Origin of the sequence: Microbacterium sp. Leaf179 (assembly GCF_001423785.1) — a bacterium.
Taxonomy (GTDB): domain Bacteria; phylum Actinomycetota; class Actinomycetes; order Actinomycetales; family Microbacteriaceae; genus Microbacterium.
In genome coordinates this window covers 1,480,933-1,596,275 of record NZ_LMPH01000001.1, presented here as the reverse complement: position 1 = coordinate 1,596,275, position 115,343 = coordinate 1,480,933, and the positions used below count along the sequence as shown (strand labels likewise).

General features: G+C 70.3%; 105 protein-coding genes (2 of these 105 only partly in view). 35 read left to right on the top strand and 70 right to left on the bottom strand.

Going from position 1 to position 115,343, the window contains the following annotated elements; translation table 11 throughout:
* The 4 genes from qcrC to ASF96_RS07285 form a co-directional block, all read left to right on the top strand.
* On the top strand, positions 1–416 hold the 3' portion of the coding sequence (gene qcrC, locus ASF96_RS07300) for a cytochrome bc1 complex diheme cytochrome c subunit (RefSeq protein ID WP_055835609.1). The gene continues 397 nt to the left of window position 1, outside the view; 416 of the gene's 813 nt are visible here — the last part of the coding sequence; its start codon lies off the left edge, out of view; its stop codon occupies positions 414–416.
* Between the two features lie 39 nt (positions 417–455).
* Positions 456–1,514, top strand: coding sequence for a cytochrome bc1 complex Rieske iron-sulfur subunit (gene qcrA / locus ASF96_RS07295; protein ID WP_055835606.1), 1,059 nt, complete (start codon positions 456–458; stop codon positions 1,512–1,514).
* On the top strand, positions 1,511–3,352 hold the full coding sequence (gene qcrB, locus ASF96_RS07290) for a cytochrome bc1 complex cytochrome b subunit (protein WP_055937425.1): 1,842 nt from the start codon (positions 1,511–1,513) through the stop codon (positions 3,350–3,352). Before qcrA ends, qcrB begins: the two co-directional genes overlap by 4 nt.
* Before the next feature lie 168 nt (positions 3,353–3,520).
* Positions 3,521–3,928, top strand: coding sequence for a rhodanese-like domain-containing protein (locus ASF96_RS07285; RefSeq protein WP_055937422.1), 408 nt, complete (start codon positions 3,521–3,523; stop codon positions 3,926–3,928).
* Positions 3,929–4,333: 405 nt separating this feature from the next.
* On the opposite strand, the gene ASF96_RS16470 is transcribed toward ASF96_RS07285, so the two are convergent.
* From ASF96_RS16470 to ASF96_RS07245, 7 genes are all read right to left on the bottom strand, one after another.
* Positions 4,334–7,150, bottom strand: a complete 2,817-nt coding sequence (locus ASF96_RS16470; RefSeq protein WP_162239411.1) for a hypothetical protein — start codon at positions 7,148–7,150, stop codon at positions 4,334–4,336.
* 402 nt (positions 7,151–7,552) lie between these two features.
* Positions 7,553–8,344: a PP2C family protein-serine/threonine phosphatase gene (locus tag ASF96_RS07270; RefSeq protein WP_055937413.1), complete on the bottom strand. Its 792-nt coding sequence runs from the start codon at positions 8,342–8,344 to the stop codon at positions 7,553–7,555.
* Between the two features lie 4 nt (positions 8,345–8,348).
* The gene (locus ASF96_RS07265) at positions 8,349–8,765 is read right to left on the bottom strand and encodes a cytochrome c oxidase subunit 4 (RefSeq protein ID WP_055835591.1); all 417 of its coding nucleotides are present in this window, start codon (positions 8,763–8,765) and stop codon (positions 8,349–8,351) included.
* A gap of 2 nt (positions 8,766–8,767) precedes the next feature.
* Positions 8,768–10,531 carry an aa3-type cytochrome oxidase subunit I gene (gene ctaD, locus ASF96_RS07260; RefSeq protein ID WP_055835588.1) on the bottom strand — a complete coding sequence of 588 codons (1,764 nt, stop codon included), beginning with the start codon at positions 10,529–10,531 and terminating at the stop codon, positions 8,768–8,770.
* 2 nt (positions 10,532–10,533) lie between these two features.
* Positions 10,534–11,415 carry an aa3-type cytochrome oxidase subunit II gene (ctaC, locus tag ASF96_RS07255; RefSeq protein WP_082509361.1) on the bottom strand — a complete coding sequence of 294 codons (882 nt, stop codon included), beginning with the start codon at positions 11,413–11,415 and terminating at the stop codon, positions 10,534–10,536.
* Positions 11,416–11,579: 164 nt separating this feature from the next.
* Positions 11,580–11,945, bottom strand: a complete 366-nt coding sequence (locus ASF96_RS07250) for a HesB/IscA family protein (RefSeq protein WP_055835582.1) — start codon at positions 11,943–11,945, stop codon at positions 11,580–11,582.
* Positions 11,946–12,015: 70 nt separating this feature from the next.
* The gene (locus ASF96_RS07245) at positions 12,016–13,410 is read right to left on the bottom strand and encodes a dipeptidase (protein ID WP_055937410.1); all 1,395 of its coding nucleotides are present in this window, start codon (positions 13,408–13,410) and stop codon (positions 12,016–12,018) included.
* Positions 13,411–13,456: 46 nt separating this feature from the next.
* Between ASF96_RS07245 and ASF96_RS07240 the strand changes: the two genes are divergently transcribed.
* The gene (locus tag ASF96_RS07240) at positions 13,457–14,029 is read left to right on the top strand and encodes a DUF3043 domain-containing protein (RefSeq protein ID WP_055835576.1); all 573 of its coding nucleotides are present in this window, start codon (positions 13,457–13,459) and stop codon (positions 14,027–14,029) included.
* A 137-nt stretch (positions 14,030–14,166) separates the two neighbouring features.
* On the opposite strand, the gene ASF96_RS07235 is transcribed toward ASF96_RS07240, so the two are convergent.
* From ASF96_RS07235 to ASF96_RS07120, 24 genes are all read right to left on the bottom strand, one after another.
* Positions 14,167–15,192, bottom strand: coding sequence for a quinone-dependent dihydroorotate dehydrogenase (locus ASF96_RS07235; RefSeq protein ID WP_055937408.1), 1,026 nt, complete (start codon positions 15,190–15,192; stop codon positions 14,167–14,169).
* Between the two features lie 10 nt (positions 15,193–15,202).
* Positions 15,203–15,694 (bottom strand): transcriptional regulator NrdR, encoded by a 492-nt coding sequence (gene nrdR, locus ASF96_RS07230; RefSeq protein WP_055835570.1) that lies wholly within the window; start codon positions 15,692–15,694, stop codon positions 15,203–15,205.
* 12 nt (positions 15,695–15,706) lie between these two features.
* Positions 15,707–17,008: a histidinol dehydrogenase gene (hisD, locus tag ASF96_RS07225; protein WP_055937405.1), complete on the bottom strand. Its 1,302-nt coding sequence runs from the start codon at positions 17,006–17,008 to the stop codon at positions 15,707–15,709.
* A 76-nt stretch (positions 17,009–17,084) separates the two neighbouring features.
* The gene (locus ASF96_RS17380) at positions 17,085–18,467 is read right to left on the bottom strand and encodes a DUF1109 domain-containing protein (protein ID WP_055937401.1); all 1,383 of its coding nucleotides are present in this window, start codon (positions 18,465–18,467) and stop codon (positions 17,085–17,087) included.
* A 105-nt stretch (positions 18,468–18,572) separates the two neighbouring features.
* Positions 18,573–22,037, bottom strand: a complete 3,465-nt coding sequence (dnaE, locus tag ASF96_RS07215; protein WP_055835562.1) for a DNA polymerase III subunit alpha — start codon at positions 22,035–22,037, stop codon at positions 18,573–18,575.
* 170 nt (positions 22,038–22,207) lie between these two features.
* Positions 22,208–23,131 carry an RluA family pseudouridine synthase gene (locus ASF96_RS07210; RefSeq protein WP_055937398.1) on the bottom strand — a complete coding sequence of 308 codons (924 nt, stop codon included), beginning with the start codon at positions 23,129–23,131 and terminating at the stop codon, positions 22,208–22,210.
* 1 nt (position 23,132) lies between these two features.
* Positions 23,133–23,720 (bottom strand): signal peptidase II, encoded by a 588-nt coding sequence (gene lspA, locus ASF96_RS07205; RefSeq protein WP_055937395.1) that lies wholly within the window; start codon positions 23,718–23,720, stop codon positions 23,133–23,135.
* A gap of 9 nt (positions 23,721–23,729) precedes the next feature.
* Positions 23,730–24,362, bottom strand: a complete 633-nt coding sequence (locus tag ASF96_RS07200; RefSeq protein ID WP_055937393.1) for a DivIVA domain-containing protein — start codon at positions 24,360–24,362, stop codon at positions 23,730–23,732.
* 121 nt (positions 24,363–24,483) lie between these two features.
* A complete protein-coding gene (locus ASF96_RS07195) occupies positions 24,484–24,786 on the bottom strand; it encodes a YggT family protein (protein ID WP_055835550.1) in 303 nt (100 codons plus the stop codon).
* 6 nt (positions 24,787–24,792) lie between these two features.
* Positions 24,793–25,263 carry a cell division protein SepF gene (locus ASF96_RS07190; protein ID WP_055937390.1) on the bottom strand — a complete coding sequence of 157 codons (471 nt, stop codon included), beginning with the start codon at positions 25,261–25,263 and terminating at the stop codon, positions 24,793–24,795.
* 31 nt (positions 25,264–25,294) lie between these two features.
* Positions 25,295–25,978 (bottom strand): YggS family pyridoxal phosphate-dependent enzyme, encoded by a 684-nt coding sequence (locus ASF96_RS07185; RefSeq protein ID WP_055937387.1) that lies wholly within the window; start codon positions 25,976–25,978, stop codon positions 25,295–25,297.
* Between the two features lie 64 nt (positions 25,979–26,042).
* Entirely contained in the window at positions 26,043–27,242 is a 1,200-nt protein-coding gene (gene ftsZ, locus ASF96_RS07180) for a cell division protein FtsZ (RefSeq protein WP_055835541.1), read from the bottom strand.
* Positions 27,243–27,457: 215 nt separating this feature from the next.
* Positions 27,458–28,435 carry an FtsQ-type POTRA domain-containing protein gene (locus tag ASF96_RS07175; RefSeq protein WP_055937384.1) on the bottom strand — a complete coding sequence of 326 codons (978 nt, stop codon included), beginning with the start codon at positions 28,433–28,435 and terminating at the stop codon, positions 27,458–27,460.
* A gap of 2 nt (positions 28,436–28,437) precedes the next feature.
* Complete coding sequence (gene murC, locus ASF96_RS07170) at positions 28,438–29,844, bottom strand: UDP-N-acetylmuramate--L-alanine ligase (protein WP_055835535.1); 1,407 nt, start codon at positions 29,842–29,844, stop codon at positions 28,438–28,440.
* 62 nt (positions 29,845–29,906) lie between these two features.
* Positions 29,907–30,980 carry a UDP-N-acetylglucosamine--N-acetylmuramyl-(pentapeptide) pyrophosphoryl-undecaprenol N-acetylglucosamine transferase gene (locus ASF96_RS07165; RefSeq protein WP_055937381.1) on the bottom strand — a complete coding sequence of 358 codons (1,074 nt, stop codon included), beginning with the start codon at positions 30,978–30,980 and terminating at the stop codon, positions 29,907–29,909.
* A gap of 192 nt (positions 30,981–31,172) precedes the next feature.
* Positions 31,173–32,435, bottom strand: a complete 1,263-nt coding sequence (ftsW, locus tag ASF96_RS07160; RefSeq protein WP_055937379.1) for a putative lipid II flippase FtsW — start codon at positions 32,433–32,435, stop codon at positions 31,173–31,175.
* A 10-nt stretch (positions 32,436–32,445) separates the two neighbouring features.
* Positions 32,446–33,966 (bottom strand): UDP-N-acetylmuramoyl-L-alanine--D-glutamate ligase, encoded by a 1,521-nt coding sequence (gene murD, locus ASF96_RS07155; RefSeq protein WP_055937376.1) that lies wholly within the window; start codon positions 33,964–33,966, stop codon positions 32,446–32,448.
* Positions 33,963–35,069 (bottom strand): phospho-N-acetylmuramoyl-pentapeptide-transferase, encoded by a 1,107-nt coding sequence (mraY, locus tag ASF96_RS07150; protein WP_055835525.1) that lies wholly within the window; start codon positions 35,067–35,069, stop codon positions 33,963–33,965. The genes murD and mraY overlap by 4 nt, the downstream gene beginning before the upstream one ends.
* Positions 35,066–36,487: a UDP-N-acetylmuramoyl-tripeptide--D-alanyl-D-alanine ligase gene (locus tag ASF96_RS07145; RefSeq protein WP_055937373.1), complete on the bottom strand. Its 1,422-nt coding sequence runs from the start codon at positions 36,485–36,487 to the stop codon at positions 35,066–35,068. The genes mraY and ASF96_RS07145 overlap by 4 nt, the downstream gene beginning before the upstream one ends.
* Positions 36,488–36,551: 64 nt before the next feature.
* Positions 36,552–38,345 (bottom strand): peptidoglycan D,D-transpeptidase FtsI family protein, encoded by a 1,794-nt coding sequence (locus ASF96_RS07140; RefSeq protein ID WP_055937370.1) that lies wholly within the window; start codon positions 38,343–38,345, stop codon positions 36,552–36,554.
* Between the two features lie 5 nt (positions 38,346–38,350).
* The gene (locus ASF96_RS07135; RefSeq protein ID WP_055937367.1) at positions 38,351–38,980 is read right to left on the bottom strand and encodes a hypothetical protein; all 630 of its coding nucleotides are present in this window, start codon (positions 38,978–38,980) and stop codon (positions 38,351–38,353) included.
* Positions 38,977–39,930: a 16S rRNA (cytosine(1402)-N(4))-methyltransferase RsmH gene (rsmH, locus tag ASF96_RS07130; RefSeq protein WP_055937364.1), complete on the bottom strand. Its 954-nt coding sequence runs from the start codon at positions 39,928–39,930 to the stop codon at positions 38,977–38,979. The genes ASF96_RS07135 and rsmH overlap by 4 nt, the downstream gene beginning before the upstream one ends.
* A 99-nt stretch (positions 39,931–40,029) precedes the next feature.
* Positions 40,030–40,461 carry a division/cell wall cluster transcriptional repressor MraZ gene (gene mraZ, locus ASF96_RS07125; RefSeq protein ID WP_055835511.1) on the bottom strand — a complete coding sequence of 144 codons (432 nt, stop codon included), beginning with the start codon at positions 40,459–40,461 and terminating at the stop codon, positions 40,030–40,032.
* A gap of 331 nt (positions 40,462–40,792) precedes the next feature.
* Positions 40,793–41,179, bottom strand: coding sequence for a DUF3040 domain-containing protein (locus tag ASF96_RS07120; RefSeq protein WP_055937361.1), 387 nt, complete (start codon positions 41,177–41,179; stop codon positions 40,793–40,795).
* A gap of 64 nt (positions 41,180–41,243) precedes the next feature.
* On the opposite strand from ASF96_RS07120, the gene ASF96_RS07115 reads away from it, so the two are divergent.
* Positions 41,244–42,335 carry a polyprenyl synthetase family protein gene (locus tag ASF96_RS07115; protein ID WP_055937358.1) on the top strand — a complete coding sequence of 364 codons (1,092 nt, stop codon included), beginning with the start codon at positions 41,244–41,246 and terminating at the stop codon, positions 42,333–42,335.
* A gap of 35 nt (positions 42,336–42,370) precedes the next feature.
* Here ASF96_RS07115 and ASF96_RS07110 read toward each other — a convergent pair whose 3' ends face one another.
* Positions 42,371–42,715, bottom strand: a complete 345-nt coding sequence (locus tag ASF96_RS07110; protein WP_055835502.1) for an Rv2175c family DNA-binding protein — start codon at positions 42,713–42,715, stop codon at positions 42,371–42,373.
* 149 nt (positions 42,716–42,864) lie between these two features.
* Between ASF96_RS07110 and ASF96_RS07105 the strand changes: the two genes are divergently transcribed.
* Positions 42,865–43,887, top strand: a complete 1,023-nt coding sequence (locus ASF96_RS07105; RefSeq protein WP_055937354.1) for a lytic transglycosylase — start codon at positions 42,865–42,867, stop codon at positions 43,885–43,887.
* Between the two features lie 54 nt (positions 43,888–43,941).
* Complete coding sequence (gene pknB / locus ASF96_RS07100; protein ID WP_055835496.1) at positions 43,942–45,891, top strand: Stk1 family PASTA domain-containing Ser/Thr kinase; 1,950 nt, start codon at positions 43,942–43,944, stop codon at positions 45,889–45,891.
* 109 nt (positions 45,892–46,000) lie between these two features.
* Here pknB and ASF96_RS07095 read toward each other — a convergent pair whose 3' ends face one another.
* Genes ASF96_RS07095 through ASF96_RS07085 form a run of 3 tightly spaced genes read right to left on the bottom strand, consistent with a single transcriptional unit; the run spans position 46,001 to position 48,999 of the window.
* Complete coding sequence (locus tag ASF96_RS07095) at positions 46,001–47,338, bottom strand: class II 3-deoxy-7-phosphoheptulonate synthase (protein WP_055937351.1); 1,338 nt, start codon at positions 47,336–47,338, stop codon at positions 46,001–46,003.
* A 9-nt stretch (positions 47,339–47,347) separates the two neighbouring features.
* Positions 47,348–48,061 (bottom strand): lysophospholipid acyltransferase family protein, encoded by a 714-nt coding sequence (locus ASF96_RS07090; protein WP_055937348.1) that lies wholly within the window; start codon positions 48,059–48,061, stop codon positions 47,348–47,350.
* 2 nt (positions 48,062–48,063) lie between these two features.
* The gene (locus ASF96_RS07085; protein ID WP_055835486.1) at positions 48,064–48,999 is read right to left on the bottom strand and encodes an ROK family glucokinase; all 936 of its coding nucleotides are present in this window, start codon (positions 48,997–48,999) and stop codon (positions 48,064–48,066) included.
* 154 nt (positions 49,000–49,153) lie between these two features.
* Between ASF96_RS07085 and ASF96_RS07080 the strand changes: the two genes are divergently transcribed.
* Positions 49,154–50,980 (top strand): AMP-dependent synthetase/ligase, encoded by a 1,827-nt coding sequence (locus ASF96_RS07080; RefSeq protein ID WP_055937346.1) that lies wholly within the window; start codon positions 49,154–49,156, stop codon positions 50,978–50,980.
* Between the two features lie 166 nt (positions 50,981–51,146).
* Here ASF96_RS07080 and def read toward each other — a convergent pair whose 3' ends face one another.
* From def to ASF96_RS07065, 3 genes are read right to left on the bottom strand one after another with little or no spacing between them, the layout of a single operon-like run.
* Positions 51,147–51,638, bottom strand: a complete 492-nt coding sequence (def, locus tag ASF96_RS07075; RefSeq protein ID WP_055835481.1) for a peptide deformylase — start codon at positions 51,636–51,638, stop codon at positions 51,147–51,149.
* Positions 51,635–54,397, bottom strand: a complete 2,763-nt coding sequence (locus ASF96_RS17575; protein ID WP_327037378.1) for a nucleotide-binding protein — start codon at positions 54,395–54,397, stop codon at positions 51,635–51,637. Before ASF96_RS17575 ends, def begins: the two co-directional genes overlap by 4 nt.
* Positions 54,398–54,443: 46 nt before the next feature.
* Positions 54,444–57,851 (bottom strand): pyruvate carboxylase, encoded by a 3,408-nt coding sequence (locus ASF96_RS07065; protein WP_055937342.1) that lies wholly within the window; start codon positions 57,849–57,851, stop codon positions 54,444–54,446.
* A gap of 68 nt (positions 57,852–57,919) precedes the next feature.
* Here ASF96_RS07065 and ASF96_RS07060 point away from each other — a divergent pair, with 68 nt between their 5' ends.
* Complete coding sequence (locus ASF96_RS07060) at positions 57,920–58,732, top strand: ParA family protein (protein ID WP_055835478.1); 813 nt, start codon at positions 57,920–57,922, stop codon at positions 58,730–58,732.
* Positions 58,733–58,942: 210 nt separating this feature from the next.
* Here the strand turns inward: ASF96_RS07060 and ASF96_RS07055 are convergent, their stop codons facing one another.
* The 3 genes from ASF96_RS07055 to ASF96_RS07045 form a co-directional block, all read right to left on the bottom strand.
* Positions 58,943–59,488: a MerR family transcriptional regulator gene (locus ASF96_RS07055; protein ID WP_055835475.1), complete on the bottom strand. Its 546-nt coding sequence runs from the start codon at positions 59,486–59,488 to the stop codon at positions 58,943–58,945.
* Between the two features lie 96 nt (positions 59,489–59,584).
* Entirely contained in the window at positions 59,585–60,271 is a 687-nt protein-coding gene (gene ftsR, locus ASF96_RS07050; RefSeq protein ID WP_055835472.1) for a transcriptional regulator FtsR, read from the bottom strand.
* Positions 60,271–60,765, bottom strand: a complete 495-nt coding sequence (locus ASF96_RS07045) for an FHA domain-containing protein (RefSeq protein ID WP_055835469.1) — start codon at positions 60,763–60,765, stop codon at positions 60,271–60,273. The genes ftsR and ASF96_RS07045 overlap by 1 nt, the downstream gene beginning before the upstream one ends.
* A gap of 352 nt (positions 60,766–61,117) precedes the next feature.
* Here ASF96_RS07045 and ASF96_RS07040 point away from each other — a divergent pair, with 352 nt between their 5' ends.
* Both ASF96_RS07040 and lpdA read left to right on the top strand, forming a co-directional pair.
* A complete protein-coding gene (locus ASF96_RS07040; RefSeq protein WP_156458756.1) occupies positions 61,118–61,780 on the top strand; it encodes a copper resistance CopC family protein in 663 nt (220 codons plus the stop codon).
* Between the two features lie 9 nt (positions 61,781–61,789).
* Positions 61,790–63,187 (top strand): dihydrolipoyl dehydrogenase, encoded by a 1,398-nt coding sequence (gene lpdA / locus ASF96_RS07035; protein WP_055835463.1) that lies wholly within the window; start codon positions 61,790–61,792, stop codon positions 63,185–63,187.
* A 79-nt stretch (positions 63,188–63,266) separates the two neighbouring features.
* Here the strand turns inward: lpdA and ASF96_RS07030 are convergent, their stop codons facing one another.
* Positions 63,267–63,917: a CYTH domain-containing protein gene (locus ASF96_RS07030; RefSeq protein WP_055937335.1), complete on the bottom strand. Its 651-nt coding sequence runs from the start codon at positions 63,915–63,917 to the stop codon at positions 63,267–63,269.
* Positions 63,914–64,141 (bottom strand): hypothetical protein, encoded by a 228-nt coding sequence (locus tag ASF96_RS07025; RefSeq protein WP_055835457.1) that lies wholly within the window; start codon positions 64,139–64,141, stop codon positions 63,914–63,916. The genes ASF96_RS07030 and ASF96_RS07025 overlap by 4 nt, the downstream gene beginning before the upstream one ends.
* Positions 64,142–64,209: 68 nt before the next feature.
* On the opposite strand from ASF96_RS07025, the gene ASF96_RS07020 reads away from it, so the two are divergent.
* Positions 64,210–64,965: a glutamine amidotransferase gene (locus tag ASF96_RS07020; RefSeq protein WP_082509357.1), complete on the top strand. Its 756-nt coding sequence runs from the start codon at positions 64,210–64,212 to the stop codon at positions 64,963–64,965.
* A gap of 144 nt (positions 64,966–65,109) precedes the next feature.
* Here the strand turns inward: ASF96_RS07020 and ASF96_RS07015 are convergent, their stop codons facing one another.
* The 5 genes from ASF96_RS07015 to ASF96_RS06995 all read right to left on the bottom strand — a co-directional run bounded on the left by ASF96_RS07015 (position 65,110) and on the right by ASF96_RS06995 (position 68,496).
* Positions 65,110–65,844 (bottom strand): NAD(P)H-hydrate epimerase, encoded by a 735-nt coding sequence (locus ASF96_RS07015; RefSeq protein ID WP_055937331.1) that lies wholly within the window; start codon positions 65,842–65,844, stop codon positions 65,110–65,112.
* Positions 65,837–66,922 carry a YihY/virulence factor BrkB family protein gene (locus tag ASF96_RS07010; protein ID WP_055937328.1) on the bottom strand — a complete coding sequence of 362 codons (1,086 nt, stop codon included), beginning with the start codon at positions 66,920–66,922 and terminating at the stop codon, positions 65,837–65,839. Before ASF96_RS07010 ends, ASF96_RS07015 begins: the two co-directional genes overlap by 8 nt.
* Before the next feature lie 138 nt (positions 66,923–67,060).
* Positions 67,061–67,522 (bottom strand): prepilin peptidase, encoded by a 462-nt coding sequence (locus tag ASF96_RS07005; protein WP_055937326.1) that lies wholly within the window; start codon positions 67,520–67,522, stop codon positions 67,061–67,063.
* A gap of 8 nt (positions 67,523–67,530) precedes the next feature.
* Positions 67,531–67,851, bottom strand: a complete 321-nt coding sequence (locus tag ASF96_RS07000) for a DUF1905 domain-containing protein (protein WP_442922479.1) — start codon at positions 67,849–67,851, stop codon at positions 67,531–67,533.
* A 126-nt stretch (positions 67,852–67,977) separates the two neighbouring features.
* Complete coding sequence (locus ASF96_RS06995; protein WP_268768483.1) at positions 67,978–68,496, bottom strand: helix-turn-helix domain-containing protein; 519 nt, start codon at positions 68,494–68,496, stop codon at positions 67,978–67,980.
* A gap of 182 nt (positions 68,497–68,678) precedes the next feature.
* On the opposite strand from ASF96_RS06995, the gene ASF96_RS06990 reads away from it, so the two are divergent.
* From ASF96_RS06990 to ASF96_RS06980, 3 genes are read left to right on the top strand one after another with little or no spacing between them, the layout of a single operon-like run.
* Positions 68,679–70,088, top strand: coding sequence for a purine-cytosine permease family protein (locus ASF96_RS06990; RefSeq protein WP_055937318.1), 1,410 nt, complete (start codon positions 68,679–68,681; stop codon positions 70,086–70,088).
* A complete protein-coding gene (locus ASF96_RS06985) occupies positions 70,085–71,494 on the top strand; it encodes an NtaA/DmoA family FMN-dependent monooxygenase (protein WP_055937315.1) in 1,410 nt (469 codons plus the stop codon). Before ASF96_RS06990 ends, ASF96_RS06985 begins: the two co-directional genes overlap by 4 nt.
* On the top strand, positions 71,491–72,057 hold the full coding sequence (locus tag ASF96_RS06980; RefSeq protein ID WP_082509353.1) for a flavin reductase family protein: 567 nt from the start codon (positions 71,491–71,493) through the stop codon (positions 72,055–72,057). Before ASF96_RS06985 ends, ASF96_RS06980 begins: the two co-directional genes overlap by 4 nt.
* 1 nt (position 72,058) lies before the next feature.
* Here ASF96_RS06980 and ASF96_RS06975 read toward each other — a convergent pair whose 3' ends face one another.
* Positions 72,059–72,472: a ribosomal maturation YjgA family protein gene (locus tag ASF96_RS06975; protein ID WP_082509351.1), complete on the bottom strand. Its 414-nt coding sequence runs from the start codon at positions 72,470–72,472 to the stop codon at positions 72,059–72,061.
* The gene (locus tag ASF96_RS17245) at positions 72,469–72,624 is read right to left on the bottom strand and encodes a hypothetical protein (RefSeq protein WP_200934077.1); all 156 of its coding nucleotides are present in this window, start codon (positions 72,622–72,624) and stop codon (positions 72,469–72,471) included. Before ASF96_RS17245 ends, ASF96_RS06975 begins: the two co-directional genes overlap by 4 nt.
* Positions 72,625–72,680: 56 nt before the next feature.
* On the opposite strand from ASF96_RS17245, the gene ASF96_RS06970 reads away from it, so the two are divergent.
* Positions 72,681–73,478 carry an alpha/beta fold hydrolase gene (locus ASF96_RS06970; RefSeq protein WP_055937312.1) on the top strand — a complete coding sequence of 266 codons (798 nt, stop codon included), beginning with the start codon at positions 72,681–72,683 and terminating at the stop codon, positions 73,476–73,478.
* Between the two features lie 44 nt (positions 73,479–73,522).
* On the opposite strand, the gene ASF96_RS06965 is transcribed toward ASF96_RS06970, so the two are convergent.
* Positions 73,523–75,220, bottom strand: coding sequence for a cellulase family glycosylhydrolase (locus ASF96_RS06965; RefSeq protein WP_082509446.1), 1,698 nt, complete (start codon positions 75,218–75,220; stop codon positions 73,523–73,525).
* Between the two features lie 180 nt (positions 75,221–75,400).
* On the opposite strand from ASF96_RS06965, the gene ASF96_RS06960 reads away from it, so the two are divergent.
* From ASF96_RS06960 to ASF96_RS06950, 3 genes are all read left to right on the top strand, one after another.
* Positions 75,401–75,871, top strand: coding sequence for an Lrp/AsnC family transcriptional regulator (locus ASF96_RS06960; protein WP_055835427.1), 471 nt, complete (start codon positions 75,401–75,403; stop codon positions 75,869–75,871).
* Entirely contained in the window at positions 75,868–77,262 is a 1,395-nt protein-coding gene (locus tag ASF96_RS06955; protein ID WP_055835424.1) for an aspartate aminotransferase family protein, read from the top strand. Before ASF96_RS06960 ends, ASF96_RS06955 begins: the two co-directional genes overlap by 4 nt.
* 133 nt (positions 77,263–77,395) lie before the next feature.
* Positions 77,396–78,823 (top strand): APC family permease, encoded by a 1,428-nt coding sequence (locus tag ASF96_RS06950; RefSeq protein WP_082509349.1) that lies wholly within the window; start codon positions 77,396–77,398, stop codon positions 78,821–78,823.
* A 178-nt stretch (positions 78,824–79,001) separates the two neighbouring features.
* Here the strand turns inward: ASF96_RS06950 and ASF96_RS06945 are convergent, their stop codons facing one another.
* From ASF96_RS06945 to ASF96_RS06925, 5 genes are read right to left on the bottom strand one after another with little or no spacing between them, the layout of a single operon-like run.
* Entirely contained in the window at positions 79,002–79,595 is a 594-nt protein-coding gene (locus ASF96_RS06945; RefSeq protein ID WP_055937306.1) for a helix-turn-helix domain-containing protein, read from the bottom strand.
* A 21-nt stretch (positions 79,596–79,616) separates the two neighbouring features.
* A complete protein-coding gene (locus ASF96_RS06940) occupies positions 79,617–81,242 on the bottom strand; it encodes a dipeptide ABC transporter ATP-binding protein (RefSeq protein ID WP_055937303.1) in 1,626 nt (541 codons plus the stop codon).
* On the bottom strand, positions 81,239–82,225 hold the full coding sequence (locus tag ASF96_RS06935; protein ID WP_082509347.1) for an ABC transporter permease: 987 nt from the start codon (positions 82,223–82,225) through the stop codon (positions 81,239–81,241). The genes ASF96_RS06940 and ASF96_RS06935 overlap by 4 nt, the downstream gene beginning before the upstream one ends.
* Positions 82,222–83,187 (bottom strand): ABC transporter permease, encoded by a 966-nt coding sequence (locus ASF96_RS06930; RefSeq protein WP_055835414.1) that lies wholly within the window; start codon positions 83,185–83,187, stop codon positions 82,222–82,224. The genes ASF96_RS06935 and ASF96_RS06930 overlap by 4 nt, the downstream gene beginning before the upstream one ends.
* A gap of 57 nt (positions 83,188–83,244) precedes the next feature.
* Positions 83,245–84,774 carry an ABC transporter substrate-binding protein gene (locus ASF96_RS06925; protein WP_055937300.1) on the bottom strand — a complete coding sequence of 510 codons (1,530 nt, stop codon included), beginning with the start codon at positions 84,772–84,774 and terminating at the stop codon, positions 83,245–83,247.
* A gap of 160 nt (positions 84,775–84,934) precedes the next feature.
* Between ASF96_RS06925 and ASF96_RS06920 the strand changes: the two genes are divergently transcribed.
* Complete coding sequence (locus tag ASF96_RS06920; RefSeq protein ID WP_055937297.1) at positions 84,935–85,564, top strand: DUF1028 domain-containing protein; 630 nt, start codon at positions 84,935–84,937, stop codon at positions 85,562–85,564.
* A gap of 7 nt (positions 85,565–85,571) precedes the next feature.
* Here the strand turns inward: ASF96_RS06920 and ASF96_RS06915 are convergent, their stop codons facing one another.
* Positions 85,572–87,134, bottom strand: a complete 1,563-nt coding sequence (locus tag ASF96_RS06915; protein WP_055937294.1) for a S8 family peptidase — start codon at positions 87,132–87,134, stop codon at positions 85,572–85,574.
* Between the two features lie 23 nt (positions 87,135–87,157).
* Positions 87,158–88,522: a hypothetical protein gene (locus ASF96_RS06910; RefSeq protein ID WP_055937291.1), complete on the bottom strand. Its 1,365-nt coding sequence runs from the start codon at positions 88,520–88,522 to the stop codon at positions 87,158–87,160.
* 265 nt (positions 88,523–88,787) lie between these two features.
* Between ASF96_RS06910 and ASF96_RS06905 the strand changes: the two genes are divergently transcribed.
* Genes ASF96_RS06905 through ASF96_RS06895 form a run of 3 tightly spaced genes read left to right on the top strand, consistent with a single transcriptional unit; the run spans position 88,788 to position 94,514 of the window.
* On the top strand, positions 88,788–90,263 hold the full coding sequence (locus tag ASF96_RS06905; protein WP_055937287.1) for a DUF3375 domain-containing protein: 1,476 nt from the start codon (positions 88,788–88,790) through the stop codon (positions 90,261–90,263).
* Positions 90,256–91,164, top strand: a complete 909-nt coding sequence (locus tag ASF96_RS17570) for a DUF4194 domain-containing protein (protein ID WP_082509343.1) — start codon at positions 90,256–90,258, stop codon at positions 91,162–91,164. Before ASF96_RS06905 ends, ASF96_RS17570 begins: the two co-directional genes overlap by 8 nt.
* Complete coding sequence (locus tag ASF96_RS06895) at positions 91,161–94,514, top strand: ATP-binding protein (protein WP_055937284.1); 3,354 nt, start codon at positions 91,161–91,163, stop codon at positions 94,512–94,514. Before ASF96_RS17570 ends, ASF96_RS06895 begins: the two co-directional genes overlap by 4 nt.
* Positions 94,515–94,789: 275 nt before the next feature.
* On the opposite strand, the gene ASF96_RS06890 is transcribed toward ASF96_RS06895, so the two are convergent.
* From ASF96_RS06890 to ASF96_RS06880, 3 genes are all read right to left on the bottom strand, one after another.
* Complete coding sequence (locus ASF96_RS06890; protein ID WP_162239410.1) at positions 94,790–95,239, bottom strand: SMI1/KNR4 family protein; 450 nt, start codon at positions 95,237–95,239, stop codon at positions 94,790–94,792.
* A gap of 107 nt (positions 95,240–95,346) precedes the next feature.
* Positions 95,347–97,167, bottom strand: a complete 1,821-nt coding sequence (locus tag ASF96_RS06885) for an HNH endonuclease signature motif containing protein (RefSeq protein WP_055937281.1) — start codon at positions 97,165–97,167, stop codon at positions 95,347–95,349.
* A gap of 328 nt (positions 97,168–97,495) precedes the next feature.
* Positions 97,496–97,846 carry a hypothetical protein gene (locus ASF96_RS06880; RefSeq protein ID WP_156458755.1) on the bottom strand — a complete coding sequence of 117 codons (351 nt, stop codon included), beginning with the start codon at positions 97,844–97,846 and terminating at the stop codon, positions 97,496–97,498.
* 19 nt (positions 97,847–97,865) lie between these two features.
* On the opposite strand from ASF96_RS06880, the gene yczR reads away from it, so the two are divergent.
* From yczR to ASF96_RS06860, 4 genes are all read left to right on the top strand, one after another.
* Entirely contained in the window at positions 97,866–99,314 is a 1,449-nt protein-coding gene (gene yczR, locus ASF96_RS06875; RefSeq protein WP_055937275.1) for an aminotransferase-like domain-containing protein, read from the top strand.
* A 103-nt stretch (positions 99,315–99,417) separates the two neighbouring features.
* Positions 99,418–100,101, top strand: a complete 684-nt coding sequence (locus ASF96_RS06870) for an ArsR/SmtB family transcription factor (protein WP_156458754.1) — start codon at positions 99,418–99,420, stop codon at positions 100,099–100,101.
* Positions 100,102–100,208: 107 nt separating this feature from the next.
* Entirely contained in the window at positions 100,209–101,471 is a 1,263-nt protein-coding gene (locus ASF96_RS06865) for an MFS transporter (protein ID WP_055937268.1), read from the top strand.
* Between the two features lie 63 nt (positions 101,472–101,534).
* Positions 101,535–103,370: a Na+/H+ antiporter gene (locus tag ASF96_RS06860; RefSeq protein ID WP_055937265.1), complete on the top strand. Its 1,836-nt coding sequence runs from the start codon at positions 101,535–101,537 to the stop codon at positions 103,368–103,370.
* A 127-nt stretch (positions 103,371–103,497) separates the two neighbouring features.
* Here the strand turns inward: ASF96_RS06860 and ASF96_RS06855 are convergent, their stop codons facing one another.
* A complete protein-coding gene (locus ASF96_RS06855; RefSeq protein ID WP_055937261.1) occupies positions 103,498–103,893 on the bottom strand; it encodes a hypothetical protein in 396 nt (131 codons plus the stop codon).
* A 298-nt stretch (positions 103,894–104,191) separates the two neighbouring features.
* Complete coding sequence (locus ASF96_RS06850) at positions 104,192–104,536, bottom strand: YnfA family protein (RefSeq protein WP_055937258.1); 345 nt, start codon at positions 104,534–104,536, stop codon at positions 104,192–104,194.
* Positions 104,537–104,678: 142 nt separating this feature from the next.
* Here ASF96_RS06850 and ASF96_RS06845 point away from each other — a divergent pair, with 142 nt between their 5' ends.
* Positions 104,679–104,891, top strand: coding sequence for a hypothetical protein (locus ASF96_RS06845; protein WP_055937256.1), 213 nt, complete (start codon positions 104,679–104,681; stop codon positions 104,889–104,891).
* 17 nt (positions 104,892–104,908) lie between these two features.
* Here the strand turns inward: ASF96_RS06845 and ASF96_RS06840 are convergent, their stop codons facing one another.
* Together ASF96_RS06840 and ASF96_RS06835 are read right to left on the bottom strand one after the other, a co-directional pair.
* Positions 104,909–105,574: a response regulator gene (locus tag ASF96_RS06840; protein WP_055937253.1), complete on the bottom strand. Its 666-nt coding sequence runs from the start codon at positions 105,572–105,574 to the stop codon at positions 104,909–104,911.
* Entirely contained in the window at positions 105,571–106,779 is a 1,209-nt protein-coding gene (locus ASF96_RS06835; protein WP_055937250.1) for a sensor histidine kinase, read from the bottom strand. Before ASF96_RS06835 ends, ASF96_RS06840 begins: the two co-directional genes overlap by 4 nt.
* A gap of 131 nt (positions 106,780–106,910) precedes the next feature.
* On the opposite strand from ASF96_RS06835, the gene ASF96_RS06830 reads away from it, so the two are divergent.
* The 3 genes from ASF96_RS06830 (at position 106,911) to ASF96_RS06820 (ending at position 110,051) form a co-directional block, all read left to right on the top strand.
* Positions 106,911–107,618, top strand: coding sequence for an ABC transporter ATP-binding protein (locus ASF96_RS06830; protein ID WP_055835356.1), 708 nt, complete (start codon positions 106,911–106,913; stop codon positions 107,616–107,618).
* Positions 107,615–108,913: an ABC transporter permease gene (locus ASF96_RS06825; protein WP_055937247.1), complete on the top strand. Its 1,299-nt coding sequence runs from the start codon at positions 107,615–107,617 to the stop codon at positions 108,911–108,913. Before ASF96_RS06830 ends, ASF96_RS06825 begins: the two co-directional genes overlap by 4 nt.
* Before the next feature lie 148 nt (positions 108,914–109,061).
* Entirely contained in the window at positions 109,062–110,051 is a 990-nt protein-coding gene (locus ASF96_RS06820; protein WP_055937244.1) for a zinc-binding metallopeptidase family protein, read from the top strand.
* A gap of 13 nt (positions 110,052–110,064) precedes the next feature.
* Here the strand turns inward: ASF96_RS06820 and ASF96_RS06815 are convergent, their stop codons facing one another.
* Positions 110,065–110,844, bottom strand: a complete 780-nt coding sequence (locus ASF96_RS06815; protein WP_055937241.1) for a helix-turn-helix transcriptional regulator — start codon at positions 110,842–110,844, stop codon at positions 110,065–110,067.
* A 48-nt stretch (positions 110,845–110,892) separates the two neighbouring features.
* Between ASF96_RS06815 and ASF96_RS06810 the strand changes: the two genes are divergently transcribed.
* Positions 110,893–111,333: a DUF2000 domain-containing protein gene (locus ASF96_RS06810; protein ID WP_055937238.1), complete on the top strand. Its 441-nt coding sequence runs from the start codon at positions 110,893–110,895 to the stop codon at positions 111,331–111,333.
* A 70-nt stretch (positions 111,334–111,403) separates the two neighbouring features.
* Here the strand turns inward: ASF96_RS06810 and ASF96_RS06805 are convergent, their stop codons facing one another.
* From ASF96_RS06805 to ASF96_RS16835, 3 genes are all read right to left on the bottom strand, one after another.
* The gene (locus ASF96_RS06805) at positions 111,404–111,832 is read right to left on the bottom strand and encodes a MarR family winged helix-turn-helix transcriptional regulator (RefSeq protein ID WP_055937235.1); all 429 of its coding nucleotides are present in this window, start codon (positions 111,830–111,832) and stop codon (positions 111,404–111,406) included.
* A gap of 214 nt (positions 111,833–112,046) precedes the next feature.
* Entirely contained in the window at positions 112,047–112,997 is a 951-nt protein-coding gene (locus ASF96_RS06800) for a manganese catalase family protein (protein ID WP_055937231.1), read from the bottom strand.
* Between the two features lie 196 nt (positions 112,998–113,193).
* Positions 113,194–113,643, bottom strand: coding sequence for a hypothetical protein (locus tag ASF96_RS16835; protein WP_055937229.1), 450 nt, complete (start codon positions 113,641–113,643; stop codon positions 113,194–113,196).
* Between the two features lie 159 nt (positions 113,644–113,802).
* Here ASF96_RS16835 and ASF96_RS17615 point away from each other — a divergent pair, with 159 nt between their 5' ends.
* Positions 113,803–114,108 (top strand): antibiotic biosynthesis monooxygenase, encoded by a 306-nt coding sequence (locus ASF96_RS17615; protein WP_055937226.1) that lies wholly within the window; start codon positions 113,803–113,805, stop codon positions 114,106–114,108.
* A 108-nt stretch (positions 114,109–114,216) separates the two neighbouring features.
* On the opposite strand, the gene ASF96_RS16460 is transcribed toward ASF96_RS17615, so the two are convergent.
* Positions 114,217–115,077, bottom strand: coding sequence for an SDR family oxidoreductase (locus ASF96_RS16460; protein ID WP_082509337.1), 861 nt, complete (start codon positions 115,075–115,077; stop codon positions 114,217–114,219).
* A gap of 93 nt (positions 115,078–115,170) precedes the next feature.
* On the opposite strand from ASF96_RS16460, the gene ASF96_RS16455 reads away from it, so the two are divergent.
* On the top strand, positions 115,171–115,343 hold the 5' portion of the coding sequence (locus tag ASF96_RS16455) for a TetR/AcrR family transcriptional regulator (RefSeq protein WP_327037377.1). The gene runs 565 nt beyond the window's last position; the window shows 173 of its 738 coding nt (coding positions 1–173); the start codon lies at positions 115,171–115,173; the stop codon falls past the right edge of the window.

Below are 115,343 nucleotides of genomic sequence, written 5' to 3'. Positions count from 1 at the left end.
CGTCGGCCCCCGGCCCGACGTACCCCACCGACGAGCTGGTCGACGGTGAGGGCGATCTGTCGCACGGTGCCGAGCTGTTCCGCATCAACTGCGCGATGTGCCACAACGTCGCCGGCGCCGGTGGCGCGCTCACCGAGGGCAAGTGGGCCCCCGACCTGCACACCGTCAGCCCGGTCAACATGTACGCCGCGATGGTCACCGGCCCGCAGAACATGCCGGTCTTCAACGACCTGAACCTCACCCCCGAAGACAAGCGCGACGTCATCTCGTACCTGATGTACCTCCAGAAGTCCGAATCCCCCGGCGGTTACGCGCTCGGGTCGTTGGGTCCGGTCTCGGAGGGTCTGTTCATCTGGATCTTCGGTATCGGGGCGTTGATCGCCCTCACCGTGTGGATCACGGCGAAGTCCAACTGACCGTCGTTCTCGACATTACGTAAACGCACGAGGAGCACCATGGCACACGAGGACGACGCACTCGAGCACGAGAGGGCTTCCTGGAAGCCCGGCTCGGGGCTCGCCGTCGCGGTTCCCGACGCCGTTCAGAACCCCGGCCTCCCGGGGCACCGTCAGCGCATGACCGATCAGGACCCGCAGGCGATGAAGCGTGCGGTTCGCACGGTCTACACCCTGTTCTACTTCTCGGTCGCGGCGAGCATCTGGGCGAGCATCGCCTACATGATCTTCCCGATCGAGTCGGGCGCGCTGATCGACATCCGCTACAACAACCTCTTCATCGGTCTGGGCATCGCGTTCGCGCTGCTCTCGATCGGTATCGGCGCCATCCACTGGTCCAAGTCGGTCATGTCCGACAAGGAGTACATCGAGGACCGCCACGCCACCCGTGGGCGCGACGAGGTGCGCGAAGCAGCCATCAACGTGTTCGTCGAGGGCGACAAGGAGTCCGGCTTCGGCCGTCGCGAGATCATCCGCAACTCGCTGTTCGCCGCTCTCGCCGCCTCCGTCATCCCCGGCATCACGCTGTTCCGCGGTCTTGCTCCGCAGGATCAGGACCCCGTGAAGCTCCTCAGCCACACCATGTGGAAAGAGGGCTCCCGCCTGTCGCACGACCCGTCCGGTCGTCCGATCCGTGCGGCCGACGTCACCATCGGCTCCGCCTTCCACGTCATCCCGGAAGAGCTCGCCAGCCTCGGCCACGACGAGGGCTACCTCGAAGAGAAGGCCAAGGCGATCGTGCTGCTGATGCGTCTGCAGCCCGAGCAGCTGAACCCCGACACCAACAACATGGACTGGTCGTACGACGGCATCGTCGCGTACTCCAAGGTCTGCACGCACGTCGGCTGCCCCGTGGCGCTGTACGAGCAGCAGACCCACCACCTCCTGTGCCCCTGCCACCAGTCGCAGTTCGACGTCGCCAATGGCGCGGCCGTCATCTTCGGCCCGGCCGCCCGTCCCCTGCCGCAGCTCCCCATCTCCGTCGACGCCGAGGGCTACCTCGTCGCGCAGAGTGACTTCCACGAGCCCGTCGGCCCCAGCTTCTGGGAGCGCTCATGAGCACCGGTACCCATCCCACCGAGAACGTCACCTCCGCGCCCGCAGTGCACGCAGGTGCCCCGGCGACCGCCGGCCGCGACGGCAAGCCCCTGGGCGGACGCTTCGTCGGTGCCGCCGCGAACTATCTCGACGAGCGCACGAGCATCTCGGGCATCGTCAAAGAGATGGGTCGCAAGATCTTCCCCGACCACTGGTCGTTCATGCTGGGTGAGATCGCGCTGTGGAGCTTCGTCGTCGTGCTGCTCTCGGGCACGTTCCTGACGTTCTTCTTCCAGGCATCGATGGTCGAGACGCACTACAACGGCGCCTACGAGCCCATGCGCGGCATCGCGATGTCGGCGGCCATGGAATCGGCGCTGCACATCTCGTTCGACCTGCGCGGTGGACTGCTCGTCCGTCAGATCCACCACTGGGCCGCCCTGGTGTTCGTGGCCGGTATCGGCGTGCACATGCTGCGCGTGTTCTTCACCGGTGCGTTCCGCAAGCCCCGCGAACTCAACTGGGTCGTCGGCTTCATCCTCTTCATCCTGGCGATGGCCGAGGGCTTCACCGGCTACTCGCTCCCCGACGACCTGCTCTCGGGCAACGGCCTCCGCATCATCGACGGCATGATCAAGGGTCTGCCAATCATCGGCACGTGGACCTCGTTCCTGTTGTTCGGCGGGGAGTTCCCCGGCACCGCGATCGTGGGTCGTTTGTACACGCTGCACATCCTGCTGCTGCCGGCCATCCTGGTCGCGCTGCTGGCCGTGCACCTCATGTTGATGATCATCAACAAGCACACGCAGTTCGCCGGCCCCGCCCGTACGAACAGCAACGTCGTCGGCTACCCGATCCTCCCCGTCTACGCGTCGAAGATGGGTGGCTTCTTCTTCATCACGTTCGGTGTGATCGTCTTGATCGCCGCGCTCGTGACGATCAACCCGATCTGGAACTACGGACCGTACGACCCGTCGCCGGTGTCGGCCGGAACCCAGCCCGACTGGTACATCGGCTTCGCCGACGGCATGCTGCGCCTCATCCCGCCGCACCTAGAGTTCGTGCTGTTCGATCACACGTTCTCGTGGAACATCATCATCCCCGTCGGCGTGCTGGGTTTGTTCATCGTCCTCGTGCTGATCTACCCCTTCATCGAGGCGTGGGTCACCGGCGACAAGCGTGAGCACCACATCGCGCAGCGTCCGCGCAACGCGGCGACCCGCACCGCCATCGGTGCGGCGGGTGTGACGTTCTACGCGGTCATGTGGGCGGCGGCGTCGTCGGACATCATCGCCACGCACTTCCACCTCACGATGGAAGGTGTCATCCACGTCCTGCAGGCCCTGCTGATCGTGGGCCCGATCCTCGCCTACTTCGTCACAAAGCGCATCTGCATCGCGCTGCAGAAGAAGGACCGCGAGATCGCACTGCACGGCTACGAGTCCGGACGCATCGTGCGCCTCCCCGGTGGCGAGTACATCGAGGTGCACCAGCCCGTCGACGAGTTCGAGCGCTGGAAGCTGGTCGACAACGAGGAGTACGCTCCCCTCGTCGTCCGTCCGAACGCGAACGGGCAGATCCCCTGGCACGAGAACCTGCGTGCGTCGGTGTCGCGCTGGTTCTTCGAGGACCGCCTCGCGCCGCTGACGCAGGCCGAGCTCGACGCGGCGGTCGCTCACCAGCACCACGAGCTCGACCACATCGCGCACGAGGAGGCCGACGAGATCGCCGGCGCCAACGCCCGTGCCGATGAAGACGGCCGCCCGCCCATGGCGATCGGTGAGCACACCGAGGTCGAGTTCCCCGCTCCGAAGGGCCTCGAGGAGCGCAACCGCCCTCAGGGTGACAAGAGCGAGTAAACCCTCGATACGAAACCCCGGTGCTTCGGCACCGGGGTTTCGTCGTTCCCCCAACGGTGGTGACCCCGGCGACGACAGCTGCGGGTCAGCCCCGGTGTGGCAGGATGCCGCGGCATCGTGGCATCCGACCCACTCCCCCGTCGCGCGCCCGCTGTCTACCGTGGGAACGTGACCGATGCTCTCGAGTACTTCCGCACCCGCCTCGCTGTCGAGACCGATCCCTCCGACGTCCACGCCGCACAGAAGGCCGGCGATCGCTTCGTGCTCGTCGACGTGCGAGGTGACGAGGCCTGGGCGCAGGGACGCGTGACGGGTGCGATCCATCTGCCGTACCGCCTGATCGAGCAGCGAGCTCCGCAGGAGATCCCCCTCGACATACCGGTGGTCGTCTACTGCTGGAGCCCCGGCTGCAATGCCGGCCAGAAGGGCGCCCTCGCCTTCGCCCAGCTGGGCTACTCGGTGAAGGAGATGATCGGCGGCTACGAATACTGGGTGCGCGAGGGTCAACCGTTCGAGAACGATGAGGGGCCGTGCGAGCGAGTGTTCGACTCCACCGTCATGGTGGTGCGCACGTAGCTGTGTGCGCTGTCGAGCCGGTGGGCAGCCGGATGCCGTGACCCGAGCAAGCGCATTTCGACCGCGGGGACGGAGCACGGTCCTATCGGCGTCTGCTCGCTCAGCCTTGCGGGATGTACTTCGCCATTGTTGACGAGCACGGGGTCGGCTCCGCGACCCGGCGCAGCGGTCAGGACGCGAGCGTGATACCCCACAGCCTGCCCGGAGGTCTTCGTTCCCTCAGCCGTTCACAAGCCTGCCCGGCGGAGGACATTCGCGTCGCGCTGGGGCTGAGGCCGTCGCGGAAGGCATTGGTGGCCTCGCACCGCTTCTTGGCGGGTGTCTCTCAGAGTCCAGCGGACACAAAACTCCGGCGGCGCAATGCCCATCAGGTGCATTGCGTCGCCGGAGTGAGAGAGACTCCGCTCAGGGGGCCGTGATGAAGTAGCGTTCCTGGCCGTACGCGTTGAAGGCGTTCTGCGTCAGACCCGTGATCGGTCGGAGCCCCGTGACTGCCGTCGGGGTCGACGTGGTTCCGATCCCGGACAACTCCGTCTCACCCCACACCAACACGGTGCCGTCCTTACGCAGCGCTGTCACGGACCGCGAAGACACGTAGATGCGGCTCACGTTCGTCGCACCCGCGACCAGAGTCGGGCGATAGATGTTGGGACGCGGAGCAGAATCGCCCAGACCCAGCTGACCATTCTCGTTCCAACCCCACCCATACACCGCGCCATCCGCTGTCACCGCGAAAACCGCCACCTGGTTGCCGTCTGCGGCCTTGGCCAGTCCCGCCCACACCGAGACGAAGTTCGTCGGCAACGGAGCGCCACTGTTATCGACGAGAAGCTTCAACGGCGTCCAGTGGGTATCACCGTTTCCCCCACCGACATAGGAGCCGTACCCGTACCCCCACCCCCACAACGAACCATCACTGCCGACGCAATACCCACCGAATGTGCGAGTAGCGACGGACACGACCCCCACACCGACCGCAAGCTGGGTTAGCGTGCGGTTCCCTTGATCCGTACCCAGACCCAGCGTTCCGACATAGTTTGATCCCACGCCCCACAAGGCGCCACCCGACCGCAACACGAAGGTGGAATTAAATGCCGCAGCCACACCTACTGCATCTGTAACCCCGTCCATCTTCACGGGAACGCTCGTCACCGTTCCCTGAGACGCCGCATTCCCCAGCTGCCCCGAGCGGTTGTTACCCCAGCCCCACACCTCACCGTTCTTCAAACGAACGATGAAGAAAGCGAATCCGGCACGCCCTTCCGTCCCAGAGACAACTTCGGCGGCGCCCGACAGGCTCGGAACCTTGCCCCACGCCTCGCGGCCGGACGTCGACCCGTCGCCCATCAGCTCCGGCTGACTACCCCTGGTCCACACCGAACCATCTGCCAACACCACAGCATTGTTACCGCCACCGGTGTAAGTGCTCGTGATCGACACCACCGGCGACGGAAACACCCGAGCGTACTGAGCAGGGGGGAACGAGTCGTACATATTCGCCCCCAGCACCGTGAGGGAGTCCGTTGCCTGGCCGAAGTCGGTGGAGCCGGACACGATGACGGTGGCACCCGGCGTGGTCCAGGTGTCGGGGGTGACGGTGGTCTGCACCGTACCCGCCGACGATGTCGTGCCCGAGGTGGCGGCCAGCACGGAGCCTGCGGTAGCAGACAAGGCCACCGGCACACCCGACTCGGGCGCGCCACCCGAGGTCACCGTCGCCGTCACGGTGCTGGCGGCACCTGCCGTCAAGGTGGCACCCGCGACGTCGACCGTGAGGGCCTCGGAGCCGGTGATGAAGTAGCGTTCCTGGCCGTACGCGTTGAAGGCGTTCTGCGTCAGGCCTGTGATCGGTCGAAGTCCCGTGACCGCTGTCGGGGTCGACGTGGTTCCGATCCCGGACAACTCCGTCTCACCCCACGCCATCACGGTGCCGTCCTTGCGCAGCGCCGTCACGGAGCGCGATGACACGTAGATGCGGCTCACGTTCGTCGCACCCGCGACCAGAGTCGGGCGGTAGATGTTCGAACGCGGAGCAGAATCCCCCTGACCCAACTGGCCATTCCCGTTCTCACCCCACCCGTACACCGCTCCATCCGCGGTCACCGCGAAAACCGCCGCGTAGTTGAAGTTTGCTGCTCTGGCCAGTCCCGCCCACACCGACACGAAGTTCGTGGGCAACGGGGCGCCACTGTTATCGACGAGAAGCTTCAACGGCGAGGCGTGGCTATCGCCGTTCCCCCCACCCACATAGGAGCCGAATCCATACCCCCAACCCCACAACGAACCATCACTGCCGACGCAGTACCCACCGTTTCGGCGAGTGGCAACGGACACGACCCCCACACCGACCGCAACCTGCGTCAGCGGGCGGATGCCTTGATCCGAACCCAGACCCGCCGTGCCGACATTGTTGGATCCCACAGCCCACAAGGCACCAGCCGACCGCACCACGAAGGACGCATTCTCTGCCGCGGCCACGCCTACTGCATCTCCGACCCCGTCCATCTTCACGGGAACGTTCGTCACCGTCCCCTGAGACGCCGCATTGCCCAGTTGCCCCGCGCCGTTGGCACCCCAGCCCCACACCTCACCATTCTTCAAACGGACGAGGAAGAAACCAAGCCCGCTACCCCCGTTCGTACCCGCGACGACTTCGGCGGCGCCCGACAGGCTCGGGACCTTGCCCCATGCATTCCGACCTGACGTCGAGCCGTCGCCCATCAGAGCCGCCTGACTGCCAAACGTCCACACCGAGCCGTCCGCCAGCACCGCCGCACCGTTACCGCCAGCAAAGTGGGTATTCGTGATCGACACCACCGGCGACGGAAACACGCGATCATACTGAGAAAGGGGGACATTCGCGTACATATTCGCCCCCAACACCAAGAACGGCTGGGCGGCGGAGCTCGTGCCGCTGACCGCGGTCAAGGTCACCGTCGATCCCGGCGTCATCCACGGTGTCTTCAGATCCACCGTCGTCGAGAACACACCCGACCCGTTCGTGGTTCCGGTCGGGGTGGCGAACACCGCGTTCGACGGGCCCAGGAGCGACACCGACTGACCCCCCTGCGGGATGTCCTGCGCATCGGTCACCGTCACCGTCACCGGCGTCGCACCCGACGCAGGAAGCGACTGACCCGCCGACGAGATCGTCATCTTCATCGTGTTCGACCCCGCATACGCGGGCGTCGCCGACATGGCCATGATCGCCGGCACCGCCACGACTCCAGCTCCCAACACGGACCGGCGCGACATCGAGGAGACGCCGCCCCTCCCAGTTACGTCAACTGCGGGTACTGGCGGGTGGAAAGGCGATGGATTTACGACACCGGTCATAACAAGCTCCAGACTGAGAGAACGCGATCCCCAAGAGCGAGGCGCACGTTAACATCCTGCGCACCAGCCGTCCCGCCTCCCCACGATCACGCCTGAATCGGGCCTGAAACCACCATCGCCGTCACCCCGACAGCGATCGATCTTTCACCCGGGCCGATGATGTCACCCTGCCTCACCGCGCAGCGGACTCTGCGTGAAGCGTCGAGCATTCCACTCGCGCAGCGACCGGACACGACGCCTAGAGAGGAAGGAGCAGAGCCTCGCGAGACGCCGCAACGCGCGGACCGCTCAGGCCGTTTCGACGTCCTCTGCAAACCACCGCGCTGCCGACCCGAAGAACACAGGATCCACCGTCGTGGTGTCGTCGTCGTCGACGACGTCGCACACGACGACGGTCACGTTGTCTCGCGTTCCCGCCTCGAGCGCCAGCGCCACCGCGGATGCGGCGGCCTCGCGCGGGCCGGACGCCTGGGCGATCAACCGGGCGACGTCGGCCTCGGGAACGTAGTCGGTCAACCCATCGCTGCACAGCACCCAGCGGTCACCGACGACCGGAGGGCGCTCGGCGACGGACACGACATCGCCCTCGGCGCCCCCCAGCGAGGCCGTGATGATGTTACGACGCGGGTGGGCCGCGGCGGCCTCCGGCGGGATGATGCCGTGATCGACGAGAGCCTGCACGTACGAGTCATCACGCGTCTCGCGAGTGAACTCGCCGTCGCGGAGCAGGTAGGCGCGAGAGTCGCCGGTGTGCGCCAGCAGCAGGTCGCCGCCCGTGCTGAGGAACAGACCCGTGAAGGTCGTCGCCATGCCCTGGAGCGCGGGGTCACGCTCGACATGGGCGCGGATGTCCCAGTTCGCCTCGCGAATGCGCACCAGGAGTCCATCGGCGTCGAGGCCACCGCCCCGAGTCGCGACGAGTCTATGCAGGAGCGCCGCGGAGGCGAGGTCTCCCGAGGGGCCTCCCCCGACGCCGTCTGCCACCGCCGCACCCCAGGACGCCGCGAAGGCGGCGTCCTGGTTGGTGGGACGGTGGGAGCCGGCGTCGGAGACGGCGGCCGCGATCAGCCGAACGGGCACAGGATCAGCGTGCGAAGTACCCGCGGTAGTACTCGTACACCCATCCGACGATGGCGATGACGAAGACCAGGAATCCGACGGGGACGAGCCAGCTACCGACAGCGAGACCGATCACGGCGATCGCGGCGGAACCGGCCAGGACGATGGGCCACCACGACCACGGGCTGAACTCGCCCATCTCGGGGTCACCGTCGTCGATGTCGGCCGTCAGAGTGTCCTCGGGCAGCTCACCGTTCTGTGCCTTGAGCACGCGGCCGATGTAGAAGGCGATCATGGTCGACATGAGGCCGAGGAAGGCCAGGGCGACCGTTCCGACCCACTCGACGCCACCGTGCTGGAGCAAGCTCCACACGGTGTAGACGCCGGCGATCACGAACGCGAAGACGGCCAGGAGCCACCAGAGTCCGACATTGGTACGCATCGTTACTTGACCTCTCCGGCAGCGGCGTCGACGACAGGCGCGTCGGGGGCATCCTTGGCCGGACCCACACCGACCGGAATGCCGGCCTCGGGGTGGTTCAGGTCGAAGGCGGGGCGCTCGCTACGGATACGCGGGATGGAGGTGAAGTTGTGACGCGGCGGCGGGCACGAGGTGGCCCACTCGAGCGACGCTCCGTAGCCCCACGGGTCGTCGACCGTCACGCGCGGCGCCTTGCGCGCGGTGATCCAGACGTTCAGCAGGAACGGGATCATCGACGCACCGAGGATCATCGATCCCACCGTCGACAGCTGGTTCTCCCACGTCCATCCGTCTGCGGCCGCGTAGTCGGCGTAGCGACGCACCATGCCGTCGACGCCCAGCCAGTGCTGGATGAGGAAGGTCATGTGGAAGCCGACGAACAGCATCCAGAAGTGCACCATGCCGAGACGCTCGTTGAGCATCTTGCCGGTCCACTTCGGCCACCAGAAGTAGAAGCCCGCGAACATCGCGAACACGACGGTTCCGAAGACGACGTAGTGGAAGTGCGCGACGACGAAGTACGAGTCCGACAGGTGGAAGTCGAGCGGGGGCGACGCGAGGATGACACCGGTCAGACCGCCGAAGACGAACGAGACCAGGAAGCCCAGGGCGAAGACCATCGGGGTCTCGAAGGTGACCGAGCCGCGCCACAGGGTACCGATCCAGTTGAAGATCTTCACGCCGGTCGGCACCGCGATGAGCATCGTCATCAGAGCGAAGAAGGGCAGCAGCACACCACCCGTGACGTACATGTGGTGGGCCCACACCGCCACCGACAGCGCCGCGATCGCGATCGTGGCGTAGACGAGGGTCTTGTACCCGAAGATCGGCTTGCGGCTGAAGACCGGGAAGATCTCGGAGACGATGCCGAAGAACGGCAGCGCGATGATGTACACCTCGGGGTGACCGAAGAACCAGAACAGGTGCTGCCAGAGCAGGACGCCGCCGTTCTCGGGGCTGTAGATGTGCGAGCCGAGCACGCGGTCCGACGCGGCGGCGAAGATGGCCGCGGCGAGCACGGGGAACGCCAGCAGGATCAGGATGCTCGTGATCAGCGTGTTCCACGAGAAGATCGGCATGCGCCACATGGTCATGCCGGGCGCGCGCATCGTGAGGATCGTCGTGATGAAGTTCACCGCGCCGAGGATCGTGCCGAAACCGCTGATGCCGAGTCCCAGCATCCAGAGGTTTCCACCGACGCCCGGCGAGAAGCTCGCATTGGCGAGCGGCTGATAGGCGAACCATCCGAAGCCGGCCGCACCCTGCGGGGTGAGGAAACCGGAGACGGCGATCGTGGATCCGAACAGGAACAGCCAGAAGGCGAAGGCGTTCAGACGCGGGAACGCCACGTCGGGCGCACCGATCTGCAGCGGCAGCAGCGCGTTGGCGAAGCCCGCGAACAGCGGCGTCGCGAACATGAGCAGCATGATCGTGCCGTGCATGGTGAAGAGCTGGTTGTACTGCTCTTTCGTCGGGATGATCTGCATGCCGGGCTCGAAGAGCTCGGCGCGGATGATCAGCGCCATGACGCCACCGAGCATGAAGAACATGACGGAGGCGATCAGGTACATGTACCCGATGGTCTTGTGGTCGGTGGAGGTGATCCACTTGACGACCAGGTTGCCCTTCTGCTCAACACGCGTGGTGCTCAGCAGTGCGGCTTGACGCGGCGGGAGAGTCGTGGGGCGCGAGGCCCCCTTCTCCTGGAGCGGAAGCGTCGTGGCCATGATCACTCGTTCCCTTCGGTGCCGGCCGTGCTCAGGTTCTGCAGGCGCGACAGGTCGCTGATGTCGCCCACGTCGCCGGCCGAGCGCAGCGAGTCGAGGTAGTCCTCGTACTCGGCGTCGCTGACGACCTTGACGTTGAAGAGCATGGCGGAGTGGTATTCACCGCACAGCTCGGCGCACTTGCCCTCGTACGTGCCCTCACGGGTGGGCGTGAACGACCACTCGTTGTCACGGCCGAGGTACATGTCTTTCTTGTAGAGGAAGTCGATGATCCAGAACGAGTGGATGACGTCGCGCGAGCGGAGGTCGATCTTGACCGTCTTGTTCACCGGCAGGTACAGGGTGGGCACGTCCTGCAGGTCGTAGCCGTCGGACGTGGCCTTGGCCTGGACACCCATCGAGTAGACGGCGTCGGAGTTGTCTTCCTGCGTGCCGTTGTACTGGAAGTCCCACGCCCACTGCTTGCCGTACGCCGTGATCGACACGTCGGGGTCGTCGTACTGCGTCTCGAGCGTGTTCTGGTCGCGCGCCGTGAAGGCGAAGAAGCCGACGACCAGGATCAGAGGAACGATCGTGTAGAAGATCTCGACCGGCATGTTGTAGCGCAGCTGGACCGGCAGACCGGACTGCCCCTTGCGACGGCGGTACGCGATGACCGACCACAGCATGAGGCCCCAGGTGACGACACCCACGGCGAGGAGCACGATCCACGAGTTGACCCACAGACCGGCGACCATGTCGGTGTGGTTGGTGGCGGGCGTACCGTCATCGACGAAGCCGGGCAGGAAGCCGTGGAGCTGTGTCGTGGTGCAGCCGGACAGGAGCGCAACCGAGGCGATCCCGACGGGGAGCGCAGCCCAGCGAAGGCGACGTTTGGAGGGCACAGTGCACCTTTCCGGGTCGTGGATGAAGCTTTGACAGTCTACGGCAACCTCTCACCGTTCTCAGGCCATTCGTCCAGTGCCGAGACATCGAGAACCCCCGGGTTCCGCGGTGTGATCCGGGGTCCGGGGGTTCTCGATGGGGCGCCGTGAAACGGCGGCTGAGATCAGTGGAAGCTGTCGCCGCAGGCGCAGGAACCGCCGGCGTTGGGGTTGTCGATCGTGAAGCCCTGCTCCGAGATCGTGTCCTTGAAGTCGATGTTCGCACCGTCGAGGTACGGAACGCTCATGTCGTCGACGATGACCTCGACGCCGTCGAAATCGGCGACCTTGTCACCGTCGAGGTAACGCTCGTCGAAGTAGAGCTGGTAGATGAGTCCGGAGCATCCGCCGGGCTGAACGGCCACGCGCAGACGAAGGTCGTCGCGACCCTCCTGCGAGAGCAGGCTCTTCACCTTGTCGGAGGCGGCGGCGGTGAGGCCGACACCGTGCTCGCGGGTCTCGGCGGAGGACGACAGTGTGGTGTCGGTCATGGCGATGCCCTTCGGTTGATCGGTCGCGGGGACGTGACGAGTCTACGCCCGCCACGGCCCCGCGGTCCGCTCAGACGGTGCGCTCGTTCAAACGCGTCAGCAGGAGGGCCTCCGACACCAGGGCGTTGCGGAACGTGTCGAGGTGCAGCGACTCGTTCGGGCTGTGCGCGCGAGCGTGGGGGTCCTCGACACCGGTCACGAGGATCTGGGCGCTCGGGAACTCGCGGACGAGGTCGGCGATGAAGGGGATCGATCCGCCGACGCCGACGTCGACCGAGTCCACGCCGTACCCGTCGGCGAACGAGGCGCGAGCGTCTTCGACGGCCCATCCGCTCGTGTCGACGAGGAACGCGTCGCCGCAGTCGACGTCGGTGAACTCCAGCTGCGCGCCGAACGGCGCATGGGCGCGCAAGTGCGCCTCGATCGCCCGGTAGGCCTCATGGGCGTCCTGCCCCGGGGCGACGCGGGCGCTGATCACCACGCGGGTCTGCGGGGCGAGGGTGTTCGACGCCGAGTCGACGGGCGTGGCGTCCCAGCCGGTGATCGTGACCGACGGCTTGTTCCAGATCCGGCTGAGGATGGCGTCGCGGCCGATCGGCCGCACCCCGTCGAGCAGTCCCGACTCGGCGCGCAGGGTCTCTTCGCTGTAGTCGGGCGTGGGGGCGTCGCGCTCGAGGAGACCGTCGACGGCGACGGCGCCGTCGTCGTCCCACAGCGTCGCGAGCAGCTTCACCGTGGCGAGCATGGCATCCGGGACGGCGCCGCCCATCATGCCGGAGTGCGATGCGTGCTCGAGGGTGCGCACGGTGAGCGTGAAGCGCGCGTTCCCGCGGAGCGACACCGTGAGACCGGGGGTGCGGTCGTCCCAGTTGCCCGAGTCGGCGACGACGATCACGTCGGAGCGCAGCACCTCGGCGTTGTCGGAGAGGAACTGCGCGAACGAGCGCGAGCCGTACTCCTCTTCGCCCTCGATGAACACCGCGATGCCCAGGTCGAGGTCGTCTCCGAGGACTTCGCTGACGGCGCGGATGGCACCGACGTGGGCCATGACCCCCGCCTTGTCGTCGGCGGCGCCACGGCCGTAGAGGCGGCCGTCGCGCACGGTGGGTTCGAAGGGCGGTGAGTCCCACAGGGCTTCGTCGCCGGGAGGCTGGACGTCGTGGTGCGCGTAGAGAAGAACGGTGGGCCGACCGTTGCGAGCGGCTCGCGACGCCAGCACGGCGGGCTGTCCCATCTCGTCGGTGCCGGGAATCGCGGCACGCGCGACCTCGACGGAATCGAAGACGCCGGTGCCCCTCAACAGGGCGGCGACGGCGTCGGCGCTCTCGACGAGGGCGGACTGATCGAACGACGGCCACGCAATCGACGGGATGCGTACGAGGGAGCCGAGATCGGACAGGGCGGCGGGGATGCCGGCGCCGGCTGCGCGATGCACAGCCTCGTGCCGGGACAGGTCGGGGGTCATGCGGGTAATCTTAGATCTCCCGATCCGCGAACTGCCGAGGTAACCCGTGGCCAAGTCCCCCGCCCCCGCCCCCAACGACACCCCCGTCGAGCCGACGGTCCTCGGATCGGGTAAGGGTCGCGCGACCCCGTCGCGCGCCGAGCAAGAGGCCGCCCGCAAGCGCCCGCTCGTCCCCGACACCAAAGAGGCCAAGGCCCGCGCCCGAGCCGAGCTCGCCGCCCAGCGCGAGAAGGCCCGCGTCGGCATGGCCGCCGGCGAGGAGCGCTACCTCCCGGTGCGCGACCGCGGTCCGCAGCGCCGCTTCGGACGCGACTTCGTCGACGCGGGCTGGCACCTCGGTGAGGGCGTCATGCCGTTCATGGTCCTCGTGATCGTGGCGACGCTGATCCCCGTCGCGTTCTTCCAGTACTGGTCGTTCGTGGCGCTGTGGATCTTCATCCTGTTCGTCGTCGGCGACATGATCATCACCTCGATCCGCGTCAAGCGCGCCGCGAAAGAGAAGTTCGGCGAGAGCAAGCTCGAGAAGGGTCTCGGCTGGTACGCGGCGATGCGCACCGTGCAGATGCGGTTCATGCGTCTGCCCAAGCCGCAGGTCAAGCGCGGGCAGTACCCCGTCTGACACGACCGATCTCCTCGAAGCGGCGCGCCTCCGGGCGTGCCGCTTCGTCGTTTCCGGGGCTGCCACCGGCGCGCTCCGGGTCAGCGAATCGCAGCCCGCGCACTCCGGGTCGGCAAATCGGACCGGCGCGCTCCGGGTCAGCGTCGCGCGGCGAGACCGCGGCTGATCTGCCGGGCCCACAGCGGACCGCGATACAGGAAGCCCGTGTAGCCCTGCACCAGCGTCGCGCCGGCGGCGAGGCGGTCGCGCACGTCGTCGGCGGTCTCTACTCCCCCGGCCGAGATGACCACGAACTCGGCCGGAACGGCGGCCCGCACGAGTCGAAGCACCTCGGCGGCACGCGCTCTGAGGGGCGCCCCCGACAGGCCACCCGCTCCCGCTGCCTCGACCTTCGCGGCATCGGTGGAGAGCCCCGAACGCGAGATGGTGGTGTTGGTGGCGATGATCCCGGCGAGTCCCGCATCGACCGCGAGGCGCGCGATGTCCTGCACCTCGGCGTCGTCGAGATCCGGAGCGATCTTCACCAGCAGCGGGGTGTCGCCCGCGGCATCCCGAACCTCCGTCAGCAGGGGGCGGAGCGTCTCGACCGCTTGCAGTCCGCGCAGGCCGGGGGTGTTCGGCGACGACACGTTCACCACGAGGTAGTCGGCCAGCGGCGCCAACAGGCGGGCGCTGCGCACGTAGTCGGTGGTGGCGTCGTCGACGGCGACCACGCGGCTCTTGCCGATGTTGACGCCGATGACCGGACGACGCCGCGCACGACGCAACCGCCGCAGCTTCGCCGCCGCCGCCGCCGCGCCGTGGTTGTTGAACCCCATGCGGTTGATGACCGCACGGTCGGCGACGAGGCGGAACAGACGCGGACGGGGGTTGCCGGGCTGCGGCAGCGCCGTGACCGTTCCGACCTCGACGTGTCCGAACCCGAGCGCGCCGAGTCCCCGCACCATGGTGACGTTCTTGTCGAAGCCCGCCGCGACTCCGAACGGCGAATCGAAGTGCAGTCCGAGCGCATCCACTCCGTGGCCCGCGGGGGGCGCCGTGAAACGACGGACGACGGATGCCACCGGCTCGACGCCCGCGACACGGATCACGAGCGCACCGAGGTGGTGGGCGAACTCGGGGTCGAGGCGGGTCAGTACCGTGCGGAAGAGAAGGGGATACATCCCCGCCAGGTTACTGGACGTCGTCGCTGTCGTCGGGCGCCGCGGTCGGTCGTGCCGCGTGGTCGGCGCGCAGCTGCGCGATGGCCGCGTCGAAGTCGTCGAGCGAGTCGAACGCCTGGTAGACGCTGGCGAAGCGCAGGTAGGCGACCTCGTCGAGCTCGCGGAGCGGTCCGAGGATCGAGAGGCCGATCTCGTTGGCCTCGATCTGCGACGACCCCGTCTGGCGGATGGCCTCTTCGACCTTCTGGGCGAGCACGGCGAGGTCGGCGTCGGTGACGGGTCGACCCTGACAGGCCTTTCGGGCACCCGACATGACCTTCTCGCGGCTGAAGGGTTCGACCACGCCCGAGCGTTTGATGACGTTCAGGCCGGCCGTCTCGACCGTCGAGAAGCGCCCTCCGCAGTTGGGGCACTGACGACGACGACGGATGCTGAGACCGTCGTCGCTCGTGCGCGAATCGATGACGCGGGAGTCGGGGTGGCGGCAGAACGGGCAGTGCATGACGGCGCCAGACTACGCGTCGAAACGCGCGGTCACGGCCTCGCCGTGCGCGGGCAGCGCCTCGGCCTCGGCGAGGACGACGATGGCGTCGCGCACCTGGGCGAGCGCCGCGCGGTCGTACTCGATGACCTGCTGAGGTCGCAGGAACGTCGACGCCGACAGCCCGGCTCCGTACCGGGCCTGTCCCCCGGTCGGCAGCACGTGGTTGCTGCCCGCCAGGTAGTCGCCGAGGCTCACCGGCGTGTAGGGGCCGACGAAGACGGCACCCGCGTTGACGAAGTCCTCGGGGCGGGGGTCGGACAACTGCAGCTCGAGGTGCTCGGGCGCGTAGGCATTGCTGAACGCGGTGGCCTGGGCGATGTCGTCGACGAGCACCACGGCCGACTGCGGACCGTCGAACGCGGCGATGACCCGGTCGGTGTGACGGGTGGCGGCGACCCGGTCCGGCAGCGCCGCCCGCACGGCATCGGCGAGCTCGACGGAGTCGGTGACGAGGACGGCCGAGGCCTGCTCGTCGTGCTCGGCCTGGCTGACGAGGTCGGCGGCGACCAGATCGGGGCGCGCCGAGGCATCGGCCACGACGAGGATCTCGGTCGCACCGGCCTCGGAGTCGGTTCCCACCCGGCCGGCGACCGCGCGCTTGGCCGAGGCCACGAAGTTGTTGCCCGGTCCGGTGACGACATCGACCGGGTCGAGACCGATCTCGGCCACGCCGTACGCGAAGGCGCCGATGGCACCGGCCCCGCCCATCGCGTACACCTCGGTGACGCCGAGCAGACGCGCGGCGGCCAGGATCACGGGGTGCACACGCCCCCCGAAGGCCGATTGCGCGGGAGAGGCCAGCGCCACCTCGCGCACGCCCGCGACCTGCGCGGGAACGACGTTCATCACCACGCTCGACGGGTAGACGGCCTTCCCGCCCGGAACGTAGAGACCGACGCGGCGCACGGGTTGCCACCGCTGCGTGACACGCGCGCCCGCGCCCAGCTCGGTGACCACGGGGGCCGGAATCTGAGCGGCGGATGCCGCGCGCACACGCGAGATCGCCTCATCGAGGGCGGCCCGGATCGCCGGGTCGAGATCGCGCAGGGCCTCGTCGAGGTGCGCGGCGGGCACGCGGATGACGTGGTCGCTGACGCGGTCGAAACGGGCGGCCTGTTCGCGGAGCGCCTCTTCGCCGCGTCGTGCGACATCGTCGACCAGACGGGCGGCGGTGGCGAGGGCCTCGTCGCGCGCGGCCTCGGCGCGCGGAACCACAGCGAGGAGCTCGGCCGGCGAGAGCACGCGGCCGCGGAGATCGATCGTGCGAAGCATGAGTCCAGGCTACCGGCCGCCCGCGAGCCGCTCCGCGCGCGGCGGGCGGCTCGCAGGCGGTCCTCAGCCGCGCGGGTCAGCCGCGGGTGACGCCCGAGACGTCGTGGAGGTAGCCGATGCGACCGTCGTCGTGACGGATGACGAACGTCTCGCCGCGGTCCTCGACCACCAGGGCCCAGGCGGTCGGCCCGACCCGGAAGATGGGCGTGCCGTAGTCGTCGACGACCTCGCGCTCGACCGGGGCCAGCGCCCAGAAGGCCTGGGCGTGGTGGGGTGCGTGCCGGTGGTCGTCCTGAGCGTCGTGGCTCGGCGCGTCGGACGCGTGATCGTGCCGGGGATCTTCGTCGCGGACTCCACGACCATCGTGGTCGTCGCCGCGGAGGGGAGCGAAGACGTCGGTGTCGTTGTGGTCGTCGGCGTGCGTGGGGAGCACGCTGGTGGCCGGGGCGCCCTCGTGCGTCAGGTCGGTCGAACCGGTGTAGCTGCCGGGCACGGGCGCCTCGTCGTGCGCCGACGCGGAGTCGGGGCGCGACCCGTCGTGGTCGTCGGTCACGGGCGCACCGGCGGAGACGTGCACGGGCCGCGGGGTGCGCGGGCGCGGCACGACCGGTCGGATCGGGCGCGCGTTGCGGTGCGCGGCGACCTCGTCACGACCGCGGAAGTCGCGCGAGAACGGCGGGATCCACGGACCCGCCACGGTGAGCACCACACCCGCGAGAAGGAGCACGGCCTCGACCCAGACCACCCAGGAGCGCGTCCAGATGCCCGTGTCACCGAACACCGCGACGGTGTCCCACACCCACGCGACCCACACGAGAGCGGAGATCGAGAACGCCACCGAGGCGAACTGGTCGATCCCGAGCGAACCGACGCGACGAATGCCCTGGGGCGACAGGCGGCGCAGCGCGATCAGACCGACAGCTGCCGTCGGCAGAGCCATCGCCGGGATCCACCACAGCCCCGAAGACCACACGTTGACCCCACCGACGAGCACTCCCGACGGCGAATCGAGGATGTTGGTGCGGAAGAACGAGACGAAGAAGGCGAGGATCCACACGCCCAGCAGTGCGACTTCGCGGACCGAGAACGGTCCGACGCCGAACTGCGGCGCATCGCCCGGGTGCGCGGTGCCGTCGGCGGTGGACGCGCGGGGCGGCGCACCCTCGTCGACGCGGTCGCCGGTGGAGACACGCCCGGCGTCGCCGTGCGGGTCGTCGCCGTCGGATGAGGGGTTCGCCGCCCCATCCCGCGCGTGGTCCGCGGCGTCGGGGGAAGCGTGGTCGAGGGAGGCGTTCTCGGAAGAGGCGTCGGCGGCGGAGGCGCTGTCGGAGGAAGCGCTGTCGGCGGAGGCGGACGCGTCGTACGCCGGGGCGTCCGGCGCGAAGATCTGGTCGACGTCGCGGGCGGTGCCGGGAGTACCCGGCGCCGTCGCGCGGTCGTGGGGGGTGTGATCGGTCACGGTGGTCCTTTCCGAAGGGCGGCGGAACGCCCGGTCATCGTAACCAGCGGGGGTTCGGCACCGCCGGGGATTGCGGCGCGCGCGTTTCGGCGCGCGAAGTGGTCGTCAGCCGAGGCAGTTGGGGCCGAGCAGACCCTTGAGCTCCCCGAACAGGTCGGCGGTCACCCGCACCGGCATCGGCACCTCGAAGACCTTGGCTGTGCTGCCCTTGTGGAGTTTGAGAACGACCTCTGTGCTGCCTGAGTGGCGACGCAGCATCTGCGCCAGTTCTCCGACCAGCGCCTCGCTCGCCCGCTGCTCGGGCACCATCAGCGTGAGCCCGCCGGTCTCGTCGAGACCCTCGAGATCGGGCGCGAAGGCGCTCTGGGCGTGCAGGTTGAGACCGTCATCGCGTCGCGATACGCGCCCTCGGATGACCATGATGCCGTCGGCCACGAGCGCCGGCGAGAACTCGGCGTACGTCTTGCCCATGAACATCACGGTCACCTCACCGTTGAAGTCCTCGATGGTGACCATGCCGTAGGGGTTGCCGCTCTGCTTCGCGACGCGGTGCTGCACGCTCGTGAGCAGACCCGCGACGGTGACCTGGTCGCCGTCCTGGACGTCTTCGGAGGCCAGCAGGTCGTGGATCGAGGTCGACGCGTGCTTGGCCAACGGCACCTCGAGCCCGGCGAGCGGGTGATCGGACACATACAGGCCGAGCATCTCGCGCTCGAAGGCGAGCTTGTCCTTCTTCGTCCATTCCGGCCGCTCGGGAACCTTCTGCACCTGCTGCGGTTCGTCCCAGAGCGAGTCGAAATCGAACCCGACCTCGCCGTTGGCTTCTCGCCGCTTGTCGAGCACGGCGCCCTCGCAGGCGTCCTCGTGCACCTCGATGAGCGACCGTCGCGTCGACCCGAGCGTGTCGAAGGCTCCGGCCTTGATGAGCGACTCGACGGTGCGCTTGTTCGCCACGTGCACGGGCACCTTCGACAGGAAGTCGTGGAACGAGGTGTACGGGGCGTCTTGGCGCGCCGAGACGATGCCGTCGACGACGTTGGTGCCGACGTTGCGGATCGCGCCCAGGCCGAAGCGGATGTCTTCGCCGACGGCCGCGAAGAACCGGATCGACTCGTTGACGTCGGGCGGAAGAACCTTGATGCCCATGCGACGGCACTCGTTGAGGTACACCGCCATCTTGTCTTTCGAGTCGCCGACGCTCGTCAGCAGCGCGGCCATGTACTCGGCCGGGTAGTGCGCCTTGAGGTAGGCCGTCCAGTACGACACGAGACCGTAGGCGGCGGTGTGCGCCTTGTTGAAGGCGTAGTCGGCGAACGACTCGAGCACCTTCCACAGGGTCTGCTGCGCGGCGTCGCCGAACCCGCGCTCGGTCATGCCACCGAAGAACGTCTCTTTCTGCTTGTCGAGCTCGCTCTTCTTCTTCTTGCCCATCGCGCGACGCAGCAGGTCGGCCTGGCCCAGGGTGTACCCGGCCACGCGCTGCGCGACGGCCATCACCTGCTCCTGATAGACGATCAGCCCGTACGTCGTGTCGAGGATGTCGGCGAGGGGCTCCTCGAGTTCGGGGTGGATCGGCTCGATCTCTTGCTGCCGGTTCTTTCGCAGGGCGTAGTTGATGTGCGAGTTCACGCCCATGGGGCCGGGGCGGTACAGCGCGAGCACCGCCGAGATGTCCTCGAAGTTGTCGGGGCGCATGAGCCGCAGGAGCGAGCGCATGGGACCACCGTCGAGCTGGAACACGCCGAGCGTGTCGCCGCGGGCGAGCAGCTCGTACGAGGCCACGTCGTCGAGTTCGAGGTCTTCGAGCACGAGGGGGTGCCCGCGGTTGGCCTCGATGTTGTCGAGGGCGTCGTTGATGATGGTGAGGTTGCGCAGCCCCAGGAAGTCCATCTTGATCAGGCCGAGCGACTCGCACGCGGGGTAGTCGAACTGCGTGACGATCTGGCCGTCCTGCTCGCGGCGCATGATCGGGATGATGTCGATCAGCGGCTCGCTCGACATGATGACGCCGGCCGCGTGCACGCCCCACTGGCGCTTCAGGTTCTCGAGGCCCAGGGCGGTGTCGAAGACCGTCTTGGCCTCGGCGTCGGTCTCGATCAGCGTGCGGAACTCGCTCGCCTCTTTGTATCGCGGGTGCTCGGGGTTGAACATGCCGTCGAGCGGCATGTCTTTGCCCATCACGGCGGGGGGCATGGCCTTGGTGAGCCTGTCGCCCATGCTGAAGGGGAAACCGAGCACGCGCCCGGCGTCTTTCAGCGCCTGCTTGGCCTTGATCGTGCCGTACGTGACGATCTGCGCGACGCGCTCGTCGCCGTACTTCTCGGTGACGTACTGGATCACCTCGCCACGACGACGGTCGTCGAAGTCGACGTCGAAGTCGGGCATCGAGACGCGGTCGGGGTTGAGGAAGCGCTCGAAGATGAGGCCGTGCTGCAGCGGGTCGAGGTCGGTGATCTTCATCGCATAGGCGACCATGGAGCCCGCGCCGGATCCACGGCCGGGGCCGACGCGGATGCCGTGGTCCTTGGCCCAGTTGATGAAGTCGGCGACGACGAGGAAGTAGCCCGGGAACCCCATCTGCAGGATGACGCCGGTCTCGTACTCGGCCTGCTTGCGCACGGCGTCGGGGATACCGCCCGGGTAGCGGTCGTGGAGGCCGTTCTCGACCTCTTTGATCATCCAGCTGTCTTCGGTCTCGCCCGCGGGGACCGGGAAGCGCGGCATGTAGTTGGCCGAGGTGTTGAACTCGACCTCGCACCGCTCGGCGATGAGCAGCGTGTTGTCGCAGGCTTCGGGGTTGTCGCGGAACACCTGCCGCATCTCGGCGGGCGACTTGACGTAGTACCCGTCGCCGTCGAAGCGGAAGCGCTTGGGATCGTCGAGCGTCGATCCCGACTGCACGCACAGCAGCGCCGCGTGACTCGTGGCGTCGTGCTGGTGGGTGTAGTGGAGGTCGTTGGTGCCGACCAGGGGGATGTCGAGGTCTTTGGAGATCTTGAGCAGATCGCTCATGACGCGACGCTCGATCGAGAGTCCGTGGTCCATGATCTCGGCGAAGTAGTTCTCTTTGCCGAAGATGTCCTGGAACTCCGCCGCCGCGGCGCGCGCGGCCTCGTACTGCCCGAGTCGGAGACGCGTCTGCACCTCGCCCGAGGGGCACCCGGTGGTGGCGATGAGCCCCTTGCCGTAGGTCTGCAGCAGCTCACGGTCCATGCGGGGCTTGAAGTAGTAGCCCTCCATGCTCGCCTTGGACGACAACCGGAACAGGTTGTGCATGCCCTCGGTGGTCTCGGACAGCAGCGTCATGTGCGTGTACGCACCGGAGCCCGAGACGTCGTCGCCCTGCTGCTCGGGGGTGCCCCAGCGCACGCGGGTCTTGTCGGAACGATGGGTGCCCGGCGTGACGTACGCCTCGATGCCGATGATCGGCTTGATGCCGGCGTCTTTCGCGGTCTTGTAGAACTCGTAGGCCGCGAAGGTGTTGCCGTGGTCGGTGACGGCGATGGCCGACATGCCCTGCTTCGCCGCTTCTTGGACCATCGGTCCGATGCGGGCCGCACCGTCGAGCATCGAATATTCACTGTGAACATGAAGGTGAACGAAGGAGTCTGCTGCCACGTACCGAGTGTACGTTCGGCCTCCGACATCGGTTCCGGAAGTTCGCGGCGGACGCCCAGTTCGCGTGTCGTCCCCGGGCGCGTCGCCGGGATCCGGCATCCTGTTCGCGCCCGATGTCGAGATCAGATCGAGTCGGAGAGGATCTCGAGCGCGCTCGCGAGGTCGGCGGGGTACGGCGACTCGAACGACACCCACTCCCCCGTACCGGGGTGGCTGAAGGCCAGCCGATGCGCGTGCAGCCACTGCCGCGTCAGCCCCAGGCGCGCCGACAGGGTCGGGTCGGCGCCGTAGAGCGGATCCCCCGCGCACGGATGCCGGTGCGCGGCCATGTGCACACGGATCTGATGCGTGCGTCCGGTCTCGAGATGGATCTCGAGCAGCGACGCGCGGGGGAACGCCTCGAGGGTCTCGTAGTGCGTGACGGAATCTTTTCCGTCGGGGGTCACGGCGAACTTCCACGAGTGGTGCGGATGCCGCCCGATGGGTGCGTCGATCGTTCCCGCGAGGGGGTCGGGGTGCCCCTGCACCACCGCGTGGTAGATCTTCTCGACCTCGCGCTCTTTGAAGGCGCTCTTGAGGAGTGTGTACGCGCGCTCGGTCTTGGCGACGACCATGAGCCCGCTCGTACCGGCGTCCAGACGATGAACGACGCCCCGGCGCTCGGCCGGGCCGCTGGTGGCGATGCGGAAGCCCGCCGCGGCCAGGGCGCCGAGCACCGTGGGCCCGTCCCACCCGACGGAGGGGTGCGCGGCGACGCCCGCCGGCTTGTCGACCACGACGATGTCGTCGTCGTCGTGGACGATCCCCAGATCGGGCACGGCGACGGGGATGATCTCGGGGTCGCGCTTGGGCTCCCATTCGACGCTCAACCAGGTGCCCGCGCGCAGGCGGTCGGAGCGACCGGCGGGGCGACCGTCGACGCTCACTCCCCCGGCGTCGGCGACCTCGGCGGCGAAGGTGCGGGAGAACCCCAGCATCTTGGCGAGCGCCTGGTCGACGCGCGTTCCGTCGAGCCCGTCGGGGACGGGCAGGCTCCGCGACTCCATGTCAGCGCGTGCCCGTGTCGGTCGACGCGTCGACGACGCCGTCGTCGGCAGCCGCCTCGGCGGCGCGCGACGCGCGGGTTTCACGGGTGCCGTCGAGTCGCAGACCCGAGAGGACGAGGATCGCCACCGAGATCATCATCGACACGATGAAGATGTCGGCGACGTTGTAGATGGCCGGCATCATCCACGGGGTGGAGATGAAGTCCACGACGTGGCCGACCGGGAAGCCGGGCTCGCGGAGCAGGCGGTCGGTGAGGTTGCCGAGGACACCGCCGAGGAGCAGGCCGAGCACGACGGCCCACAGGCGCGAGCGCACCCGTCGGACCGCGAGGTACGCGATGACCACCGCGACCACGGCCAGAGCGATGGTGAACACCCAGGTCACGCTCTCGCCGAGCGAGAAGGCGGCTCCGGGGTTTCGGACGAGGTAGAACTGCAGGGCTTCACCGATCACCGGGACGACGCGCTCCGGGGGGAGGTTGTCGATGGCGACGGTCTTCGCCAACTGGTCGGCGGCCAGCACCACCACCGCGAGGATCGCGATGACGATGCCGGCCGCCGCCGGACGCAGAGGAGATCGACTGCGCAAAGAGTGGTCCTACAGACCGATCGCCGACACCGGCGTCGAGCCCGAGGACGATGCCGTGGTGTCGAGGTCGCGGAGCTGACCCTCGATGTACGAACGCAGCTGCGAGCGGTAGTCGCGCTCGAAGTTGCGGAGCTCGGTGATGCGTCCCTCGAGCGTGGTGCGCTCCTTCTCGAGACGGGCGCGCTCTTCGCGGCCCTTCTGCTCGGCCTCGGCGACGATGGACGCCGCCTGTGCCTGCGCCTCGCCGATGAGCTGGTCGCGCTGGGCCTTACCCTCGGCGACGTGCTCGTCGTGCAGACGCTGAGCGAGCTCGATGATGCCGGCGCTCTGGGCCACGGGGGCCGCGTCGTCGGCGGTGGAGGCTGCGGGCGCGGCGGCGACGGGAGCCGGAGCCGGCACCTCGGAGACGACGGGCTCCTCGACCTGGGCGGTCTCGGCCACCGGAGCGGCAGCGGCGGGCGCGGCCTCACCGGACTCGAGAGCGGCGAGCTTCGTCTTCAGCTCTTCGTTCTCAGCGATCGTCTTGCGCCACTCGACGACGATCTCGTCGAGGAAGTCGTCGACCTCGTCGGGGTCGAAGCCCTCCTTGAAGCGGACGTGCTGGAACTGCTTGGTGACGACGTCATCGGGGGTCAGTGCCATGGTGTTTCCTCTTTCGAGAGCTCTGAGTCGGAACTGTTAAGGGTGTCGCACCGGGGCGTACCGCTTCGGAACAGCATAGCCGTCGCCCTTCGTCGGTGTCGAAGGGCGACGGGTATGGATGTCAGGCGGCCGCGAGCGACCGGGTGACGCTGAGAAGCATGAAGCAGACGAACAGGGTGATCGCGAAACCGAAATCAAACGCGATACCCCCGATGCGCAGGGGGGGAATGATGCGGCGGATCAGCTTGATCGGCGGATCCGTCACGGTGTAGACGATCTCTGCGGCCACCAGGGTGGCGCCACGCGGACGCCATTCCCGGTTGAACATCGGGATGTACTCGAGCACGAGGCGCGCGAGCAGCAGGACGATGTAGATGAAGAGGATCGCGCTGAGGATCGAGCCGACCAGGCTCAGTACGGCCACGAGGGGTTACTGGGGCGCGAAGGGCGCACCCTCGGGGTCGGCCTGTGCGATCGCTCCATCGCCGGAGACGGCGATGTTCTCGGGCGAGAGCAGGAAGACCTTGCTCGTCACCCGCTCGATACGGCCGTACAGCCCGAGCGACAGGCCGCTCGCGAAGTCGATCAGGCGACGCGCGTCGGCGTCGCTCATCTGCGACAGGTTGATGATGACCGGGATTCCCTCGCGGAAACTCTCGGCGATCGTCTGCGCATCCCGGTACTGCTTGGGGTGCACGGTGAGGATCTCGCTGACGGGGCCCACCGAGGGCTGACGCACCACGGCGGGACGGTGCAGCGGGGTCACCGGAGCAGCCTTCTCGACCGGAGCCGTCTGCTGAGGCTGCTTCCGCGCAATGGGCTGCGGCGCAGTCTCCTCATAGGTCTCTTCCTCGTCGGCGAGGCCCAGGTACACCATCGTCTTCTTGAGGGGGTTCGACATCGCATCCTCCGTTCGCTCGTCTGATCCGAGGCTAGTCGCGCGGGGGCCTCGGGCCCGTGATTGCGGAACCGATCCTCAGGTGTGTCGCGCCCATTGCCACGGCTTCCGGGAAGTCACCGGTCATTCCGGCCGAGATCCAGTGCGCGTCGTCGACCACCCGACGCACGGCGTCGGACGAGCGGCGCAGACGCTCGAAGGCGTGAGCGGCCTCTTCGTCGAGCGGGGCGACGGCCATGACACCCCGCAGGCGCACCGTCTCGAGCCCCGCGACATGGGCGGCGAGCATCTCGACCCCGTCGGGTGCCACCCCTCCGCGACCGGCGTCGTCGGTGAGGTTCACCTGCAACAGGACGTCCAGGATGCCGTCGCCCTCGGCCGCGTCGAGGGCGTCGGCGATCCGCGTCCGGTCGACGGAGTGCACGGCGTGCGACGCCGCCCGCACCGCGCGGGCCTTGTTCGTCTGCGCCTGGCCGATGAAATGCCAGACGAGACCGTCGAGCCCACCGGTCTCGGCACGCTTGGCGGTGAGCTCCTGCTGGCGGTTCTCCCCCACGTCGCGTACCCCGAGGGCGTACAGGTCGGCGACGAGCGACACGGGGTGGAACTTCGTCACGACGATCCGCGTGATCTCGTGCGGGTCGCGATGCGCCGCGCGGGCGGCATCCGCGATGCGCGCGTCGACGGCGGCGAGGCGATCGGACAGGGCGGCATCCATGGTGCTCCTTCGACGACGCAGCGGGCCCGGTGATCACCGGACCCGCTGCATCGAACGCTCGTGCTTACTTGAGGAAGTCCGGCACGTCGAGGTCGTCGTCGGCGTAACCGCTGTCGTACGACGTCTCGGGAACGCGGGCGGCGACCGGGGCCGGCTCCGGGCGACGCTCGGGGGCGCGCTCGGCGGGGCGGTCGGTCGAGGCCTTCTGCTCCTCGGCGGCGTCGAGATCGCGCGCGACGTCGTCGCTCGGGATCACGGGCACCACGGGGGCGGCGACCGAGCGCTGCGCCCCGACGGCGTCGATGCGCAGCGAGGGCTCTCCCCCGTCGAATCCGGCGGCGATGACCGTGACACGCACCTCGTCGCCGAGGGTGTCGTCGATGACCGTTCCGAAGATGATGTTGGCCTCGGGGTGCGCGGCCTCCTTCACCAGCTGGGCGGCGTCGTTGATCTCGAAGATGCCGAGGTTCGATCCGCCCTGGATCGACAGCAGCACGCCGTGCGCACCCTCGATCGAGGCTTCGAGAAGGGGCGATTCGACGGCGAGCTCGGCGGCCTTGATGGCGCGATCCGCTCCCCGCGCCGAGCCAATGCCCATGAGGGCCGATCCCGCGCCCTGCATGACCGACTTCACGTCGGCGAAGTCGAGGTTGATGAGACCGGGGGTCGTGATGAGGTCGGTGATGCCCTGCACACCGGCGAGCAGCACCTGGTCGGCGGTCGCGAAGGCCTCGATCATCGAGATGCCGCGGTCGCTGATCTCGAGCAGACGGTCGTTGGGGACGACGATGAGGGTGTCGACCTCTTCCTTCAGGCGTCCGACGCCGGCCTCGGCCTGGCTCTGTCGGCGACGCCCCTCGAAGGAGAACGGCTTGGTGACCACACCGATGGTGAGGGCGCCGATCGACTTGGCGATCTTGGCGACCACCGGCGCACCGCCGGTGCCCGTGCCGCCGCCCTCGCCCGCGGTGACGAAGACCATGTCGGCGCCGCGCAGCGCCTCTTCGATCTCTTCCGCGTGATCCTCGGCGGCACGACGGCCGACCTCGGGGTCGGCGCCGGCACCGAGGCCGCGCGTGAGCTCGCGTCCGACGTCGAGCTTGACGTCGGCGTCGCTCATCAGCAGCGCCTGTGCGTCGGTGTTGATCGCGATGAACTCCACGCCGCGCAGGCCGAGCTCGATCATGCGGTTGACGGCGTTGACGCCGCCACCGCCGACGCCGACGACCTTGATCACAGCGAGGTAGTTCTGGTTGTGGCTCATGCCGGCCTCCGTTTGTCCCCGAACCCGAAACTTTAAACCTCATGTTGAGGGTTAAAGAATTGCCCGGTATGCAATTCCTTAGCTCGAAGGTATGCGGCCAGCCCGACGCCACCGGGCCGACACGCGGGGCGCCCGACGATCATCGGGAAAATCCCTTCGGCGCGCGCGGACGCGGCAGCGGTCGCGCGCAGACGGTCGCGGAGACCGAGGCGGAATCAGCGGACGACCCCCGCCTCGGGCGAGGTCACGTCGTACTCTTTCGTGCGGTCGGGCGGGCTCTTCGCCATCAGTCGGTCGAGCACGACGGCTTTCTCGGCCGAGCGGTCGGAACTGCCCCAGGCCACACGCGATCCGGTCGCGCCGAGCGTGAGCGTGACGTCGTCGGGGGTCGAGGCCGACACCCCGGTCACCTGCGCGCGCACGGCATCGGGCAACGCCCGCATGACGCGCCCCGCCGCGCGGAACGCGTCGGAATCGGTGCCGCCGGCGATCTCGAGCAACGGCTGGCCCGCGGGCGCGTCGGGCGTGGTCGACAGGGCGACGCCCGCGGCATCCACCACCGTGAAGCCGGCGGTGCTCTGCAGCACGCCGATGGGAGTGCGTTCCACCACCCGCACGACGAGGTCGTGCGGGGGCCGCGCCTCGAGCGTGTACGACTCCACGAGCGGGAAGCGAACCAGAGCCGCCTTCACGGCGCTGTCGTCGACCAGCGCCAGGGGCGTACCGACCTGCCCGTCGAGGGCGTCGGTGACCGCGGCGACATCGAGCTGCGACGCGCCCACGACCTCGATGCGCTCGACCGCGAACAGGGGGCTGTACGCCGCGCCCGCCGTGCCGAGCACCATGACGAGGAACACCGCCGCCACCCCGATCCACACGCGCCGGCGCCGACGCTGACGCACCGTGAAGCGCCGCACCTCGGCGGAGAGCGCACGACGACGGGCGCGCGAGGCACGCCAGACGTCGCGCAGGCTCGCGCCCTCGGCATCCGGAGTCGCCGCGAACGACGCGGAGCCGGTCGGCTCGGAACCGTTCGCATCCGAGACGCTCGGCCGCACGAGCGGCACCACGGGCGCGGTCTCGTCGGCGGGATCGGGATGCCGCGTCGGCGGTGCGGAGACGGGCTCGTCGACCCGGCGGCGGGAGGGCTGCTCCGACGCCGGGGGCGGGGGCAGGGGCGACGGCCGGCGCACGCTCAGACCGCCGCGGCCTCGGTGCGGGAGAGCGCCTCGAGCACCTGCGGGATGATCTGGTAGACGTTGCCGCACCCGAGGGTGATGACGTAGTCGCCGGGGCGGGCGATGTCGGCCGTGTAGTCGGCAGCCGCCTGCCAGTCGGGCACATAGTGCACGTGCGCCGGATCGGCGAAGGCGCCGCTGACGAGCTCGCCCGTCACTCCCGGCACCGGGTCTTCCCGGGCGCCGTAGACGTCGAGCATGACGGTGTGGTCGGCGTGCGTCTCGAGCACCTCGGCGAACTCGCGGTACATCTCCTGCGTGCGCGAGTACGTGTGCGGCTGCTGGATCGCGATGATGCGCCCCTCGCCCACGACCGTGCGCGCGGCGGAGAGGGCCGCGGCGACCTCGGTGGGGTGGTGCGCGTAGTCGTCATAGACGCTGACGCCCTGCGACACCCCGTGCAACTCGAAGCGACGCACCGTGCCGCCGAAGCCCTCGACGGCGCGGGCGGCGGCGGCGAGCGGGTGGCCGAGCACGCGCAGCACCGCGACGGCACCCGCGGCGTTGACCGCGTTGTGCGCACCGGGGACGCGCAGCTGCACCTCGACGCTCTCGCCGTCGGCGGTGAGTGTGAAGGCGACGGGGCCGTCGGTGCGGATGCCGGTCAGCCGGACGTCGGCGGAGGGATCCTCGCCGAAGGTGACGACGTGGGCGTGCGTGATGCGCTCGCGCACCGCGCGGGCGCCGGCGTCGTCGGACGAGATGACGACGGCCTCGCGCGCGGCATCGGCGAAGCGGGCGAAGGCGGCGTCGAACGCATCGCGCGAGCCGTAATGGTCGAGGTGGTCGGGGTCGACGTTGGTGATGAGCGCCACCGAGGTGTCGTACAGCTCGAACGTGCCATCGGACTCGTCGGCCTCGATCACGAACAGCTCGTCGCCCCCCGTGCCGCTGGAGGCGCCGAGGTCGGCGATCACGCCGCCGTTGACGAACGTCGGGTCCTCGTCGAGGGCACGCAGCGCCGTGACGATCATGCCGGTCGACGTGGTCTTGCCGTGCGCGCCGGCGACCGACACGAGACGGCGACCACCGATGAGCCAGTGCAGCGCCTGCGAGCGGTGGATGACGTGCAGCCCCCGCTGCTTCGCCGTGACGAACTCGGGGTTCTCGGGCCAGATCGCCCCCGTGTGCACGACCGTGTCGGCGTCGCCGAGGTGCGCCGCGTCGTGGCCGACGTGCACCGTGGCTCCGCGCGCGGCGAGGTCGCGCAGCGCCGCGCTGTCGGAGCGATCGGACCCGGACACCCGGATGCCGCGGTCGAGGAACATGCGCGCGAGTCCGGACATGCCCGAGCCGCCGACACCGATGAAGTGCGCGGAGGAGATGGACTCGGGGAGGGGGAGACTCAGGTCGGGTCTGATCATGGCGAATGCGAGTTTACGTCGCCCACCCGGGGCCCAGGCCTCGGCGCGCCCGGGAGCGTGCGTCAGCGGGCGAGCGCCTCGTCGACGAGGGCGATGACGTTCTCGGTCCCGACCCGGATGCCGGTGCGCGCGGCCGCGGAGCGCATGGTGTTGCGGCGCTCGTCGTCGCGCAGCAGCGGCACCACCTCGCTCCTCACACGCTCGGGGGTGAGGTCCGCGTCGTCGATGAGCAGGGCGGCACCCGCGCGGACCGCCGCCGCGGCGTTCAGCCGCTGCTCGCCATTGCCGACGGCGTAGGGCACGTACACGGCGGGGATGCCGAGAGCGCTGATCTCGCTCACGGTGGCCGCACCCGAGCGCGAGACGATGAAGTCGGCGAGGGCGAACGCGAGGTCCATGCGGTCGACGTACCGCACGACGGCGTACCCGTCGACGCCGGGGTCGGGCAGGTCGGAGTTCTGTCCGGTGACGTGCAGCAGCTGCCAACCGGCGTCGAGCACGTCTCGCCATGCCTCTCCGAACGCCGCGTTCAGTCGCAACGCCCCGAGCGAGCCGCCGAAGACGAGGAGCGTGGGGCGGGCGGCATCCAACCCGAAATGGGTGGCGGCCTCGTCGCGGAGGGCCGCGGGGTCGAGCTCGACGATCTCGCGCCGCAGCGGCATGCCCACCACGCGCGCGCCGCGCAGCGGTGTGCCCTCGAAGGCCACGCCCACCCCCGCCGCCCCCCGCGCTCCGAGCACGTTCGCCAGGCCCGGCTTGGCGTTGGCCTCGTGGACCACGAAGGGCACCCGCTCGCGGCGCGCCGCGACGTACGCGGGGGCTGCGGCATAGCCGCCGAAGCCCACCACGACATCGACACCACGCTCGCGGATCAGGCGGCGCACCACCGCGACCGCCCGCAGGAACTGAGCCGGGAACACGGCCGCTGCCCGGTTGGGTCGACGCGGGAACGGCACCTTCGCCACCGTGAGCAGCTCGTAGCCCCGCAGCGGCACGAGGCGGGCCTCGAGACCCTCGCGGGTGCCCAGCACCAGCACGTCGGCCGACGCATCGCGCGCGCGCAGACCGTCGGCGACGGCGAGGAGGGGGTTCACGTGCCCGGCGGTACCGCCGCCGGCGAGGAGGTAAGTCGTCACCGTACGACCCTAGCCAGAACCGCGGAGCGTTCCGCGCGAGGCGGACGCCGGGTGCGCTGTTCGCCCACTCAGCGACGCGGGAGCGCGTTCCGGGCGGCGCGGGGCGGACGCCGGGTGGGCTGTTCGCCTACTCAGAGACGCGGGAGCGCGTTCCGGACGGCGCGGTGCGGCCCGGCGCCGACTCCCCGCATCTCAGCGCGTGCGGGTCTTCGTCGCCGGGGCGGTCGCCGCACGGCGCCGCGGGGCGCGCGCGGGAAGCTCGGCGACGGCGCGGCGGTCGGGCAGCGTGCGCGCGCACGACAGCAGCACGCCGCAGGCGATGAGCACCGACAGCAGCGAGGTTCCACCCTGCGACATGAACGGCAACGGGACACCCAGCACGGGGAACACGCGCAGCACGACCGCGACGTTGATCAGGGCCTGGCCGATGATCCAGATGGTGATCGCGCCGCACACGATGCGCACGAACGGGTCGTCGGTGCGGCGGATGATGTGGAACGCCCCCACGGCGAAGAGCGCGAACAGCGCGAGCACGACGATGCAGCCGATCAGACCGAGCTCCTCGCCGACGATGGCGAAGATGTAGTCGTTGGCCGCGGCCGGGAGCCAGTCGTACTTCTCGGCCGAGTTGCCCAGGCCCACCCCGAACACTCCCCCGGCGGCCAGACCCCAGATGCCGTGCAGCGGCTGGTAGCAGTCGCCGAGGTAGTTCGCGATGCAGTCCTGGTCGAGGAAGCTCATGATGCGCCGCATGCGGTCAGCGCTGGTGATGGCGAGCAGCGCCACCGCCCCGATCGCACCGATCGCCGGCAGCAGGAAGATGCGCAGCCGCACCCCCGAGAAGAACAGCGCCCCCAGCAGCACGAGCACGAGGATCATCGCGGTGCCGAGGTCTTTGCCCCCCATGACGGTGGCGATGACGAGCGCCCCCACCGGAACGATGGGGATGAAGACGTGGCGCCAGTTGCCGAGCAGCGTCTGCTTGCGGAAGAGCACGTAGCCCAGCCACAGCGCGAGCGCGAGTTTGAGGAACTCCGCGGGCTGGGCCTGGATACCCGCGAGGTTGATCCAGTTGCGGTTTCCGTTGGCCGAGATGCCCAGCGGGGTGAACACCAGCAGCTGGAACATCGTGGCCAGGATCAACGCCGGCCACGCCATGCGCTTCCAGAACTTCAGCGGGGCGCGGCTGAGTACGAACATCAGGGGGATGCCGATGACGGCGAACACGCCCTGCTTGAGCACGTGCTCGAACGGGCTCTGCGCACCGTCGAGAGCCGAGGTGGCCGACAGCACCATCACCAGGCCGAAGCCGGTGAGCAGGAGCGCCGCCGACGTGATGAGCAGGAACTCGCTCGGCACCGGCCGGAAGGCCCGACCGAGCGACACCCGCGCCGCGAGACCCGCGCGGGCGGGCTCGTCGGGGGTCTGCCGGGAACGAGGCGCCGTCGTGGTCACGCGTGTCCCCTCAGTCCTGCGATCGAGATGCTCCGTCGTCGTGCCGCGAGATCCACGTCCGCACCGCGTCGGCGAAGCGTTCGCCGCGGTCGGAGTAGGACGAGAACTGATCGAACGACGCCGCTGCCGGGGCGAGGAGAACCGTGTCTCCGTCCCGGGCGACGGCCGCCGCCAGTTCCACGACCTGCGCCATGACGTCTTCAGTCTCGGCGTGGTCGATCTCGAACAGCGGCACCGCGGGGGCGTGTCGCGCGAACGCCGCGACGATATCGTCGCGCACCGTGCCGATCACGATCGCGGCGCGCACCGCACCACCGCGGGCGCGGACGAGTTCGCCGAGGTCGACGCCCTTCAGCAGACCCCCGACGATCCAGACCGAGCCCGGGTACGCGGCGAGCGACGAGGCCGCCGCGTGCGGGTTGGTCGCCTTCGAGTCGTCGACCCAGGTGACGCCCGCGTGAGCGCCGACGACCTGGATGCGGTGCGGATCGAGACGGAACCGCTCGAGCGCGTCGTGGATCTGCGCCGGCGTCGCGCCGAGCGAGCGCGCGAGGGCGCTCGCGGCGAGGATGTTGGAGACGACGTGGGGGGCGGCGAGGCCGCGGGTGGCCAGGTCGGCGACGGTCGTCAGCTCGAGGGCCGAGGTGGCGCGCTCCTCGAGGAAGGCGCGGTCGACCAGGATGCCGTTGACCACACCGACGTCGCTCGGCCCCGGAACGCCCAGGTCGAAGCCGACGGCGCGGGCGCCCTCGACGACCTCGGCGTCTTCGACCATCTCGCGGGTGGCGTCGTCGGCCTTGTTGTAGACGCACGCCACGCGCGTGCGGGCGTAGACGCCGGCCTTGGCGTCGCGGTAGGCGTCGGCCCCGCCGTGCCACTCGAGGTGGTCGTCGGCGAGGTTGAGGCACACCGCCGCGTGCGGCGACAGCGCGTCGTCGCCGGTCTGCAGGTTGAGGTACCAGAGCTGGTGGCTCGACAGCTCGACGACGAGCACGTCGAACCCGTTGGGATCGCGCACGGCATCGAGCACCGGGGTGCCGATGTTGCCCACGGGAGCGGCGCGCAGGCCCGCCGCCACGAGCATCTCGGCCGTGAGCCGGGTCGTGGTGGTCTTGCCGTTGGTGCCGGTGATGAGCACCCAGTCGGCGGGGCGGCCGTCGGGACGCACCACCTTGTCGCGCACGCGCCACGCGAGCTCGATGTCGCCCCAGAGCGCGATGCCCTGCTCCTGCGTCCACCGGATGACGGGGTGGTGCGGCGCGAATCCGGGCGAGGCCACGACCACGTCGGGCGCGAACGCGGTGAGCTCGTGCGGGACGGTGTCGAGCGGGCCCTCGTGCAGCCGCACGCCGAGCACGGGCAGCAACCGCGAGTACTCGGCATCCGCCCGCTCGGTCACCACGAGCACGTCGGCGCCGAGCTCGCTGAGCGTGTCGGCGGCCGAGAACCCGGTGACGGACAGGCCGAGGACGACGACGCGCAGACCCTTCCAGTCGGCGTGCCAGCTGGTGAGGGAGGCGAGAGAGGTCATACGCGTGCGAGCCATTCGACGTAGAAGAAACCGATGCCGGAGACGGCGAGGAGCCCCGCGATGATCCACATGCGCACCACGATGGTGACCTCGGGCCACCCCCTCATCTCGAGGTGGTGGTGCAGCGGACTCATGAGGAACAGGCGCTTGCCACGGGTGATCTTGAAGTACGCGCGCTGCAGGATGACCGACCCCGACGCGATGACGTAGACGCCGGCGATGAGCACGAGCAGCAGTTCGGTGCGGGTGAAGATCGCCATCGCGGCGATCACGCCGCCGATGGCCATCGACCCGCAGTCCCCCATGAAGACCTTGGCCTTGGGGGCGTTCCACCAGAGGAATCCGACCAGGGCGCCCACGAACGACGCCGAGACGATGGCGAGGTCGAACGGGTCGCGGACGGCATAGCATCCGGCCTGCACCGACGCGTCGAGCACGTCGGCGCACATCTGCTTGTTCTGCCAGAAGGCCATCAGGCTGTACGCGCCGACGACGAAGATGCCCGATCCCGCGGCCAACCCGTCCAGGCCGTCGGCGACGTTGACGGAGTTCGACGCCGCCGTGCCGATGAGCGAGATCCACGCGAGGTACAGCAGCCACCCGAGGATCGGGCCGAGGGCGAACAGCGACAGCACCTGGATGTCGCGGAAGACCGAGATGTACTCGGACGCGGGGGCCTGGCCGAAGGCGTTCCGGGCGTTCAGCGCCACGATCGCGAAGGGGACGACGACGATGACCTGGCCGGCGATCTTGCGCCAGCCCGAGAGGCCGAGACTGCGCTGCTGGCGGATCTTCATGTAGTCGTCGATGAAGCCGACCACGCCGAAGCCGAGCATGAGCCACAGCACGAGCAGGCCGGAGATCGTGGGCGGGTTGTTGCCCGCGTACGAGCCGATGAAGTAGCCGATCATCGTGCCGAGGATGAAGATCGTGCCGCCCATGGTGGGCGTGCCGCGCTTGGCCCCGTGCGAGGGGTTGTGCACGTTCTCGGGCGTGCGGATGACCTGACCCCAGCCCCACTTCCGGAACCACCGGAGGAACACCGGGGTGAGGAAGAGGGTGAAGGCCAGCGAGATCGCCGCCGACGTCAGAAGTGATCTCACGCGAACAAGTCTCCCAGACGGTCGCCGAGATGCCGGAGCCCCGCCGAGTTCGACGACTTCACCAGCACGCGGTCACCGTCGCGCAGTTCGGTCGAGAGGTAGTCGTAGGCGGCGTCGGCGTCGGCGAAGAAGACCGCCTCGCCGTCCCAGGACCCCTGGGCGATGGCCTCGAGGAACATGCGCCGCGCCTCGGGCCCCACGATGACGATGCGCTGGATGCGCAGGCGCACCGCGAGCAGGCCCACGCGATCGTGCTCCTCGTCGGCGTACTCCCCGAGCTCGCTCATCGCGCCGAGGACCGCGACCGTGCGCTCGTCGGGCCCGGTGATCTGCGCGAGGGTACGAAGAGCTGCGGCCATGGAGTCGGGGCTGGCGTTGTACGCGTCGTTGATGATGCGCACCCGGTCGGAGCCGAGCGGCTGCATGCGCCACCGCTCGGCGATCTCGACGGTCTCGAGTCGCGCGATCGCGTCGGCCGCCGACACGCCCAGGGCGATGGCCGCCGTGAGGGCCGCGAGAGCGTTCATGACGTGGTGCTCGCCGAGCACGTGCAGGGTGAGGGTGTGGGGCTCGCCGTCGACCAGCAGATCGGCGCGGGTGCCGGATGCCGAGACCTCGACGTCGACGGCCCGCACCTGCGCGCGCTCGCCCCGGCCGAACCACCGCACCTCGAGGTCGCGCTCGCGCGCGATCGGCTCCATCGCGGCGACCCGGGGGTCGTCGGCGTTGAGCACGGCGAGGCCGCCGGGACGCGTCGCGCGCACGAGCTCGCTCTTGGCGTGGAAGGTCGACTCGATTCCGCCGAAGCCCCCGGCGTGCGCCATGCCGACCATCAGCACGACGCCGATGTCGGGGGTGACGAGGCCGGCGAGGTGGGCGATGGCCCCGGGGCCGCTCGCGCCGAACTCGCTCACCAGGTAGCGGGTGTCGTCGGTGACGCGGAGCATCGTGAGAGGAGCGCCGACCTCGTTGTTGAACGAGGCGCGGGGCGAGACGGTGTCGCCCTCGTCGGAGAGGATGCGGGCCAGCAGGTTCTTGGTCGTCGTCTTGCCGTTGGAGCCGGTGATGCCGACGATCCGCAGGTCTCCCCCGGCGCGTACCCGACCCACGACGTCGCGGGCGAGGTCGCTGAGCGCGGCCACGGCATCGGCGACGACGATCTGGCTCACCGCGTCGTCGAGCTCGCGTTCCACGATCGCCAGCGCCGCCCCGCGCTCGACCGCGGCGGCGACGAACAGGTGGCCGTCGGTGGCCTCGCCGGGCTTGGCGACGAAGATGCCGCCGGGCTCGATGAGGCGCGAGTCGGTGTCGACGTCGCCCGAGACGGTGGTGTCGGGGGTGTCGGGGGTGTCGGTGCCGCGGACGACGAGGCGCCCGCCGAGCACGTCGGCGAGGTGGGAGAGGCTGGTGGAGATCATTGCTGTGCGGACGCCCTTTCCGTGTCGCATTCGTTACCGAGACGAGACCGGCGTCGGCGGTGTCTCAGCCGAACTTGGGCAGTTCGGGGGTCGTGGTTCCGGACGGGATCACGCGGTAGGTCTTGAGAACCTGCGTGAGGGCCTTCTGGAACGCGGGGGCGGTGGCCGCCGACGATTTTACCGTCCGCGGTTCGTCGAGGTTGACCGCGACGACGTACTGCGGGTCGTCGGCGGGGGCGAAGCCGATCATGGTCGTGAAGTACGCGTCGGGCTTGTACGCCCCGGTGTTCTCGTCGACCTTCTCGCCGGTTCCGGTCTTGATCGCGATGCGGTAGCCGGGGATGGCGATCTTCGAGGCCAGCTCGCCCTGGGTGGCGACGTTCTCGAGCATGAGCGAGACCGCGCGCGCGGTGTCGGTGGAGACCACCTGCGTGCCCTCGGTCGACGGGACGTCGGTGACGGTGCCGTCGGCGGCGGTGCACCCCTCGACCAACGACAGCGGCATCTTGAGCCCGCCGTTGGCGATGGTCTGGTACGCGCCCACGAGCTGCGGCACGGTGACCGACAGGCCCTGACCGAAGGTGGTGTTGTAGAAGGTCTGCGTGTCCCAGTCCTGGGCCGGGTGCAGGATGCCGCCGGATTCGCCCGGGAAGTCGATCGCGCTGAGCGAGCCCATGCCGAACTTCTGCAGGTAGTCGTAGCGCGTTTCTTTGGGGATCATCTCGCCGAACTTCGAGATGCCGACGTTCGAGGAGTCGATGAGCACGCCCGCGGGCGTGTAGACGTTGGGGCCGTGCGAGAACGCGTCGGAGACGCGGGCGTCGCCGCCGAGCACCTCGCGCGACGACGCGGTGACGGTCGTGTCGGGCGTGTACGAGCCGCTGTCCAGACCGATCGCGGTGGTGAGCGCCTTGAACGTGGAGCCCGGCTCGAAGGGGCTCGAGAACGCCCGGCTCCCCCGGTCTTCCGACGGGGTCGCGGTGGGGTTGTTCGGGTCGACGGTGGGGTACTCCGCCAGCGCGCGGATCTTGCCCGTCTTGGCCTCGACGACGGTGATCGTGCCGCGCAGCGATCCCGTGTTCTGCACCTGCTCGGCGATGAGCTGGCCCATGTACCACTGCAGGTCGCGATCGACGGTGAGCTTGAGCGTGCCGCCGTCGACCGCGGGCTCGGCCACGGTCTCGGTGCCCGGCAGCACCACGCCGTCACGGCTCTGCTGGAAGACGACCTTGCCGTTGGTGGAGGCGAGGCAGTCGTTGTCGGCCGCCTCCAGCCCGGCGAGGGGCTGACCGTCGCTGCCGACGAAGCCGATGAGGTTTCCGCCGACGGCGCCGTCGGGGTACACGCGGCCGGCCTGGGGCGGGAAGCTCAGGAACGGCAGACCGAGGGCGACCAGCGCGCGGTACTGCTCGGTCGAGACGTTCTTGGTGATCATGGCGTAGCGCGAGTCGGGGTTCTCGGCGACGGCGTCGGTGACGCTCGCCTCGACGTCGGCGGCATCCTGCCCGGTGACGGCCGCGATCTTCGCGGCGATCTCGGGCCATCCCGTCGTGGTCTCGTTCTCGTCGTCGTCGCGGGTGGTCACGCCCTTGATCGCGAGCATGGGGTCGACCTGCACGTCGTAGCGGTTCACGCTCGACGCCAGGATCACGCCGTTCTCGTCGACGATCGAGCCGCGCGAGGCGTACTCGACGCGGGAGTTCTGGAGCCCCATCGCGAGCGAGTCGTCGACGTGCTCCTTCGCGTTGACGACCTGGATGTCGACGAGGCGCACCACGAAGGCGAGCAGGACGGTGAGGACGATCGCGAGAGCGACGACGGTGCGACGCCGAGGGGACCGGTGGGTAGTCGTCGTCATGGGTCTCATCGTGTCGCGGGAGTCGGCAGACCGTCGCTGATCGACGGGGGTGTCGCCGATTCGGCGGGGGGCGTGGCATCGGTGGGGGCCGCCGGGTCCGTCGGCGCCGCCGCCGCCGGGTCCGTCGGCGCCGCGGCCGCGGGGGCGACGGGCGCCTGCGGGTTGGTCACGAGCGGCTTGTCGGCGATCAGGGCGTTGCGCACCGAACCTCGGCCCATGGCATCCACCGACGAGACGGCGTCGGCGGGCTTGTCGCTACCGATGACGGCGCCGTCGCTCAGGCGCAGGTAGGTCGGCGACTCGTCGATGACCATGCCGAGGGCGGCGGCGTTGGCCGCGAGGTACTGGGGCGAGCTGAGCCCGGCGTTGTCGTCGGCGAGGATCTGCTTCTGGTACGTCAGGTCGCGCTGCTGCTGGGTGAGCGACGCGATCTCGAACGAGCTCTGAGTGGTCAGGATGCCGAGCCCCATCTGCACGAGCACGATGGCCAGCGCGCCGGTGACGGCGATCACGCCGAACAGGCGGCGCGGAGCGCGGCGACGCGCGGGGGCGACGACGTGGAGTCGGCGCGGTTCGCGCACCGGCGCCGGGAAATCCGGGAGGAAGTCCGCATCGACGGTCTGGGCGGCACTCATGCGTCCTCCTGGATTCGCTCGGCCGCGCGCAGACGCACGGGGGTGGCACGGGGGTTGACGGCCCGCTCGTCGTCTCCGGCGAGCTCGGCTCCACGGACGAGCAGGCGGAACTTCGGCGCGTGCTCGGGCAGCTCGACGGGAAGCCCCCGGGGGGCGGTCGAGGTCGAGGCGTCGGCGAACACGCGCTTGACGAGGCGATCCTCGAGCGACTGGTACGACAGCACGACGATGCGCCCGCCGACCGAGAGGGTGCCGAGGGCCGCGGGAATCGTGCGTTCGAGGACCGACAGCTCGGCGTTGACCTCGATGCGCAGCGCCTGGAAGACGCGCTTGGCGGGGTGGCGCTCACGCAGCACGGCGGCGGGGGTCGCGGCCTGCAGCACGTCGACCAGCTGACCCGAGCGCTCCAGGGGCGCGACGGCGCGAGCGGCGATGATCGCCCGGGCGTAGCGGCCGGCGAGCTTCTCTTCGCCGTACCGCTCGAAGATGCGACGCAGATCGCCCTCGCCGTAGGTGGCCACCACGTGCGCGGCGGTGATGCCGCTGGTCTGGTCCATGCGCATGTCGAGCGGGGCGTCCTGCGCGTAGGCGAAGCCGCGGGAGGCCTCGTCGAGCTGCAGCGACGAGACTCCGAGGTCGAAGAGGATGCCGTCGACCTTCTTCACCCCCGCGGATGCCACGGCCTCGGCGATGCCGTCGTAGACGGTGTGCACGAGGGTGACGCGGTCGCCGAAGCGGGCCAGCCGCTCCCCCGCGATGCGCAGGGCGTCGGTGTCGCGATCGAGGCCGATCAGGCGGGTCGTCGGGAAGCGCTCGAGGAAGGCCTCGGAGTGCCCGCCCATGCCCAGCGTGCCGTCGACGAAGACGGAGCCGGGGCGCTGGAGCGCGGGCGCCAGCAGCTCGGCGCAGCGTTCGAGAAGAACGGGGGCATGGATGTCGCGGATGTCCATGATGTCGGGCTCCGAAACCTCGGGCTCTGATGCCCATCCGCAGGACCTGGCGCCGGGGAAGTGCGTCAGGGCGTGCGGCTGGACATCACAGCCGGAGGGTCAGAACAGTCCCGGGATCACCTCCTGCTCCATCTCGGCGTACGTGTCTTCGTTGCTCTCGGCGTAGGCGTTCCAGGCCTCGGCATCCCAGATCTCGGCGTGGGCGCCGACACCCGTGACGACCAGCTCGCGACCGAGCCCGGCGTAGGCGCGCAGCGCCGGGGGAACGGTGATGCGGTTCTGGCTGTCGGGCTTCTCGGCGCTGGCCCCCGAGAGGAACATGCGCAGGAAGTCGCGGGCCTGCTTGTTGCTGAGCGGGGCCTCGCGGATCCGCTCGTGCACGCGCTCGAATTCCTCGGTGCTGAACACGTAGAGGCAGCGGTCCTGCCCCCGGGTGATCACCACTCCGGCTCCGAGATCGTCACGGAACTTCGCGGGCAGGATGACGCGCCCTTTGTCGTCGAGCTTGGGGCTGTGCGTTCCGAGCAGCATTCGAGCGTCCACCCCCTTCGTCCGGCCAGCGAAGTTTCCCCCACTTTACTCCACTGCCCTCCACTTAGCTATCGAATCCTGCGATCTTCCGCGAAGGAATGCCGCCGTGTACTGTTGCTGGCCCTCCCTCGACGGCGCGACGAGATCCGCGTCTTTCCGCGGCTCGAGAACGGTCGAACACCGTGCGAAGACGGCCGGTGGAGCAAAAGGGAGGGGGCACGGCGAAAAAGGGGCACTCCCCCACTCGCCCCATTCCGTCGCAACCCGCTCCCCGCGCGCACGAAAAAGCACCGGCTCGGAAGAGCCGGTGCTGATTCAGGATGCGGGAGGGTCAGTGCCCTTCGCGGCGGCGGTCCCACCGATCGTTCATGCGGTCCATGAACGACGTGCTCGCCGCGCGAGGGGCGCGTGCACCCGGTGCGGAGGCGACGGGCGCCGTGGGAGCGGAGCCGCGCATCGGCGTGACGGCGAAGACGACGCCGCCCACCATGAGCAGGAATCCGACGACCCCGATGGCGATGCCGAGGAACCCGGTGTTGAAGCCGATCGACACACCGACCACCAGCGCTCCGAGCCCCGCGAGAACGAGGATCGAGCCGAGGACGATGTTGCGATAGCTCAGGGCGCGACTGGGGGCGGTGACGACATCGGTGTCGTTGCTCATGAGATGGCGCTCCATCTCATCCAGCAGACGCTGCTCCTGTTCGGAGAGTGGCATGCATCCCCCTCTGTTGTTCGGTGCGGACGATTCTACGCGCGGCGTGGATCACTAGGCTAGGCCCGTGCCAGCCTCCCCGGAACCGATCGAAGCTGTTTCCCAGCGACTCGACAAGTTCCTCTCTGATCAGCTATCGTACGCGGCCATGCTCGGCCCCGAGGCCGAAGCGCTCACCCGCTCCGGTGCCGCCGCCCTCCGCGGCGGAAAGCGCCTGCGCGCGCGCTTCTGCCTCACCGGCTGGCGCGCGGTCGACGAGCTCGACCACCCCGAGGCGCACGGCCTCGACGACGCCGCCCTCGCGGTGGCGTCGTCGCTCGAGGTGTTCCACGCCGCGGCCCTCGTGCACGACGACCTCGTCGACAACTCCGACACGCGACGGGGTCAGCCGGCCGCGCACCGCGCCCTGCAGAACGCGCACGGCGAAGCCGGGTGGACCGGCGACCCCGAGACCTTCGGACGCTCGGGCGCCATCCTGTTGGGCGACCTCCTCGTCGCCTGGAGCGACGACCTGCTCGAAGAAGGGCTCGACGGAGCCGCGACCGCCGGTGCCACCCGGCGGGCTTACGCGCGGATGCGCCGCGACGTCACGATCGGGCAATTCCTCGACGTCGCCGAGGAGTCGGCCCACGTCGTCTACCCCGACGACACCCACGCCGAGCGGGCGCTGCGCATCGCGTCGTACAAGTCGGCGCGCTACAGCATCCAGCAGCCGCTGCTCATCGGCGCCGAACTCGCCGGGGCCGACGACGCGCAGCTCGAGGCCCTCGGGCATTTCGGGCACGACGTGGGAATGGCCTTCCAGCTGCGCGACGACGTGCTGGGCGTGTTCGGCGACAGCGTCGTCACCGGCAAGCCCGTCGGCGACGACCTGCGCGAGGGCAAGCGCACCGTGCTCGTCGCCTACGCCCGGGAATCGCTGCCCGAGGCCGAACGCCGCGAGATCGACGCGTTGCTCGGCGACGCCACACTCGACGCCGACCGGATCGCGGGCCTGCAGCGCACGATCGTCGACACCGGCGCGTTGGCTCGCACCGAGGAGCTCATCGCCGACTACGCCCGTCGAGCCGACGCCGCCCTGACCGACGCGCGCCTGGGCGCCTCGGCCGTCGGCGAACTGCGTGCGTTGGCGCGGGCGGCCACCGAACGCTCCGCCTGACGCGGCGACATCCGGCGCCCGCGCGGGCGGGGGGCTCAGGCGAGCGATGCCGCGACGCGGCGCACTTCGCTCTTGCGACCGGCGCGCAGCGCCTCGATGGGGGCGACGCCGATGCTGTCCTCGGGCGTCAGCAGCCAGTCGATCGTCTCGTCCTCGTCGTACCCGGCGTCGTGCAGCACGATGATCGTGCCGCGCAGCGACGCGAGGGGACGACCGTCGACCAGGAAGACCTCGGGAACACGCAGCGCACCGTGCCGACGCGAGCCGACCAGGTAGTTCTCGTCGAGCAGACGACGCACCCGGCCGAGGGGCTCGTCCAGGATCTCCACCAGATCGGGGAGGGTCAGCCAGGCGGTCTCATAGGGGGAAGTGTCGGTCACGATGCCACTATCTCACCCTCCGCGCGGGCAGGAGTGCCGGCGCGGCCGCGCCGGGTCGGGTCACACGCGTCACACCAGCCCCACGCGTTGACATCTCTCACAGCCCGTGCGAGCGTCGAAGGAAGTCGGAAGAACGGACATCCCCCACCATGCAACGACTCCCCTCTCTCGCCGCGCCGGCCCCGGCCGCATCGACGCCGCCCACCGCGAAGATCTCCACGGCAAAGCGGGTCGCCGCGATCTGGCCGGCCGCGGTGGCCGGTTCCATCGCCCTGGCCCTCACGGGCGAGCACGCCGCGCACGCGACGCCACCCGCCCCGCCCCTCGCGGCGCTGCCGCCGGCGCCCCGCGCGCTCGACGTTCCCGCCACGGCCGCGCTCGCGGCATCGGCCACCTACACCGTGCAGGCGGGCGACACCGTCTGGGGCATCGCCCGTGCCCACGGCCTCGACACCGCGGCGGTGCTCGCGGCCAACGGGCTCGACGCCTCCGCCGTCATCCGCCCCGGGCAGGTCCTCGCCCTCGTCGCCGCGGCCGCGCCGCCGGCGGCTCCCGCTGACGCCCCGACGCCCACCTACGAGGTGCGACCGGGAGACACCGTCTCGGCGATCGCCGCCGCCCACGGTGTCTCGATCGACGCCGTCCTCGCCGCCAACGACCTCACGCGTTCGTCGATCATCTACCCCGGCGAGGTGCTGCGGATCCCCTCCGGCTCCGCTCCGTCGGCTCCCGCCCCGGCGGCGCTCCCCCCGGCGACCGCTCCCGGACTCGACGCCGAGCAGTCCGAGAACGCGCGCCTCATCATCCGGATCGGGCGGGAGCTCGGCGTGTCGGATCACGGCATCCGGATCGCCCTCGGCACCGCGATGCAGGAGTCGTGGCTGCGCAACCTCGACGGGGGCGACCGCGACTCGCGCGGTCTCTTCCAGCAGCGGCCCAGCACGGGGTGGGGCTCGCCCGAGCAGATCCTCGACCGCGACCGATCGACCCGGGCCTTCTACGGCGGATCCGCCGACCCCAACGGCTCCGACACGCGCGGACTGCTCGACATCGAGGGCTGGGAGCAGCTGTCGTACGTCGACGCGGCTCAGGCCGTGCAGATCTCGGCCTACCCCGATCGCTACGCGCAATGGGAGCAGCCCGCGACCACCTGGCTCGCCGTTCTCGGCTGAGGTGGCGGTGAGCCGTTGCCCGGGCTCCCAGGGGGCGCTCCGTAGACTCGACCCGTGAGCACGAGTCAGCAGGCCGACCCGCTGATCGGCCGTCTCGTCGACGGCCGGTACCGGGTCCGCGCGCGCATTGCGCGCGGCGGCATGGCGACCGTGTACGTCGCGACCGATCTGCGCCTCGAGCGCCGCGTCGCGCTGAAGGTCATGCACGGGCACCTCAGCGACGACACCGTGTTCCAGAGCCGGTTCATCCAGGAGGCCCGCTCGGCGGCGCGCCTGAGCGACCCGCACGTGGTGAACGTCTTCGACCAGGGCCAGGACGGCGAGATGGCCTACCTGGTCATGGAGTACCTGCCCGGCATCACGCTGCGCGAGCTTCTGCGCGAGCACAAGCGCCTCACGGTCGATCAGACCCTGACGATCATGGATGCCATCCTCTCGGGGCTGGCCGCCGCGCACCGCGCCGGCATCGTGCACCGCGACGTGAAGCCCGAGAACGTGCTGCTGGCCGAGGACGGCCGCATCAAGATCGGCGACTTCGGTCTCGCCCGAGCCACCACGGCGAACACCGCCAGCGGCGCCCAGCTGATGGGGACGATCGCCTACCTGGCTCCCGAGCTGGTCACGCGCGGCACCGCCGACGCCCGCAGCGACATCTACTCGCTCGGCATCATGCTGTACGAGATGCTCACCGGCGAGCAGCCCTACAAGGGCGAGCAGCCGATGCAGATCGCCTACCAGCACGCCACCGACTCCGTGCCCCGCCCGAGCGCGAAGAACCCCTCCGTCCCCGAGCAGCTCGACGAGCTCGTGCTGTGGTCGACCGAGCGCGAGCCCGACGACCGGCCGCTCGACGCCGCGGTGATGCTCGAGCGCCTGCGCGCCGTCGAGAAGGAACTGGGCCTCGCCCCGCAGGTGGCCCGCGCCGTCTCGGTCGGCACAACGAGCCCGGCGACCGCGGCGGAGTCCCGAGAGCTCACCAAGGTGCTGCCGCAGACCGCGTCCCTGCCGTCGGCGCCCGCCGACGAGCCCGACAACGCCGCCCGGCTCCGCACGAAGACCCGCCGCCGCACCGCCCGCGGCATCTGGATGCTCATGCTCGTGCTGCTGCTGGCCACGGGCGCCGCCGGCACGGGCTGGTACTTCGGTTCCGGCCCGGGATCGCTCGTCGCCGTGCCCGACGTCTCGCAGCGCAGCTACGCCGACGCCGAGGCCCTGCTCATCCAGGAGCACCTGCGCGGACAGGCGCAAGAGGTCACCGATCGTGAGATCCCGGCGGGAACGACCGTCGGAACCGATCCGGCCGCGGGAGAACGACTCGACAAAGACACGGTCGTCACCGTCTTCGTATCGATCGGGCCCGCGACCCATCAGATTCCCGAGCTGGCCGGGAAGAGCGCCGACGAGGTCACCGGCATCCTGCAGGCGGCCGTCGTGGGCGTCGGCGACCCGACGCGGGAGTTCGCGGATGCCGGCGACGGCACCGTGCTGTCGGCGTCGGTCATCCCCCGCTCCGGCGCGAACGCGATCGACTGCACCTCGGGCTGCACGGTCTACGAAGGCGACGCGGCCTCACTGGTCGTCTCGCTCGGGCCGATCCCCGACGTCACCGGCCGCTCGCAGTCGCAGGCCGAGCGGGCGCTCAACGCCGTGGGACTCGAGACGTCGACGACCGAGGAGTACAGCAACTCCGTGGCATCCGGGAACATCATCGGCATCGGCGACCGCGACGGCGGCGGCAACTGGCGCCCCGGCGACACCGTTCCCCTGACTGTCTCGATCGGGCCGCGCCCGGTGGAGATCCCCGGCAACATCGTGGGCATGACGATCCGCGACGCGGTGAACGCGCTCGAGAACCTCGGATTCCAGGTCAACGCGGGCATCGACGACGGCACACTGCCGCTCGGGTTCAAGTACTGGGACATCTACAAGGTGCGCGCGACGAACCCGAAGGCCGGCGGCACCGCGCCCCAGGGCTCGACGATCACCCTGACCCCGACGCTGTAGCGCGCGGGTCCGTGCGCTGATCGGCGCGCGCGGGCTGCGACACCACACGCACACGCACGACGCCCCCGACCACAGCGGATCGGGGGCGTCGAGGCGACGGAGACGCGGCTCAGCGCTTCTCGAGCTCCTCGGCGACGAGGAACGCCAGCTCGAGGCTCTGCCGGTGGTTCAGACGCGGGTCGCACAGGCTCTCGTAGCGGGTCGCGAGGGTGGCCTCGTCGATCATCTCGGAGCCGCCCAGGCACTCGGTGACGTCGTCGCCGGTCAACTCGACGTGGATGCCACCCGGGTGCGTGCCCACGGAGCGGTGCGCCTCGAAGAACCCGCGCACCTCGTCGACGACGTCGTCGAAGCGACGCGTCTTGTAGCCGGTGGGCGTGGTGATGCCGTTGCCGTGCATCGGGTCGGTCACCCAGAGCGGCGTGGCGCCCGAATCGCGGACGGCCTCGAGCAGCGGCGGCAGGGCGTCGCGGATCTTGCCGGCGCCCATGCGCGTGATGAACGTCAGGCGGCCGGGCTCGCGCTCGGGGTCGAGCTTGTCGATGAGGGCCAGCGCCGTCTCGGGCGTGGTGGAGGGGCCGAGCTTGACGCCGATGGGGTTGCGGATCTTCGAGAAGTAGTCGACGTGCGCGCCGTCGAGCTCGCGCGTGCGCTCACCGATCCACTGGAAGTGCGACGAGGTGTTGTACGGCATGCCCGTGCGCGAGTCGATTCGCGTCATGGGGCGCTCGTAGTCCATCAGCAGACCCTCGTGGCCGGTGTAGAACTCGACGCGCGTGAGCTCGTCGAAGTTGGCGCCGGCGGCCTCCATGAACTTGATCGCGCGGTCGATCTCGGTCGCCATGCTCTCGTAGGCCTGGTTGGCCGGGGTGCTGGCGAAGCCCTTGTTCCAGCTGTGCACCTCGCGCAGGTCGGCGAAGCCGCCCTGCGTGAACGCGCGGATCAGGTTCAGCGTCGAGGCGGCCGTGTGGTAGCCCTTGAGCAGCCGCGCCGGGTCGGCCTTGCGGGACTCCTCGGTGAAGTCGTACCCGTTGACGATGTCGCCGCGGTAGGCGGGCAGCGTCACGTCACCGCGCGTCTCGACGTCGCTCGAACGGGGCTTGGCGAACTGGCCCGCCATGCGGCCCATCTTCACCACCGGCATCGACGCCCCGTAGGTGAGCACGACGGCCATCTGCAGGACCGTCTTGATGCGGTTGCGGATCTGCTCGGCGGTCGCGCCGGCGAACGTCTCGGCGCAGTCACCGCCCTGCAGGAGGAACGCTTGACCGGCGGCGGCGCGCGCGAGGCGATCGCGCAGATTGTCGACCTCGCCGGCGAAGACCAGCGGCGGGAGGGTCGCCAGCTCTGCGGATGCCGCGTCGACCGCGGCCTCGTCATACCACTGGGGCTGCTGCTTGATGGGCAGGGTTCGCCAGTGGTCGAGGTCGTGGAGCTGCTGATTCACCCCTGAAGTCTAGTGGCGCGCCGCGGGCGCCTTCGCCGCCTGCGCGGTGGCCAGGCGGTCCTTCACGGTCGACGCGTACACGTCTTCGTACCGCTGTTCGCCGAGGCGCTGCAGCGCCACCATGATCTCGTCGGTGACCGACCGCAGCACGTAGCGATCGCCCTCCATGCCCTCGAAACGCGAGAAGTCGAGCGGCTCGCCGATGACGATGCCGACGCGTCCCACCCGCGGCAGACGCTGACCGATGGGCATGACGGCGCCGGTGTCGACCATGACGACCGGGACGACGGGGACGCGCGCCTCGAGCGCCATGCGCGCGATGCCCGTGCGGCCCCGGTACAGGGTGCCGTCGGGGCTGCGGGTGCCCTCGGGGTAGATGCCGAGCAGCTCGCCCCGGCCGAGCACGCCGAGACCGGTGTTGAGCGATGCCTCCGACGCCTTGCCGCCGGAGCGGTCGATGGGCAACTGGCCCGTGGCGGTGAAGAACAGGCGGGTGGCCCAGCCCTTCAGACCGCGCCCGGTGAAGTAGTCGCTCTTGGCGAGGAAGGCCATGCGCCGGTCGATCATCAGGGGCAGGAAGATCGAGTCCGAGAACGACAGGTGGTTGCTGGCGAGGATCGCCGCGCCCTCGACGGGGATGTTTCGCCGGCCCACCATCCACGGGCGGAAGATCGCCTTGATGATCGGTCCGATCACCAGGTACTTCATGAGCCAGTAGAACATCGTCAGCGTTCCTTCCCGGCGAGGTCGGCGACCCCGATGAGACCGGCGTCGTTGCCCAAGCGTGCGATCGCGAACTCCGCGACCGGACGTTCACCGTATCCCGGCAGCGACGTCTCGTACGCGAGTTTCACCGGTTCCAGCAGGTCGGCACCGAGCTGCGCGACTCCCCCGCCGATGACGAACACCTCGGGGTCGAGCACCGCCTGGAAGCCTCCGCAGGCCTCGCCGAGGGCCGTGGCCACCCGACGCAGCGCCTCGACCGCACCCGGGTCGCCCGCGAGCACGAGTCGCGAGACGGCGGGACCGGGGATGGCCCCCTTCTCGTCGCGGACCGCCGCGAGAGCCGCGCCGATCCCGCCCTCGTCGGCGATGGCGTTCGCCTCGCGCTGCAGTGCGCGGCCCGAGGCGTACTGCTCGAGGCATCCGTTCTGCCCGCAGCCGCAGGGGTGTCCCCCGCGCACGAAACGCAGGTGCCCGAGCTCGGCTCCGATGCCGTGTCCGCCGCGGAAGAGCTCGCCGTCGGTGACGACGGCGCCGCCCACTCCCGTGCCCATCGTCAGCATGACCATGTCGCGCACGCCCTGGCCCGCGCCGAAGCGGTACTCGCCCCAGCCGGCGGCGTTGGCGTCGTTCTCGATGGTGACGGGGGCGTCGAGGCGCTGCTCGAGGCGCGCGCGCAGCGGCTCGTCGCGCCAGTCGATGTTGGGCGCGTAGATCACGGTGCTGCGGTCGCGGCTGATGAAGCCCGCCGCCGCGACGCCGATGGCGTGCACCTCGTGGGCACGACGCAGGTGGTCGGCCATGTCGACCACGGCATCCACGAGGGCCGACGGGTCAATGGGGGTGTCGACGCGGAGCTTCTCGATGATCGTCCCGTCGGCGTCGACGACGCCGCCCGCGATCTTCGTGCCCCCGATGTCGATGCCGACGTTCTGCACCGCGTTCCCTTCCGGGCCCACCGCTCGGCCGGCCCGGAGCAGTCTAGCCACCCGGGACACCCGTCCGAGGAACGCACTTCACCCGGGGCAGGGAAAGACGTGCGGATAGACTCGACGAACCGCTCGACGTTCTTCCGGTGCCAAAGGAGTTACCGTGATCCAGTTCGACCTCTCCCCCCTCGTCGCCGCCGACCCGGACGCCAACACGTCCGACCTGCTGGCCGACCGTGTGCGGGCGACCCCCGACCGCGCGTTGTTCGCGGTGCCCGATGCCGACGGATGGCGCGACGTCACCGCCGCCGAGTTCGAACGGCAGGTGATCGCGCTCGCGAAGGGATTCGTCGCCGCGGGCATCCAGCCCGGCGAGAAGGTGGCGTTCATCGCGCGCACGACCTACGACTGGACGCTCGTCGATTTCGCGCTGTTCTACGCCGGCGCCGTGATGGTGCCGGTGTACGAGACGAGCTCCCCCGCGCAGATCTCGTGGATCCTCTCGGATTCGGGCGCCATCGCCGTCGTCCTGGAGTCGGCGGAGCACGCCGAACGCCTCGACGAGGTGCGCAGCGACGTGCCGCTCATCCGCGACGTGTGGCAGATGCACACGGGCGCGCTCGACACGCTCGTGGCCGGGGGCGGGCACATCACCGCCGAAGAGATCGAGCGCCGCCGCCACCTGGCCAAGGCGTCGGATGTCGCGACCCTCATCTACACCTCGGGGTCGACGGGACGCCCGAAGGGCTGCGTGCTGGTGCACAGCAACTTCGTCGAGCTCGCCCGCAACTCCGCCAAGGCGCTGCACGAGGTCGTCGAGACGCCCGGCGCCTCGACGCTGCTGTTCATCACGACGGCGCACGTCTTCGCCCGCTTCATCTCGCTGCTGAACGTGCACGCCGGTGTCAAGACCGGCCACCAGCCCGACACGAAGCAGCTGCTTCCCGCGCTCGGCTCGTTCCGGCCCTCGTTCCTGTTGGCCGTGCCGCGCGTGTTCGAGAAGGTCTACAACTCGGCCGAGCAGAAGGCCGAGGCCGGCGGCAAGGGCAAGATCTTCCGCGCGGCCGCCGCCGCGGCCATCGAGCACTCCGAGCGTCTGCAGGACGGCCGGTCCATCCCGCTGGGCCTCAGAATCAAGTTCGCACTGTTCGACAAGCTCGTGTACGCGAAGCTGCGGGATGCCATGGGCGGGCGGATCGTGTACGCGGTGTCGGGGTCGGCTCCGCTCGGCCCCCGGCTCGGTCACTTCTTCCGCAGCCTCGGCGTGGTCATCCTCGAGGGCTACGGCCTCACCGAGACCACGGCGCCGGCGACGGTCAACCTCGCCACGAAGTCGAAGATCGGCTCGGTCGGTCCGGTGCTGCCCGGCGTGGGCGTGCGTCTGGCCGACGACGGCGAGATCCAGGTGCGGGGCATCAACGTCTTCCGCGAGTACTGGCAGAACCCCGAGGCCACCGCCGAGGCGTTCGACGGCGAGTGGTTCAAGACGGGTGACATCGGCGCCTTCGACAGCGACGGCTTCCTTTCGATCACCGGTCGCAAGAAAGAGATCATCGTCACCGCCGGCGGCAAGAACGTCGCCCCCGCGGCTCTCGAAGACCCCATCCGCGCGAACCCGATCGTCGGCCAGGTCGTCGTCGTCGGAGACCACAAGCCGTTCATCTCGGCCCTCGTGACCCTGGACTCCGAGATGCTCCCCACGTGGCTCGCCAACAACGGCCTGCCCTCCGACATGACGCTCACCGCCGCCGCGGCGAACGAGAAGGTGCGCGCCGAGGTGCAGGGCGCCATCGACCGGGCCAACGCGCGGGTGTCCCGCGCGGAGTCGATCCGCAAGTTCACCATCCTGCCCACGGAGTGGACCGAGGCCAGCGGGCACCTCACGCCGAAGATGAGCATCAAGCGCAACGTCATCGTGGCCGACTTCGCCGACGACATCGAGGACATCTACGCGGTGCCGGTCAACACCACCAACGTCTCGCTCCCCTGACGGGCGTAACGCGAACGGCCCGGTCCCCGCGTGGGGGCCGGGCCGTTCTCTTTCGCGGCGGCGCATGAGCTCCGCGACGCGCGCGACCTCGGCCCCTCCGCAGCGGATCGGACTCACCCCGCGCACAGCGCAGACGATGCGCCCGACCGGATGCGACAGCGTCGGGTCAGAACCAGTCGCTCTCGCGCACCTGGCGCATGGCCTCGCGGCGCGTGTCGGCGGGAAGACGCGACAGGTACAGCATGCCGTCGAGGTGGTCGGTCTCGTGCTGCAGCGCCTGGGCGAGCAAGCCCTCACCCTCGAGCACGACCGGTTCGCCGTCGAGGTCGATGCCCTCGACCCGCGCCCAGGGGAATCGCTGCGCGTCGTGCCAGAGGCCCGGAACCGAGAGGCAGCCCTCTCCCACCGGCTGCGGCTCGCCACGGGTCTCGACCAGCACGGGGTTCAGCACGTAGCCGATGTCACCGTCGATGTTGTAGCTGAAGGCGCGCAGGTTCACCCCGATCTGGGGGGCCGCGACTCCGGCCCGGCCGGGGAGCGCGACCGTGTCGAGCAGATCCCGCACGAGCGAGCGGATGCCGTCGTCGATCGTCTCGATGGGCGCGCTGACGGCGCGGAGCACGGGGTCGCCGAACAGCCGGATCGCACGGACGGTCATGCCGCGGCCACCGGAGCGCGAAGCCCTTCGACCACGGCGGCCGCGAGCTCGCGGGCCGCCTGGCGGGTGGCCGGCTGCAGCTCGCGGAACGTGATCGCGCTGCCCGCGGCGATGCGCGCGTCGTACGGCATGCGGATGACGGTGCGCACGCGCGAGCGGAAGTGCGCCTCGAGCTCGCTCTCGCGCACGAGCGGTGCACCGGGCCGCGAGTTGTTGAGCACGACGACGGCATCGCGCACCTGCGTCGTGTACCCGTTCGTCTCGAGCCACGTCAGCGTCTCCGACGCCAGGCGGGCCTCGTCGACCGAGAGGCCGGCGACGATGACGAGCGTGTCCGCGAGCTCGAGGGTGGCCCCCATCACCGAGTGGACGATGCCCGTGCCGGTGTCGGTCAGCACGATCGAGTAGTAGTGCGCGGCGACGTCGGCGACCTGACGGTAGTCGTCGTCGCTGAAGGCCTCCGACACCCGCGGGTCGGTATCGGATGCCAGGACGTCCAGGCGCGTGGCATCCCGGGCCACGATCGACGAGACGTCGTTGTATCCCGACATCTCGTCGTGCGCTCGGACGAGGTCGCGCACGGTGCGGCCGTTGGCGCTCCCGACACGATCGGCGAGGGTTCCGCGATCGGGGTTCGCGTCGACCGCGATGATGCGGTCCTCGCGGGCGTCGGCCAAGGCCATACCCAGCAGCGACGTCACGGTCGTCTTGCCGACGCCGCCCTTGCGCGAGAGCACCGGCACGAATCGCGCACCGCCGACGAGCGGGGCCGAGATGCGGCGGTCGAGCTCTTTGCGCTGGCGCGCACGACGGCCGTCGCCGAGGTTGATGCGATGACCCGACACCGAATACACCAGCTGACGCCACAGGCCCTCGGGCTCGGGGCGGGCGATCTGCCGCGGATCGAGCAGCCGGTCGGCGGTGAGCAGGTCGGCGCTCTCACGCGTGTCCCCCACCTGGCCGAGACGCTTGCTCGTGAGCGACACCTCGGGCTCGGGCGTTTTGACGCGTTCGAGCGCGTGGGCGCGCCCGACGCGCGCGGCCTCATCGGCCTGCTGGGCGCTGCGGCGCGTGAGCGGCACCGTTCCGATCACGCCGGTCGCCGCGCGCTCGGCGCGGGTGGTCGGCACCGTCCCGGTGGCCGGGGCGGTGGCCTTCCGCGGTGCGACCTCGGCCTGTGCGACCTCGTCCGCGGGGGACGCGGGCTCGGGGGTCACTGTGCTCGGCGCGGTGGTCGACGCGGTGGTCGGAGCCTTCGGCTCGATCGGGGTGGCGCCGGTGGCGGACGGGGCACCGGTGGATGCCGCGGCCGCCGCGACGTCATCGGTGGGGGTCGCCATCACGATCGACGTCGAAGACGTTTCGAACTCGCGGACGACCGGGCGCGCGTCGAGCTGCTCGGCGTCGGGCACATCGGCCTCCTCCGCGGACGTGCTGGCGGAAGCCTCTGCGGCGGTGTCGCCTGCCTCGACGGGAACGGCGGTGTCGACGGCCGCGGCGATGTCCGCGTGCGCGTCGGTGCCGGTGTCGGTATCGGTGTGCGCGTCGTCTTCGCCGGGCGCCTCGGCCTCGGCACGGGGTCCGCCCGCCGCGGGGGCGGGAACCCACGGAGCACGCGTGAGCGACGTCGAGGCGTCGACGTCGGAAACGACGGCGGCCTCACGCGCGCTCTCGTCGTCGGCGTGCAGCCCGGCGGTCTCGGCCGCGGTGTCGGAACCTGCGGGCTCGGCGACGTCGTCATCGATCTCGGTGCGCGCGACGTCGGTCGACTCGGCCTCCCGCGGCGCATCGCCCTCGGGATCGGCGGGCTCGGCCAGCGCCGGATCGGCGGCCAGCTCGGTCTGCTCGACGTCTCCGTCCGCGGCATCCGCGGCGAACAGTTCGGCGTCGTCGACGATCTCGACGTCGTGGAGGTCGTCGAGGGCGGCGGAGCTCTCGTTCACGCCGCTCTCCTCGTCGTCGGCCGACGACGTCACTCCGTCGAGCGCGTGAGCTTCCGCGTCGTGCGTGTCCGGGGCGTGAGCGTCGTCGTCGTGGTCCGCAGCGTCGTCCTGCGGGTCGACGGCGGGCGCATCACCGCCGTGCGCATCGCCGCGGTGCGTATCGCCGCGGTGCGTATCGCCGCGGTCGGTCTCGACGACGTCGCTCTCGACGACGTCGTCCTCCGAGTCCTGGCCGCCCGTGCTCTCGGGCTCCGAGGTCTCGTCGACCTCCGACTCTGCGGCATGAGACTCCTGAGCGTGCGACGGCGCGGAATCCTCCCGCGCGTCGGTGGCGCCGGCATCCCCCTCGTCGTCCGCCGTCGCGTGAGCGACGGCCACGTCGACCCACGTATCGCCCGCCGACGCATGACCGGCCTGGTCGTCGTCGTGCACGATCTCGGCGTCGTGGATGTCGTGATCGCCGTCTTCGGCGTCGCCGACAGAGGCCTCGTCATGGTGCGGCTCGAGGATGATGTCGCCGGTCGGCAACTGCTCGACATGCGGCTCATGCACGATCTCGGTGGAACGCTCGAGGGGGGAATCGCGGAACTCGGGCGCCTCGAGGGGGCGCAGGTCGGCGTCGTCGATCACGACCTCGTCCTCGATGACGTCGTCGTCGAGGTCGTCGTCGTCGGACACGGTCGGCAGGTCGACGTTGACCTGGGCGATGTGTCCTCCGAGGATCGTGATGCTGGCGGTGTCGAGGTTCCCGCTCTCGTCGAGGACGCCGTGTTCTGCGTTCTCGTCGGGGTTCGCGTCGGTGCGGTCGGGGGTCACTGCAGTCTCCAAACGGGAAGAGGGCGCGAAAGCGCCCCCTCCCAGGTTACTGCGCGTGGCGGATTACCAGCAAAAGGTCTCCCGCTTCCACCTGCTGTGTGGTAGCGATGGCGACTCGTTCGACGACGCCGTCGACGGATGCCGCGATCGCGGCCTCCATCTTCATCGCCTCGATCGACGCGACGGCCTGACCCGCGCTGACGTGATCGCCGACTGCGGCTTTGATGGTGACCACGCCCGAGAAGGGCGCCGCGACCTGCCCCGGCGTGGACGTGTCGGCCTTCTCGGCCTGACGCGCCTCGACATTGACGGAGCGATCGCGCACGAACACGGGGCGCAACTGCCCGTTGAGCGTGGTCATGACGGTGCGCATGCCCTTGTCGTCGGCGTCACCCACGGCCTCGAGACCCACGAACAGCTGTACGCCGCGCTCGATCTCGACGGTGTGCTCCCCGCCCGCGCGGAGTCCGTACAGGTAGTCGGCCGTGTCGAGCACGCTGAGATCGCCGTACGACGCGCGCATCTCCTCGAAGATGCGCGTCGGCCCGGGGAACAGCAGGTGGTTCAGGCGCGCGCGACGCTCGGCCGAGGTTCCCGCGAGGGCGGCCGTGTCGTCGTCGGAGAGGGGCGTGACGCCGATCTTCACGTCGCGACCGGCGAGCACCTTCGACCGGAACGGCTCCGGCCATCCGCCGGGCAGGTCGCCGAGCTCGCCCGCCATGAACGACACGACCGAGTCGGGGACGTCGTACTTGTCGGGGTTCTGCTCGAAGTCGGCGGGGTCCGCCTTGACCGCGGCGAGGTGCAGGGCGAGGTCGCCCACCACCTTCGACGACGGCGTGACCTTGGGAACGCGCCCCAGGATGCGATCGGCGGCGGCGTACATGTCCTCGATGAGCTCGAAGTCGTCGGACAGGCCCAGCGCGATGGCTTGCTGACGCAGGTTCGACAGCTGGCCACCCGGGATCTCGTGGCGGTACACGCGGCCGGTGGGGCCCGAGAGGCCCGACTCGAACGGACGATACAGGTGGCGCACGGCCTCCCAGTACGGCTCCAAGTCGCTCACGGCCTCGAGATCCAGCCCGGTGTCGCGCTCGGTGTGCGCGAGGGCGGCGACCAGGGCCGACAACGACGGCTGGCTTGTGGTGCCCGCCATGGGAGCGGCGGCCGCGTCCACGGCATCCGCCCCCGCCGCCGAGGCGGCCAGCAGGGTGGCGAGCTGTCCCCCGGCGGTGTCGTGGGTGTGCACGTGCACGGGCAGGTCGAACCTCTCGCGCAGCGCCGTGACCAGGCGCGACGCCGCGGCCGGGCGCAGCAGACCCGCCATGTCCTTGATCGCGAGGATGTGCGCGCCCGCGTCGACGATCTGTTCGGCGAGCCCCAGGTAGTAGTCGAGCGTGTACAGGGTCTCGGCCGGGTCGAGAATGTCGCCGGTGTAGCAGATGGCCACCTCGGCCACCGCGGTTCCGGTCGCCAGCACCGCGTCGATCGCCGGGCGCATCTGCGAGACGTCGTTGAGGGCGTCGAAGATGCGGAAGATGTCGACACCGGATGCCGCTGCCTCGGCGACGAATGCGTGGGTGACCTCGGTGGGGTACGGGGTGTACCCGACGGTGTTCCGCCCGCGCAGAAGCATCTGGATCGCGACGTTCGGGAGCGCGGCGCGGAGGGCGTCGAGGCGCTCCCACGGGTCTTCGCCGAGGAAGCGCAGGGCGACGTCGTACGTCGCCCCGCCCCAGGCCTCGACGGACAGCAGGCCGGGCGTCATGCGCGCGACGTACGGCGCGACGCGGGCGAGGTCGCGGGTGCGCACGCGGGTGGCGAGCAGAGACTGGTGGGCGTCGCGGAACGTCGTCTCGGTGACCGCGAGAGCCGTCTGCTCCCGCAGCGCTCGGGCGAAGCCGACGGGCCCGAGCTCCTGCAGACGCTGGCGCGAGCCCGCGGGCGCGGGCTCCACCAGGTCGAGCGCGGGGAGCTTGGCGCCCGGGTCGATCGACAGCGGGTTCTCGCCGTTCGGTCGGTTCACCGTGGTGTCGACGAGCCACGACAGCACCTTGGTACCGCGGTCCTTCGACTCGCGGCCCGCCAGCAGTTCGGGGCGCTCGTCGATGAACGAGGTGCTGAGGTCGCCCGCCACGAAGGCGGGATCGTCGAGCACCGCCCGCAGGAACGAGATGTTCGTCGACACTCCGCGGATGCGGAACTCCGCCAGGGCGCGGCGGGCGCGGGCGACGGCTGCCGGGAAGTCGCGACCGCGGCAGCTGAGCTTCGACAGCATCGAGTCGAAGTGCGGGCTCACCTGCGAGCCCGCGGCGGTCGTGCCGCCGTCGAGGCGGATGCCGGCACCGCCCGGCGAACGGTACGTGGTGATCTTGCCGGTGTCGGGGCGGAAACCCTGCGTGGGGTCCTCGGTGGTGATGCGGCACTGCAGGGCGGCACCGCGCAGGTGCACCTCGTCCTGCGTGAGGTGCAGGTCGGCGAGGGTCTCGCCGGCAGCGATGCGCATCTGCGACTGCACGAGGTCGACGTCGGTGACCTCCTCGGTCACAGTGTGCTCGACCTGGATGCGGGGGTTCATCTCGATGAAGACGACCTCGCCGGTGCGCGGCCCCGCGGTCTCGAGCAGGAACTCGACGGTTCCGGCGTTCTGGTAGCCGATCGACCGGGCGAACGCGACCCCGTAGCGGTGCAGGTCCTGTCGCACCGTCTCGTCGAGGTTGGGCGCGGGGGCGATCTCGATGACCTTCTGGTGCCGGCGCTGCACCGAGCAGTCGCGCTCGAACAGGTGGATGGTCTCGCCCGTGGCATCCGCGAGGATCTGCACCTCGATATGGCGGGGACGCTGCACGGCCTGTTCGAGGAACATGCGCGCGTCGCCGAAGGCGCTCTGCGCTTCGCGCATCGCCTCGGCCAGAGCCGGGGCGAGTTCGCCGAGTGCCTCGACGCGACGCATGCCGCGCCCGCCGCCGCCGGCCACGGCCTTGGCGAAGAGCGGGAAGCCGATGTCGTCGGCCTGCGCGACCAGGGCGTCGATGTCGTCGGAGGCCGCGGTGGAGCGCAGCACCGGAACGCCGGCGGCGACCGCGTGCTCTTTGGCGGTGACCTTGTTGCCCGCCATCGACAGCACCTCGGCGGGCGGGCCGATGAAGGTGATGCCGTGGGCGGCGGCCTTCTCGGCGAGCTCGGGGTTCTCGGAGAGGAACCCGTAGCCCGGGTAGATGGCATCCGCCCCGCATTCGCGTGCGACGCGGATGATCTCGTCGACGTCGAGGTAGGCGCGCACCGGGTGGCCGCGCTCGCCGATCTGGTAGGCCTCGTCGGCCTTCAGGCGGTGCAGCGACGCACGGTCCTCGTAGGGGTAGACCGCGACCGTGCGCGCGCCGACCTCGTAGGCGGCTCGGAACGCGCGGATGGCGATCTCTCCCCGATTGGCGACCAGAATCTTCGAGAACATGCGCACCTCACGTCAAGCTGGCGGAGCTGAATGTGCTCACAGCCTAGGGGACGGTAACGTGGACTCTCGTGCACGTACTCTCCGTCAGCTCTTTGAAAGGCGGGGTCGGCAAGACGACCGTGACGCTCGGGCTGGCATCCGCTGCCTTCGCACGTGGCGTTCGCACTCTCGTCGTCGACCTCGACCCCCAGTCCGATGTGTCGACCGGTATGGACATCCAGGTCGCCGGCCGTCTCAACATCGCCGATGTCCTCGCGAACCCGAAAGAGAAGGTCGTCCGTCAGGCGATCACCTCGAGCGGCTGGGCGAAGGTCCACCCCGGCACGATCGATGTGCTCATCGGCAGCCCCTCGGCCATCAACTTCGACGGTCCGCACCCGAGCGTCCGCGATGTGTGGAAGCTCGAGGAGGCGCTCGCGACGATCGAGGCCGACTACGACCTCGTGCTCATCGACTGCGCCCCGTCGCTGAACGCCCTCACGCGCACCGCGTGGGCGGCGAGCGACCGCGTCGTCGTGGTGACCGAGCCGGGCCTGTTCTCGGTGGCCGCCGCCGACCGCGCGCTCCGCGCGATCGAGGAGATCCGCCGCGGTCTCTCGCCGCGACTGCAGCCCCTCGGCGTCGTGGTGAACCGCGTGCGCCCGCAGTCGATCGAGCACCAGTTCCGCATCAAGGAGCTCCGCGACATGTTCGGCCCCCTCGTGCTCAACCCGCAGCTGCCCGAGCGCACGTCGCTGCAGCAGGCGCAGGGTGCGGCCAAGCCGCTGCACGTCTGGCCCGGCGACAGCGCGCAGGAACTCGCCGCCGACTTCGATGCCCTGCTCGACCGGATCGTGCGCACCGGCCGCATCCCCGTCGAGAACGAGGCCCCGCAGGCCTGACCGACGCCGCTTTCTCGACGAGACGCCGTCCCGCTGCCCCGCAGCCGGGCGGCGTCTCTCGTCTCGCTCCCCCTGGTCACCCCCGCGTGAGTCGCCGAGCATTGTCGCCTCGGGTCGGGGCGAAGCGACAAAACGTGGCCCCTCGCGCGCGGGACAAAGCGAATCCCGGATGCCGTGGCATCCGGGGGGGCGGAGAGGTGCGGGGTGCGGTCAGGCGGTGCGGGCGGCACGACGGGCCGCCAGCTCGTCGACGGAGTCGGACGTGGCCGACTCGAAGTCGACCAGCGTGGACTCGACCTCGCGCAGCACCTTGCCGACCGCGATGCCGAAGACGCCCTGACCCCGGCTGACCAGGTCGATGACCTCGTCGTTCGAGGTGCACAGGTAGACCGAGGCCCCGTCGCTCATCAGCGTGGTGCCGGCGAGGTCGCGGATCCCCGCGGCGCGGAGCTGATCGACGGCGGTGCGGATCTGCTGCAGCGAGATGCCGGTGTCGAGCAGACGCTTGACGAGCTTGAGCACGAGGATGTCGCGGAAGCCGTACAGACGCTGCGAACCCGAGCCGCTCGCCCCGCGGACGGTCGGAACGACGAGTTCGGTGCGGGCCCAGTAGTCGAGCTGACGGTACGTGATGCCGGCGGCACGGGCGGCGACGGCGCCGCGATAACCGGTGTCGTCGTCCATCTCGGGCAGACCGTCGGTGAAGAGGAGATCGGAAGCGAACCGGGGTTCACCGAGTGCGTCGCCAGCGTTCATGCTCGCGTTCCTCCTCATCGGTTCGTTCCTTCCACGCTAGATCAGCGAGGGTCCCCCGGCAATGACATCCGCGTCGGGGGCTGCGGCGTGTCGCAATCAGGACAGGATCCGCTCGAGCGCTTCGCGCACGAACATCCCCCGCACCTCGTCGAGACGGGTGGCGAGCTCGGGCGCGAGCTCGCTCGCACGGGCTCGGGATGCCGCGTCGGGACGCCGCAGCAGGGCCGACATCGCCGACTCGACGAGAGCCACCTCGCGCTCCGCGCTCTGTCGCAGCGCCCGCACGTGGCGGGGCTCGATCCCGTGACGGTCGAGGGCGACCAGGGCGCGCAGCAGCGCGACGGTCTGCTCCGGGTAGGTCTCGGCCGCCGTGATCACGCCGGTGCTCACGGCGTCGTTCAGCAGCTGGGGGCCGGCACCCGCGGTGCTCAGCAGCTCGTCGCGCCGGTAGCGGCGCGGGGCGGCGGTCATCGACGGGATCGACGTCGGCGGGGCGGGGTTACGGCCCGCGTCGAGCTCGGCCAGGTAGTCGCGGATGACGACGAGCGGCAGGTAGTGGTCGCGCTGCAGCGTGAGCGCCATGCGCAGACGCTCGAGGTCGGCCGGTGAGAACTTTCGGTAGCCCGACTCGGTGCGCGTGGGCGAGACGATTCCCTGCACCTCGAGGAAGCGCAGCTTGCTGGAGGTGAGGGCCGGGAAATCTGGGGTCAGACGCGCGAGCACCTGACCGATGCTGAGCAGCCCCGCAGCCGTCTGACGACCACGGGAGGGGGCTGCCGCCATCAGTGCTCTGCCGCGGGCAGGTCGACCGGCGAACCGAAGAAGTTCAGCCGGAACTTGCCGATGCGCACCTCGGCGCCGTTGACGAGGGCGGAGCGGTCGACGCGTTCGCCGTTGACGTAGCTCCCGTTGAGCGAGCGCTGGTCGACGATCTCGAACGCCGTGCCCGTGCGGATGATCTCGGCGTGGCGACGCGAGACGGTCACGTCGTCGAAGAAGAGGTCGGCCTCGGGGTGGCGTCCGACCGTGGTGACGTCGGTGTCGAGCAGATACCGGGCGCCGGTGGTCGGGCCGGAGCGCACGATCAGAAGGGCGGCTCCTCCGGGAAGCGCGTCGATGGCTTCGAGCTCGGCCTCGGTGAGGTCGGCGCCGAAGGGGACGAACGACAGGTCGGCGTCGTGGCCGAAGGTCTCGGTCGTGTCGTGCGAGCGCTCGGACGCGACGGCGTCAGCCGCGCGCCGAATGTCGTCGCGATCGAATCGGCGGGTCTCGTCCACGGCTTCTCCTTCTCGTTCACCATAACCCGACCGGTTCGCCTGGGGAGGGGGAACCGGCCTCGCGCGGGCCGTGATGATGCGTGATGTGTCTTCGTTCGTCGACGCCGGGCAACGCGTTTCGGGTCGCGGAAGGCCAGGCGGGGACACTCGAACCTACCGACCCGGAGACGGCCCTGTCGAGTCCGCGCCCGCGCGGCGTCATCGTTGTCCTGCCGCGCCCCGGGTGCGGCGGGCCCACGGGACGGACACCGCCCCGCTCCGGGTCACCCGCGCGCACTCCTTCTCTCACCCGACGCGGGCGCGTCACGGACGCTCCCAGGCCCGTGTCGGGAGGCCTCGTTAGGGTCGGAGAGTGACTTCCCCCGTGGCGCCGCGTCGGCGCACCCTCCCCGCCCTCCTCGCGACCGCCCTGCTGGCCGCCGCCGCTCTGCTCGTGCCGGCGCTCCCCGCCGCAGCGCACGACGAGCTGGTCTCGACCGACCCGTCGGCCGATGCCGTGCTCGAGGCGTTGCCCGCCGAGATCACCTTCGCCTACAGCGCCGATGTGTTGACCGACCCCGGAGCCACCGTCGTGCAGGTCACCGACGCGTCGGGTGCGTCGCTGACCTCCGGCGCGCCGGTCGTCGACGGCAGCACCGTCGTGCAGCCGCTGGCCGGACCCGCATCGGGCGCTGTCTCGGTGCTCTGGCGCGTGGTGTCGAGCGACGGTCACCCCATCGACGGGTCGTTCTCGTTCACCGTGCCCGCGGCCGCCCCCACCCCGACCGCGACGGCCACGCCCACCTCCTCGCCCGCGCCCTCCGCGAGCCAGACCCCGGCCGAGAGCGCCGCTCCCACGTCGACTCCGGATGCCACCGCCGTCCCGGCGGACACCGCGTCGGAGGCCTCTCCCCTGCCGTGGATCCTGCTGGTGGTCGCGCTCGTGCTGGTCGCCGCGGTGATCATCGTCGTCGTCGTGTCGCGCGGCCGTCGTCGTGCGTCCGGTGGCGGGTCGACCGGCACCCCCGCGCGATAGGATTTGCGCATGCCTCATTACGATCTGGTCATTCTCGGTGCGGGTCCCGGCGGGTATGTGGCCGCCGTCCGCGGCGCACAGCTCGGACTCTCGGTCGCGATCGTCGAAGAGAAGTACTGGGGCGGTGTGTGCCTCAACGTCGGGTGCATCCCCTCCAAGGCCCTTCTGCGCAACGCCGACCTCGCTCACACCTTCCACGCGAAGGCCGACATGTTCGGCATCTCGGGTGACGTGCACTTCGACTTCGGCAAGGCGTTCGACCGTTCGCGGTCGGTGGCCGCCGGCCACGTCAAGGGCATCCACTACCTGATGAAGAAGAACAAGGTCACCGAGTACGAGGGTCGCGGGTACTTCGCCGACGACCACACGCTCGACGTGACCAAGACCGACGGCTCGAAGGAGCAGGTCACCTTCGACAACGTCATCATCGCCACGGGCTCCACCGTGCGTCTGCTCCCGGGCGTCACGCTGAGCGAGAACGTCGTGACCTATGAGGAGCAGATCCTCACCCGCGAGCTCCCCGAGTCGATCGTCATCGTCGGCGCCGGTGCCATCGGCATGGAGTTCGCCTACGTCATGACGAACTACGGCGTGAAGGTCACCATCATCGAGTTCCTCGATCGCGCCCTGCCCAACGAAGACGCCGAGGTCTCGAAAGAGATCCAGAAGCAGTACAAGGGCTACGGCGTCGACATCCTCACCTCGACCAAGGTCGACTCGGTCACCGACCACGGCGACAAGGTCACCGTCGCCTACACGGCGAAGGACGGCTCGCAGGGGTCGATCGACGCCGGCCGCGTGCTCATGTCGATCGGCTTCGCGCCGAAGGTCGACGGCTTCGGCCTCGAGAACACGGGCGTGAAGCTCACCGAGCGCGGCGCCATCGAGATCGACGACCACATGCGCACCAACGTGCCGCACATCTACTCCATCGGCGACGTCACCGCGAAGCTGCAGCTCGCGCACGTGGCCGAGGCCCAGGGCGTCGTCGCGGCCGAGACCATCGGCAATGCCGAGACGCAGACCCTCGGCGACTACCGCAACATGCCGCGCGCGACGTTCTGCAACCCGCAGGTCGCCTCGTTCGGCCTGACCGAGCAGCAGGCACGCGACGCGGGCCACGACATCAAGGTGTCGAAGTTCCCGTTCTCGGCCAACGGCAAGGCGAACGGCCTCGGCGAGCCCGTCGGTTTCGTCAAGCTCGTCGCCGACGCCGAGACCCTCGAGCTCATCGGCGGCCACCTCATCGGCCCCGATGTCTCGGAGCTTCTGCCCGAGCTCACGCTGGCGCAGAAGTGGGACCTCACCGCTCTCGAAGCAGCCCGTAACGTGCACACCCACCCGACGCTGTCGGAGGGCCTGCAAGAGGCCTTCCACGGCCTCGCGGGGCACATGATCAACCTCTGACCCGTCAGAGAACGAAGGCCCGCCCGGTGTTCCGGGCGGGCCTTCGTCGTCGGTGGGAGGCGTGTGGAGTCGAGGCGCGTCAGTGGCCGAGCGTCCGAGCGAGCTTCGATCCGGATGCCGCGGGCCGACCGCCCGCGGCGAACACCGCCGCGTCGACGGCGGCGAAGAAGGACGCGCGCCCCTGCTCGTCGGCGGGACCGGCGGGGCCCAGCTCGACCTCCCACTCGCGCCACGCCGATTCCGCGCCGCGGCGCTCGTCGCGCGCGCGCACGTGGTCGTCGACGAACTCGGCGACCTGCGCACCGTCGGCGTCGAGCAGGGCGTACGCGGTGCGGTCGTTCCGCAGGCGCGCGAGCGGGATGAACGGCGGCGCCGCGTGAGCGGCGACGGCATCCTGAACCGCCGGAGGCACCACCAGGTCTGCACCCGGGGCGGTGGACGTGTCGTCGTCCAACGGCCAGTGGGTCTCGGTGCGACCCGCGCCGTCGAGCGGGCCCTTCACGTGCCACCCCGCGTCGGGGCCGCCGGTGCGTCGACGCACGGCGATGCCGGCGCGGGCCAGGTCGGCCGCGGGCGTGTCGACGTAGCGTGCGTCGAGGTCACGCGGTTCGGCCGCGCCGACCGACACCACACCCGGCAGCGCCGACCAGTCGGGCAGGGGTGTGGTGTCGTCGACGTCGTACTTCGACTCGATCTCGACGCTGGAGGCGGCGTGCGAGTCTGCGCTCAATCGTCGCGTCCGTCGGCGTTCGGGTTGATGTCCTCGGTCTCCTCCGAGAAGACGAAGACCGCCTGCGTGGGGCCGTCGGCGTCTCCGGTGTTCTCGAGACCGCCGTCGCGACGGTAGACGAGCTGTCCCTCGCTGTAGGGCATGATCAGCGTGTCGTCGGTCTCGTTCTCGAGGGGGAGCACCTGCCCGTCGAGCGGGCCTCCGGTCAGTCGTGCAATAGCCATGCCGCCAGCGTAGACCGCGGGGCCGACCGCGCCCCGCGCCTTGACAGGGCGGGCTTAGAATCGCTCGGGTGACATCGACGGACCTGCCCGGTGATCGCCCGTTCGTCCTTCTCGCCACGCGCGCGCAGGACGGCCCGGCAGACGAGGAGTACGCACTCTTCCTCCGGTTCACGGGTCTGCCTCCCGAGCGCCTGCGGCGTGTGCGCCTGGAACGCGAGTCGATGCCCGATCTCGACCTCGACGAGATCTCCGGCATCCTGGTCGGGGGAAGTCCGTTCAACGCCTCGGACCCGATCGAGCGCAAGTCCGCGGTGCAGCAGCGTGTCGAGGCCGAGATCGCCGCGCTCGTCGAGGCGGTCGTCGCGCGCGACACCCCGTTCCTCGGCGCCTGTTACGGCGTGGGCACCCTGGGGACGCACCTGGGGGCACCCATCGACGGCACGTACGCCGAGCCGATCAGCGTCGTCGACGTGACCCTCACCGCCGAGGGACGCGACGACCCGCTCGCCGCGGGGCTTCCCGAAACCTTCCCCGCCTTCGTCGGCCACAAAGAAGCGATCAGCGAGCTCCCCTCGGGTGCCGTGCTGCTGGCCTCGTCTCCTACGTGCCCGGTGCAGATGTTCCGGCTGGGGCAGAACGTCTACGCGACACAGTTCCACCCGGAGCTCGACCTCGACGGGATCGTCACGCGGATCAACGCCTACGCGGCCTTCGGCTACTTCGCCGCCGACGAGCTCGACCTCACGCTCGCCGCGGTGCGACGCGCGCCCGTCGAGGCACCCTCGCTCCTGCTGCGGACGTTCGTCGAGCGCTACGCGCGCTGACGCCGCACGCGCCTTTCGGGGCCGTGCGCGTCGCGAGCGCTCCCCCGCGGCGTCGCTGCGGAGCCCTCGTGCGAATCGCGAGGGGCTCGGCGTGCCCGGGTACGCGACTGTCGCTCCGGAGCGAGACCGCGACGCCGCGACCGCTCAGGCGCGCTGCGGCGGCGTGACCCGCACGACGTCGAGCGCCGCGGTGACGGCCGGGTGCGCGCGGCGCAGGAACGGGTCGAGGCCGAGATCGACGAGGTGCACGCGTCCGGCGAGCTCGGGTCCGCGCCCGCGGACGAGTCCCGCCTTGAGCGCACCGAACGTGACCGTGAGGTCGGCGGGGAGGACGGCGGCATCCGCGGTGCCCTCGTCGGGGTCGAGCCCGCTCGGTACATCGACGGCGATCACCCGCGGTCGCCCCGAGGGGAGCGCGAGGATGCACTCGACGATCGCCCGGGACCCCCCGCGCAACCGCCGGTCGGTCAGGCGCCCGATCCCCAGGATGCCGTCGAGCACCAGCGCGTAGTCGCCGACCCGCGCGCAGACCTCCGACGCCGGCAGCACGCGCGCGCCCGCGGCGACGGCCGCGTCGAGGGCGGCACGGTGCACGCGGTCGCGCACCAGCACGACGTCGACGCGCTCGGGCCCCCGGGCGAGCTCGGCCACGGCGTAGAGCGCATCGCCGCCGTTGTCGCCGGCGCCGACGAGCACGAGCACGGGGCCGGGCGCCCGCGCCGACTCGGCCGCGGCGATCTCGGCGAGGGCCGACGCCGCCCAGCGCATGAGCGGGTGGCCCTCGGCCAGCCGCGGCGCTTCGGCGGCCCGCACCGCGTCGGCCGTGTACGCGGCCACGCGTTCGCCGGTGGCCAGCACGCCCGATCGCGGGTCAGACATCGGTCTGAGCGCCGGCCTTCGCCCCGGCGTTCGACTCGGCCTCGCTCTCGCGCGCGGCGGCGGTGGGATCGGCGGTGGCGAGCGTCTCGCGTTCCTTCGTCTCGGCCTCGCGCGCGGCCATCAACTCGCCGGTCGCCGCCTGGACGGCCTTCTCGGCGCGGCGGACGCGGAACTGGATCATCGTCGACGCGCCGAACTTGGCGCGGACGCGGTCGTGATCTTCTTCCGTCGCCACGGTGATGTAGGCCCCGGCGATCAGGATCACCTGGCTCGACAGGTTGAGCCAGAGCAGAAGGGCGATCAGCGAGGCGAACGTCGCCAGCAGCGGGTTGTTGCTCGCGCCGCCGATGAACAGTCCCGACAGCTGCTGGAGCACCACCAGGCCGAAGCCGCCGAGGAGCGCCCCGCGCAGGAGAGTGCTGCGGCGGGTGCGCACCCCGGACAGCGCCGCGAACGCCACCGCGATGGCGGCCGAGTCGAGCGCCAGAACAATGATGGTCGACACGAGCCACGTGAAGAACGCGGTCACCCACGAGTCGGCGGACACGCCGATGAGCTCGCGCACGAAGGTCAGTCCGGCCGTGGCGACGAACGTCACGAGCGCGGCGGCGACGAGCGCGACGCCGATGCCGAGGGCCACGCCGAGGTTGCGCAGCAGCACCCACACGATCAGCGTGTCGTCGGTGGTCACCCCGGCGATCTGACGCAGCGCGGAGCGCAGCGAGCCGATGGCGCCGATCGCGGCGCCCAGAAGACCGAGGGTTCCGAGGATGCCGCCCAGCGTGAAGCCCGCCGGGGCATCGATGCTGCTCACGTCGAGCAGCCCCTGGGGGCCGACGAGACCGGGGACCACGCTGTTCACCGAGCTCGTGAGGGCGCTCAACCCGGCGGGGTTCCCCGCGAGCCAGAGCGCGGCGAACGAGAAGCCCAGCAGCACCGCGGCGAACAGGCTGAACAGGGTGCGGTAGGTCACGCTGTCGGCGAGCATGGGGCCACGCGCCCCCGAGTAGACGAGGAAGGCGCGCACGACACGGAGCGACAGGGCCCACGCGGTGACACGACGAATGAGGGCGGGCATGGGGTCAGCGTATCCACGCCGAGACGACCGGCCAGCGGGGTTGACCGATCCGACTGCGCGCGACAGCCGAACGGGCCGCGCGCCTCTCGACGCTCTCGCACCCGAGGCGTGACGTTCCGGGGGCGCCGGCCGCTGCTCTCACCCCGGGCCGGAGAGCACCCGCCACCACGTTCCGGCGAGAAGGAAGGGGCCGAAGGCGAGCGCGGCGCCGCGTTCCCCCGCCGCGACCGTTCCCGCCGCCGCGACCCCGCCTGCGACGAAACCGGCCGCCAGACCCGACACCACGGCCTCGACGCCGCACCATCCGAGGACCGCGCCGCAGACCGCGGCGAGCTTGACGTCGCCCCCGCCGAACGCCGCTGGGCGGGCGAGATGCACCGCGAGGCAGCCGACGAACGCCAGCGCCGCTCCCCCGACGACGCCACCCACGCGTTCGGGTTCACCGATGGTCAGCGCCGAGCCGACCAGCAGCACCAGGATCGTCGCCCCGCCCGGCAGCACGAGCGCATCGGGGAGGCGGTGCGTTCGCACGTCGATGACCACCAGCACGAGGCCGAGCACCGCGAACACCGCCAGAGCGGGGGCGAGAGCCCACGGCATCCGCAACCTCAGGCGTCGAGAACGGCGAGGTCGACCAGCACCACCGCATCGGGAGCGATGCCCTCGGCGTCGCGCACCGCGCGCTTCAGCGGCAGCACGTACACGCCACCGGTCTGCGGGAAGATCGACGTGCGCCAGGTCGACCCGCCGATGGTCGCCTCGACGCGCACGCCGCCGAACCCGCGACGATACGTCTGCACCTCGCGGATCTCGGTGCTGAGTTCGACCGGGACCGCCACGAAGTACCAGTCGCTGTCGCTGCGGGCCTCCCACCGGAAGACCTCGCCCTCGAACCGCACGAACATCGCTCCTCCTGTCGTCGCGGTCACTTTATCGGCACGCTGCGCGGTCGCGAGCGATATCCCTCACCGCGACCTCGACGGCTCGGGCTGGGGAGGAGCGGCGCCCGAGCTCGGGACCGTCGTCGCGCCCGGGACCGCCGATGGCGCCGTCGGTCAGTGCTCGATCTCGCTGCAGACCAGGAGGAACGTGACGGCGTCGGTGGTGGCGCGCCAGCGATGGGGCACCGTCGGATCGATCGAGAACGAGGCACCTGCGACCAGTTCGAGATCGTCGAGCCCCTCGCGTTCGCAGCGGATGCCGCCGGCAACGACGTAGACGAACTCCTCACCGCCGTGCCGGAAGTAGGCGGTATCGCCCTCTCCCCGGCTCAGCCGGAACTCATAGGCCTGCAGCGTCTTGCCGGACCCCCCGGCCACGAGTGTCGCGTGCTCGGGCCCGTCGCCGTCGACCAGCGGCAGATGGAGGCCGTCGCCGTCAGCGGCATCCGGACCCCCGGTGGGAGGCAGCAGGGTCGACGGGCTGACGCCGAGGGCGTCGGCCAGGGCGTAGAGCGTCGCGATGCTCGGCACGAGCTGCGCGCTCTCGAGCTTGGACACAAAGGGTTGGGACACCCCCGCACGCCGGGCGAGTTCGCGCATGGACCATCCTCGCGCCCGGCGCTGCCCCTTCACCCGGACGCCGATCCCGTGGACCACGACCGGGTCGGAACCCGTGTTCTCAGCTTCGTGAAACACCGTCGTTATAACTCCTGGTTATCTTAATCGTGATAACTGCAGATTATCGCTTTGCTCCATCCGCCACACACATCACCTGTTCCACCCCCACAGGCACCACCGACGGAGAGGACGGCGCCATGGACGCGACCGACACCGGTTTTCGAGAGTACGGCACCAAGATCGCGGCGATCGAACCGGGCGGGGTCGAGGCAATCCCGCTCGAGAAACGCCACGGACGCCCCCGCGATCTGCTCTGGACGTGGGCATCGCCCAACCTGGAGTTCGCGACGATCTTCGTGGGCGCGCTGGCCGTGCTGTACTTCGGGCTCGATCTGCCCACGGCGATCCTCGCGGTCGTCCTCGGGAACACCGGCGCGACGGCGTTTCACTTCGTGCTCACCCGCTGGGGGCCTCGCACCGGGCTGGCGCAGCTGGTGATCAGCCGGCGCGCCTTCGGCTTCGTCGGCAATCGACTGCCCGGCATCTTGAATGCGGTGCTCGTGGGCGTCGGGTGGTTCGCCGTGAACTCGGTCAGCGGAGGCTTCGCCCTCGCCGCCCTGACCGGACTCCCCCCGCTCGCGTGCATGCTCGCCAGCGCCGCGGTCTCGCTCTCCCTCGCGTTCTTCGGTCACAACCTCATCCACGCTTTCGAGCGCTACGCCTTTCCCGCGCTGGCCGTGATCTTCGTCGCCGGGATCGTGCTCATCGCACCGCAAGCCGACCTCGCCGCGCCCGCCACCCCCATCCCCGGTGCGTTCTGGATCGCGGTCAGTGCCTCGTTCGGCTACACCATCGCCTGGGCGCCCTTCGCCGCCGACTACGCGCGCTACCTCCGGCCCTCCGATGCGACCTCCGCCGGCGTCTTCGCCGCCGTGGGCGTCTGGGGCTCCAGCACGATCCTGCAGATCGCCGGAGCGGCGGCGGTGACCGCCGTGGGCCTGGACCGCTGGAACGACACCAACCCGACCGAGTCGTACACCTCGCTCCTGCCAGGATGGCTCGGCGCTCTGACGCTGCTGGCGATCTGGTGCGGGGCGCTGTGCGCGAACGCGCTCAACCTCTATTCCAGCGGGCTGTCGTTCGGTGCCATCGGCATCCGCATCCCGACCGCCTTCGCGCGCTTCTCGCGCGCCACGATCGTGCTGGCCGTCGGGCTCGTGGGTGTCATCCTGGGCGCGTTCGCTCTGAACGATGTCGCGTCTTACCAAAACTTCCTGTTCGTCATGGGCTACTGGATCGCCCCGTGGCTCGGCGTCGTCGTCGCCGACCGACTCTTGGTGCGCGACGTCGAGCCCGCGGCCTACACGGCGCGCGGATTCCGCAACCCGGCGGGCCCGCTCGCGATGACCTTCGCCCTGGTCGTTTCGGTGTCGCTCTTCTCGAATCAGACCCTCTACGTCGGCCCGGTCGCCCAGGCGATCCCCGAGCTCGGCGACATCACCTTCATCGTCGGGCTCATCCTGGCGTTCGCCGCCTACGCGACACTGCGCCGGGCTCTGCCGTCGTTCTCGCCCGCCACCGACTCCTCGAAAGGGGTACCCGCATGACCAAGACCATCTTCCTCGGCGCGTTCGAGGAGTTCACGCCGAACTTCATCAGCAACGCCTGGAGTCATCCGAAGAGCGACACCGAGGGCTTCGCCACACTGCCGTACTGGCAGAACATGGCGCGCGAGCTCGAAGCCGGAGGCTTCGACTTCCTCTTCCTCGCCGAAGCCCTGGGCTATCCGATGCAACCCGACGGCGCGGTGCCCGAGGTGGTGGTGCGCGAAGCCGTGCAGATCCCCGTGCACGACCCGTTGATGCTCGTCTCCGGCCTGGCCGCCACCGTCGATCGACTGGGTTTCGTCGTCACCGCCTCCACGACCGCCCAGCAGCCGAATCTCAACGCCCGCGCGTTCGCCACCCTCGACCATCTCACCCAGGGTCGCATCGCGTGGAACATCGTCACCTCCGACAATCAGGTCGCCCTCTCCAAGCTCTTGGGACAGACCACCGTCACCCCGCACGCGGAGCGTTACCGCCGCGCCACCGAGTTCCTCGAGCTGTCGCTGCACCTCTGGGAGGGCGGATGGGAGGACGACGCGGTCGTCTTCGACAAGCAGACGCGGACATTCGCCGATCCGTCGAAGGTGCATCGCATCACCCACCACGGCGATTACTTCGATCTCGACGGCTATTTCACGGCGATCCCGTCGCCGCAGCGCACACCTCTGCTGCTGCAGGCGGGCACCTCCCCCGCGGGTCGGGCCTTCGCCGGGCGCTTCGGCGAGTGCATCTTCATCCAGGACCGCGACCTCGACGTGGTACGGGCAAACGTCGCCGACCTGCGGGCGCGCGCCGTGGAGAACGGGCGCGACCCCGGCGACATCAAGGTGATCGACGCGGTTGCCATCGTCGTGGGCGACACCGAGGAGGACGCCCAGAGACTGCGCGCCGAGCTCGACGCCACGCCCTCTCGGGAGGCCGCGGCCGCCCTCTTCATGGGATGGAGCGGCGTCGACCTGATGAGCTTCCCCCTGGAAGCCACGCTGGCCGAGGTGTCGACCGAGGTGGGCAAGTCGACCCTCGGGGTCTTCCAGCAGGGCGACGAGTCGCCGACGATCGCCCAGATCCTCGACCGGATCACGACCTCGATCGGTGGCATCCGCGTGACCGGCACCGCCGAGTCCGTCGCCGATCAGTTGCAGCACATCGTGGACCACACCGACATCGACGGGTTCCTGATCGAGTACACGTACGGCGGAATGGCGACCTACCGCGACTTCATCGACCAGGTGGTGCCGCTCCTTCGCGAACGGGGAATGCTGCCCGAGGTGCCGCGGGGCGGGTCGATGCGTCGGCGGATCCTCGGCCACGACAGCGATCGCCTCCCCGACACGCATCCGGGCAGCGCCTACCGGCGCTCCTCCGCCGCGGTGACCGCACCCGATGCCTCGGCGGACAGCGCATGAACCCCCGGCCGATCCGCTTCGACGGGTGGGACGAGGCCTACGGCCAGTTGGATTCCGAGCGCGTGCGGGCCACGTTCACCGGGGTGCCCACGGGGGTGGTGGCCGTCGCGGCCGTCGTGGAGGACGCCGCCACCGTGATGGTGGCGACCTCGTTCGCCCCCGGCGTCAGCTTCGATCCACCGATGGCCTCTCTCGCGGTGCAGACACGCTCGTCGACGTGGCCCCGGCTGCGGCGCGCACCCCGGCTCGGTGTCAGCATCCTCGGCGCCGCGCACGGCGATTCCGTGCACCAGTTGGCCTCGCGAAACGCCGCGGCGCGGTTCGACGGCATCGAGTACACCGAGCTGCCCTCCGGGGCCGTCACCCTCTACGACTCGCCCGTCTGGCTCGAGTGCGAGGTGAGAGCCGAGCACCCGGCCGGAGATCACCTGCTCGTGGTGTTGGAGATCATCGGGTCGAGCCTGGCCCCCGAGCATCCGCCCCTCATCCGCCACGACGCGGCGTTCGGCACCTTCCGTCGCGGGGAAGCCCGCACCGACGGCTCCGCCGCCGCGTCGTCGTGAGTCAGTGGCTCGATCCTGCGTCTGAACGGCGACGCGTGACGACGCTGTCGAGCCCGAGTGCCGCTACGATCGCGAGGACGTACACGGCGAGGTCGCGTGCGTCGAAACCCGAACCGAGGACGAGCGCCGCGGGCGGGAAGCGTGCCGACAGCAGCGCCGGCATGCCCGTCAGCTGGAACAGCTCGACGCCGATGCACCAGGCCGCCGCCACCCCGGCGAGGACGACCCGCCGCGCGCGCGGCCACAGCAGCACGAGCCCGGTATAGGCGACTGCGGCGTACAGGGCGTCGCCGGCGATGTCGGTGGCGACGGATCCCGTCAGCACGCGGTTCGTCACGAGGCCCGCCGCGATCACCGCGACGAGGGCGATGAGGGCAGCGAGACGGCGGCGGCGCACCGGGCGGGCGTTCGTCATGCGATGATCCGGGCCGCGTGGGCGGGTTGCGTATCGGCGCAGGCAAGGGGGTCCACGGTGCCGTGCGCGTTCCGCAATCGCACACCGGTCTCGACGAGGTCGGGCCGCGTGGCATCCCGGTACGACTCGAGCTCGGCGCGCGTGTATCCCATGAGACCACTATGACCACTACCCGGACGCACCCCGCGCGTCTGCCAGGATCGGAGGAATGGATGCCGTACCCGCGCTCACCGAGATACCCACGCCGCAGTTCGTCATCGTCGGCGACAACGTGCGCCTGGCGACGTACACGTGGGGCGACCCCGACGCCGATCCGGTGCTGTGCGTGCACGGGTTCGGATCGAGCACGCGCGACAACTGGGTGAACACCGGGTGGGTGCGCGACCTGCTGCGGGCGGGCTTCCGCGTCGTGGCCGTCGACCAGCGCGGCCACGGGGCGAGCGACAAGCCGCACGAGGCCTCGGCGTACACGATGCCGACGCTCGTGGGCGACCTCGTCGCCGTGCTCGACACCTACCTGCTCGACCAGGTGCGCTACCTCGGGTACTCCCTCGGCGGACGCGTGGGATGGCAGCTCGCCGTCGACGCCCCCGAGCACGTCGAGCGCGCCGTGCTCGGCGGCATCCCCGACGGGCGCCCCCTCGCGCGGCTGCAGGTGGACCAGGCGCGGGCGTTCCTCGACCACGGCACCCCGGTCGAAGACGCCACCACCCAGCGCTACGTCTCGCTCGCCGAGCGCGTGCCCGGCAACGACCTGCGGGCCCTGGTCGCGATCGCCGAGGGGATGCGCCTGGGCGAGACCGACCCCGACCCGGCGTCGCCGCCGCAGCAACCCGTGCTCATCGCGACGGGCACCGAGGATCCGATCCACGACCAGTCGCAGCACCTGGCGGGGCTCCTCCCCCGCGGCGAGTTCGCCGACATCCCCGGGCGCCACCACGTGAACGCCCCCGGCGCGCGGACGTTCCGCGAGGCGGGCCTGGAGTTCCTCTCGCGCGACGTCTGACACACCGGCGGCAACCGCCCGCCCGACGACGAGCCGGGGTCGGGTCAGGATGCCGCTACGGTGAGTTTCGGAGACGTCGGCGCGCGCGTGGCCGCCGCTTGCAGCCCCACGCGCACGGTCTGGCCGGCGCTGAGCACGGCGCCGTACCCGTCGCCGTGACAGGTGACTCTCGAGCCCGTCACGCTGCACGTCATGCCCCAGGCGCTGGTGATGGCCGTGGTTCCGGGGGCGTCGAAGGTCACGGTCCAGGCTTTCACCGACCCGGTGGCGGTCAGCGCCAGCTCGGCGACGTAGCCCTCGCCCCACGCGCTCTGCGGAATCCACTCCGCGCGGAGGGCCGCCGACGAGGAGGGCTTCGGCGACGACGACGGGCTCGACGTGGGCTTCGGGCTCGACGTGGGCTTCGGGCTCGATGACGGCTTCGGGCTCGACGTGGGCTTCGGGCTCGATGACGGCTTCGGGCTCGACGTGGGCTTGGGGCTGGTCGACGGCAGCGGAACCGTCGTCGGCTTGACGCTCACCGAGGGCTTCGGCGACGAGGACGGCTTCGGGCTCGTCGTGGGCTTGGGCGTCGCCGCCGGCGTGAGGATGGGCGCGAGGGCCGCGAGCTTCGCCTTCTGCAGGGTCCTCCAGTCGTCGGCGACGAGGCCGCCGGTGTCACCGCTGTTGGGGTTGAACGACCAGTACGCGTAGCTCGTCTTCGTCTTGGCGAGATAGGCGACGAGCGTCTTCAGCCAGGCCCGATCGCTGTCGGTCTCGAGCTTGGTGCCGAACTCGCCGAGCAGCACGGGGGCGATGTCCTGGCGCACCAGGTAGCCCCAGTTGGCATCCCAGATCCCCTCGAGGTTCGCCGGATAGTTCGGTGCCGAGAACCACTCCTGGGCGTGCACGGTCGCGGGGTACTCGTGCGGGGAGTACACGACGCGGTTCTTCACCGAGAGGGTGACGGGCGCCGACCGCACGTCCTTCAAGCCGCCGCCCCACCACGTGTTCGTGCCGTCGTTCTGACGCTCGACGCCCTCGACCACGATCAGCAGCTTCGGGTTGACCGACAGCACGGCGTTGCCGGCGCGGGTGGCCGCCGCACGCCAGTCGCGCGCGGGGTCGCCGCAGTTCCAGCAGGCGGGGCCGTGGGGCTCGTTGTGCAGGTCGACGCCGATGACCGCCGGCTCGTTCTTGTATCGGGCGGCGAGCATCTTCCAGTCGTCGATCCAGCGCTTCTCGCTGTACTGCGCGGTGTACCACAGCTCGCTCTGCGCGCCCGAGTCGGGTCGGTGCCGGTCGAGGATCACCGAGATCCCGCGGGCCTTCGCGCGCGCGATGACGGTGTCCATCAGCCTCAGCGGCGAGAGGGCGACGAGGTCGGCGTTGACCGAGCCGTTGATCGAGTTGGAGGTCTTGGCCGCGAGGCACTCGTTCGAGAACGGGAGGCGGATGGCGTTGAACCCCATGCCGGCGATGGCGTCGAGTCCCGCGTCGAGCGAGATCGACCACAGGCCGTGCGGGGCGCAGTTCGAGGTCTCCATGCCGAACCAGGCGACCGCCTTGATGGTGAAGGGAGTGCCCGACGCCGTGACGATCGTCGAGCCGCGGGTCGACAGCCAGCCCGGCAGCGAGGGCGCCGCAGACGCCGCCGGGGCAGCCACGGCACCGGAAGCCAGCAGCGTCGCGGCCGCGGCGATCGCGGCCCCGCGCACGACCGCTCGACGCGTCGATCGCCATCGTTCCCGCCACCCGGACATGCGCACCCCCGCGGTCATCGTAACGGGGGCGCGACGCGCCCGGGATACGCGGGCCCCTCCCGAAGACGCCCGCCGCGGGGTTCCGCGCTCCGCGTTCGGCGGTTTCCGCGCTGTTACGCCCTGGTAAATGCCGAAAACATCATTGATAAACGTCGCTCAGCGCTGATACCGTCGCCGATCATGGCTCCCCTCACTGATCGCACCGCCGTCCTCGACCGAGTGTCGAAGGCGATCGTCGAGCAGCTGCAGGAGGACGGGCGGCGCTCCTACTCCGAGATCGGCAAAGCCGTCGGTCTCAGTGAGACCGCCACCCGCCAGCGCGTGCAGAAGCTCCAGGATGCCGGCATCCTGCAGATCGTGGCGGTCACCGACCCGCTGCAGCTCGGCTTCGCGCGCCAGGCCATGATCGGCGTGCGCGTCTCGGGCGACACCCGGGTCGCCGCCGCCGCGATGACCGAATTGCCCGGCGTGACCTACGTGGTCTCCACGGCCGGGTCGTTCGACCTGCTCGTCGAGGTCGTCTGCGAGAGCGACGACGACCTGATCGACCTGCTCAACGACCGCATCCGGTCGCTGCCCGACATCGTCTCGACCGAGACGTTCGTCTATCTGAAGCTCCACCGACAGCTCTACAACTGGGGAACGCGATGACCCTTCTCGACACCGATCTGCACACCGACCTCCAGGCCAAGGCCCGCGACCACCTGTGGATGCACTTCTCCCGCCAGTCGACGATGACCGACGGCCCGGGTGTTCCCATCATCGTCAAGGGCGAAGGCCACCACATCTTCGACGCCACCGGCAAGAAGTACATCGACGGCCTCGCCGGTCTCTTCGTCGTCAACGCCGGTCACGGCCGTCGGCGCATCGCCCAGGCCGCGGCGAAGCAGGCCGAGGAACTGGCGTTCTTCCCCCTGTGGTCCTACGCGCACCCCGCCGCGATCCAGCTCGCCGAACGCCTCGCGCACCTCGCCCCCGGCGACCTGAACCACGTCTTCTTCTCCACCGGCGGCGGTGAGGCGGTCGAAACCGCCTTCAAGCTCGCCAAGCAGTACTGGAAGACGCAGGGCAAGCCCACCAAGCACAAGGTCATCTCGCGCGCGATCGCCTACCACGGCACGACACAGGGCGCCCTGGCGATCACCGGCCTGCCGGTCATGAAGCACATGTTCGAACCCGTCACCCCCGGCGGTTTCCGGGTGCCGAACACCAACTACTACCGCGCCGAGGAGTCGGGCTTCGGGGGCGGGACGCCCGAGGAGTTCGGCCTGTGGGCCGCCGACCGCATCGAGCAGATGATCCAGTTCGAGGGCCCCGAGACGGTGGCCGCGGTGTTCCTGGAGCCGGTCCAGAACGCGGGCGGCTGCTTCCCCGCCCCGGCCGGGTACTTCCAGCGCGTGCGGGAGATCTGCGATAAGTACGACGTGCTCCTCGTCTCCGACGAGGTGATCTGCGCGTTCGGCCGACTCGGCCACTACTTCGGCGCGACCGCCTACGACTACCAGCCCGACATGATCACGTTCGCCAAGGCGGTCACGAGCGGATACTCCCCCCTCGGCGGCACGATCATCAGCGACCGCATCTACGAGCCGTTCGCCCACGGCGACGCGACCTTCCCGCACGGCTACACCTTCGGCGGACACCCCGTCTCGGCGGCGGTCGCACTCGAGAACCTCGACGTGTTCGAAGAGGAGGGCCTGCTCGAGAACGTGCGCACGAACTCCCCGATCTTCCGCTCGACCCTCGAGCGGCTGAACGACCTGCCGATCGTCGGCGACGTGCGCGGCGACGGGTACTTCTTCGGCATCGAGCTCGTCAAGGACAAGGCGACCAAAGAGACCTTCGACGACGACGAGTCCGAGCGCCTGCTGCGCGGCTTCCTGTCGAAGGCCCTCTTCGACGCCGGCCTGTACTGCCGTGCCGACGACCGGGGCGACCCCGTGATCCAACTCGCGCCGCCCCTCACCATCGGTCCCGCCGAGTTCGACGAGATCGAGCAGATCCTGCGTTCCGTCCTCACCGAGGCCTGGACCCGCCTCTGACCCCCGGGATGCCGGCCCGACCGATGCCGGCATCCCTCTCCCGCTCCCACCCCTGAGCGGTGCTCCTGATGCTGTACCCGACACCATCCCGCTTCGCGCCGAGCGCGCGCGGCCGCACCCTCTTGGAGGAGCCATGAACGACAACACCCGCGCCGCCACGGCCGCGCACACGAACTCGGGCGCGAAACTGGCCCGCACCCTGGGACTCTGGTCGATCGTCGGCCTGGGCCTGGGGTACATGACCCCCACCGTCGTCTTCGACACCTTCGGCCTCGTCGCCGAGAAGACCAACAACGTCGTGCCCGCCGCCTACGCGGTCGCCCTCGTCGTGCTCGTGTTCACCGCCATCAGCTACGGCAAGATGGTCCGCGTCATCCCGAGCGCGGGCTCCGCGTACACGTACGCCCGCGAGGCCATCCACCCGGGCGTCGGCTTCGTCGTCGGCTGGACCGCGCTGATCGACTACATGCTGCTGCCGATGGTGAATGCCCTCATCCTGCGCAGCTACATGGAGGCGCTCTTCCCCGACATCCCCGGCTGGATCTGGGTCGTCGTCTTCACCGCGGGCGTGACCCTCGTGATCTACCTGACCATGCGGGGCACCTCGAACGTCAACATGATCCTGCTGGTGTTCTCGATCCTCGTCATGACCGTCTTCGTCGTGATGGTCGTCGTGCAGCTCGTGGGCGGTGCGGGCGCGGGAACCGCCGTGTCGCTCGCCCCCTTCGCCCACAGCGAGGTGCAGTTCGGCGCCGTCTTGGCCGGAGCCACCGTCGTGTGCTTCTCGTTCATCGGCTTCGACGCGGTGTCGATGTACTCCGAAGAGGCGAAGACCCCCAAGATCATGCCGCGGGCGATCCTGCTCACCCTCGTCGTCGGAGGCCTGATCTTCCTCGTCGCCTCGTACGTGACGCAGCTGCGCTTCCCCGACTCGACCGCGTTCCCTCCCGAGGCCATCGAGGACAGCACGCTTCCCGAGATCGGAGTGCAGGTCGGCGGCCCGGTGCTGCAGGCCGTGCTGACGGCGGCGGGCTTCGCCGCGACCCTCGCGTCGTGGCTCGCCTCGCACGCCTCGGTGTCGCGCATGCTCATGGTGATGGGACGCAACAACGTGCTGCCGCGCCGCATCTTCGGTTTCATCAACCCGAAGACGCACACCCCCACGTTCTCGATCGTGATCGTCGGCGTCGTGAGCCTGCTCGCGATCCAATTCACCCTCGAGCAGATCGCCGCGTACATCAACTACGGCGCACTCGTGGCGTTCTCGTTCGTCAACATCTCGGTCATCGCCTGGTTCGCGATCCGCCGGGGACTGCGCAAGACCCCCGGCGACATCGTGCGCTACATCGTCATGCCCACCATCGGCCTGCTGCTGACCGCTCTGCTGTGGGTCAATCTCGACGGGCACGCCCTGATCGGCGGTCTCATCTGGACGGCGCTCGGGGTGGTCTACCTCGTGATCCTGACCCGCGGCTTCCGGCGGCCCATCGCCTCGTTCGACGAGAACCAGCCGGTGACGGGCGTGAACAAGACCGTCTCGGGTCCGCGCTCCGAGATCTGAGTCCCGGCATCACGGCCGCGGCCTCCCTCCGTTCCGGGATGCCGCGGCCGTGACGGTGCCGCCGCCGACCGGGGAGCGTGCCGAACTCCTGAGTTATCGCGGCCACACGCGGGCCATGAGCGGGAAAGCGGCTCGAACGGCCGGTTCATCCGGAGTCCGGCACGCTTCGCCGACGGCGTCAGCGCTCGAACGGGGTGACCGCTCCGAGCACGACGGTCTCGCCGTCGTGGCCGTTCGCCCACCAGTGCGGGGCCGAGCAGCCGTAGGTCACGGTGTCGCCGGCGTGCAGCTCGACGCGCCGGTCGGCCTGGCAGACGACGAGGACGCCCGCCTCGACCGTCACCGTCTCGGTGCCGATGTGGCGGAACGGGCTGGCCTCGTTCGTGAACCCCGCCGGCAGGGTCGAGCGGATGAGCTGCAGCATCGATTCGCCCCGCGGCGTGAGCAGCTCGCGGACGGCGCGCTGGTGGGCCGGGGCGTCGGCGGCGGTGGGCACGACGTGACGCTTGGCGCGGGTCACCACGGCCAGCGGCACGGCGGGTTCGTCCAGCAGCTGACCGACCGGGATGCCGAGCGCCCCGGCCAGACGCTGCAGGGACTGCAGCGAGGGGTTGCCGAGGCCGCGCTCGAGCTGGCTGACCAGCCCGAAGCTCACCCCGGCCTTCTCGGACAGGGCGTGCACGCTGAGGCCGAGGCGCTTGCGGGCATCGCGCACCGCGGCCCCGAGGGTCTCGACGGCGCGCTGCTCGTCGGCATCCGTGGCTCGAGTCATGACCGTGTCAGCGTATCGCCGTCATGCCCGTACGCGCGGACCGTCGGGCGGCGCCGCAGCCAGCAGGGCGCGCGTGTAGTCCTCGCGGGGATGGGCGAACAACTCGGCCGCGGGCGCTGCCTCGACCACCCTGCCCCCGCGCAGCACGACGACGTCATGGCTCATCTGCTGCACGATCGCGAGGTCGTGGGCGATGAACAGGTACGTCAGCCCCTGCTCGAGCTGCAGGCGCCGGAGCAACTGCAGGACCCGCGCCTGCACCGAGACGTCGAGCGAGGCCGTGGCCTCGTCGAGGATCATCAGTTCGGGCTCGAGGGCCAGGGCGCGGGCGATCGAGACCCGCTGACGCTGGCCGCCCGACAGCTCGTGCGGGTAGCGGCGCGCGAATTCCGGGTCGAGGTCGACGAGGGTGAGCAGCTCCGCGACGCGGGCCGAGCGCGCGGTGGCCGTCGCCCCGCCGAGCCGGTGCACGCGGAGCGGTTCGGTGATCGCATCCGCGACGGTGCGGCGGGGGTCGATCGAGGCGAAGGGGTCCTGGAACACCATCGCCACGCGTCGACGCTCGCGCCGCCGCGCGCGCAATACGTCGCGCACCTCCGGTCCCTGCGCATCGGCGAGGGTCGCGGTGCCCGCGTGCGGGGCGATCAGACCCGTGAGGGCGTTCGCGATGGTCGACTTGCCCGACCCCGACTCCCCCACCAGGGCCAGGGTCGTTCCGCGGCGCACCGTGAACGAGACGTCGTCGACGGCGTGCACCGTGCGGCGCCCCGCGGGCGTCTGCACGGCGAAGCGCACGTCCAGCCCCGCCACGCGCAGCAGCGGGGCCGCCGAGGGCGCGGGGGCGGGACCGGCTCCGGCCACGACCCGGAGACGCGCCGCGAGCAGCTCCCTCGTGTAGGCGTGGTGCGGGTCGGCGTACACCTCGGCGAGCGCGCGCTGCTCGACGGCCTCGCCGCCGCGGAGCACGAGCACGTCGTCGGCGACCTGCCCGATGACGCCGAGGTCATGGCTGATCCACACCACCGCGGTCCCGCGGTCGCGCTGCAGTTCGCGCACGAGGTCGAGGATCTGCGCCTGGGTCGTCACGTCGAGGGCGGTGGTCGGCTCGTCGGCCACGAGCAGGGCCGGATCGCACGCCAGGGCGATCGCGATCATCACGCGCTGCTTCTGCCCGCCCGAGAACTGGTGCGGGTAGGCCTCGACGCGCTCCTGGGGGTCCGGGATGCCGACGGCCTCGAGCAACTCGATGGCTCGGGTGTGCGCTGCCCGGCGGGACAGCCCCCGGTGCACCTCGAGCGATTCGGCGATCTGCCGCCCCACGGTGAGGAACGGGTTGAGAGAGGTGGAGGGGTCCTGGAAGACGAAGCCCACCGAACCGCCGTGCACCGAGCGGAGCGCGGCCTCCGACGCTCCGACGAGTTCGAGGCCCGCGGCATCCGGGCTCGTCCGCAGCACGCTGGAGCCGCTCACCCGTCGCCCCGGCGCGTCGATGAGCCCGGTGGCGGCGAGCACCGTGAGCGACTTACCGGAACCCGACTCCCCCACGATGCCGAGGGTCTGGCCCCGCTCCACCGAGAAGTCCAGGCCCCGCACGATCGCGGTCTCGCCGATCGCGACGCGCAGATCGCGCACTTCGAGAACGTTCATCGTGTGCTCTTTCCGTCACGGTGCGTCGGAGTCGACCTGCGCGAGAGGGCGGCGGCGACGCGCTCTCTCCGGCGCTGACCCTGGCGCGCTTCGATGATGGTGCGCTGGCGGGGGTCGAGTCCGTCGCGCAGACCATCGCCCAGCAGGTTGAACGCGAGGGCGGTGACGAAGATCGCCGCTCCCGGGAACACGCTCATCCACCACGCCTGGGCGAGGAAGCCCTGCGCGGTGAACAGCATCCCGCCCCACGACGGCGCGGGCGGCTGGATCCCGAGGCCGAGGAACGACAGCGCCGCCTCGGAGAGGATCGCGAAGGCGAGCGAGAGCGAGGTCTGCACCACCACGGGGCCGCCGATGTTCGGCAGCACGTGGCGCACGAGGATCATCGGGGCGGGCGTGCCCATGCTGCGCGAGACCTGCACGAACGGCGACGTCCGCAGCGACAGCGTGCTGGCCCGGGCGACGCGGGCGAAGATCGGCGTGTAGACGACGCCGATGGCGATGGTCGTGGTGAGCATGCCCGGCTCGAAGATCGCGATGATGGCGAGCGCCAGTAGCAGGACGGGGAAGGCGAACATCACGTCGACCACGCGCATGAGGGTCGCATCGACCGCGCCGCCCGCGTAGCCGGCGACCACGCCCAGCAGCAGGCCCAGCACCAGGGCGAGGGCGACGGCGATCACGGCGATCGTGAGCGAGGTGGATGCCGCCCGCAGCACGCGCGAGAACACGTCGCGGCCGAGCTCGTCGGTGCCGAACCAGTGGGCCGGGCTCGGCGCGGTGAGCGCTCGGGAGACGTCGATCTCGTTCACGCCGTAGGGCGCGATCCAGGGGGCGAGGAGCGCGGCGACCACGATGATCGCGAGCACGACGGCGGCGGCCACGGTGAGGGGGTTCGCGGCGAGCAGGCGCCACGATGCCACGCGGGCGGGAGTCGCGGGCGCGGCCGCGGCGGGGACGAGGGCGGGGTCGGTGGCACTCATGCGGCTCGGATCCTCGGGTCGACGACGGCGTAGAGCACGTCGACGATCAGGTTGACGACGATGAACATGACGGCCACCAGCAGCACGGCCCCCTGGATGAGGGGGTAGTCGCGCGCCGCGACGGCGTCGTAGACCAGGCGGCCGAGGCCCGGCCAGGCGAAGACCACCTCGACGACGATCACCCCGCCGAGGATGGTGGCGAGCTGGATGCCGGCGATCGTCAGCACCGGCACCAGTGCTCCGCGCACGATGTGCCGCGACACGACGATGCGCCGCGGCAGCCCCTTCGACACCGCGGTGCGCACGTATCCGGCCGACGCCACGTCGATGACCGCCGCGCGGATGTAGCGCGTCATGATGGCGCCCGCGACGAGACCCACGGTGAGTCCGGGCAGCGCGACCTGTCGCAGCCACCCCGCCGGGTCGTCGGTCAGGGCGACGTACCCGCTGGCGGGGAGCCATCCGAGGGTCACGGAGAAGAGGGAGATCAGCAGCATCCCGAGCCAGAAGTCGGGGATCGAGACGCCGAACTGGCTGCTCACCCGCACGATGACGTCGCTCACGCGTCCCTCGCGGAGGGCGGAGTACACCCCGGCGGGGAGCGAGATGAGCAGGGCGACGACGAGCCCGACGACGGCGAGGGACACCGTGGCGGGCAGTCGCTGGAGGAGGGTCGTGGTGATCGGCTGACCGTTTCGGAAGCTGACGCCGAAGTCGCCGGTGACGGCGTGCAGGACGTACGAGACGAACTGCTCGGGCAGGGGGCGGTCGAGACCGGACGCCGTACGCAGCGCCTCGTACGCCTCGGGGGTGTACCGGGTGCCGAGGGCCAGCCGCACCGGGTCACCGGGGACGAGGTGCACCAGGGCGAACACGACGATCAGCACACCGAGCAGCACCACGGCCGACGACAGCACGCGCGTGCCGATGAATCGGAGCACCTGTGCGGGGGCGATCCTCATGGGTCCCTCCTCTGTTCGAGCCGTGGGGGCGCCGACCCGGCGCCCCCACGGCGGGGATCACTTGTCGAGGCTGGTGCCGGCGAAGCGGATCGCGCGGTCGGCCCGGGTCTCGTACCCCGTCACGGCCGGCGACCACACCTGGGTCACCGAGGGGTTGTAGAGGTAGATGTAGCTGGCCTTGTCGGCGATGATCGTCGCGGCGTCCGCGTACAGCTTCTTGCGGGCGTCGGCGTCGGTCTCGACCCGACCGGCGTCGAGCAGGCGGTCGACGTCGGGGTCCGAGAACTTCTGCGCGTTGCTCGCACCGTCGGTGTGGTGCTGCGAGTAGTAGAAGTCGTCGGGGTCGATGTTGCCGAGCCACCCCATCATCAACATGTCGAAGTTGCCGGAGTTCTGCTCGTCGAGCCAGGTGGAGAAGTCGGGCTGACGGATCTGCACCTGGATGCCGAGGGGTTCGAGGTTGGCGGCGATGATCTGGGCCGCGGTCACGGTCTCGGGGTAGTCGCTCGTGGCGAGCAGGTCGAGCGTCCCGCCGGTGTACCCGGCCTCGGCGAGCAGCTGCTTCGCCTTATCGACATCGGTGGAGTACTGGTCGTACTCCGTGTACCAGACGCTCTGCGTCGGGATGGCGAGCTGGTTCTTCTCGGCGGTGCCGTAACTGACGGCCTGCACGATGGCATCCCGATCGATGGCGTACGCGATCGCCTGGCGGACGCGCACGTCGCTCCACGGCTGCTTGGCCTCGTTGAGCGCGAGGTACCAGTAGTCGCTGGAGGGGGTGAGGCCGAGGGTCACCGCACTGTCGCTCCCGAGCTGCTCGACCTGCTGGGCGGGCACCACGTCGGTCCAGTCGATGTCGCCGGCCTTGAGCGAGGCGAGGGCGGTCGCCGGTTCCGAGATGAAGCGGTACTCCACGCCGCCCAGCGACGGTGCGCCACCCCAGTAGTCGGGGTTGGCGGTGAGGGTGATGTGATCGCCGGCGGTGTAGTCGCTGAGCGAGAAGGGGCCGGTGCCGACGGGCGCGGTGGTGATGTCGCCCGATTCGACGTTGGCCTTCTCGACGATCGCCATGCCCTTGAAGCCGCCGAGGTTCGACAGCAGGTTCGGGGTGGGCTGGGTGACGGTGATGACGACGGTGGCGTCGTCGGGGGCGGCGACGTCGGCGACGGTGGCGAATTTCCACGCGTTGGAGAGCTCTTCGTCGATGATGCGGCGGTAGGAGTAGACGACGTCTTCGCTGGTGAAGGCGGAACCGTCGTGGAACGTGACGCCGTCTCGCAGGTGGAAGGTCCACGTGAGCTGGTCGTCGCTGGTCTCCCAGCTCTCGGCGAGCGCGGGCTGCATCTCGAGCGCCGCGTCGGGCGCGACGAGGGTGTCGTAGACGTTCTCGAGCACCTCGAACGCGAAGTACGACGTCGTCTTCTGCGGGTCGAGCTGGTCGGGCTCACCGCCGATCGCGGCGACGAGGGTCTGGCCGGAGGCGGTGCCGGAGTCGCCGAGGTCCACGCCCTGACCAGCCGAGCAGCCGGCGAGGGCGAGGGTCGCGGCGAGCGCGCCGGCGATGCCGAGTGTGATGCGCGTGTTCATGTGGATGCCAATCGGGTGAGCGAATCATCATTTAGATGATGTTTCGATCAGTATGTGCAAGCATGGGGACGGACACAAGCCCCGGCCGGCACCGAAACACGATCTTCACAAAGCGCCGTCATCCCCCCGGGCGCCCCTCGCCGACCCCTCGGGAGCATCCATGACCTTCACCGTCCTCGGCCGCGACCCTCTGCGCGGGCGGATCGGCGCCGCCACCGCGAGCAGATCGCTCGCCGTCGGCGCCTCGGTGCTCGCGGTCGCCCCGGCGGTGGGCGTCGTGGCGAGTCAGGCGTGGACCAACCGCTCCTTGCGTGCGCTGCTGCTCGACGAGATGCGGGCGGGATCCGACGCGGCCGCGGCGGTCGCGCGCGTCCCCGACTGGGACGACGGGTCGCGCCTGCGGCAGGTCGCCGTGCTCGGCTGGGCCGGCGACGGTGCGGCGCGCTCCGGCGCCGACATCACCGCCTGGGCGGGCCACCGGGTGGGGCCGGATGCCGTCTTCGTCGGCAACCTGCTCGTCGGCGGCGAGGTGCTCGAGGCGATGGCCGAGACCTGGACGGCGACGGCCGGAATCGATCTGGCGGACCGGCTGCTGGAGACGCTCGCCGCGGGCGACGGGGCCGGGGGCGATGCGCGGGGCCGCCAGAGCGCCGCACTGCTGGTGGCCTCCCGCGCCGACACCCTGCTCGATCTGCGCGTCGACGACCACACCGACCCTGTTCCGGAGCTGGCGCGCCTCCGCCGCCTCGCGGGGCAGGATGCCGAGGCACCCGCCCGCGCCCGGTGGTGAGGGGGCGCTACGGCGCGGTGTACTCGGTGGTGACCGTCTCGGTCGTCGACGCCGTTCCCGCCGGCATCCGCACCGTGCCCGTGACGCTCACGCTGTAGGTGCGGCCGGACGCCACCTCGGTGAAGACGGTCGATCCGCGAAGACCCGCGATGACCACGGGATAGGCGCGACCGGTCGAGGTGTCGGTCACCGTCACCGAGAAGGCGGTGGGCGTGCCGATGTCGTTGGTGGTCCAGGCCAAGGCGACACCCGCGGGGTCGGCGGTGGCCGTCAGCGCGGTGATGCGGGGAACAGCGGGGAGGGCGGCCAGCAGGTTCGGCGTCCCGGCCGGGAGATCGGCCACGTGGCCGGTCGCCGCCGCCGTCGTCAGCGCGGCCTGCACCTCGGCCGGTCCCCAGGCGGGGTGCAGCTGACGCAGACGGGCCGCGAGGCCGACGACGTGCGGCGTGGCCATCGACGTCCCGTCGAACACCGCGGTCGAGGAGTCGAGGTAGGTCGATGTGATTCCCGAGCCGGGGGCGAGGATGTCGACGCACGGACCGTAGTTGCTGTACCACGCGAGGGTGCGGCTCGAGTCGATCGCTCCGACGGTCAGCAGATCGGGAGCGCCGGCGGGCGAGACGTTGCACGCGTCCTGCGTCTCGTTGCCGGCGGCGACGACGATCACGAAACCGAGCTCGATCCCGTCGTCGATGATGTCGTCGACGAAGGCGTTGCGCGGCAGACCGAGGCTCATGTTGATGACCGCGTTCGCACCGTCGTGGTTGTCGTAGATCCAGAACATCGCGTACAGCAGGGCGAGGCCCGAGCCCTCCCGACCACAGCCGAGCACCCGCACGGGCACGATCCGCACGTCTTTGGCGACGCCGTACGTGGTGCTGCCGACCGTGCCCGCCACGTGGGTTCCGTGACCGTTGCAGTCCTCGGTGCCCCGACCGTCGTCGACCTCGCTGTGACCGTTGGCGGCGTCGACGCGTCCCCCGAAGTCGGGATGCGAGGACTGCACGCCGCTGTCGACGATGAACGCCGTGACGCCGGCTCCCGTGGAGTCGTACAGGTAGTGGTCGTCGGTGAGGGCGGCGGTGTTGTCGACGGCATCCAGACCCCACGAGGGGGTGGGGGTCTGATCCGCGGATGCCGTGACGATCTCGTTGGGCAGGAAGCGGGCCTCGGGGATGACCGCGAGGACCGCCGGCACGTCGGTTGCGGGTACGGCGACGTAGACCGTGTCGCCGCGCGTGACGGGGCTCACCTCCGAGACATCCGGCAGGGCGCGGAGCTCGTCGTAGCGCGCGGTCGGCACGGCGACGAGGTCGTACGACAGCTCGATCCGCAGCCGCTCCTCTTCGGTGGCGTCCGCGGGGATGCCGATCGCCTCCGACCACGACGGGGTCGCCGCCGCGACCGCGGGCGCCGGCGGCGGGGAGGCGGCGGCCTCCGGCGTCGCGGGGGCGGAGGGCCACACACCGACCACGCCGGCGGTGGTCAGCAGGGCGCCGACGATGCCGACCGCCCACCAGCGACGAGCACCGGACGGGCGACGCCCGGGCGGGCGAGGAGTGGGGGTCACGGGTTCTCCTTCGTGCGGACGGCTCAGCATGAGGGCGCCACGGATGCGAGGGGGACGACGATCTGGGACGACCCCGACGCCGCGGGCGCGGGGTACCCGACCGCGGCCACGCCGGTGGCGACCACGCCGTCGCCGTCGCGGTGGATGCTCTCGCCGAGCAGGAACAGGTCGGCACCGATCGGGGTCGCACCGTTCGGGACGGCCGTGGCGTCGCGCACGGTGTTGCCCGACACCATGAACACAGCCGGCGCGCCCGCCGCGGTGACGACGGGCAGCAGGCGCTCGCCGATGTACGACGGGTTCGGGGTGAGGGTCCCCCACGACGCGATCCCCGTGGCCACGACACCGGCGCCGTAGGGGCAGTCGCCGTCCCAACTCACCCGGTAGATCGAGCCGTCGGCGGCGAACAGGTCGCCGGCGATCGGCGTCGCCCCCGTCGGCGGCCCCGCGGGACCGCCGAACTCGAAGGCGGCGCGCGTCTCGTCGAGCGGGACGCGCAGCAGTCGCGGCGTCCCGTCCAGGGCACGGTAGGGCAGCTCGAACTGTCCGGTGCCGCCCGCGCCCTGCTCGTGCTCGAGCAGTTGGCCGTAGGCGGCGACATCGGTGGCGATCGCGACGCCGGCGCGGTAGACGGTGGTGCCCGCCAGGAACAGATCGGCCGCCACGGGCGTCGCCCCGGAGGGGATGCCGACGACGGGGACGACCGTCCCGGCCTGCGTGTCGTAGACCGCGGCGGAGCCGTCTTCGAGACGCAGGGGCAGCAGGAAGGCCCCGTTCTTCGCGGGCGCCTCGGCGAGGGCGCCCGCGGCTGCCACCCCGGTGTGCACGACGCCGACACCGGCGCGGTAGAGCGCAGCGTCGTGCAGGAAGAGGTCGTGAGCGAGGGGCACCGCCCCCGCGGGGACGAGTGAGACCGCCGACAGCGTCCCCGGCGTCGTCAGCAGCCGTCCGCCGAACGCGGTGAGGGTGGCCGAGGCGCTCGTCGCGCCATTCGCCGAGGCGGCCAGGGTGCCGGTCGCGCCGCTGCCCGGAACGTGGATGGTCCCGCACGGGGCCGTGCCGTCGGCGTCGGTGACGACGGTGGCGGTGACGGCGGCCGCATCGAAGGTGTAGCCGTCGGAGAGCTGGAGCACCACGCTCACCCCCGCCTGGGGGACGCCCCCCGTGGCCGCGCGGACGACGGCGTCGGTGATGTCTTCGCAGGGCACTCCCGCGTAGGAGCCGGACGAGAACGACAACGTCACCCCCGACACCGCGAAGGCCGGGCTCGTGACCACGAGCGCGAGGGCGGGAACCGCCCACGTGCCCGCCACCACCACGGCGCGCCGACTCGGGGCGGCACCGGACAGGTCGATCGGAGCCCGGGGGCCGTCGAGGTTGTGACGCACCGGTCATCCTTCCCGTCGTCGGCCGCGGGGCGACCGGCGCCGTGGCACACGGCGTTCTCGCGACGATGCCCGGGATCGCCGGCGAGCCCTGCGCACAGCCCGAAGCGCCGGAGCGGGTGAGCGGCCGCGGGGGCGCGGCATCCGGGGCCGTTTCGAGGCGCGGTGCACGCGCGGACGCGCCGGGTCTCACCCGGAAAGTCACCCGTCGTCCGGAGCGACCTCGCCGATCCGGCGGCGCGGGCGGGGCGCCGGTAGACTCGAGCCAGTGAGCAGCACCCGAACCGAAGCCGCGTACCTGCGCTCGGTGACGGCGTTCAAGAACCCCACGCTCGACCTGCTGCACGGGCGCTTCGCCCCCTTCGTCGTGGCCGTGCTCTCGGTGGTCTTCACCCCCGACCGCGCGGCGGTCACCGTCGCCGACGCGCACGTCGAGGTGGCCGAGGCCATCGACGAGCTGCGCGCGGCGGGCTACGACACCGACGACGACCGCCGCATCCCCGCGGGGTCGGCGCGCGAGATCTGTCGCGGCTGGGTGCGCGTGGGCTGGCTCGGCCTGCAGATCGAGGACGACGTCGAGGTGTACCGCCTCTCGGCGCACGCCGTGGGCGCCCTCGAGATCGCCGGTCGCGCCGGCGGCGGCCGCGCCCGTGTCTCCCGCTCGCGCGTGCGCACGCTTCTCGACGCGGTCGAGCGCCTCGCCCGCGACGCCGAGAGCGACCCCGCCCGACGCCGCGAGGCACTGCTCGAGGAGCGGGCGGCCCTCGACGCCGAGATCGCCGCGCTGGAGGAGGGCATCGTCGAGCCCCCCGACGACGACCACCTGCTCGAAGAGGCCGAGAACGTCATCCACCTCGCGCGCGAGCTGCCCGCGGACTTCTCGCGCGTGGCGGAGTCGATCGCCGCGATGCAGCGCGACGTCGTCGCCGAGCTCCGCCGCGACGTGCGCCCCACCGGCGAGGTGCTGCGCGAGTATCTCGAGCGCGGGCGTCAGGTGATGCAGGCCACCCCCGAGGGTCGAGCCTTCCAGGGCGCGCTGCGCCTGATCGGCGATCCCGAGAACATCGACGACCTCACCGACCAGCTGCACGCCGTGCTCACCCAGCCCTTCTCGCGGCTCATGACGGCCGAGCAGCGGGGCGAATTGGATGCCATCGCCCGGCGTGTCGAAGCGGGCGTGCAAGAGGTGCTCACCGCCCAGCGGCGGGCCTCGCACGTCATCACCGCGCAGGTGCGCACCCACGATCCCATTCGCGACCGCCAGGTCGACGACCTGCTGCGCGGCGTGATGGCGGGGCTGCACCGCTGGAGCCAGACCAAGACCCCCGGTCGCGTCGAGCCCGTGCGCACGCTCCCGCTCGCCGACATCGGACACTTGCGCCAGTCGCTCAGCGACGTGCGTCCGGCCGGGGCGCCGGCGCCGTTGGCATCCGCAGACGTCGAGGCCGAGTTCGTCGACGCCGACACCCGCGCCTGGGGCGGCCCGCACTACGCCGAGCTCGAGGCGTACGTCGCCACGCTCGGCGACGGCTTCGATCTGGCGACCGCCTTCTCGGGCGGCTCCGCCGACACCCGCCGCCCGGTCGATCTGGTCGGCCTGCTCGAGATCGTGCATCGCGGGGGGCTCACCGAGACCGACGACGTCTCGATCGTCGAGGCCGTACGCCCCGACGGCACCACGCGACGCTTCGCCTTCGGAGCGGTCAGAGCGAACAGCCTGCGAGAAAAGGATGCCGATGACTGACGCGGACACGTTCGTGCCCTCGGGCGAGGGCGCCGAGGCCCCCGCTTCCTCGACGACGCCGTCGTCGCCGGATGCCGAGGTCTCCCCCGGCGGCACGGAGTCCTCCGCCTTCATCGCCCCGGTCGCGATGGAGAACGACCCCGACGCGCTGTTCCCGGGCGATCGCGGCATCCTGGACTCCGAGGTGCGGCGCGTGCTCGTGCGCATCCTGCAGCGCCGGTTCCTGAGCGCCGAGAACTCCCCCGTCGAGTGGAAGCTGCTCCTCGAGCACCAGCAGATGATCGAGTCGCGTCTGAACGATCTGTTCGTGCGGCTCGTCGTCGACCACGCGCGGGGCGTCGCGTACAAGGAGCAGGTGCGCAGCGACGAGATCGACGTGCCCATCCTGCTGAAGGACGAGGCGTACTCACGGGCCGAGACGCTCGTGCTCGTATATCTGCGCACGGTGTTCCAGCGCGAGACCACCGCCGGCACCGCGTCGGCGCGCGTCGACGTCGAAGAGGTCGAGCAGACCGTTCTGACGTATTTCGCCGAGACCGACGGCACGCGCGCGAGCCAGCAGCGGGCCGTGCGCACCGCGATAGCGCGGCTGGACCGCGAGGGCATCATCGAGGAAGAGTCCGAGGGGCGATACCGCATCGGGCCGCTCATCGAGGTCGTGCTCAGCGCCGAGACGCTCCGCGAGCTGCAGCTCTGGTTGGAGGAGCAGACGCGGGATGCCGGGAGCTCACCCGAGGGCGGGGTCGTGACATCCGCTTCCGACGAGCACACACAGGATGCCGGGAGCCCACGCGAGGGCGGCGTCATGGCATCCGCCCTCGACGAGCACACACAGGATGCCGAGGCTGCCGGTGACCGCGAGGTCGCGGCATCCGGAACGTTCGAGGGAGACCCCCGATGACCATGCTCGAGACCCTGTTCGGCCTCATCCCTGCCGCCTCGCGCGGACAGCAGTGGGTGGCCGAAGACCTGCAGCTCGTCAACTGGGGCGGCTACGACGGAACGCATCGCGTGCGCTTCGCCCCCACCGCGACGCTGCTCTGCGGTGGTTCGGGCTCGGGCAAGTCGACGCTGATGGACGCCTACGTCGCGCTCATGATGCCGCACACCACCCCGTTCAACGGCGCCTCCAACGGTGCGGTGGTGGGGCGCCCGCGCGGGCAGGAGCAGCGCAACATCCTCTCGTACGGCCGCGGCAAGCTCGATGAGTCGCGCACCGATGAGGGCACGAAGATCCGGGTGCTGCGCGGCGACGGCGTCGACACGTGGACCGCGATCGCGATGACGTGGGCCGACCACGACGGCGCCCGCTTCACCGCGGTACGCGCCTGGTACATCCCCGCCGCCGCCCGCACGCTCGACGACGCCGTCAAGGTGCGCGCCACTGTGCACGGCGCGTTCGACCTGCGCGATCTGGAGCGGGCGGCGCAGCAGCACCTGTCCGACGCGGCGGTGCGGGCGACCGGACTCGACACCCTCGCCACCGACCGCGAGTTCTCGGCCCGGCTGCACGGCGTGCTCGGCATCGGCGCGGCGGGGGCGGGCACGAAGGCGATGAGCCTGCTCGCGCGCATCCAGGCCGGGCAGCAGATCACCACCGTCGACGACCTCTACAAGCGCATGGTGCTCGAGGAGCCCGAGACCCTCACCGTCGCCGAGGCCGTCGTGTCGCACTTCGACGGGCTCGAGTCGACGCGCACGCGCATGCTCGAGGCGCGCCAGCAGGTGCGGGCGCTGCAGCCCATCCGCGCGATGAAGACGCGCATCGACGAGGCCGCCGAACGTCTGCGGCTGATCGACGCGCTCGGACGCTTCACCGACCCCGACTCGCGCGCCTCGCTCTGGCGGGCGCAGCGCCGGGTCGATCTGCTCGGCGCGGTCGAAGCGGAGCTGCGCGACCGCACGCACGCCACCGACGCGCTCGTGCGCGAACGCCAGGCCCTCGCCGACGCCGCCGAAGCCGAGCGCGAAGGCCTCGGCGACGTGCTGCGCGCGGCCGGGGGCGATCGGCTCGACGCCGCCCAGCGCGAGCTCCGCACTCTCGAGCGGCGCCTGGCCGGCATGCAGCGCGACCGGGAGCGCTTCGAGACGGCGCTCGCGGTGCTGCAGACCGAGGTGTCGACCGAGAAGCAGTTCGCCGCCCTCGTGGACGACGCGCGCCGCACCCTCGGTGACGCGGATGCCAAGACAGCCGTCCGCGACGCGTTCGTCGCCGCCAGCAGCACCCACACCGACCTGCGCCAGCAGCTCGCCGCCCTCGAGGCCGAGCACCGCCGCACGCAGACGCGAGACGACAACATCCCGCCCCGTCTGCACGAGGCACGCGAGGCCCTGGCCGAGGCCGCCGGTCTGACCGCCGCCGAGCTGCCCTTCGTCGCCGAGCTCGTGGACGTGCGCACCGAGTACGAGCCGTGGCGCGGGGCCTTCACCCTCGCGCTCGGGGGGTTCGCGACGACCCTTCTCGTGGATGCCGCGCACCTGACATCGTTCCGCGCGGCGATCGACGGCGTCCGGCTGTCGGAGCGCCTGCGGTTCGAGGGCGTGTCGACCGGGCTCCCCGAACGCGGCGGGCTGGATCCGGCGACCCTTCCCGGGCGTCTGGAATTCCGCACCTCGCCCTTCACCGGGTGGCTGCAGGACCGGCTCGAGCAGCAGTTCGCGTTCGTCTGCGTGGATGCCGCGTCGGAGTTGTCGCGGCACCGCCTGGCGCTCACCATCTCGGGGCAGACGAGCCAGGGTGCACGCGGCGCGCACGGGGGGTCGATCCGTCAGAGCGTGCTCGGGTTCTCGTCGCGCGTGCGGTTGACCGAGCTCGGCGAGCAGATCGTCACCGCGCGCCGCGCCCTCACGGCCGCCAAAGCCACGGTCGACGAGGCGGCCGCTGCCCTCGACGCGTTCGACGAGCGGCGCAGCGCCCTCGAGAAGATCGCCGACCTGTCATGGGACCAGGTGGACGTGGCATCCGTTCAGCGCGATCTGGACCGCTGGAACGAGACGATCGCCGAGATCACCGCCGGCAACCCCCGTATCGCCGAGCTGCAGGAGCAGATCTCGGGCACCCGCGCCCGGGCCGGCCGCCTGCGCGAAGAGATCGGCGGGGCCAAGACCGAACAGCAGGCGGTGGCCGCGCGCTGGGCCGAGATCACCGACGACGTCGACGCGGCACAGATGCTCATCGAACGCGCGGAGGATTCCGAGACCGCCCTCTCGCCCGACGAGATCGACTACCTCGACGCTCTCTTCGTGGCACCGGGAGCATCGGACGCGACGCCGTCGCAGCTCCTGGCGAGCTTCGACGCCGCCCTCGAATCCGCCTCCCGACGGTTGCTCGAGGAACAGCGGTCGGCGCAGGAGACGTGGGGCGACCAGCGCGAGAGCCTGCGGCGCACGCTCATCGCGTTCACCGACCGGTGGCCGAGTCCGAACCTGCTCGCCGACCCCGACGAGTCGCTCGGCGACTTCGAGCGGATCCTCGCCGACCTCGAAGCGAGCGGCCTGCACGAGCTCGAAGCGGAGTGGCGCGACAGCCTGCTGCGCCTGTCGGGCAACGACCTGACGAGCCTCGACTCGGCGCTGACGCGGGCGCTGCGTGAGATCCGGGAGCGGATCGCGCCGATCAACGACATCATGCAGGACCTGCCGTTCTACGACGACGAGCACCGCCTGCAGATCGTGCCGCGCGAGGGGCAGTCCGAGGTGCGTCGCCGTTTCCGTCGCGAGCTGCGCGACGTGCGTGCGGCCATCGACGCGGCCTCGTCCGACGAGGAACGCGAAGCGGTGTACACCCGCATGGCGCGCCTCATCAACCGCATCCGCTCGACAGCGCCCGACTTCGCCGACCTCGTCGACGTGCGCAACCACGTGCGGGTGAGCGCCGAGCGCTTCCGCGCCGACACCGGCGAGCACGTCGCCCTCTACGACCACATCGGTGAGAAATCCGGCGGGGAGTCGCAGGAGCTCATCGCGTTCATCGTCGGAGCGGCGCTGCGGTACCAGCTCGGGGATGCCGGAGCCGAGCGCCCCCGCTACGCCCCGGTGTTCCTCGACGAGGCGCTGATCAAGGCCGACGCGCACTTCACCAAGCGCGCGATCGGCGCGTGGCGCGGCCTCGGATTCCAGCTCGTCATCGGCGCCCCGAACGACAAATACAGCGCGATCGAGCCGCACGTCGACGTCGAGTACGACATCTTGAAGGACACGCGCGGACGGTCGTGGGCGAAGGCGAAGGTGGGGGTCGCGGCGGAGGGGTGAGGCGGCGCTGCGGGCCGGGTGGGCCGGGTGGGCCGGGTGGGCCGGCGCGGCGGGCTCGGCGGGCGAGGTGAGCCGTCGCTGCGGAGGGGTGCTTCCACGCTGCGGGCTCGGCGGGCGGGGTGAGCCGTCGCTGCGGAGACGCGGGGGCCGAGATTCCGGGGCCGAGATTCCGGGGCCGAGACTGCGGGGCCGAGACTCAGGAGCGAGACTGCGGGGCCGAGACACCGGGTCGTGAACGGCCCGGGCGCGTGGGCAAGGGCGTTCTCGGGTGTTCGTCAGCCGTCACGAGGCACCACACGCAGCAGCTGTTCGAAAGAGTCCGCAGCTGGCATCCACCGGTCTTCGCCGCCGAGGTAAACCCGCACGGCTCCCGTGGATTCGCGGCCGACGTGAAGCAAGAACAAGTTGCCCCCGGGATCGTGTGCGAACGGCATCCACTCGTCGAACGCGTCGCCGCCGCCTTGGCGAAGGTCCGCCCACAGCCGTTCGATCGGAAGCGCTCCGTGCTTGACCGCCGTGAAGCCGTGCAACATACCGGACTCCGCGAGGGGCCACCCGCCGTTGTGCCGCAGATAGAACGCGCGGAATGCCCGTGGCAACGCGCATCCGACGAGTTGCTCCAGCTCGTCGAGATCCTCCGCCCCCACCGGCAAGGCGGAGCCCTCCCAGTCTTCCGAGAACCACGGGAGATCGGCCCAGGTGGGCAGATCGTCCACGCCGCTCACGCGGAGAATCATGTCACAGGCCAACCACGACGGGAGGGCCGGCGGCTTCGATCCTGCCCCGGCGTTGCCTCGTCGACCTCGGCGGCGGCGTGCCCGCTTCGACTCGGCTAGAACGGCGGCGGATCCTCGGCGATCTGGGCGCCGAGCGGCGACGTCCAGCGCAGGTCGCCGGTGTCGGGGTCGCGCGAGGGATTCCACCGAGTCTCGTGACGGATGCGGTGATGATGTCGGCACTCGGGTGCGAGGTTATCGTCATCGGTGACACCGCCGGCGCTCCACGCGGCCAGGTGATCCAGGTCGCACTCGCGCGCGGGTCGTCCGCATCCTGGAAAGACGCACGTCGGCGAGGTCACGCCCAACCATCGACGCAAGGCGGTCGGCACACGGTAGGTCGACCGATCGAGGGCGAGGGGCACGCCCGTCACCGGATGCGTCAGAATCCGAACCCAGGAGGTGGCCTCGCCGGCGAGACGCCGAGCCGTATCGAGATCTATCGGGCCGTACCCGTCGAGACGAGCGGGCTCGTCGCCTGCTCCGAGAAGCGTGAGTGCGGGGACCGTGATGACGATCGACGCGCGACGATCCGGGGGCGCGGAGGGGGTCGGCGGTGAGGCGGCGGTCGGAGCGGTGACAGTCGGCGCGGTGGCAGTAGAGACGGCGGCAGTCGGCGGGGCAGCGGCTGGCGGGGCGGCGGCCGGTACCACGGCAGCCGGCACGGCGGCAGCCGGCACGGCGGTATTCGGCACGGCGAAGGGAGCGCCGTCGCCGGTACGATCACCCGCACTCGCTGGGCGTTCCTCGGCGCGATGGATCGAACCCGTCCCCGCGCGGGACCCGGCCCCGCCCGTGGACCGCGTCAGCAAATCCGCGAAAGCATCGGCCCGCAGCTGCGCGAGCGTTCGTTCCTCATCGGGGGCCACCCGCAGGTGACGGGCCGCGCGATCGACATGCGCGAGGGCATCGTGCGCACGATCCGCGGGGAGCAGCGCGGTCAGCGTGGCCATGCCATCGAGTTCGGCCGAGAGCCAGACGCCGCGGTCGCGAGCCGCCCGACGGTGCCGCGTCTGAAGGGACTCGCGGTGCACGCGCTCACGGAGAGCGCGCGCCGAGACGGAGAACCGCGCGGGAGGAAGCCGGAGAGCGCGGTCGAGGGCGCCCTCGTCGAACGCCCGCCAGGATTCATGCTCGCCGGAAGCCGGAGCCGGCCCGCCAGAGGCCGGAGCCTGCTCACCCGAAGCCAGAGCCGGTTCGTCGGCGAGCGTTGCCGTGTCGTCCAGAAGCACGTCGGGGAGCAACGTCGCCCCGTCAGAACCGGGCACCGGGCCATCGGCCCCGATTGGGGCGGCGAGCAGTGACTCGGTCTCGTCGGCCGGCGATGACTCGGGCTCGTCGGGAAGAGACGTCGCCAGCCGCGCCGACTCGACGGCGTGACGTTCCGAGATCGTGCCGTCGACGAAGGCGTTCCAGACCTCGGGGCAACGGCTCTGCAACGTCTCGGCATGGGCGGCTCGCGTGCGCACCGTCTGCTCCGACAGCCGCAGGCGCGTCGCGATCTCGGCGATCACCGCCCGTTCGGCCATGTCACGCCGGTCGCGGCGCACCGCCGCCACGGTGCGCCGCCTAGGGTCGGTCCACGCGAGGTCGAGGGTCGGGTCGGGACCCACCCACGGCTCGGGATCGGCCACCGCCTCGTGGAGCAGCAGTCTCAGGAGGCGGTACTCCGCGGCCGTGGCCCGGTGGCGTTCGCGCACGTGGTGCTCGAGCTCACCGAGAAGGTGCGCGGGAGTGGGGGTGAGGAGCCACGCGCCGTCGTCGGCGGCGGCATCGGTCGCGCCGTCACCGAACGGGTGGGGGTCTACCAAACCCACGTCGATTGCCCACGCCGTGGCGGCGTCGGCGGACAGGTCTTCATCGCTGGGCCACGGCACGCCCCACCCCGAAGAAACCGGCTGTGACCGGCCTTTCGAAGGTGCCATGGTGTCCATGCACCCAATCTAGCGAGGGGGTACGACATCGCCGCGAGCGGCACCTAGGGAGCCTGCTCGAGCAGAGCGGAGCTGCGCGCACGCGCCGCTCGCCGCACGCGAGCCGACCCACCCGCGAGCCGACCCGCGCGCGCTGCACCAATCCTCACGAGCCGACGCGCGCTGCACCATTCCGACACAAGCCGACCCACACCGCGAACCGACCCACACCCGCCAGTCGCCAGTCGCCAGTCGCCCACCCCTCCCCGCCGCGCCACTCCCCACGAACCCGTCACACCGTCACGAGCACCCCCCGCGGCACCTCTGTGTGCTCCACCACACCCAACACCTCACCCAGGCGCCGAACACCCTGCGCCGGGTCGGCGACGACCCGCGACGCGACCGAGCGCACGAGCATGACGACCCGCGCCGAGGGGACGACCGCGTGGCTCCCGGGCGCGGTGCGGGCTCCGGCGACCGAACCGCGCGCGAGCGCCTGGTCCACGGCATCCAGGATCTCGAACAGCCGTTCGTCGTGGCAGCGCTCGTCATCGACACCGATCCACTCGAGCACCGCGGCAATGGTCCACTGGGGAGTGAATGGACTGGGGATGCGATCAGAGGAAGCGAACGAGAGGGTCATTGGACCAGAATCACCAGGTATGACCCTTCTCGACAGAGCCACTTCCGCCCTGGTGGACCAGCGCACGGCTGTCGTCTCGGCGGAACAGCTGGCGTTGCGCCTCGGCCGTTGGGCGACGACCGACGCCACCCTCTCGGCGAGCCTCGCCGACGGCATCGCCCGGCTCGTGCGCGAGGGGGAACTGCGCGGCGGCGACCGGCTGCCCTCGGAACGCACGCTTGCGGCGACGGTCTCGGTGTCGCGGGGCACGGTCGTCAGCGCCTACGCGCGGCTGTACGACGACGGCATCCTCGATCGCCGCCAGGGCAGCGGCACGCGCGTCGCGGGGACGCCCCCGACGGCCGCGCGTCAGACCGCCGGTCGCGCGGAGGCGCTGTACGCCACCCTGCCCTCGAGCATCGATCTGCTGCGCGCGGTCCCCCCGATCTCGCCGCTCGCCGTCGACATCGTGCAGCGCCACCGGCCCGTGCTCGACGCGAGCACCGTCGAGGGCGACCCCGCGGGCCTCCCCGCCCTGCGCTCCCTCATCGCGCAGCTGATGACCGACGACGGCACCGCCACGACGTCGGCGCAGATCCTGGTCACGCACGGGGCGCAGCAGGCGCTCAGCCTGCTCGTCGACGAGCTGGTCTCCCCCGGCGACACCGTGCTCACCGAAGAGGTGGCCTGGCCCGGCTTCACCGATGCCGTGCGTCGTCGCGGAGGCCAGGTGCACGGCATCCGGCTCACGCCCGACGGCGTCGACATCGACGCGCTCGAGATGGCGATCGTGGTGCGCCGACCCGTTCTCATCGCGCTGAACCCGCACAATCACAACCCCACCGGCGTCCAGACGAGTCTCGCCGTGCGGCGGCGCATCGCGGATCTCGCCGCCGAGCACGGCGTGACGGTGATCGAGGATCGCGTGCTCGCGCACGTGTCGTTCGACGGCGTGACCCCTCCCTCACTGGCGAGCCTGCGCCCCGACGCGCCCATCGTCGTGGTCGAGTCGCTGTCGAAATGGGCATGGGAAGGCCTGCGGGTCGGGTGGTTGCGGGCGGACCCGGTGCTCGTGCGGCGACTGCGCGGACTGCGTCAGACCACCGACCTGTCGACCAGCGTCCCCTCGCAGTTGCTGGCGATCGACCTGATCGCGCAGGCTCCGGTCCTGCGCCGCACCGTGGCCACCGTGCACCGCGAAGCGGCCGACGCCGCGGCGAAGCTGCTCGCCGTCCACCTGCCCGACTGGCGGTTCCGGCCGCCGCGCGGGGGGCTGTGGCTCTGGGCGCAGCTGCCGTCGGGCTCGGCGGCCGGCTTCGCGCGCTACGCCGCGGGGCTGGGCGTGTCGGTGGCCGGGTCGGCACAGTTCATGTCGGACGTGGATGCCGACGACCACATCCGCATCCCCGTCACCTCGACGCCCGCGGTGCTCGAGGCCGGAATTCAGCGTCTCGGCGAAGCGTGGAGGGGATACGTCGGGAGGGGCTGAACGGGCACCGGGCCGGGTCCGCTCAGCGCGACGCGACGCGGCGCGGGACGGTGCGGTCCGGCGCGGTCCAGCGCCGTACCGGCGCGGCGCATAGTATGAAGTCGTGCCTTCACATCTCCCGGAGCGCCGGATCATCCCCACCTCGGCCATGCTCGCCGCCCTCGCGGTGCCGTCGCGCCTCGCGATCCTGTCGCTGCTGCTGTCGGTCGGGCCCCGGACGGCGACCGAATGCGCCGAGGTGGTCGGGGCGACGGCATCCAACTGCTCGTGGCACCTGCGCGAACTCGCCCGGCTCGGCCTCGTCGAGCGATCCGACGACGACACCGGCGACGCACGCAAGCGACCCTGGCGTGCGACGATCACGGGCATCGACCTGGATGCCGGCGGCGGACCCGCCGACGATCTCACGCGCGCCGCGGTGCGCTCGGCCTGGTTCGCCGACACCGACGCGCGGTTCGACGACTACCTGCGGCACGAGAGCGACCTCGCCGAACCTTGGCGCGAAGCGGCGGTGATCAGCGACTACGCCGTGCTGCTCACCGCCGACGAACTCGCCGACCTCGGCGCACGCATCGACGCGATCGTGCGCCCCTACGTGCGCGCGACCCGGGCCGACGCCCCCGCGGGCAGCGCCGTCGCCTCGATCTCGGTGCGCGGTGTCGTCGACCCGCGCTTCGTCGACCCGCGCTTCGTCGACCCGGGCTCGGTCGGCGCGGGCTCGAGCGGCCGGCGCGCCCGGAACGCGGACGCGATGGGCCCGCGCGCCCGGGACACCGACGCCGCTTAAGCCCGCCGCGCCCAACCCCGCCCCACCGACCCCCGCCCCACCGACGCCGCCGACCCGCAGACAGGACCCCCGCGCACACCCGACCTCCCCTCCCCCGACGACGCGACGTGAGCGGCGGCACCTGGCGGTTCCCCGGTGTCGTGCGCCTGATGTCGGGGGGCGCGATCGCCGAGACCGCCGATTGGATGCTGCTGGTCGCCCTGCCCCTCTTCGTGCTCGGGGTCACCGGGTCGCCGCTGATCACCTCGATCGTCTTCGTCCTGCAGGCCGTGCTCACGGTGGCGGCCGCCCCGCTCGCGGGCCTGCTCATCGACCGGGCCGACCCCTGGCACCTGATGGGCGGCACCGCGGCGCTGCAGGTGATCGCCGTGCTCCCCCTGCTGTTCGTCGGCTCGGCCGCCGACCTGTGGATCGTGTCCCTCGTCGCGGTCGTGCAATCGGTGCTGGGGGCGATCATCGAACCCGCGCGGCCGAGCGTGGCCGCCGCTCTCGTACCCTCGGACCACGTCGCACCCGTGAACCAGCTGCTCGGCATCGGCTCCGGTCTCGCCCGCCTGGTCGGGGCACCGCTCGGCGGTCTGGCGCTGGGGCTCGGCGGAGTCGACGCCCTCGTCGTCGCCACCGCGGGTGCCTACGCCGTGGCATCCGTCGTGCTCTTCGCGCGGGCGAAACGGCGACCGGATGCCGCCACCCCGGCGAACGACGACACCGCGGCGCTGCGCACCCTCGAGGTCGACGCCGCGGGCGCCCCCGCGCGCGCCACGTTCTTCGGCGAGCTCGGGTCGGGACTCGCGATCGTGGCCGGCGACCGCGTGCTCCGACGTCTCATGCTCGTGGCGGTGCTCATGTCGCTCGCGCAGGGCCTGTTCTCGATCCTCTTCGTGCTCTTCGTACCCCAGGTACTGGGCGGCGGTGACGTCGAGATCGGCGTGCTGCGCGGCATCCAGGCGATCGGGGCTCTCGTGGCGGGCGTCGGACTGCTCGGCGTCGTCGGACGCGTCGCACCGGCGCGCCTGGCCGCCGCCTCGATCCTCGGATTCGGCGTGCTGTCGCTCCTGATCTGGAACCTGCCGGCGTTGACGACGTGGTTCCCGCTGTACGTCGCCCTGTTCGCGCTGGTCGGGGCTCCGGGCCTGCTCGCCATGACCGCGATGCTGACGATCGTCGACCGCGAGACGCCCGCCGGTCATCGCGGGCGGGTCACCAGCCTGCTGTTCGCCGCACTGACCGCGCTGCAGGCGGTGGGCACCCTGGTCGGCGGATTCATCGGCACGGGACCGGCGTTCACCGTCTCGCTGCAGGTGCAGGGGGCGCTGTATCTCGTGGCCGGCCTCGTCGCGCTGACGTTGGGGCGACGCGGATCCGCCTGACCCTCGGGAATGTCCGGGCCTCTCTCTACGCTGTGTGGTGAGGGCGCAGGGAAGGCGGTTGGCATGCAGGGACTCGAAGTCACGGTTCTGCTCGGACTCGCGATGCTGGTGGGCACGGTGCTCGCGCCGCGGCTGCGGGTGGCGACGCCGCTCGTGCTGCTGGTGATCGGCCTGGCGCTGGGCTTCATCCCCGAGCTCCGCGCGATCGAGCTGCCGCCCGAGACGGTGCTGCTGCTGTTCCTTCCGGTCATGCTCTTCCGCGAGGCGTGGACCACGTCGCTGCGCTCGGTCCGCCGGTCGCTGCGCTACATCATCCCGATGAGCACGCTCCTCGTCGTCGCCTCGGCCTTCGCCGTCGCCGGTGTCGCGACCTGGATGGGCGTGCCGTGGGAGGCCGCCCTCGTCATCGGAGCCGCCGTCGCCCCGCCCGACGCCACCGCGGTCGCCGCCCTCGGTCGACTGCTGCCCGCCAAGACCTTCATGAAGCTCAAGGCCGAGAGCCTTACCAACGACGGCACGGCCCTCGTGCTCTACGCCATCGCGGTGTCGCTGCTGCTCGGCGGGCAGGTCACGCCGTGGTCGATCACGGGCATGGTGCTGCTGTCGTACGTGGGAGGTGCGGCCGCGGGCATCGCGGTGGCCGCGCTGGCGTACGTCGCCCTGCGTCGCATGCAGTCGACACTCACGATCAACCTCACCCTGCTGCTCGTGCCGTTCCTCGCCTTCCTCATCGCCGAACTGATCGAGGCGTCGGGCGTGCTCGCCGTCGTGTTCGCGGGGTTGATCGTGGCCTGGGTCTCGCCGCGCATCACCACGGCGATGTCGAGAAGAGCAGCCGACGCCACCTGGCCCTTCGGCGTGTACCTGCTCAACGGGGCGTTGTTCGTGCTCATCGGTCTCGAGGTGCAGCTCGTACTGCACGAGATCTCGCCGTCCGAGATCGGGATGCTGCTGCTGATCACGGTGGCCGCGTGGGTGGTGCTGTTCGTCGTGCGCTACCTGTTCCAGTGGCTCTTCTCGCCGTTCTCGCGGCCGCCCGCGGGGTCATCGCGGTCGCTCCGGCACCGCTCCCGGGTGGTGAGCACGGTCGCCGGGTTCCGCGGCGCCGTCTCGCTCGCCATCGCCCTGTCGGTGCCGATCACGACCGCGAACGGCGAGCCCGTCGCCGGCCGCGACGCCGTGGTCTTCGTCACCGCGGGCGTCATCGTGCTCACGCTGCTCGTGCAGGGGCCGTTGCTGCCGGCCGTGATCCGGTGGGCGAAGCTCCCCAACGACGACGCCGCGATCGAGGAGTACGAACTCGCCGAACGCGCGATCTCGGGCGCCGCGCTGGCGGCACTCGACGACCTCGCCGTCGAACACGGCATCAGCGACCGGGTGCGCGACCGTGCCCGGCGCGAAGGCTACGAGCGCCTCGAACTCGCCAACGCACGCGCCGTCGCCCGCCAGCGCGCGATCGAGGAACGCGACCTGGCCGAGCTCGACGCCTCGCTCGACGACGACGCCGGCGAGTCCTCGACGATGGGCCCCGTCCCGCCCGAGGCGACGGACGAGGGCCGCCCGCGACGCCGGCTTCCCGCGCCCCCCGACGGCACCCACGGCGGCCTGGGCGGCGCCGACGCCACCGGAATGGACACCGGCGACGCCGCCGCGCGGCTCGCCGCCGGCCCGCTCGAGATGATCGCCGTCAGCGACGACATCGACGTGACGCAGCGTTCTCCGCTGCTGCGCCACAAAGAGGCCGTGCGGCTGCGCCTGGCGGTGCTCGACCGCAAGCGCGAGGTGCTGCTGCGGCTGCGCCGCGAGGGGACGATCGACGACCTCGTCGCGCGCAAGATCCTCGCCGGGCTCGATCTCGACGAGATCCGCGCGCGCGGGATCGACAAGTCGAACGACTGAGCGGGCGGCACCCGACGGCTCGACCGGGCTCACCTCCACGCGGCGACGCGGAGCCGGTGGTCACGCACGGATTCTCCGGCGTGCGCCGGCGCGATGACGCCCCCGACGCCAGGCGGACGATTCCGCGTCAGGCCAGCACGAGCTCGATGTTCTCGTGGTCGGCGAACACGCGCAGCACGAGGTCGAAGTACGTCTCGCCCGCTCCCGCGTCGAGGGCGTCGAGCGCTCTCTGCGCCGGTCCCGCGGCGTACACCTCGGGCCTCTCGAGCTTCGCGCGGTAGTACGCCCGAGTCGCCTCGACCCCCAGCGCCGCGCGTGACGCGGCGTGGTCGACCCAGGTCACGCGGACCGGGGCCGCCCCGTCGAGCACACCGAACCCCCCGTACAGCAGGTCGTCGAGCGCGTCGAGGCTCTCCCCCAGCGTCCACGGCTCGTCGGGCATGAGCACGCGACCCAGTTCGCGGTAGAGCGAGGCGATGCCGTCGACGCGCGATCCCTCGAGGCGCAAGGTGAGCGGGCTCATGGCGTCTTCCTTTTCTCGACTCTCACGACGAAGGGTCGGAGCCTGACGGCATCCGACCCTCTCGCGACGAGCCCGAGGCCCGCACGTGGACGACCTCAGTTGCCGCCGTTGATGACCGACAGGTAGGCGCCGAAGGGGCGCGAGGCGTCGGTGGTGGCGAAGTCGTCGGCAAGGCCCTCGTGGGGCGTGTTCTCGTTGTGCATTCCCCGAGTGTGACCGACCGGACCCCGAGATCGACGTCGGTTGACATTCGGCTTTACTTCATCTAGCTAACTACTCGCCTACCAAGTATTCAGCCTCAGTCCGCCGCCGTCGCCGTCGGCCCGAGCATGATGATGCCCGCCCCCACGAGCGCCACCGCCGAACCGATGTAGTCCCACGAGGTGGGGCGGAACCCGTCGACGACGATCCCCCACGCGAGCGAGCCGGCCACGAACACCCCGCCATAGGCGGCCAGCACCCGTCCGAAGTGCGCGTCGGGCTGCAGAGCCGCGACGAAGCCGTAGGCACCGAGGGCCAGGATGCCGAGAAGCGCGAGCCACCACCCGCGATTCTCGCGCACCGCCTGCCAGATGAGCCAGGCCCCGCCGATCTCGGCGACCGCGGCGAGGGCGAAGAGAACGACGATACGCGCGGTGGTCATGCGTCCCAGTTTCTCCTCCGAGGCTCGTTTTCCGAACGAACAGCGCCCGAAAAGACCTCATTGCGAACCCTTACGTTACGGAGAGGGAACATCTCGGTAGTACCGAAGAAAGAGGACTACCGTTCCCCGCAAGGGGGTGAGCATGACTCGACCACGCATCGTGACCCACACCTACACGCTCGACGGCGGATGGCGCAGAGCCCACCACGAACCGCTGACCGTCGACCACGCCGACGACCTGCGCCACCAGGGGGTGACGATGGTGCGAGCGCGACGCGGAATGTTCGACAGCCGCGAGCTCTCGCTCCGCGAGTATCCGCCCCGCGCATCGACCCGGCCGCCCACGCCGGCCTGACCGGACGACGGCGCGCCTCACCGCCCGGGTGCCAGCAAGCCGCTCTCGTACGCCGCGATCACCAGCTGCGCCCGATCGTGCGCGCCGAGCTTGATCATCGTGTTCTTCACGTGCGTCTTCGCCGTGTGCGGCGAGATGTACAACAGCGCCGCGATCTCGTCGTTCGAGCGACCACGGGCCACGTGCAGCAGCACCTCGCGCTCGCGATCGGTGAGCGCGTCGAGCGCGGCGGGCGCCGGCACGTCGGCGGCGCCCGTGGCCCGCACGTACCGCTCGATGAGCGCGCGGGTCGCGGCGGGAGAGAGCAGCGCGCCGCCCTCGTGCACCGACAGCACGGCCCGCACGATGTCATCGGGTTCGGCGCCCTTTCCGATGAAACCGCTCGCCCCGGCGCGCAGGGCCGCGACGACGTAATCGTCTTCCTCGAAGGTCGTCAGGATCAGCACGCGCGTGTCGGCCAGCGCGGGATCGGCGCAGATCGCCGCGGTCGCCTCGATGCCGTCCATGCGTGGCATGCGGATGTCCGACACCACGACGTCGGGGCGGAGCCTGCGCGCGAGCGCGACACCCGCCTCACCGTCGGCGGCCTCGCCCACCACCGAGATCCCGTCGGCGGCGTCGAGGAGGTCGCGCACGGCCGAACGGATCAGCGACTGGTCGTCGACGACGATGGCGGTGGTCACGAGCCCGACTCCCCCGCGCGCGCGGGCAGGGGCAGGCGAGCGGCCAGGCGGTAACCGCCGGGGGCGAGGCCCGCCGCGAGGTCGCCGCGCACCGCGTCGACGCGCTCCCGCAGCCCCACCAGACCGAAGCCCGACGACGGCAATGCCGCCTCGGCGGCCTCGGGCACGCGCTCGATCGGATTCGTCACGACCACCTCCAGGTCATCGCCGTCACGACGCAGCAGCACGTGGGCGCGGCGGGTGCTGCCGTGCTTGAGGGCGTTCGTCAGCCCCTCCTGCACGACGCGGTAGGCCACGATGTCGATCCCCCACGGGATGCCGGCGGCCTCGGCATCCGTTCCGATCTCGTCGCGCACCACGACATCCCACCCGGCGACCCGCACCGACTCGACCACCTCGGGCACGCGCGCGAGCCCGGGCTGCACGCGCACGGCGGCGTCGTCGGGCGCGCGGAGCAGGCTCATCATGGTGCCGATCTCGCCGAGCACGTCGCGCGAGGCGGTGCGGATAGTGGCGAGGGCCTCGCGCGCGCGGTCGGGGCGGTTCTCGAGCGTCGACGAGGCGACCCCGGCGTTCAGGCTGATGACCGAGATGCGGTGAGCGACGGCATCGTGAAGGTCGCGCGCGATGCGCAGGCGTTCCTCGGTGACGCGGCGGCTCGCCTCGGCCTCGCGCGTCTGCTCGGCGCGACGGGCGCGCTCGACCACCGCCTCGAGGTAGGCACGACGCGAGCGGGCGGCGTCGCCGACGGCTCCCGCGAGCGCGAGCGAGAGGGCCACCTGCAGCACACGCGTGTCCATGCCGGTGACGAGGGCGACGATCACCCCCGCCGACACCACGGCCCCCACGGCGGCCAGGGTCGCCGGCACCGACGTGCGCCTCTGCGCGCGGTGGGCGATGCCGTAGGTGGCGACGACCATCGCGATCGCCCCGCCCGGCGAGAGCGTGCCGAGCGCGAGGGCCGCGATCCAGGCGGCGACGCATACGGCCAACACGATCCGCGGCGCCCGGCGACGGAACGACAGCGCCAGGGCGGGCAGCAGCACGAGCACGAGCACGAACGGGTGCGACGGCCGCATCTCGGCGAAGGGCACGGGCGCGAGGGCCGGGACCGCGACGAGCACGATCAGCACGACGTCGATCATCCAGGGCCGACCGGCCCACGGCGAGCGCGGCGCCGGCTCGTTCGTCTCGTCGGGCCTCACGGCTCCAGTCTCCCGCGTCCTGCGGCCCCCGGCCATCGCCTGGCGGGGGCATTCGCGAATCCCCCACCGGGGGTAGACGACCGACCCGGCGGTGGGACGCGCGTGGCTCCGCCGCGAACGAGGCTGAGGTCATGGCATCCGACCCTCCTCCCCCGCTCTTCTCGATCACCGATCTGCACAAGTCGTACGGTCGCGGTTCCGCCCGCTTCGACGCCCTGCGCGGGGTGAACCTCGACATCCACCGCGGCGAGAGCATCGCGATCATCGGCAAGAGCGGCTCGGGCAAGTCGACGCTCATGCACCTGCTCGCCCTGATGGACGCGCCGACCCGGGGCACGGTGCGCCTCGACGGAGTGGATGCCACGACCCTCCGCGGACGTCAGCTCAACCGCACCCGCAATCAGACGTTCGGCTTCGTGTTCCAGCAGTTCTTCCTCACGCCCAGCGCCTCGGTGTTCGACAACGTCGTGCTGCCGCTGAAGATCGCGGGCGTCGGCCGCGCCGAGCGGAGCCGACGGGGGCGGGCGGCGCTCGCGGAGCTCGACATGGACGACAAGGCGCGCAACAAGGCCACCGCGCTCTCGGGGGGACAGAAGCAGCGCGCGGTGATCGCGCGGGCCCTGGTGAACGACCCGCAGGTGATCTTCGCCGACGAGCCCACCGGCAACCTCGACACGGCCACCGGGGCCGTCGTCGAAGACATCCTGTTCCGGCTCAATCGTGAGCACGGGATCACCCTGATCGTCGTCACCCACGACGAAGACCTCGCCGCGCGCTGCGACCGGCGCGTGCAGATCCGCGACGGTCTCATCGTCGCCGACGAACGGAACGCCGCATGAGAACCGTCGATCTCGTCTCGACCGCCGTCGCGAACACCTTCCGCTCCAAGACGCGCACGATCCTCACCGTGCTGGCGATCTTCGTGGGTGCCTTCACCCTGACCATCACGAACGGCCTCGGTACGGGCATCAATGCGTTCATCGACAAGACGGTCGCCTCGATGGGGGCCTCCGACGTGCTCACGGTGACCAAGACGACGTCGGCGACCTCGACCGGGCCGCAGAAGTACGATCCGGATGCCGTCGCCTCGGCGCAGCAGACGGGGGGCCGCCCCGGCGCCACGGGTGAAGTGACGGCGCTCACCGATCAGGACATCGCGACCGTCTCGCAGCTCCCCGGCGTGGAGAAGGTCGTTCCCGTGACCTCGGTGTCGATCGACTACGTCGAGGCCCCCGGCGGGGACCCCTACACGGCGCAGGTGGGCAGTCTCGTCGCCGGGCAGACGCCGCAGATCGCCGACGGGGCGGCGCCCGACGATGCCTCCGATGCGCTGCAGGTCGCGCTCCCCGACGCGCTGGTCGCCCCCCTGGGGTTCGCCGACGCGAGCGACGCGGTGGGCTCGACCGTGACGATCGCCGTCACCGATCCGGTGCGCACGCAGCACCTGGTCGAGGCGACCGTGAGCGGAGTGACCGAAGCGGCCTTCGGCGGGACGACCTCGCTGACGACCAACTCCGCGCTCGAGAAGACCTTGTTCAGCCTGCAGAACACCGGCGTGCCCGCCGACCAGCTCGACCGCTACGCCTCGGCGAGCGCGACCGTGTCATCGTCGGCGACGACGGCGCAGATCGACGAGGTCAAGGCCGCGCTGACCGACGCGGGGTACACGGGGACCACCGTCGCCGATCAGCTCGGCACGTTCGAGTCGGTGATCGACGGCATCGTGCTGGTGCTCAACGCGTTCGCGGTCATCGCCCTTCTGGCGGCGAGCTTCGGCATCGTCAACACCCTGCTCATGTCGGTGCAGGAGCGCACCCGCGAGATCGGTCTGATGAAGGCCATGGGCATGGGCAGCGGCCGCGTCTTCACCCTGTTCAGCCTTGAGGCGATCTTCATCGGACTGCTGGGCAGCGCTCTCGGCGCCGTCCTCGCGATCGGTGTCGGCACCGCCGTCAGCGCGCAGCTCGCGGCGAGCCTGTTCAGCGATCTGCCCGGGTTGCAGCTGATCGCCTTCGACCCGGTGTCGATTCTGCTGACCGTGCTCGCGGTGATGGGGATCGCGTTCCTCGCGGGGACGCTCCCGGCGGCACGCGCCGCGCGGGCCGACCCGGTGGAGTCGCTGCGGTACGAATGACGGCGGTGCGCCGAGCGGCGGGCCGGGGCGGCGGCAGATCATGCCGATGCCCCGGCCCGTCCCTCGGGCGCGGCGATCTCGCTACGACCACCGCGCCGCCGCGCGCAACCCCGACGGCGGTGGAGTGCTCGTCTGTCATGCTCGGGCAGTGAAGTCGTTCCGTTGCCGCGTCTGCGGAAACCCCCTGTTCTTCGAGAACTCGGTCTGCCTCTCGTGCAGTACCGGCCTCGGGTACTCGCGCGAAGAGGCCGAGATCGTGCCGGTCGATGCGCGGGGCCGGTACATCGACGCCGCCGGACTCATCTGGCACGTCTGCCGCAACCTCAACCTGTCGGGCTGCACGTGGCTCTCGCGGTTCGAGGGCGGGCAGTGCTCGGCCTGCGAGCTGACCCGCGTGCGGCCGAACGACGCCGACGCCCGGGGTCTGTCGCAGTACCCGGTCGCCGAACGCGCCAAGCGGTGGCTGCTCGTCGACCTCGACCGCCTCGGCATCCCGATCGCGAGCAAGGCCCAAGACCCCGATCGCGGCCTCTGCTTCGACCTGCTGTCGAGCGTGGCCGAGAACGTCACCATCGGTCACGCCGACGGCGTCATCACGATCGATCTGGCCGAGAGCGACGACGCGCACCGCGTGCGCGTGCAGGAGCAGCTCGGCGAGCCCTACCGCACGATGCTCGGCCACTTCCGCCACGAGGTCGGGCACTACGTCGAGTGGGTCCTCGTCGAGGGCACCGACCGCATCGCCGAGGCGCGCGCCCTGTTCGGCGACGAGACCGCCGACTACCAGGCCGAGATCGACCGCCACTATTCCGAGGGCCCTCCGAGCGACTGGGCGGAGCGGTACATCTCGACCTACGCGAGCATGCACCCCTACGAGGACTTCGCCGAGACGTGGGCGCACGTCCTGCACATCACCGACACGATCGAGACGGCCTCCACGTTCGGGCTGACGAGCGTGTCGGGCCCCGGGGAGGTCCCGCGCTTCCGCGAGTTCGTCACCGAGGTGTGGATGCCGCTGTCCGTGGCCCTCAACATGGTCAACCGATCCATGGGAAAGAACGACCTCTATCCGTTCGCCCTGCCCGACCGCGTGCTCGACAAGCTCGACTTCGTCGCGTCGCTGCTGTCCACGCGCTGAGCGGGCTCGGGTCTCACGACCGCGTCGCGAACGCGCCGGGCGTCACACCCCAGACGCGGCGGAAGTGCCGGGTCAGGTGCGCCTGATCGTGGAAGCCCGTCTGCGCGGCGGCGTCGGCCGGACGGCATCCGTTCCCCAGCAGCCGCCGCGCGGCGTCGACCCGTCGCCCCACGAGGTACCGGTGCGGGGCGATGCCGTACGTCTCCGAGAACACCCGCACCGCGTGGCTCGGGTGGGCGCCGAGCTCGGCGGCGGCCGCCGCGATCGTGAACGACTCGGTGTAGCGGGAGTCGAGCAGCACGCGAAGCCGACGCGCGAGGGGCACGTCGCGCGTCGCCGGGCGGGCCGTTCCGGCGTGGCGGTACACGGAATCGCGCACGGCCAGCAACCAGTGCTCGGCCGCCATCTCGTCACCCGGGTGCGCCAGCGCCGCGTGCACCCTGCGTGCGGCCGCGTGCGCGGGCGGCGCGGTGACGGTGGGCCGGTGCGCGATCCGGCCCGTCAGCTCGTCGGGGAGCCAGTCGCGGCGAAGGTAGAGCACCTGCTTGCGGTACCCCGACCCGGTGACGGCCGGGCGCCCGTCGTGGGCGACGCCCGGGGGCAGCAGGGTCACCGCGGCGGGCGATGCCCGGTGCTGCGCGCGGTCGAGGGCGTAGGTCACCGCGCCGCGGTCGACGAGCATGACGGCCCAGTCCTCGTGGGTGTGCATCGGGTAGCTGTGCGCGAAGCTCGCGTGGTAGACCTCGCGCAACATCGGCACGTCCGGGTGCCACGCGCGCACCCGGTTCTCCATGCAAGAAACGTACAAGACGCCGCGGCGCCCGGTCGTGATGCTGGAGGGATGACCGACGACACCGCCTCCCCCGCCCCGCTGTTCGACACGAAGGTCGTCGTGGTGCTCGCCGACGACCTCACCGCCTGGCAGGAGCTCAACGTCACCGCGTTCCTCGCCTCCGGAATCGCCACCAGTGCGCCCGACCTCGTCGGCGAGCCCTACCGCGACGCCGACGGCACCGACTACCTGCCGATGCTCCGCCAGCCCGTGATGGTGCTCACCGCCGACGCGGGCCTCCTCGGCCGCGCGCGGGCCAAAGCGGCCGCGCGCGACGACATCGCCCTGGCGATCTACACGCGCGACCTGTTCACGACCTCGCACGACGTCGCCAATCGGGCCGCCGTCGCCGGCGTCGCCGCCGCCGACCTCGATCTGGTGGGTATCGCCGTGCGCGGCCCACGCAACGCCGTGGACCGCATCGTCAAGGGCGCCGTCTTCCACGCCTGAACCCCGGGACCGGGGGCGATGCGGTGCGGCCGCGCACCTCAGTGAGGCCGAAGGCGCCGCGGCACCCGTTCTAGTCGAGCGCCGCAGCCGCCGTCGCGCTATCCAGCAGCGATGCCACGGCTTCCTGCTCCTTCGCGGCGACCCCCGAGAGGGCGGCCGAGAAGGCGTCGTCGAAACGGGTGAGGCAGTCCCACGGTTCGACGCTCAAATCGACCTGGGCGAAGATGTGGTTCGCACGCCGGTCGTCGAGGTCGACCTCTCGGCGCAGGATGTCCCGGCGCACGAGGCGGTCGACGATGGTGGTCACTCCCGCCGACGTGACGCCGAGGTGCTGCCGCAGTTCCGAGGGGCGGATGCCGGGATTCCGGGTGATGTGCAGCACGGCGACGACGTCGACCTCGTTCAAGCCCAGAATGCGGCGGGCCTCGGCGAGACAGCGCGCTCGTTCCACGAGATACCGGTTCAGCGCGGCAACGACAGGGGAGGATTCGTTCGTCATATCGATTCAGTTCGTTTCGCGGCTCTTCTGCGCGTGTACACCTCACGGTACCCGGCGGGGCGTCGGCACCCGCCGCGGCGCGGGGCACTTGACATCGCGACCATTGTGGTGCGCGGTGCCTCCACGTCGCACGTCGTCGACGATGCCATTGACGTGTGCAGACGCGAAGCGCCGCACCCCCATGATCCGGGATGCGGCGCTTCAGCGGGACGCCTTACTTCATGCGTCCGAAGGTCGCATCGATGTCGGCCATCCCCATCGCGGCCGTCGCCTCGATCAGCTCGCGCAGTTCGGCATCCGCTCCGGGAGAGAACTCCTCGAGACGTTCGGGCGCCAGGGTGATCGGGGTGCCGACGGGTGCCTGCTCGCTGGCGTCCAGCTGCGTCCCGTCGTGAGAGGGCGAGGCGCCCTGGAAGATCTTGCCCGCCTCGGACTGGTTGCCGAGGTCGAAGGAGTACTGCTTGCTCTGCAGACCGAGGTCGAGCAGCCGCTTGACCTCGGGGAACTGCTCGGCGTTCGTCTTCGGAATCGGCAGCGAGGTCCGCCAGTTCACACCGAGCGTTTCGAGAGCTTTCGCATACGCGTTCTCGTGGGCCTGGTCGCGCACGATCAGGTACGCGATGGTGCTGCGCGCCATCTTGTTGTCGGTCATCTCGTACAGGCGGCACTTCTGCAGACGCCCGGTCGATTCGAGCATCAGATTGTACAGCAGATCGAGAACGAGATTGCCCGAGTTGTAGACGTAGCTCCCCGACCACGGGTTGCCGGCCGCATCCACGGGCAGAGCGCCCTGAGCACCCACGAGGTAATGGTGGATGTTGCTGTGATCCACCGCGATGCTCAGCGGAGTCGCACCGCCGGCACCCGGCTGATCCACCGGATCGCCCGGCTTGCCCTGATACGCGGGAGAGCCGTCCAAAAGGCGGGAGATCGTGGTGCCGATGAGTTCGACGTGGCTGATCTCCTCGGTTCCGATGCCCTGGATCAGATCCTTGTACGCCTTGCCGGACGGGCCACGGAAGTTGATGCTCTGGAAGAGGTACTGCATCATCGTGCGCATTTCGCCGAATTGACCGCCCAGTCCCTCCTGGAGGGCGTTGGCCGCCGCCGGATCGGGCTCGTCCTGGGCGATTTCGTTGATGAATTCCTGCAGGTGGAAATACATGGTGCCTCCGAGGGGGAATGGTCCTCGAAGTGTCCGCAGCATCGAGGAGCGACGCTCCCCCCTCGCTATCGCGGGCGACGGCGGGTACCCTTCCCGGGCTGTTGCGCCGGAGGTTCCGTGGTGCGCAGACGGGGCGTCGGGCACCACACCTGCGACCGCCCCCGCCCGCGGCAGCGCGAGGCCTCGGCAGCTCTCATCACGGTGGCCCGGCGGTATCGTCATCACCGTCCGCATCGTCGTATCCGGAACCCACGCCAGCGGTAAGCGCACCCTCATCTCGGACTTCGCGTCCCGGCATCCGGAGTTCACCGTGTTGCCCGATCCGTTCGAACTCGTCGACGAAGACGACGCGGTGGGCCCAGCGCTTTTCGCGGCGCAGCTCCGCATCGCCGCTGACCGGCTCACCGACGAACCGGGTCGTATGCACGTCATCGCAGGAGTTCTGAGCGGTGAACGAGGGGCCGCTTTCGTCGAGGGTGGAGAGGCTGACGTCGGTCGAGGCGTTGTAGTTGTTCTTAGCCTGGCTGATCGCGGTGCGGAAGTTACCGTTGACGTAGCGGTAGTCGATTCTCAGCGAGCCGGTGCCCCACTTGCACCCGGTGGTCGCATAGGCGAAGGCCGTGCTCGCCGGGACGGCCACGAGCACTGATCCGACTCCAGTACGGGCAAAGGGGCATCCGGCACCGCGGGTGCCACTTCCCCATGCCGCGCGCCGACCCTCAATCGCAACAGGCTGTCAGTCTCGGCCGCATGGTTGGCAGGTACTCGACGGTGACCGCGAAGAGGGGCCATTACCGTTGTCGACATGATCGTTCGCGTGTCGGAGGCCCACCTTCGCGAGGGACTGCAAGAGGAGTTCATGACACTCCTCTTGAATCGGGTAGCCGACTTCCCTCAGCAGCACCCGGGCCTACTTCGCCATGAGGTTCTTATTGATCGAGCCGATCCACTCCGCGTGCAGTATCTGAGCGTCTGGTCTGACGAGGCGGCCCTAGTGAACTATGCCGGTGAGAGGTGGCGGTCAGAGCCGGTGACGTTCCCCGATGAAGACCGGTTCCTCACGCAACCATTGACTCTCCATCATTTCGACACTGTTCCGATCACTGCGTAGCGCGGTTCGCCCGTTGTCGCTCACCCCGTTCTCGGGTCGGGGAGCGCTCTCGTTGCCACATTCCAACCGACCGACTCCCCACGAAATCGCCGGTCGAGACAGGTCCGATCAGTCTCGCCCGTTCACGCTCTCGAGATGGCTCTGCACAGTACGCGGGCTTCGTTGGAGAAGCTCGCTGAGGAGGGGATCGACTCCCGCGAAGAGGTCGGCTGCTGCAGCGAGGTAAAACCCGAGCATGAAACGGGCCAGAAAATCTGGCTCACCCCCGGCGACGCGCTTGTCAACCCACTCATCTTCACCAAGCACGCGGATCTCAACCGGACGACCGCTGGATTCACTTGCGATCTGTGCAATATCAGCAAAACTCGGAGCGGTGGCAGCAGTCATCGTGACGGGCCCGTCGTACGCTTCGTTCGAAAGCAGAACGAGAGCGGCACCTTCGGCGGCATCCTCGCGCGCCGTCCAAGAGACCTGCCCATCCGATGGAACGTCGATGAATCCACTCTCTCGCCAATCACCCAAGAAGTACTCGAGGGTGTGCGTGTAAGAACCATTCCTCAATGCCGTCCAGGGCACGCCCGAATCAGCAAGGATCTGCTCGGTCTTTGCATGATCTCGCATGGGAGCGAAAGGACTGATCGACGACGCTCCCTGATGACTGGTGTAAAAGATCCGACCCACGCCCGCTGCCACTGCCGCATCGATGGCAATTCGATGCAACTCGACGACGTCGGCGCCGTGATCGCTAGACGACACCAGAAGAAGGTGATCCGCACCAGCGAAGGCCGCGCGAAGACTCCGAGGATCGGCGTAGTCCCCCACACGAACATCGACCCCTCGAGCTGCAAAGCGTGCGGCCTTAGCAGGATCTCGGGCCATGACTGCAAGATCGGACGGCGGCAACGACATGAGGAGTCGATCGACTGTGGCGCCATTCAACGCTCCCGTAGCACCCGTCACTACAATCATCGGAACTCGCTCTCGGCTATGGGGTCAGCGGAATATTAACAAGGTTACCATCGGAAGGATATCGTTGTTACCTCCCCGCTCGGGCAGCGTAAGGTGGAACACGTGACGGGGGAGGCAGCGGAAGGCGACCTCCGACGACGAATACTTGCGGCCGCCTCCCAGCTACTCAAGGACAGCGGTATGACCGCCCTGACGACGAGAGCTATCGCCAAAGCGGCAGGGGTACAGGTACCTGCTATCTATCGTCTGTTCGGCGACAAGGACAA

Coding starts and splice junctions, on each gene's coding strand:
- ASF96_RS06800 (WP_055937231.1), bottom strand. CDS start 112,997: ATGTATTTCCACCTGCAGGAATTCATCAACGAAATCGCCCAGGACGAG.
- ASF96_RS06920 (WP_055937297.1), top strand. CDS start 84,935: ATGACCTTCACCGTCCTCGGCCGCGACCCTCTGCGCGGGCGGATCGGC.
- ASF96_RS06955 (WP_055835424.1), top strand. CDS start 75,868: ATGACCCTTCTCGACACCGATCTGCACACCGACCTCCAGGCCAAGGCC.
- mraZ (WP_055835511.1), bottom strand. CDS start 40,461: ATGCTGCTCGGAACGCACAGCCCCAAGCTCGACGACAAAGGGCGCGTC.
- ASF96_RS06805 (WP_055937235.1), bottom strand. CDS start 111,832: ATGACGAACGAATCCTCCCCTGTCGTTGCCGCGCTGAACCGGTATCTC.
- ASF96_RS06990 (WP_055937318.1), top strand. CDS start 68,679: ATGGACGCGACCGACACCGGTTTTCGAGAGTACGGCACCAAGATCGCG.
- ASF96_RS06825 (WP_055937247.1), top strand. CDS start 107,615: ATGAGAACCGTCGATCTCGTCTCGACCGCCGTCGCGAACACCTTCCGC.
- def (WP_055835481.1), bottom strand. CDS start 51,638: ATGACCGTCCGTGCGATCCGGCTGTTCGGCGACCCCGTGCTCCGCGCC.
- ASF96_RS06845 (WP_055937256.1), top strand. CDS start 104,679: ATGACTCGACCACGCATCGTGACCCACACCTACACGCTCGACGGCGGA.
- ASF96_RS06970 (WP_055937312.1), top strand. CDS start 72,681: ATGGATGCCGTACCCGCGCTCACCGAGATACCCACGCCGCAGTTCGTC.
- lpdA (WP_055835463.1), top strand. CDS start 61,790: ATGCCTCATTACGATCTGGTCATTCTCGGTGCGGGTCCCGGCGGGTAT.
- ASF96_RS06850 (WP_055937258.1), bottom strand. CDS start 104,536: ATGACCACCGCGCGTATCGTCGTTCTCTTCGCCCTCGCCGCGGTCGCC.
- ASF96_RS17615 (WP_055937226.1), top strand. CDS start 113,803: ATGATCGTTCGCGTGTCGGAGGCCCACCTTCGCGAGGGACTGCAAGAG.
- ASF96_RS06935 (WP_082509347.1), bottom strand. CDS start 82,225: ATGAGTGCCACCGACCCCGCCCTCGTCCCCGCCGCGGCCGCGCCCGCG.
- ASF96_RS07055 (WP_055835475.1), bottom strand. CDS start 59,488: ATGAACGCTGGCGACGCACTCGGTGAACCCCGGTTCGCTTCCGATCTC.
- ASF96_RS06855 (WP_055937261.1), bottom strand. CDS start 103,893: ATGAGCCCGCTCACCTTGCGCCTCGAGGGATCGCGCGTCGACGGCATC.
- ASF96_RS07015 (WP_055937331.1), bottom strand. CDS start 65,844: ATGTCTGACCCGCGATCGGGCGTGCTGGCCACCGGCGAACGCGTGGCC.
- ASF96_RS06965 (WP_082509446.1), bottom strand. CDS start 75,220: ATGTCCGGGTGGCGGGAACGATGGCGATCGACGCGTCGAGCGGTCGTG.
- ASF96_RS07120 (WP_055937361.1), bottom strand. CDS start 41,179: ATGCCACTCTCCGAACAGGAGCAGCGTCTGCTGGATGAGATGGAGCGC.
- qcrB (WP_055937425.1), top strand. CDS start 1,511: ATGAGCACCGGTACCCATCCCACCGAGAACGTCACCTCCGCGCCCGCA.
- ASF96_RS06930 (WP_055835414.1), bottom strand. CDS start 83,187: ATGAGGATCGCCCCCGCACAGGTGCTCCGATTCATCGGCACGCGCGTG.
- ASF96_RS06880 (WP_156458755.1), bottom strand. CDS start 97,846: ATGACCCTCTCGTTCGCTTCCTCTGATCGCATCCCCAGTCCATTCACT.
- ASF96_RS07250 (WP_055835582.1), bottom strand. CDS start 11,945: ATGACCGACACCACACTGTCGTCCTCCGCCGAGACCCGCGAGCACGGT.
- ASF96_RS06810 (WP_055937238.1), top strand. CDS start 110,893: ATGACCGACGACACCGCCTCCCCCGCCCCGCTGTTCGACACGAAGGTC.
- murC (WP_055835535.1), bottom strand. CDS start 29,844: ATGATCAGACCCGACCTGAGTCTCCCCCTCCCCGAGTCCATCTCCTCC.
- ASF96_RS07005 (WP_055937326.1), bottom strand. CDS start 67,522: ATGCCGTGGGCTCTCGCCCCCGCTCTGGCGGTGTTCGCGGTGCTCGGC.
- dnaE (WP_055835562.1), bottom strand. CDS start 22,037: ATGCTCGACGGTGCGGCCCGCATCGGACCGATGGTCCAAGAAGCGGCG.
- hisD (WP_055937405.1), bottom strand. CDS start 17,008: ATGCTTCGCACGATCGATCTCCGCGGCCGCGTGCTCTCGCCGGCCGAG.
- ASF96_RS06895 (WP_055937284.1), top strand. CDS start 91,161: ATGACCATGCTCGAGACCCTGTTCGGCCTCATCCCTGCCGCCTCGCGC.
- ASF96_RS07065 (WP_055937342.1), bottom strand. CDS start 57,851: ATGTTCTCGAAGATTCTGGTCGCCAATCGGGGAGAGATCGCCATCCGC.
- ASF96_RS06960 (WP_055835427.1), top strand. CDS start 75,401: ATGGCTCCCCTCACTGATCGCACCGCCGTCCTCGACCGAGTGTCGAAG.
- ASF96_RS06985 (WP_055937315.1), top strand. CDS start 70,085: ATGACCAAGACCATCTTCCTCGGCGCGTTCGAGGAGTTCACGCCGAAC.
- ASF96_RS07010 (WP_055937328.1), bottom strand. CDS start 66,922: ATGCCCGCCCTCATTCGTCGTGTCACCGCGTGGGCCCTGTCGCTCCGT.
- ftsZ (WP_055835541.1), bottom strand. CDS start 27,242: ATGAGCCACAACCAGAACTACCTCGCTGTGATCAAGGTCGTCGGCGTC.
- qcrA (WP_055835606.1), top strand. CDS start 456: ATGGCACACGAGGACGACGCACTCGAGCACGAGAGGGCTTCCTGGAAG.
- ctaD (WP_055835588.1), bottom strand. CDS start 10,531: ATGGCCACGACGCTTCCGCTCCAGGAGAAGGGGGCCTCGCGCCCCACG.
- ASF96_RS07245 (WP_055937410.1), bottom strand. CDS start 13,410: ATGACCCCCGACCTGTCCCGGCACGAGGCTGTGCATCGCGCAGCCGGC.
- nrdR (WP_055835570.1), bottom strand. CDS start 15,694: ATGCACTGCCCGTTCTGCCGCCACCCCGACTCCCGCGTCATCGATTCG.
- ASF96_RS07105 (WP_055937354.1), top strand. CDS start 42,865: ATGCAACGACTCCCCTCTCTCGCCGCGCCGGCCCCGGCCGCATCGACG.
- ASF96_RS06945 (WP_055937306.1), bottom strand. CDS start 79,595: ATGACTCGAGCCACGGATGCCGACGAGCAGCGCGCCGTCGAGACCCTC.
- murD (WP_055937376.1), bottom strand. CDS start 33,966: ATGACCTCTCTCGCCTCCCTCACCAGCTGGCACGCCGACTGGAAGGGT.
- ASF96_RS17245 (WP_200934077.1), bottom strand. CDS start 72,624: ATGGGATACACGCGCGCCGAGCTCGAGTCGTACCGGGATGCCACGCGG.
- ASF96_RS06940 (WP_055937303.1), bottom strand. CDS start 81,242: ATGAACGTTCTCGAAGTGCGCGATCTGCGCGTCGCGATCGGCGAGACC.
- ASF96_RS07090 (WP_055937348.1), bottom strand. CDS start 48,061: ATGTTCTACTGGCTCATGAAGTACCTGGTGATCGGACCGATCATCAAG.
- ASF96_RS16460 (WP_082509337.1), bottom strand. CDS start 115,077: ATGATTGTAGTGACGGGTGCTACGGGAGCGTTGAATGGCGCCACAGTC.
- ASF96_RS06925 (WP_055937300.1), bottom strand. CDS start 84,774: ATGAACACGCGCATCACACTCGGCATCGCCGGCGCGCTCGCCGCGACC.
- ASF96_RS07145 (WP_055937373.1), bottom strand. CDS start 36,487: ATGATCTCCACCAGCCTCTCCCACCTCGCCGACGTGCTCGGCGGGCGC.
- ASF96_RS06860 (WP_055937265.1), top strand. CDS start 101,535: ATGCAGGGACTCGAAGTCACGGTTCTGCTCGGACTCGCGATGCTGGTG.
- ftsR (WP_055835472.1), bottom strand. CDS start 60,271: ATGGCGGCAGCCCCCTCCCGTGGTCGTCAGACGGCTGCGGGGCTGCTC.
- ASF96_RS07025 (WP_055835457.1), bottom strand. CDS start 64,141: ATGGCTATTGCACGACTGACCGGAGGCCCGCTCGACGGGCAGGTGCTC.
- ASF96_RS07235 (WP_055937408.1), bottom strand. CDS start 15,192: ATGTATCCCCTTCTCTTCCGCACGGTACTGACCCGCCTCGACCCCGAG.
- ASF96_RS07185 (WP_055937387.1), bottom strand. CDS start 25,978: ATGGATGCCGCCCTGTCCGATCGCCTCGCCGCCGTCGACGCGCGCATC.
- ASF96_RS07135 (WP_055937367.1), bottom strand. CDS start 38,980: ATGAGTGCCGCCCAGACCGTCGATGCGGACTTCCTCCCGGATTTCCCG.
- ASF96_RS06975 (WP_082509351.1), bottom strand. CDS start 72,472: ATGACGAACGCCCGCCCGGTGCGCCGCCGCCGTCTCGCTGCCCTCATC.
- yczR (WP_055937275.1), top strand. CDS start 97,866: ATGACCCTTCTCGACAGAGCCACTTCCGCCCTGGTGGACCAGCGCACG.
- ASF96_RS06980 (WP_082509353.1), top strand. CDS start 71,491: ATGAACCCCCGGCCGATCCGCTTCGACGGGTGGGACGAGGCCTACGGC.
- ASF96_RS06815 (WP_055937241.1), bottom strand. CDS start 110,844: ATGGAGAACCGGGTGCGCGCGTGGCACCCGGACGTGCCGATGTTGCGC.
- ASF96_RS07265 (WP_055835591.1), bottom strand. CDS start 8,765: ATGCGTACCAATGTCGGACTCTGGTGGCTCCTGGCCGTCTTCGCGTTC.
- ASF96_RS17570 (WP_082509343.1), top strand. CDS start 90,256: ATGACTGACGCGGACACGTTCGTGCCCTCGGGCGAGGGCGCCGAGGCC.
- ASF96_RS06950 (WP_082509349.1), top strand. CDS start 77,396: ATGAACGACAACACCCGCGCCGCCACGGCCGCGCACACGAACTCGGGC.
- ASF96_RS07140 (WP_055937370.1), bottom strand. CDS start 38,345: ATGACGACGACTACCCACCGGTCCCCTCGGCGTCGCACCGTCGTCGCT.
- ASF96_RS07200 (WP_055937393.1), bottom strand. CDS start 24,362: ATGGCACTGACCCCCGATGACGTCGTCACCAAGCAGTTCCAGCACGTC.
- ASF96_RS07190 (WP_055937390.1), bottom strand. CDS start 25,263: ATGTCGAACCCCCTCAAGAAGACGATGGTGTACCTGGGCCTCGCCGAC.
- ASF96_RS06830 (WP_055835356.1), top strand. CDS start 106,911: ATGGCATCCGACCCTCCTCCCCCGCTCTTCTCGATCACCGATCTGCAC.
- ASF96_RS07210 (WP_055937398.1), bottom strand. CDS start 23,131: ATGGAGTCGCGGAGCCTGCCCGTCCCCGACGGGCTCGACGGAACGCGC.
- rsmH (WP_055937364.1), bottom strand. CDS start 39,930: ATGGACATCCGCGACATCCATGCCCCCGTTCTTCTCGAACGCTGCGCC.